103 protein-coding genes (1 of these 103 only partly in view) are annotated in these 115,014 nt (G+C 73.8%); 31 read left to right on the top strand and 72 right to left on the bottom strand.

Features of this window, described 5'->3' with window-relative positions; translation table 11 throughout:
• Positions 1 to 84: 84 nt before the first annotated feature.
• From LEP48_RS03080 to LEP48_RS03090, 3 genes are all read right to left on the bottom strand, one after another.
• Positions 85 to 2,373, bottom strand: coding sequence for an esterase-like activity of phytase family protein (locus LEP48_RS03080; protein ID WP_225564114.1), 2,289 nt, complete (start codon positions 2,371 to 2,373; stop codon positions 85 to 87).
• A 179-nt stretch (positions 2,374 to 2,552) separates the two neighbouring features.
• Positions 2,553 to 2,891 carry a hypothetical protein gene (locus LEP48_RS03085; protein WP_225564116.1) on the bottom strand — a complete coding sequence of 113 codons (339 nt, stop codon included), beginning with the start codon at positions 2,889 to 2,891 and terminating at the stop codon, positions 2,553 to 2,555.
• A 778-nt stretch (positions 2,892 to 3,669) separates the two neighbouring features.
• Positions 3,670 to 4,902 carry a multidrug effflux MFS transporter gene (locus LEP48_RS03090; RefSeq protein ID WP_225564117.1) on the bottom strand — a complete coding sequence of 411 codons (1,233 nt, stop codon included), beginning with the start codon at positions 4,900 to 4,902 and terminating at the stop codon, positions 3,670 to 3,672.
• 139 nt (positions 4,903 to 5,041) lie between these two features.
• Here LEP48_RS03090 and LEP48_RS03095 point away from each other — a divergent pair, with 139 nt between their 5' ends.
• Complete coding sequence (locus tag LEP48_RS03095; protein ID WP_225564118.1) at positions 5,042 to 5,842, top strand: SOS response-associated peptidase; 801 nt, start codon at positions 5,042 to 5,044, stop codon at positions 5,840 to 5,842.
• Positions 5,843 to 5,955: 113 nt separating this feature from the next.
• Here LEP48_RS03095 and LEP48_RS03100 read toward each other — a convergent pair whose 3' ends face one another.
• Together LEP48_RS03100 and LEP48_RS03105 are read right to left on the bottom strand one after the other, a co-directional pair.
• The gene (locus LEP48_RS03100) at positions 5,956 to 7,002 is read right to left on the bottom strand and encodes an adenylate/guanylate cyclase domain-containing protein (RefSeq protein ID WP_225564119.1); all 1,047 of its coding nucleotides are present in this window, start codon (positions 7,000 to 7,002) and stop codon (positions 5,956 to 5,958) included.
• 44 nt (positions 7,003 to 7,046) lie between these two features.
• The gene (locus tag LEP48_RS03105) at positions 7,047 to 7,952 is read right to left on the bottom strand and encodes a biotin--[acetyl-CoA-carboxylase] ligase (RefSeq protein ID WP_225564120.1); all 906 of its coding nucleotides are present in this window, start codon (positions 7,950 to 7,952) and stop codon (positions 7,047 to 7,049) included.
• A gap of 133 nt (positions 7,953 to 8,085) precedes the next feature.
• Between LEP48_RS03105 and LEP48_RS03110 the strand changes: the two genes are divergently transcribed.
• From LEP48_RS03110 to LEP48_RS03125, 4 genes are all read left to right on the top strand, one after another.
• Positions 8,086 to 9,678, top strand: coding sequence for an acyl-CoA carboxylase subunit beta (locus LEP48_RS03110; RefSeq protein WP_225564121.1), 1,593 nt, complete (start codon positions 8,086 to 8,088; stop codon positions 9,676 to 9,678).
• A 61-nt stretch (positions 9,679 to 9,739) separates the two neighbouring features.
• A complete protein-coding gene (locus LEP48_RS03115) occupies positions 9,740 to 10,357 on the top strand; it encodes a hypothetical protein (RefSeq protein ID WP_225564122.1) in 618 nt (205 codons plus the stop codon).
• Positions 10,354 to 10,596, top strand: coding sequence for an acyl-CoA carboxylase epsilon subunit (locus LEP48_RS03120; RefSeq protein WP_225564123.1), 243 nt, complete (start codon positions 10,354 to 10,356; stop codon positions 10,594 to 10,596). The genes LEP48_RS03115 and LEP48_RS03120 overlap by 4 nt, the downstream gene beginning before the upstream one ends.
• Positions 10,593 to 11,255, top strand: a complete 663-nt coding sequence (locus LEP48_RS03125; protein ID WP_225564124.1) for a hypothetical protein — start codon at positions 10,593 to 10,595, stop codon at positions 11,253 to 11,255. The genes LEP48_RS03120 and LEP48_RS03125 overlap by 4 nt, the downstream gene beginning before the upstream one ends.
• A 34-nt stretch (positions 11,256 to 11,289) precedes the next feature.
• Here LEP48_RS03125 and LEP48_RS03130 read toward each other — a convergent pair whose 3' ends face one another.
• On the bottom strand, positions 11,290 to 12,480 hold the full coding sequence (locus tag LEP48_RS03130) for a glycerate kinase (RefSeq protein ID WP_308009958.1): 1,191 nt from the start codon (positions 12,478 to 12,480) through the stop codon (positions 11,290 to 11,292).
• Positions 12,481 to 12,616: 136 nt separating this feature from the next.
• Here LEP48_RS03130 and LEP48_RS03135 point away from each other — a divergent pair, with 136 nt between their 5' ends.
• From LEP48_RS03135 to LEP48_RS03155, 5 genes are all read left to right on the top strand, one after another.
• Positions 12,617 to 12,838, top strand: a complete 222-nt coding sequence (locus tag LEP48_RS03135) for a DUF6458 family protein (protein ID WP_225564125.1) — start codon at positions 12,617 to 12,619, stop codon at positions 12,836 to 12,838.
• Between the two features lie 95 nt (positions 12,839 to 12,933).
• Positions 12,934 to 14,688 (top strand): DUF885 domain-containing protein, encoded by a 1,755-nt coding sequence (locus tag LEP48_RS03140; protein ID WP_225564126.1) that lies wholly within the window; start codon positions 12,934 to 12,936, stop codon positions 14,686 to 14,688.
• A 6-nt stretch (positions 14,689 to 14,694) separates the two neighbouring features.
• Positions 14,695 to 15,615: an AEC family transporter gene (locus LEP48_RS03145; protein WP_225564127.1), complete on the top strand. Its 921-nt coding sequence runs from the start codon at positions 14,695 to 14,697 to the stop codon at positions 15,613 to 15,615.
• Between the two features lie 17 nt (positions 15,616 to 15,632).
• Positions 15,633 to 16,325 carry a Maf family protein gene (locus LEP48_RS03150; protein ID WP_225564128.1) on the top strand — a complete coding sequence of 231 codons (693 nt, stop codon included), beginning with the start codon at positions 15,633 to 15,635 and terminating at the stop codon, positions 16,323 to 16,325.
• A gap of 188 nt (positions 16,326 to 16,513) precedes the next feature.
• Complete coding sequence (locus LEP48_RS03155) at positions 16,514 to 18,313, top strand: acetyl/propionyl/methylcrotonyl-CoA carboxylase subunit alpha (protein ID WP_225564129.1); 1,800 nt, start codon at positions 16,514 to 16,516, stop codon at positions 18,311 to 18,313.
• Between the two features lie 28 nt (positions 18,314 to 18,341).
• Here LEP48_RS03155 and LEP48_RS03160 read toward each other — a convergent pair whose 3' ends face one another.
• The 3 genes from LEP48_RS03160 to LEP48_RS03170 form a co-directional block, all read right to left on the bottom strand.
• A complete protein-coding gene (locus LEP48_RS03160; protein WP_225564130.1) occupies positions 18,342 to 19,304 on the bottom strand; it encodes a hypothetical protein in 963 nt (320 codons plus the stop codon).
• A 1-nt stretch (position 19,305) separates the two neighbouring features.
• On the bottom strand, positions 19,306 to 19,908 hold the full coding sequence (locus tag LEP48_RS03165) for a DUF6318 family protein (protein WP_225564131.1): 603 nt from the start codon (positions 19,906 to 19,908) through the stop codon (positions 19,306 to 19,308).
• A 221-nt stretch (positions 19,909 to 20,129) separates the two neighbouring features.
• The gene (locus LEP48_RS03170; protein WP_225564479.1) at positions 20,130 to 21,458 is read right to left on the bottom strand and encodes an MFS transporter; all 1,329 of its coding nucleotides are present in this window, start codon (positions 21,456 to 21,458) and stop codon (positions 20,130 to 20,132) included.
• A gap of 38 nt (positions 21,459 to 21,496) precedes the next feature.
• Here LEP48_RS03170 and LEP48_RS03175 point away from each other — a divergent pair, with 38 nt between their 5' ends.
• Positions 21,497 to 22,015, top strand: a complete 519-nt coding sequence (locus LEP48_RS03175; RefSeq protein WP_225564132.1) for an NUDIX domain-containing protein — start codon at positions 21,497 to 21,499, stop codon at positions 22,013 to 22,015.
• Here LEP48_RS03175 and LEP48_RS03180 read toward each other — a convergent pair whose 3' ends face one another.
• The gene (locus LEP48_RS03180) at positions 22,016 to 23,518 is read right to left on the bottom strand and encodes an NAD(P)H-quinone dehydrogenase (protein ID WP_422723790.1); all 1,503 of its coding nucleotides are present in this window, start codon (positions 23,516 to 23,518) and stop codon (positions 22,016 to 22,018) included.
• Between the two features lie 84 nt (positions 23,519 to 23,602).
• On the opposite strand from LEP48_RS03180, the gene LEP48_RS03185 reads away from it, so the two are divergent.
• Positions 23,603 to 24,454 carry a purine-nucleoside phosphorylase gene (locus LEP48_RS03185; RefSeq protein WP_225564133.1) on the top strand — a complete coding sequence of 284 codons (852 nt, stop codon included), beginning with the start codon at positions 23,603 to 23,605 and terminating at the stop codon, positions 24,452 to 24,454.
• Positions 24,455 to 24,482: 28 nt separating this feature from the next.
• Positions 24,483 to 26,306 (top strand): phospho-sugar mutase, encoded by a 1,824-nt coding sequence (locus tag LEP48_RS03190; RefSeq protein WP_225564134.1) that lies wholly within the window; start codon positions 24,483 to 24,485, stop codon positions 26,304 to 26,306.
• 1 nt (position 26,307) lies between these two features.
• Here LEP48_RS03190 and LEP48_RS03195 read toward each other — a convergent pair whose 3' ends face one another.
• The 14 genes from LEP48_RS03195 to LEP48_RS03260 form a co-directional block, all read right to left on the bottom strand.
• A complete protein-coding gene (locus LEP48_RS03195) occupies positions 26,308 to 27,108 on the bottom strand; it encodes a siderophore-interacting protein (RefSeq protein ID WP_225564135.1) in 801 nt (266 codons plus the stop codon).
• Between the two features lie 73 nt (positions 27,109 to 27,181).
• Entirely contained in the window at positions 27,182 to 28,738 is a 1,557-nt protein-coding gene (locus LEP48_RS03200) for a hypothetical protein (protein ID WP_225564136.1), read from the bottom strand.
• 7 nt (positions 28,739 to 28,745) lie between these two features.
• Positions 28,746 to 29,474, bottom strand: a complete 729-nt coding sequence (locus LEP48_RS03205; protein ID WP_225564137.1) for an ABC transporter ATP-binding protein — start codon at positions 29,472 to 29,474, stop codon at positions 28,746 to 28,748.
• Between the two features lie 7 nt (positions 29,475 to 29,481).
• A complete protein-coding gene (gene deoC, locus LEP48_RS03210; protein ID WP_225564138.1) occupies positions 29,482 to 30,270 on the bottom strand; it encodes a deoxyribose-phosphate aldolase in 789 nt (262 codons plus the stop codon).
• Complete coding sequence (locus tag LEP48_RS03215) at positions 30,267 to 31,388, bottom strand: adenosine deaminase (protein WP_225564139.1); 1,122 nt, start codon at positions 31,386 to 31,388, stop codon at positions 30,267 to 30,269. The genes deoC and LEP48_RS03215 overlap by 4 nt, the downstream gene beginning before the upstream one ends.
• 19 nt (positions 31,389 to 31,407) lie before the next feature.
• Complete coding sequence (locus LEP48_RS03220) at positions 31,408 to 31,659, bottom strand: hypothetical protein (RefSeq protein ID WP_225564140.1); 252 nt, start codon at positions 31,657 to 31,659, stop codon at positions 31,408 to 31,410.
• Between the two features lie 43 nt (positions 31,660 to 31,702).
• Complete coding sequence (locus LEP48_RS03225) at positions 31,703 to 33,010, bottom strand: thymidine phosphorylase (RefSeq protein ID WP_225564141.1); 1,308 nt, start codon at positions 33,008 to 33,010, stop codon at positions 31,703 to 31,705.
• Positions 33,010 to 33,507, bottom strand: a complete 498-nt coding sequence (locus LEP48_RS03230; protein ID WP_225564142.1) for a cytidine deaminase — start codon at positions 33,505 to 33,507, stop codon at positions 33,010 to 33,012. The genes LEP48_RS03225 and LEP48_RS03230 overlap by 1 nt, the downstream gene beginning before the upstream one ends.
• Before the next feature lie 3 nt (positions 33,508 to 33,510).
• Positions 33,511 to 34,800 carry an ABC transporter permease gene (locus LEP48_RS03235; protein WP_225564143.1) on the bottom strand — a complete coding sequence of 430 codons (1,290 nt, stop codon included), beginning with the start codon at positions 34,798 to 34,800 and terminating at the stop codon, positions 33,511 to 33,513.
• Positions 34,797 to 36,215 carry an ABC transporter permease gene (locus LEP48_RS03240; protein WP_225564144.1) on the bottom strand — a complete coding sequence of 473 codons (1,419 nt, stop codon included), beginning with the start codon at positions 36,213 to 36,215 and terminating at the stop codon, positions 34,797 to 34,799. The genes LEP48_RS03235 and LEP48_RS03240 overlap by 4 nt, the downstream gene beginning before the upstream one ends.
• Positions 36,212 to 37,765, bottom strand: a complete 1,554-nt coding sequence (locus LEP48_RS03245) for an ABC transporter ATP-binding protein (protein WP_225564146.1) — start codon at positions 37,763 to 37,765, stop codon at positions 36,212 to 36,214. The genes LEP48_RS03240 and LEP48_RS03245 overlap by 4 nt, the downstream gene beginning before the upstream one ends.
• A 148-nt stretch (positions 37,766 to 37,913) precedes the next feature.
• Entirely contained in the window at positions 37,914 to 39,008 is a 1,095-nt protein-coding gene (locus LEP48_RS03250; protein ID WP_225564147.1) for a BMP family lipoprotein, read from the bottom strand.
• 202 nt (positions 39,009 to 39,210) lie between these two features.
• Entirely contained in the window at positions 39,211 to 40,410 is a 1,200-nt protein-coding gene (locus LEP48_RS03255) for an amidohydrolase (RefSeq protein ID WP_225564148.1), read from the bottom strand.
• Positions 40,407 to 41,537: a mannose-1-phosphate guanylyltransferase gene (locus LEP48_RS03260; RefSeq protein ID WP_225564149.1), complete on the bottom strand. Its 1,131-nt coding sequence runs from the start codon at positions 41,535 to 41,537 to the stop codon at positions 40,407 to 40,409. Before LEP48_RS03260 ends, LEP48_RS03255 begins: the two co-directional genes overlap by 4 nt.
• A gap of 175 nt (positions 41,538 to 41,712) precedes the next feature.
• Between LEP48_RS03260 and sdhC the strand changes: the two genes are divergently transcribed.
• The 4 genes from sdhC to LEP48_RS03280 are packed head-to-tail and all read left to right on the top strand — an operon-like array spanning position 41,713 to position 45,175.
• Positions 41,713 to 42,093, top strand: a complete 381-nt coding sequence (gene sdhC, locus LEP48_RS03265) for a succinate dehydrogenase, cytochrome b556 subunit (protein WP_225564150.1) — start codon at positions 41,713 to 41,715, stop codon at positions 42,091 to 42,093.
• Entirely contained in the window at positions 42,093 to 42,548 is a 456-nt protein-coding gene (locus LEP48_RS03270) for a succinate dehydrogenase hydrophobic membrane anchor subunit (RefSeq protein ID WP_225564151.1), read from the top strand. Before sdhC ends, LEP48_RS03270 begins: the two co-directional genes overlap by 1 nt.
• A 15-nt stretch (positions 42,549 to 42,563) precedes the next feature.
• Positions 42,564 to 44,399, top strand: coding sequence for a succinate dehydrogenase flavoprotein subunit (sdhA, locus tag LEP48_RS03275; RefSeq protein WP_225564152.1), 1,836 nt, complete (start codon positions 42,564 to 42,566; stop codon positions 44,397 to 44,399).
• Complete coding sequence (locus tag LEP48_RS03280; RefSeq protein WP_225564153.1) at positions 44,399 to 45,175, top strand: succinate dehydrogenase iron-sulfur subunit; 777 nt, start codon at positions 44,399 to 44,401, stop codon at positions 45,173 to 45,175. The genes sdhA and LEP48_RS03280 overlap by 1 nt, the downstream gene beginning before the upstream one ends.
• A 130-nt stretch (positions 45,176 to 45,305) precedes the next feature.
• Here the strand turns inward: LEP48_RS03280 and LEP48_RS03285 are convergent, their stop codons facing one another.
• From LEP48_RS03285 to sigE, 7 genes are all read right to left on the bottom strand, one after another.
• Positions 45,306 to 46,343 (bottom strand): YihY/virulence factor BrkB family protein, encoded by a 1,038-nt coding sequence (locus LEP48_RS03285; RefSeq protein ID WP_225564154.1) that lies wholly within the window; start codon positions 46,341 to 46,343, stop codon positions 45,306 to 45,308.
• 11 nt (positions 46,344 to 46,354) lie between these two features.
• Complete coding sequence (locus tag LEP48_RS03290; RefSeq protein ID WP_225564155.1) at positions 46,355 to 46,909, bottom strand: 2'-5' RNA ligase family protein; 555 nt, start codon at positions 46,907 to 46,909, stop codon at positions 46,355 to 46,357.
• A complete protein-coding gene (gene trpS / locus LEP48_RS03295; RefSeq protein ID WP_225564157.1) occupies positions 46,906 to 47,982 on the bottom strand; it encodes a tryptophan--tRNA ligase in 1,077 nt (358 codons plus the stop codon). Before trpS ends, LEP48_RS03290 begins: the two co-directional genes overlap by 4 nt.
• A gap of 73 nt (positions 47,983 to 48,055) precedes the next feature.
• Positions 48,056 to 48,439 (bottom strand): twin-arginine translocase TatA/TatE family subunit, encoded by a 384-nt coding sequence (locus LEP48_RS03300; protein ID WP_225564158.1) that lies wholly within the window; start codon positions 48,437 to 48,439, stop codon positions 48,056 to 48,058.
• A 42-nt stretch (positions 48,440 to 48,481) separates the two neighbouring features.
• Entirely contained in the window at positions 48,482 to 49,957 is a 1,476-nt protein-coding gene (locus LEP48_RS03305; RefSeq protein ID WP_304608321.1) for a S1C family serine protease, read from the bottom strand.
• Entirely contained in the window at positions 49,954 to 50,856 is a 903-nt protein-coding gene (locus tag LEP48_RS03310; protein WP_225564159.1) for a zf-HC2 domain-containing protein, read from the bottom strand. Before LEP48_RS03310 ends, LEP48_RS03305 begins: the two co-directional genes overlap by 4 nt.
• Positions 50,853 to 51,464: an RNA polymerase sigma factor SigE gene (gene sigE, locus LEP48_RS03315; protein ID WP_225564160.1), complete on the bottom strand. Its 612-nt coding sequence runs from the start codon at positions 51,462 to 51,464 to the stop codon at positions 50,853 to 50,855. The genes LEP48_RS03310 and sigE overlap by 4 nt, the downstream gene beginning before the upstream one ends.
• A gap of 88 nt (positions 51,465 to 51,552) precedes the next feature.
• Here sigE and LEP48_RS03320 point away from each other — a divergent pair, with 88 nt between their 5' ends.
• Complete coding sequence (locus LEP48_RS03320; protein ID WP_308009959.1) at positions 51,553 to 52,224, top strand: O-methyltransferase; 672 nt, start codon at positions 51,553 to 51,555, stop codon at positions 52,222 to 52,224.
• A gap of 104 nt (positions 52,225 to 52,328) precedes the next feature.
• On the opposite strand, the gene LEP48_RS03325 is transcribed toward LEP48_RS03320, so the two are convergent.
• From LEP48_RS03325 to dapE, 4 genes are all read right to left on the bottom strand, one after another.
• The gene (locus LEP48_RS03325; RefSeq protein ID WP_111249454.1) at positions 52,329 to 52,496 is read right to left on the bottom strand and encodes a DUF3117 domain-containing protein; all 168 of its coding nucleotides are present in this window, start codon (positions 52,494 to 52,496) and stop codon (positions 52,329 to 52,331) included.
• 196 nt (positions 52,497 to 52,692) lie between these two features.
• On the bottom strand, positions 52,693 to 53,697 hold the full coding sequence (gene folP / locus LEP48_RS03330) for a dihydropteroate synthase (protein WP_422723796.1): 1,005 nt from the start codon (positions 53,695 to 53,697) through the stop codon (positions 52,693 to 52,695).
• A 23-nt stretch (positions 53,698 to 53,720) separates the two neighbouring features.
• Positions 53,721 to 54,599 carry an LOG family protein gene (locus LEP48_RS03335; RefSeq protein ID WP_225564161.1) on the bottom strand — a complete coding sequence of 293 codons (879 nt, stop codon included), beginning with the start codon at positions 54,597 to 54,599 and terminating at the stop codon, positions 53,721 to 53,723.
• A gap of 9 nt (positions 54,600 to 54,608) precedes the next feature.
• Positions 54,609 to 55,814 (bottom strand): succinyl-diaminopimelate desuccinylase, encoded by a 1,206-nt coding sequence (dapE, locus tag LEP48_RS03340; protein ID WP_422723791.1) that lies wholly within the window; start codon positions 55,812 to 55,814, stop codon positions 54,609 to 54,611.
• A gap of 30 nt (positions 55,815 to 55,844) precedes the next feature.
• Here dapE and dapD point away from each other — a divergent pair, with 30 nt between their 5' ends.
• Both dapD and LEP48_RS03350 read left to right on the top strand, forming a co-directional pair.
• Positions 55,845 to 56,813, top strand: a complete 969-nt coding sequence (gene dapD / locus LEP48_RS03345) for a 2,3,4,5-tetrahydropyridine-2,6-dicarboxylate N-succinyltransferase (protein WP_225564162.1) — start codon at positions 55,845 to 55,847, stop codon at positions 56,811 to 56,813.
• A 44-nt stretch (positions 56,814 to 56,857) separates the two neighbouring features.
• Positions 56,858 to 57,754: a hypothetical protein gene (locus LEP48_RS03350; protein ID WP_225564163.1), complete on the top strand. Its 897-nt coding sequence runs from the start codon at positions 56,858 to 56,860 to the stop codon at positions 57,752 to 57,754.
• Positions 57,755 to 57,853: 99 nt separating this feature from the next.
• Here the strand turns inward: LEP48_RS03350 and LEP48_RS03355 are convergent, their stop codons facing one another.
• The 3 genes from LEP48_RS03355 to fdxA all read right to left on the bottom strand — a co-directional run bounded on the left by LEP48_RS03355 (position 57,854) and on the right by fdxA (position 60,837).
• A complete protein-coding gene (locus LEP48_RS03355) occupies positions 57,854 to 59,176 on the bottom strand; it encodes a citrate synthase (protein WP_225564164.1) in 1,323 nt (440 codons plus the stop codon).
• Between the two features lie 169 nt (positions 59,177 to 59,345).
• Positions 59,346 to 60,497 carry a succinyldiaminopimelate transaminase gene (gene dapC / locus LEP48_RS03360; protein WP_225564166.1) on the bottom strand — a complete coding sequence of 384 codons (1,152 nt, stop codon included), beginning with the start codon at positions 60,495 to 60,497 and terminating at the stop codon, positions 59,346 to 59,348.
• A 22-nt stretch (positions 60,498 to 60,519) separates the two neighbouring features.
• On the bottom strand, positions 60,520 to 60,837 hold the full coding sequence (gene fdxA / locus LEP48_RS03365) for a ferredoxin (RefSeq protein ID WP_225564167.1): 318 nt from the start codon (positions 60,835 to 60,837) through the stop codon (positions 60,520 to 60,522).
• Positions 60,838 to 60,948: 111 nt separating this feature from the next.
• Between fdxA and LEP48_RS03370 the strand changes: the two genes are divergently transcribed.
• Positions 60,949 to 61,230: a DUF6725 family protein gene (locus LEP48_RS03370; RefSeq protein WP_225564168.1), complete on the top strand. Its 282-nt coding sequence runs from the start codon at positions 60,949 to 60,951 to the stop codon at positions 61,228 to 61,230.
• Between the two features lie 51 nt (positions 61,231 to 61,281).
• On the opposite strand, the gene LEP48_RS03375 is transcribed toward LEP48_RS03370, so the two are convergent.
• The 19 genes from LEP48_RS03375 to LEP48_RS03465 all read right to left on the bottom strand — a co-directional run bounded on the left by LEP48_RS03375 (position 61,282) and on the right by LEP48_RS03465 (position 87,904).
• The gene (locus tag LEP48_RS03375) at positions 61,282 to 62,352 is read right to left on the bottom strand and encodes a prephenate dehydrogenase (protein ID WP_225564169.1); all 1,071 of its coding nucleotides are present in this window, start codon (positions 62,350 to 62,352) and stop codon (positions 61,282 to 61,284) included.
• A complete protein-coding gene (locus LEP48_RS03380) occupies positions 62,349 to 63,314 on the bottom strand; it encodes a prephenate dehydratase (RefSeq protein WP_225564170.1) in 966 nt (321 codons plus the stop codon). The genes LEP48_RS03375 and LEP48_RS03380 overlap by 4 nt, the downstream gene beginning before the upstream one ends.
• Complete coding sequence (locus LEP48_RS03385; protein WP_225564171.1) at positions 63,311 to 64,198, bottom strand: hypothetical protein; 888 nt, start codon at positions 64,196 to 64,198, stop codon at positions 63,311 to 63,313. The genes LEP48_RS03380 and LEP48_RS03385 overlap by 4 nt, the downstream gene beginning before the upstream one ends.
• Positions 64,198 to 67,206, bottom strand: a complete 3,009-nt coding sequence (locus tag LEP48_RS03390) for a VanW family protein (RefSeq protein WP_225564172.1) — start codon at positions 67,204 to 67,206, stop codon at positions 64,198 to 64,200. Before LEP48_RS03390 ends, LEP48_RS03385 begins: the two co-directional genes overlap by 1 nt.
• Positions 67,207 to 67,424: 218 nt before the next feature.
• A complete protein-coding gene (locus LEP48_RS03395; RefSeq protein WP_225564173.1) occupies positions 67,425 to 67,829 on the bottom strand; it encodes a DUF6113 family protein in 405 nt (134 codons plus the stop codon).
• Positions 67,826 to 68,797, bottom strand: a complete 972-nt coding sequence (locus LEP48_RS03400) for a PIG-L family deacetylase (RefSeq protein ID WP_225564175.1) — start codon at positions 68,795 to 68,797, stop codon at positions 67,826 to 67,828. Before LEP48_RS03400 ends, LEP48_RS03395 begins: the two co-directional genes overlap by 4 nt.
• 14 nt (positions 68,798 to 68,811) lie before the next feature.
• Positions 68,812 to 70,722: a translational GTPase TypA gene (gene typA, locus LEP48_RS03405; RefSeq protein ID WP_225564176.1), complete on the bottom strand. Its 1,911-nt coding sequence runs from the start codon at positions 70,720 to 70,722 to the stop codon at positions 68,812 to 68,814.
• Between the two features lie 54 nt (positions 70,723 to 70,776).
• A complete protein-coding gene (locus LEP48_RS03410; RefSeq protein WP_225564178.1) occupies positions 70,777 to 72,519 on the bottom strand; it encodes a BCCT family transporter in 1,743 nt (580 codons plus the stop codon).
• 108 nt (positions 72,520 to 72,627) lie between these two features.
• On the bottom strand, positions 72,628 to 74,376 hold the full coding sequence (locus LEP48_RS03415) for a dipeptide ABC transporter ATP-binding protein (protein WP_225564180.1): 1,749 nt from the start codon (positions 74,374 to 74,376) through the stop codon (positions 72,628 to 72,630).
• A complete protein-coding gene (locus LEP48_RS03420) occupies positions 74,373 to 75,350 on the bottom strand; it encodes an ABC transporter permease (protein WP_225564182.1) in 978 nt (325 codons plus the stop codon). The genes LEP48_RS03415 and LEP48_RS03420 overlap by 4 nt, the downstream gene beginning before the upstream one ends.
• On the bottom strand, positions 75,343 to 76,269 hold the full coding sequence (locus LEP48_RS03425; protein ID WP_225564183.1) for an ABC transporter permease: 927 nt from the start codon (positions 76,267 to 76,269) through the stop codon (positions 75,343 to 75,345). Before LEP48_RS03425 ends, LEP48_RS03420 begins: the two co-directional genes overlap by 8 nt.
• Positions 76,270 to 76,487: 218 nt before the next feature.
• A complete protein-coding gene (locus tag LEP48_RS03430) occupies positions 76,488 to 78,107 on the bottom strand; it encodes a peptide ABC transporter substrate-binding protein (protein ID WP_225564184.1) in 1,620 nt (539 codons plus the stop codon).
• Between the two features lie 301 nt (positions 78,108 to 78,408).
• Positions 78,409 to 79,146 (bottom strand): ABC transporter ATP-binding protein, encoded by a 738-nt coding sequence (locus LEP48_RS03435; protein WP_225564185.1) that lies wholly within the window; start codon positions 79,144 to 79,146, stop codon positions 78,409 to 78,411.
• Positions 79,143 to 80,111, bottom strand: coding sequence for an ABC transporter ATP-binding protein (locus LEP48_RS03440; protein ID WP_225564186.1), 969 nt, complete (start codon positions 80,109 to 80,111; stop codon positions 79,143 to 79,145). Before LEP48_RS03440 ends, LEP48_RS03435 begins: the two co-directional genes overlap by 4 nt.
• A gap of 11 nt (positions 80,112 to 80,122) precedes the next feature.
• Complete coding sequence (locus tag LEP48_RS03445) at positions 80,123 to 82,903, bottom strand: FtsX-like permease family protein (RefSeq protein ID WP_225564187.1); 2,781 nt, start codon at positions 82,901 to 82,903, stop codon at positions 80,123 to 80,125.
• Positions 82,900 to 85,902 (bottom strand): FtsX-like permease family protein, encoded by a 3,003-nt coding sequence (locus LEP48_RS03450; RefSeq protein ID WP_225564189.1) that lies wholly within the window; start codon positions 85,900 to 85,902, stop codon positions 82,900 to 82,902. The genes LEP48_RS03445 and LEP48_RS03450 overlap by 4 nt, the downstream gene beginning before the upstream one ends.
• Before the next feature lie 152 nt (positions 85,903 to 86,054).
• The gene (locus tag LEP48_RS03455) at positions 86,055 to 86,270 is read right to left on the bottom strand and encodes a hypothetical protein (RefSeq protein WP_225564190.1); all 216 of its coding nucleotides are present in this window, start codon (positions 86,268 to 86,270) and stop codon (positions 86,055 to 86,057) included.
• Positions 86,271 to 86,274: 4 nt separating this feature from the next.
• Positions 86,275 to 87,090, bottom strand: a complete 816-nt coding sequence (locus LEP48_RS03460; protein ID WP_225564191.1) for a GNAT family N-acetyltransferase — start codon at positions 87,088 to 87,090, stop codon at positions 86,275 to 86,277.
• 61 nt (positions 87,091 to 87,151) lie between these two features.
• Positions 87,152 to 87,904 (bottom strand): TetR/AcrR family transcriptional regulator, encoded by a 753-nt coding sequence (locus tag LEP48_RS03465; protein ID WP_225564192.1) that lies wholly within the window; start codon positions 87,902 to 87,904, stop codon positions 87,152 to 87,154.
• Between the two features lie 61 nt (positions 87,905 to 87,965).
• Between LEP48_RS03465 and LEP48_RS03470 the strand changes: the two genes are divergently transcribed.
• Positions 87,966 to 89,012 carry an alpha/beta fold hydrolase gene (locus tag LEP48_RS03470; protein WP_225564193.1) on the top strand — a complete coding sequence of 349 codons (1,047 nt, stop codon included), beginning with the start codon at positions 87,966 to 87,968 and terminating at the stop codon, positions 89,010 to 89,012.
• A gap of 492 nt (positions 89,013 to 89,504) precedes the next feature.
• Here LEP48_RS03470 and LEP48_RS03475 read toward each other — a convergent pair whose 3' ends face one another.
• The 9 genes from LEP48_RS03475 to LEP48_RS03515 all read right to left on the bottom strand — a co-directional run bounded on the left by LEP48_RS03475 (position 89,505) and on the right by LEP48_RS03515 (position 97,466).
• The gene (locus LEP48_RS03475) at positions 89,505 to 89,891 is read right to left on the bottom strand and encodes a hypothetical protein (RefSeq protein ID WP_225564194.1); all 387 of its coding nucleotides are present in this window, start codon (positions 89,889 to 89,891) and stop codon (positions 89,505 to 89,507) included.
• A gap of 391 nt (positions 89,892 to 90,282) precedes the next feature.
• On the bottom strand, positions 90,283 to 90,831 hold the full coding sequence (locus LEP48_RS03480) for a putative immunity protein (RefSeq protein WP_225564195.1): 549 nt from the start codon (positions 90,829 to 90,831) through the stop codon (positions 90,283 to 90,285).
• Between the two features lie 65 nt (positions 90,832 to 90,896).
• Positions 90,897 to 91,163 (bottom strand): hypothetical protein, encoded by a 267-nt coding sequence (locus LEP48_RS03485; RefSeq protein WP_225564196.1) that lies wholly within the window; start codon positions 91,161 to 91,163, stop codon positions 90,897 to 90,899.
• Between the two features lie 212 nt (positions 91,164 to 91,375).
• The gene (gene ychF / locus LEP48_RS03490; RefSeq protein WP_225564197.1) at positions 91,376 to 92,461 is read right to left on the bottom strand and encodes a redox-regulated ATPase YchF; all 1,086 of its coding nucleotides are present in this window, start codon (positions 92,459 to 92,461) and stop codon (positions 91,376 to 91,378) included.
• Between the two features lie 45 nt (positions 92,462 to 92,506).
• On the bottom strand, positions 92,507 to 93,055 hold the full coding sequence (gene cpt, locus LEP48_RS03495; RefSeq protein ID WP_225564198.1) for a chloramphenicol phosphotransferase CPT: 549 nt from the start codon (positions 93,053 to 93,055) through the stop codon (positions 92,507 to 92,509).
• A 42-nt stretch (positions 93,056 to 93,097) separates the two neighbouring features.
• Complete coding sequence (locus tag LEP48_RS03500) at positions 93,098 to 93,898, bottom strand: DinB family protein (RefSeq protein ID WP_225564199.1); 801 nt, start codon at positions 93,896 to 93,898, stop codon at positions 93,098 to 93,100.
• Positions 93,899 to 93,978: 80 nt separating this feature from the next.
• Positions 93,979 to 95,025 carry a GNAT family N-acetyltransferase gene (locus tag LEP48_RS03505; RefSeq protein WP_225564200.1) on the bottom strand — a complete coding sequence of 349 codons (1,047 nt, stop codon included), beginning with the start codon at positions 95,023 to 95,025 and terminating at the stop codon, positions 93,979 to 93,981.
• A gap of 81 nt (positions 95,026 to 95,106) precedes the next feature.
• Positions 95,107 to 96,693 (bottom strand): hypothetical protein, encoded by a 1,587-nt coding sequence (locus LEP48_RS03510; protein ID WP_225564201.1) that lies wholly within the window; start codon positions 96,691 to 96,693, stop codon positions 95,107 to 95,109.
• A complete protein-coding gene (locus LEP48_RS03515) occupies positions 96,663 to 97,466 on the bottom strand; it encodes an ABC transporter ATP-binding protein (RefSeq protein WP_225564202.1) in 804 nt (267 codons plus the stop codon). The genes LEP48_RS03510 and LEP48_RS03515 overlap by 31 nt, the downstream gene beginning before the upstream one ends.
• 121 nt (positions 97,467 to 97,587) lie before the next feature.
• Here LEP48_RS03515 and LEP48_RS03520 point away from each other — a divergent pair, with 121 nt between their 5' ends.
• Positions 97,588 to 99,186, top strand: coding sequence for a DNA recombination protein RmuC (locus LEP48_RS03520; protein ID WP_225564203.1), 1,599 nt, complete (start codon positions 97,588 to 97,590; stop codon positions 99,184 to 99,186).
• Positions 99,187 to 99,243: 57 nt separating this feature from the next.
• Here LEP48_RS03520 and LEP48_RS03525 read toward each other — a convergent pair whose 3' ends face one another.
• Positions 99,244 to 100,299 carry a 4-hydroxy-3-methylbut-2-enyl diphosphate reductase gene (locus LEP48_RS03525; protein ID WP_225564204.1) on the bottom strand — a complete coding sequence of 352 codons (1,056 nt, stop codon included), beginning with the start codon at positions 100,297 to 100,299 and terminating at the stop codon, positions 99,244 to 99,246.
• Positions 100,300 to 100,365: 66 nt separating this feature from the next.
• On the opposite strand from LEP48_RS03525, the gene xseA reads away from it, so the two are divergent.
• Positions 100,366 to 101,673, top strand: coding sequence for an exodeoxyribonuclease VII large subunit (gene xseA / locus LEP48_RS03530; protein WP_422723797.1), 1,308 nt, complete (start codon positions 100,366 to 100,368; stop codon positions 101,671 to 101,673).
• Here xseA and LEP48_RS03535 read toward each other — a convergent pair.
• Positions 101,639 to 102,619 carry a helix-turn-helix transcriptional regulator gene (locus tag LEP48_RS03535; protein ID WP_225564206.1) on the bottom strand — a complete coding sequence of 327 codons (981 nt, stop codon included), beginning with the start codon at positions 102,617 to 102,619 and terminating at the stop codon, positions 101,639 to 101,641. The genes xseA and LEP48_RS03535 overlap by 35 nt on opposite strands.
• A 61-nt stretch (positions 102,620 to 102,680) precedes the next feature.
• On the opposite strand from LEP48_RS03535, the gene LEP48_RS03540 reads away from it, so the two are divergent.
• Entirely contained in the window at positions 102,681 to 103,820 is a 1,140-nt protein-coding gene (locus tag LEP48_RS03540) for an epoxide hydrolase family protein (RefSeq protein WP_225564207.1), read from the top strand.
• 66 nt (positions 103,821 to 103,886) lie between these two features.
• On the opposite strand, the gene LEP48_RS03545 is transcribed toward LEP48_RS03540, so the two are convergent.
• Complete coding sequence (locus LEP48_RS03545) at positions 103,887 to 105,506, bottom strand: ATP-binding cassette domain-containing protein (RefSeq protein ID WP_225564208.1); 1,620 nt, start codon at positions 105,504 to 105,506, stop codon at positions 103,887 to 103,889.
• A 145-nt stretch (positions 105,507 to 105,651) separates the two neighbouring features.
• On the opposite strand from LEP48_RS03545, the gene LEP48_RS03550 reads away from it, so the two are divergent.
• The 4 genes from LEP48_RS03550 to LEP48_RS03565 all read left to right on the top strand — a co-directional run bounded on the left by LEP48_RS03550 (position 105,652) and on the right by LEP48_RS03565 (position 109,094).
• Positions 105,652 to 105,945, top strand: coding sequence for an exodeoxyribonuclease VII small subunit (locus LEP48_RS03550; RefSeq protein ID WP_225564209.1), 294 nt, complete (start codon positions 105,652 to 105,654; stop codon positions 105,943 to 105,945).
• Complete coding sequence (locus LEP48_RS03555; RefSeq protein WP_225564210.1) at positions 105,942 to 106,928, top strand: carbohydrate kinase family protein; 987 nt, start codon at positions 105,942 to 105,944, stop codon at positions 106,926 to 106,928. Before LEP48_RS03550 ends, LEP48_RS03555 begins: the two co-directional genes overlap by 4 nt.
• Positions 106,925 to 107,557: a carbonic anhydrase gene (locus LEP48_RS03560; RefSeq protein ID WP_225564211.1), complete on the top strand. Its 633-nt coding sequence runs from the start codon at positions 106,925 to 106,927 to the stop codon at positions 107,555 to 107,557. The genes LEP48_RS03555 and LEP48_RS03560 overlap by 4 nt, the downstream gene beginning before the upstream one ends.
• A gap of 94 nt (positions 107,558 to 107,651) precedes the next feature.
• Positions 107,652 to 109,094 (top strand): class II fumarate hydratase, encoded by a 1,443-nt coding sequence (locus LEP48_RS03565; RefSeq protein WP_225564212.1) that lies wholly within the window; start codon positions 107,652 to 107,654, stop codon positions 109,092 to 109,094.
• A gap of 312 nt (positions 109,095 to 109,406) precedes the next feature.
• On the opposite strand, the gene LEP48_RS03570 is transcribed toward LEP48_RS03565, so the two are convergent.
• Positions 109,407 to 110,780, bottom strand: a complete 1,374-nt coding sequence (locus tag LEP48_RS03570) for an RNA 5'-3' helicase PhoH2 (protein WP_225564213.1) — start codon at positions 110,778 to 110,780, stop codon at positions 109,407 to 109,409.
• Positions 110,781 to 111,032: 252 nt separating this feature from the next.
• Here LEP48_RS03570 and LEP48_RS03575 point away from each other — a divergent pair, with 252 nt between their 5' ends.
• A complete protein-coding gene (locus LEP48_RS03575; RefSeq protein WP_225564214.1) occupies positions 111,033 to 111,587 on the top strand; it encodes a DUF1697 domain-containing protein in 555 nt (184 codons plus the stop codon).
• 237 nt (positions 111,588 to 111,824) lie between these two features.
• Positions 111,825 to 113,024, top strand: a complete 1,200-nt coding sequence (nhaA, locus tag LEP48_RS03580) for a Na+/H+ antiporter NhaA (protein WP_308009960.1) — start codon at positions 111,825 to 111,827, stop codon at positions 113,022 to 113,024.
• On the opposite strand, the gene LEP48_RS03585 is transcribed toward nhaA, so the two are convergent.
• Both LEP48_RS03585 and LEP48_RS03590 read right to left on the bottom strand, forming a co-directional pair.
• Positions 112,990 to 113,745 carry a DedA family protein gene (locus LEP48_RS03585; RefSeq protein ID WP_225564215.1) on the bottom strand — a complete coding sequence of 252 codons (756 nt, stop codon included), beginning with the start codon at positions 113,743 to 113,745 and terminating at the stop codon, positions 112,990 to 112,992. The genes nhaA and LEP48_RS03585 overlap by 35 nt on opposite strands.
• A 142-nt stretch (positions 113,746 to 113,887) precedes the next feature.
• A protein-coding gene (locus LEP48_RS03590) for a helix-turn-helix domain-containing protein (RefSeq protein ID WP_225564216.1) crosses the window boundary here: on the bottom strand, positions 113,888 to 115,014 show its 3' portion. The gene runs 385 nt beyond the window's last position; 1,127 of the gene's 1,512 nt are visible here — the last part of the coding sequence; the start codon falls outside the window, past its right edge; it ends in the stop codon at positions 113,888 to 113,890.

Genomic DNA, 115,014 nt, shown 5'->3' on the forward strand with positions numbered 1-115,014 from the left:
CCCCCGGCGCGGGGGGGGGGCCCCCGGGGGGGGGGGGGGCCCCCCCCCCGCCCCCCCCCCCGCCCCCCCCCCCCCCACGCCACGTCAGCGACGCGCGTCGACGGCCGCGGCGGCGATGTCCGGGTGGTCGGAGAACAGCCCGTCGAGCCCGGCGTCGAGGAAGGCGTCGATCTCGCCGGCGAGGTCGCCGTGCGCGTCCGGGTCGTCGGACGAGCGGAAGTCCGCGGCCAGGAACTGGTTCTCGGCGCGGAACGTCCAGGCATAGGCCTCGAGCCCGGCCCGGTGGACGTCGCGCACCACGCGGCTGGGCTCGTCGAGCGACCCGTCCGCCGTCCGCGGGATGACGACGTTCTTCTCCATGCTCACGATGTCGATGTACCTGGCCAGCCCGCGCAGGCCCTTCGGCGTGACGAGGTCGGCGTAGGTCCGCGGGTCGCCGGCGGCCACCAGGTCGTACGGCGCGCCGCTCGCCGAGACGTTCAGGGCCAGCCGGACGTCGGTGCGCCGGTCGAGCTCACGCAGGTTCCCGGTCTCGAACGACTGGAGCACCACGGGGGCGCGGCGCGAGTCCAACCCGTTCGCCCGGAGCTCGGCCACGAGCGGCCCGGTGAGGGGGAGCCCGACGGAGTCGAAGTACGTGGGGTGCTTCGTCTCCGGGGCCACGCCGACCGGCTGCCCGTCGCACGTCTCGGAGTGCCGCGCGAGGTCGAGCACCTCGTCGAGCGTCGGGACCTGGTAGAGCCCGTCGAACGCGGTGTTGCCGGGACGGACCTCGGGGAGCCGCTCGACGGCGCGCAGCGTGCGCAGCTCGGCGAGCGTGAAGTCCTCGGTGAACCACCCGGTCACCGCGCGGCCGTCGATGGTCTTGGTGGTGCGGCGGTCGGCGAACTCGGGGTGGTCGGCGACGTCCGTGGTGCCGCCGATCTCGTTCTCGTGGCGGGCCACCAGCACGCCGTCGGAGGTGGGCACCACGTCCGGCTCGATGACGTCGGCACACTGCAGGATCGCCTGCTCGTAGGCGGCGAGCGTGTGCTCCGGCCGGTACCCGGAGGCCCCGCGGTGCCCGATGACGGTCACGCCGTCGTCCCGGGTGCGCTCGCGCTCCAGGTCGACGACGACCATCTCGGTGTCGTCCGGGGTGCCGGGGTTGCGCGCGGCGTTGCCCGGGTAGTTGTTGTCGTTGCCGATCAGGATGCGGCCGTCCTCGAGGCGCAGCACCGTCTCGAACGACTGCACCGGCAGGGCGTACGTCTCGCCGAGGCCGTAGCCCTCGCCCGCGTCGATGCCGCGCGGGTTCTCGATGCGCAGCGCGTCCAGCACGAGCTCCTTGCGCACGTAGCCGTCGCGGTCGGTGCGGCTCAGGTCGATCTCGTAGACCCGCTTGGTGACCGATGCGGGGCCCTCGAAGTCGTCGCGCTCGACGATCCAGAACGAGTCCCGCCCCACGGCGAAGGCGTCGCCGAGCACGTTCGCCTCCTGGTCGGTCTGGTAGTCCCAGGTGCGGCCGGTGTACTCACCCCGGCGGGTGTCGAACTCGTGGATCACCCGACGGCGCTGGTCGGCGTCGTCCACGATCGCGCCCTCGAGCACGGGGTACAGGTAGCGCCCGCCGCGCGTGCCCGCCATCGCCTCGAAGCCGCGGCTGGCGCGCAGCGTCGGCTCCTCGCCGTCCGCCAGGTACGGGTTCTGCGGGGACCTCAGCCCCCCGGGCAGCGAGAACGGCTTCTCCAGCAGGGTGCCGTCCGCGTCGAAGTGCAGCAGGAACGGCCCGAACTCCTCACCCACCCACAGCGTGCCGTCGTCGGCCTGGACGACGGACTCGATGTCGAGGTCGGCCCCGGTGAGCAGCCGGTCGTCGGTGTCCTCGTGCACGATCTCGAAGTCCAGCACGTCGTTCGCGTCGTTGTACGAGATGTGGTCGAGCACCTCGATCTCGCCGGATCCGGACCTCCTCCCGCCGCCCGTGTCCCAGTCCGGCTCCACGAGGTAGCTGCGCAGCAGGAAGTCCGCCGAGTTGCCCTGGCTGCCGAACCCGTTGTCGGGCTGCGCCCAGAACGTGCCGTCGCCGTTGTCGACCATCGCCGAGAAGCCCGGGATCACCTGGCCGTCCCAAGGCCCTTGGCGTCCGTTCGCGGACGCCGCCTGGGCGCCCGACGGCGGCCCTTCGGCAAGGTGGTCGGCGGACAGGGTCGCACGCCCCTCGAGCGTGGGGACGAGGTGCGTCGTGACCTTGCCGGGCCGGTCGTGACCGCTGCCGTGGCCGCCACCATGGCCGTCATGGCCGTGGCCGGCGAACGCGACAGGTGCCGAGGTGAGCAGGAGGGCCGCGGCGGTACCGGCCGCGGCGACGCTGACGAGCCGAGAGGATCTCATGCTGCGATCCCACCCCAGGCCGGAGACGCTCGCACGAACAGGACAGGACGCCCGGGCATCGACTGCGTGAACCTCTGCTCCGTGGGGCGGTCCTGGACGATGATGACGTCGTCCTTGCCGTCGCCGGCCTCTCGCTTCGCCGGCAGATGCTGCCCATTTCGCATCTCCAGGATCGAGGCTCAGGCCCCGCCGTCGGTGCCGGCGACACTTTCGACATAGTCCGACACGAGCTGGAGGCCGAGGTGCTCGACCTGGACCTCTCCTACCTCGCCGCCGTCACCCCCGGGTCGAAACCTCCCGGCGAAGACGACGCGAACACTGCCGAGCATGCGCGAGAGGTATTCAAGTTGCACTGCATTCTGATCAAAGATCATCAGGCGGTAGCGGACCTCATCGACGGTGGCATCGGGTGAGGATGCCACGTATCGAACTGCATTCGCGTAGACATATCGACGACCTTCGTCACCCAAGAGGTCACCGCAATGAGTGATTGCGCCGTAGTCGGATACATAGCTCACAGAATCGCCCCTCCAGGGAGCATCGGAGTGGCCGGCCCCCAGCGCCCCGCCTCCGATCCCTCAGCAAGCTGTCGCATAGTCCTGCTTGTTAGCCACGTCGCCGGTCGAGCCTCGTGCGACGAGAACACCGTTCTCGCGAACCATCACCATCCAGTAATAGGACGGTGGGCACTGAACTTTCGTGAACCTCCAGCAGTCAGAGTTGACGTAGGTCACCCAGTGGACGTTGTTCACGAGCCAGGTCCGCCGACGCTCACAGGCAGCAGCCGATGTAATGTGGGCATAGTCGTAGGGTACTCACGAATCGAGCGGCGCCACATCAGCGCTTGTGGCGGTTGGACTCTTGGGGGCCACTGCGGCGGATGCCGAATAAACGGGTATTAATGCAAGCACCGCTGCAAGTACGGCTCCTGCAATTGTCCGAATCACGTGCGTCATCGACATGCTCCTCACGGGGAAGTGGGCGCCCGTACCATGCACGGCAGAAACTAGCTTTGACCAGGGACCCGCGCTCGTCCTGGCACGATGCGGTCTCCACGAGCGCCGGGGCGCCGTCGTCCATGTCGGCTGCGATCTTGGATGCCCCGGAGGGCCGATCCCGGCTCGAGCTTCTGGGTCGTCCCGGTCTGCTCGGCCGACGACGCGTCGGCTGCAGCACGTTGCGCGCGCGGGCGCCGCATGCTCCCAGCGTGGTACGACGATCGAGAGACCGCGACGACCTAGCACCTCTGTTCCACCTCGTGGGAGGTGCGGCTCGACAAACCCGCTCCCCGCAGTCCTAGTGGGCGAGCTCGACCCAGCCGTCGCGGCGGTAGGCGGGCGTGGCGAGGCCCAGCACGAGCAGCCCGCTGCACAGGGCGCCGAGCATCACTGCCGACATCGCGACGGCTCCCCCACCCAGCACGCCCACCAGGGGCGACACCACGCCACCGATCCCGGACTGGACGGCCCCGATCACGGCGGCGGCCGTGCCGGCCCGCTCGCCGTGGCGCGACAGCGCGATCGCCGACGCGTTCGCCGGGATCATCCCCTGGAACGCGAGCACCACCCACAGCATGACCAGGAGCCCGAGCAGGCCGCCCGCCCCGGTGAGCGCGACGACAAGCAACCCGATCGCGAACACCCCCTGGATCGCCATCGCGGCGCGCAAGATGCGGATGGGGGCGACCTTGCGCACCAGTGCGGCGTTGACCTGCGCCGAGAGCACGAGACCCAGCCCGTTCACCGCGAACAGCAGGGCGAACTCGGAGTGGCTGAGGCCGTAGCCCGTCTGGAAGACGAACGGTGAGCCCACCACGTAGCTCATGAGCACCGCCTGGCCGAGCCCGGGGATGACGGCCAGGGCCATGAAGCGCCGGTCGCGCAGCAGGGTGCGGTAGCCGCCGAACACCGAGCCGAGCGAGCCCGTCTGGCGCCGCTCGGGAGGCAGGGTCTCGGGCATGAGCCGCAGGACGACGAGCGCCATCGCCACGCCCGCCAGGGCCAGCGCGGCGAACACCCAGCGCCAGCCGGCGGCGGCGGCGATGGCGGAGCCGAAGGTGGGGGCGAGCATGGGCGCGACGCCGATGACGAGCATGAGGCGCGATAGGATGCGCGCGGCCTCGGCGCCGACGAAGCGGTCGCGGAGCACGGCCATCGCCGCCACGCCGCACGCGGCGTTGAAGAAGCCCTGCGCCAGCCGCAGCCCCACGAGGATCGCCATGGTCGGCGCGAACGCGCACAGGACCGAGGTGACGACGTGCAGGGCGAGCCCGACGAGCAGGGGTGCGCGCCGACCGTAGCGGTCGGACAGCGGGCCGATGACGAGCTGCCCCATCGCGCCGCCGATGAGCATGACCGAGATCGACAGCTGCGCGAACGACGCCGAGGAGCCCAGCTCGTCGGCCACCTCGGGAAGGGACGGCAGGTACATGTCGACCGTGAACGCCGGCAGCGCCGCGAGAGCCCCGAGCATGATCACCCAGCGGAACGGCGAACGGGCACGCGTGGGCGTCGCGGGGGGCTGGGGCATGACGGCCATCGTATCGAATCGTTACGATCCGTGGCAGGGGAAACCGGCACCGCGTCCCGTGAGCCCTCTCACCCCACTCCCCGTCCCGTCTCCGCGGCGGGGACGGGAGGCTGTCGGTGGGGTGCGTCACGATGGAGGCATGTGCGGTCGCTACGCGTCCTTCCGCGACGCCCAGGACATCGCCGACGACCTCGCCGTCGCCGACATCGCCGACGACGCGCGGCTGCTGCCGCCGTCGTGGAACGTCGCACCCACGGACCCTGTCCGGATCGTCGTCGAGCGCCCGCAGCGCATCGACGGCAGGAACACCGGGGAGATCACCCGTTCCCTGCGGCTCGCCCGGTGGGGGCTCGTCCCGTCGTGGGCGAAGGACCCGGGCATCGGCGCCCGGATGATCAACGCGCGCTCGGAGACGCTGCTCGACAAGTCGGCGTTCGCCAAGCCCCTCGGGGTGCGCCGCTGCCTGCTGCCGGCCGACGGCTACTACGAGTGGCGCAAGCTCACCCTGCCCGACGGCGCACCCGCCCGGGCCGGGTCCACGAGCAAGGTGCCCAAGCAGCCCTACTGGATCCACCCCGCCGAGGGGGGCGTCGCGGCGCTCGCGGGCCTCTACGAGTTCTGGCGGGACCGGTCCAAGGCCGACGACGACCCGGACCGCTGGCTCGTCTCGGCCACCGTGATCACCACCGCGGCGTCGAAGGACCTGGAGCGCATCCACGACCGGATGCCGGTGATCCTCCCGGCGGACGCCTGGGACGCCTGGCTCGACCCTGCCGTCGGCGCCGAGGAGGCGATGTCGATCGTCGGCGGTCCGCAGGTCGGCATGGCCACGCGCCCCGTCGGGGACGCCGTCGGCTCGGTGCAGAACAACCGGCCCTCGCTCATCGAGCCGGACCCCGACCCCCGCGACCCTGACGTCGTCGCCGTGGGCGGCCCCTGAGCCTCCGGAGACGAGCCGTCCGGCGATGAGCAGCCCGGAGACGAGCAGCCCGGAGACGAGCAGCCCGGAGACGAGCAGCCCGGACGCAAGCGGGCCGGGCGCGTCCGCGACGCTCAGGCGCCGGTGTACGCCCGCTGCAGCCGCACCGGCGTGACCTCGCCGATGCCCTGGAGCTCCTGCGGCTCCTGCGCGGTCAGGGCGTAGCGCGACGACGACGCGAGCAGGCGGGCGGTGGGCGGGTCCACCAGCACGGACGTCGGCTCCGCCAGCTCCGTGATGCGGGAGGCGAGGTTCACGTCCGGGCCGAAGACGTCGCCGAACCGCGACAGCACGCGCCCCCACACGAAGCCGACCCGCACGGGGATCTCGTCCTCGGTGGTGTGCGGCGCCGCCAGCCCGAGCGCGACCTCGGCGCCGGTCGTGACGTCGTCGGCGACGAACAGCACCGCGTCGCCGATGGTCTTCACGACCCGCCCCCCGGCCTCCGTGATGACGTCCCGCGCCCGCGACTCGAAGACCTGCACGAACTCGGCGAGCTCCTGGGAGCCCAGGCCGGCGGTGCGCTTGGTGAACGAGACGATGTCGGCGAAGCCGACCGCCCGCCGCAGCGGGAGCTGGTCGACGGCAGCGGCGTCCGACGTCGCCCGGATCCCGCCGAACTCCGTCGCGAGACGTCCGGTGAGCGCCGCGAGCTGCAGCCGCCAGGCGTGCTCGAGCTGGCGGGACATCTTGTCCGCGAGGTCGGGCACGCGGTCGAGCGCGGCGAGGCGGGCGCTCGCGTCGTCGAGCCCGTGCCGCCGCTGGATCAGCTCGACCAGGGCCTCCACGTGCCACAGCGCGAGCCGGTCGGTGGTGTGCCCGAGCGACCGGATGAACGTCATCTGCGCCTGCTCGTCGAGCTGCTCGTCCGTGACGAGATCGCCCACCTCGCGCAGCGCCTGCATGTCCGCGTCGGTGAACAGGGTCTCCGTGGGGTGCGTGACGGGAAGGCCGAGCCACCGCCAGTAGTTCTCGATGAACTCCCGCGACAGCCCCGTCCCCGCGACCAGCTCGGCCAGGGTGTACCGCCGGGGTCCGCCGAGGATCGCCTCGTCGAGCCTCGCGGCGGTGTCGTCCGGGGTGGCCCCCGCGGGAGTGCCAGTGGTGGTGTCGCTCGTCACGTCCCCACTGTAGCCAGCGCGGGCTGTGTGCCGGCTGGGTGTCGTCAGGGCCGGCGCAGGTGGTGCACGTCCCCCGCGGTGACCACCCGCTCGCCGTCGGGGGTGTCGAGCACGAGCGAGCCGTCGGGGGTGAGCCGGGACGCCGTGCCCTCGTACGCCCCGGCGCCGCCCACCAGCTCGGCGCGCACGGGCGTCCCGAGCGTCGCGGACGCCGCGCGGTAGGCCTCGTCCAGCCGGGCGGACGCCACGTCGCCGCCCGCCTCCTCCCACCGGCCGACGACGGTGCACAGCCGCCGGGCGAGCGCGCCCAGCAGCTCACCGCGGTCCACCTGCACCCCGGCCAGGGCGAGCGAGGTCGCCGTCGGCACCGGGAGCTCGTCCGCCGTCTGGGAGACGTTGACACCGACCCCCACGACGACGGCGGAGCGGCCCGCGCTCCCGGACCCTCCGGCGCCCTCGTCGGCGCGGGGCTCCCCGGGGGCTCCGGGGCGTCCCGGCACGACCTCCGCCAGGATGCCCGCCACCTTGCGGAACTCCCCGAAGCCGGGCACGGCGGGGGCCGCGGGCAGCAGCACGTCGTTGGGCCACTTCAGCCGCGCGGCGCCCTCGTCGCCGGCCCCCACGTCCCGCAGCGCGCCGACCACCGCGAGACCGGCCAGGAGAGGCAGCCAGCCCAGCGCCGAGGCGGGCACCCGCGGCCGCAGCAGGAACGACGCCGTGAGCGCGGCCCGCGGGGGCGTCGCCCAGGTGCGCCCGGCACGCCCCCGCCCCGCCGCCTGGTGCTCGGCGACCAGGACCCCGGGCGCGGCCAGGGCGCCCGACCGCGCCCGGGCGACGAGCTCGGTGCTCGTCGACGGCGTCTCGGAGAGCACGTCGAGCCAGGCGAGGGGGCCGTTGGGCGCGAGCAGGTCGCGGCGCAGGGCGCTGATGTCGAGGAGGTCGCGGGTCACGGCACGATCGTGCCGCACCGGGCCCACGTCGCGGGACCCCGCCGCAGATTTGTGGGGTCCCACCAAAGAAGCGGGCGGTCACGCGGCCTGTCGCCCATCGATCGGTGGCAACCCACCAACTAGGGTCGGTCGGGTGAACGACGCGACCTCGACATCCACCGCCGCCAAGCTCGCCGACCTCGAGCGCCGTCGGGAGCTGGCCCACGCCACGGCCGAGGAGAACGCCCGCACCCGGCAGCACTCCCGCGGCAAGAAGACGGCGCGCGAGCGCATCGACGCCCTGCTCGACGAGGGCAGCTTCGTCGAGCTCGACGCGCTGGCCAAGCACCGCAGCCGCAACTTCGGCCTCGAGCGACGGCGCATCGACGGCGACGGAGTCGTCGTCGGGTACGGCACGGTCGACGGCCGCCAGGTGTGCGTGTTCAGCCAGGACTTCACGGTGTTCGGCGGCTCGCTGGGCGAGGTGCACGGCCAGAAGATCGCCAAGGTGCAGGACCTCGCCCTGCGCACCGGGGTGCCGATCATCGGCATCTCGGACGGCGGCGGCGCGCGGATCCAGGAGGGCGTCGCCGCGCTGACGCAGTTCGCGGAGATGTTCCGCCGCAACGTGGCCGCGTCCGGCGTGGTGCCGCAGATCTCCCTCATCCTCGGCCCGTCCGCGGGCGGCGCGGTCTACTCCCCCGCCCTGACGGACTTCATCGTCATGGCCGACGGCACGTCGAACATGTTCATCACCGGGCCCGACGTGATCCGCACGGTCACCGGCGAGGACGTCGACTTCGAGACCCTCGGCGGCGGCCGCACCCACAACACGACGTCGGGCGTGGCCCACTACCTCGGCGCCGACGAGGACGACGCGATCGACTACGTGCGGCACCTGCTCGACTACCTGCCGCAGAACAACCTGGGCGACGCGCCGTCGTTCCCGCCCGAGGACGACCTGCCGCTGGAGGTCACGGCCGACGACGAGGCGCTCGACGTCATCGTCCCCGACAGCGACAACCAGCCGTACGACATGCGGGCCGTCGTGGAGGCCGTGCTCGACCCGGAGTCGTTCCTCGAGGTCCAGCCGCTGTTCGCGCCGAACGTGCTGGTCGGCTTCGGCCACGTCGAGGGCCAGTCGGTGGGCGTCGTGGCGAACCAGCCGCTGTCGATGGCGGGCACCCTCGACATCGACGCCGCCGAGAAGGCCGCCCGGTTCGTGCGCACGTGCGACGCGTTCAACATCCCGGTCCTGACGTTCGTCGACGTGCCGGGCTTCCTGCCCGGCGTGGGCCAGGAGCACCAGGGCATCATCCGCCGCGGCGCCAAGCTCATCTACGCGTACGCCGAGGCGACCGTCCCCCTGGTCACGGTCATCACGCGCAAGGCGTACGGCGGCGCCTACATCGTCATGGGCTCCAAGCAGCTCGGCGCCGACGTCAACCTCGCCTGGCCGACCGCGCAGGTGGCGGTCATGGGCGCCGGCGGCGCCGTCAACATCCTCCAGCGCTCGGCGCTCAAGGAGGTCGCGGACTCCGGCGGTGACGTCGAGGCGGAGCGGCAGCGCCTGACCGACGAGTACACCGACGCGATCGTCAACCCGTGGGACGCGGCCGAGCGCGGGTACGTCGACGCCGTCATCCGCCCGTCGGAGACGCGCGTGCAGGTGGTGCGCGCGCTGCGGGCGCTGCGCACCAAGCGCGCGTCCCTGCCGCCCAAGAAGCACGGCAACATCCCCCTGTGACCCGCCGCCGGTCGACCGTGCCCTGCGTCGACAGGACCAGGAACCGAGAGAGAATGCCCGCATGAGCCACGAGGACGCCACCCACGGACCGGCCCCGCTCGGGTCGGTCGACCCCGAGCCGATGCACCGCGCCGTCGACGCGCTGGCCGCCGCGCTGCACGAGTACGTGACCACCGCGGTCGGCGTGCGCACGGAGTTCGGCGCGGCCGAGGCGGACGAGGACCCCCGGGTGCTCGCGCTCGAGAACAGGGTCGGGCAGCTCAACGCCGCCGTCTTCGACTCGCTGCACGACTCGCTGGGCATGCACCCCGACCTCACGAGCTCGGTGTGGGAGCCGGAGGAGGACGAGGAGCCGGAGCACGCCCACGGCACGCCCGAGGGCGCGGTCCCGGCCGAGGTCTTCTACCTCGGTTTCGTGATCGCCGATCCTCCCGCCGGGGCGAGCATGACGCTCGACGGCGTCGTCGAGCTGCTCGACGAGGCCGGCACCGACGTCGCGCAGCGCCTCTTCGACGGGGGCTACGAGGTCGCGGAGTGGGCCACGTCGCGCGGCGCAGCGGTCGACTTCGGCGACGACGACGAGCTGGACGACGACGAGCTGGACGACGACGAGCTGGACGAGGAGGTCGACGGCGGCGACGACGCGACCGACGACGGACCGCAGGGCGGCGACCGATGAACGACCAGGTCCGCGTGCTGCGCGGCTCCCCCGACGACGCCGAGGTCGCGGCGCTGGTCGCCGGGCTTGCGGCGGTGGCCGCCGCCGACGGGCTGCCGGACGACGTCGCGCCCGTCGAGGAGTGGACCAACCGTGCGCGCACGGTCCGCGGCAACGGCGCGGGCACGACGGCGAAGAGCTTCGGCGGCCGCTGGGGCCGCCACCACGCGGACGCCTGGCGCTGGAGCCTCCAGTCGTGAGCGTACTGTGGCAGCAGGTGGAGCACGCGGACGACGTCGAGGCGCCGCTGGAGGCCCTTCCGCAGGCCGACCCGCCGGGATGGGTGCGCCGCTGGCTGTGGGCGCCCGCGCTCGGGGTCGCGCTCGCGCTGTACGTGGTGCGACGCCAGCTCGAGAACCCGTCGGGCGAGCTGGAGCTCTGGCTGTTCATGGGCATGCTCGCGGCGGCGATGGTCGGGGCGGTCGCGTGCCTCGTCCGGTACCGCGACGACCAGCGCCGTGGCACCGAGCAGGCCGCGGCCCGGGCGTTCGACGCCGGCGCACGCTCCGTCACCGGGTCCGTGCTCGTCCGTGAGCGGGCGACCTCGAGCGGCCGGCTGCTGAGCGGCCTGCTCTCCTACCCGACCGACGACGGCACCGCGGAGCAGACCTGGTCCGCGATGCTGCCGGCCCGGTCCGCGGACGAGCAGCCGGGCGAGCAGTCGGGCGAGCGGTCGGGCGAGCGGTCCGACGACGAGACGGCCGGCGAGGACCGGGACGGCGCTACCGCCCGCGTGCCGCTGCCGCCGCGCGACGGCGACCCGGTCGCGGTGTGGTGGGCGCCGGGCACGGACGTCGTCGTGGCCCGGTACCACCGCGGCTGGGCGGAGTCGGTCCGCCGCCGCACGCGGGGGCGCTGAGGCGGACGCAGGGCGGGGCCCAGGGCCCGGGCGGTCAGGGTGCCGCGCGCCCCGCGGCGAACAGGCGGCAGACGTGCGCTGCCGTGCTCTCGAGCTCCGTCAGGGCGTCGCGGGAGAGCTCGGCGAGCGACCGCGGGCCGGGTGCCAGGGAGAACGCCGCGGTGATGCCCGCCTCCGCGACCTGGCCGGGCGTGAGCTCCACACCGCCCGCGACGACCACGACGGCCGCACGACCAGCCACCAGCCGCACCACGGTGTCGACGACCTTGCCGTGCAGCGACTGCTCGTCGAGACGCCCCTCCCCCGTGAGCACGAGGTCGGCGTCCGCGAGCGCCCCCGGGAGGCCGACCGCCTCGGCGACGAGCGTGCCCCCGGGCACCAGCTCGGCCCCGAGCGCCGCCGACAGCCCCACCGGCAGCCCCCCGGACGCGCCCGCGCCGGGCAGGTCGCGCGCGTCGTGACCGGTCGCCGCGGCGAGCGCGTCGGCCAGGCGGGCGAGGCCCTCGTCGAGGGCCGCCACGTCCTGGGGCGTCGCCCCCTTCTGCGGGCCGAAGACGGCGGCCGCGCCCCGCGGCCCGAGCAGCGGGTTGTCGACGTCGCACGCGATGCGCCAGCGCAGGGCGCGGGCGCGCAGGTCGAGGCCCGTCAGGTCGACGTCCGCCAGGGACCTCAGCCCGCCGCCGCCCGGGGTCACCCGAGCACCCGCGGCGTCGACGAACCGTGCGCCGAGGGCGCCCAGCAGGCCGGCACCGCCGTCGGTCGTCGCCGACCCGCCCACGAAGAGGACGACCTCCTGCGCCCCGGGCACCGCGTCGAGCGCCGCGAGCACGACCGCGCCCACCCCGCGGCTGGTGGCGTCGAGGGGGCGCAACGGCACGTCGGACACCTGCGGCAGGCCGTTGGCCTCCGCCGCCTCGACCGCGAGTGTCCGCCCGTCGGGCGAGACCCCGTACCGCGCCGTGGTCGGCCTGCCCAGTGCGTCGGTGGTCGCGCAGGTGCGCGCGCCGGTGCCCCACGCCCCGAGGATCGCGTCGAGCGTGCCCTCCCCGCCGTCCGCGAACGGCACGGCCCGTACCCGCGCGGCGTCGCCGAGGGCCGCGCGGGCGCCGGCTGCGAGCGCCGTCGCCACCTCGGCGGCCGTGGCGCTGCCCTTGAACGAGTCGGGGGCGACGACGACGCGCAGCGCGCGCCGGTCGGGGGCGGGGTCCATCACGTCGTCGTGCACGAGGACCGAGGCTAGCTCCTCCGCCGCTCCCGGACACGACCGTCTCGGCAGCGCGTCCACGTGCGAGGAAGCACGCGGCTCGACATGATCGGGGCGACGGGTACCGACCTCGGTACCTGGGAACGGAGGCACGCTCATGGGAATCGGAAGCGGCATCTTCCTCATCGTCGTCGGCGCCATCCTCGCGTTCGCGATCTCTCCCGACACGTGGGAGGTCGTGAACCTGAACGTGGTCGGCTACATCTGCATCGCTGCCGGCGTGCTCGCCCTCATCCTCGGTCTGGTCCAGAACCGCCAGCGCGCACACACCAGCCACCGCGTCGAGCGGTACGACGACCGCACACCGCCGCCCGTCTGACGGGGCCGTGGGGCAGGCGGGCCGGCCGACACGGGCGGTGCGCGGGACCCGGCGGTGCGCGGGACCCGGCGGTGCGCGGGACTAGGCTGCGGCGTGTGACTGCGCACACCACCTCGAACGATCCCGCCTCGTCTCGCACGCCGTCCGCGATCGACGCCGTGGCCGACGCCTACGTCCAGCGCGTCGCCGAGCTGGACCCGCTCACGGCCACCGCGATCGGCGTCCCGGGCCACGACCACGCCATGACGGACCTGTCGCCCGCGGGGCACGAGGCGCGGGCGTCCGCCGACCGCGCGGTGCTGCGCGAGCTCGACACCCTGGAGCGCGACGGGCGCCACGAGTTCGACGGGATCGACCGCGTCACCCTGGCGGCCATGCGCGAGCGTCTCGGCCTCCAGCTCGAGCTGCACGACTCCGGAGAGCCGCTGGCGAGCCTCAACAACATCGCATCGCCGGTGCAGGAGCTCCGCGACGTCTTCGACGTCATGCCCACCGGCACCACCGAGGCCTGGGAGAACATCGCGTCGCGCCTCACGGGCATCCCGGAGGCGATCGAGGGGTATGTCGCCTCGCTGTCCGAGGCCGCGCGCCGCGGCCAGGTCGCCGCGGTCCGCCAGGTCCGCGAGGGCATCGCGCAGTCGCGTGAGCTCGCCGGGGACGACTCGTTCTTCCGCGAGCTGATCCGTGGCCCCGAGGTCGACTCGGTGCTCGACGAGTCGGGCGCCTGCAGCCTGATCCGCGCCGAGCTGGAGCGCGGCGCCGACGCCGCGCGCGCGTCCTACGCCCGGCTCGCGACCTTCCTGGAGCGCGACCTCGCGCCCCGCGCCCCCGAGCGCGACGCCGTCGGGCGGGACAGGTACGCGCTGTTCTCCCGGGAGTTCCTGGGCGCCCAGGTCGACCTCGACGAGACGTACGAGTGGGGCCTCGACGAGCTGGCGCGAGTGGTCGCCGAGCAGGAGGCCGTGGCCCGCGAGATCGCCGGCCCGGGCGCGAGCGTCGCGGACGCGGTGGCGGCGCTCGACGCCGACCCCGCCCGCACCCTGCACGGCACGGACGCCCTGCGGCGGTGGATGCAGGAGACGGCCGACGCCGCCATCGAGGACCTTGCGGGCACCCACTTCGACATCGAGGGCCCGGTGCGCACCATCGAGTGCCGCATCGCCCCGACGCAGACCGGCGGCATCTACTACACCCCGCCGAGCGACGACTTCTCCCGGCCGGGGCGCATGTGGTGGTCCGTGCCCGCCGACGTCACGGAGTTCAACACCTGGCGCGAGAAGACGACCGTCTTCCACGAGGGCGTGCCCGGCCACCATCTGCAGTGCGCGGCCACCGTGCAGGCCCGCGACACCCTGAACTCGTGGCGGCGCCTGATGTGCTGGGTGTCGGGGCACGGCGAGGGCTGGGCCCTGTACGCCGAGCGGCTGATGGCCGACCTGGGCCACCTCGACGACGCCGGCGACCGGTTCGGCATGCTCGACGCGCAGCGGATGCGCGCGGCGCGCGTCGTGCTCGACATCGGCGTGCACCTGGGCAAGCGGGCACCTGAGCAGTGGGGCGGAGGCGTCTGGGACGCCGACAAGGCGTGGCCGTTCCTGCTGGCCAACGTCAACATGCCGGAGGCGTTCGTGCGGTTCGAGCTGAACCGCTACCTCGGCTGGCCCGGCCAGGCACCGTCGTACAAGGTGGGCCAGCGGCTGTGGGAGCAGGCCCGCGACGAGGCCCGCGCGGCGGCCACCGCCCGAGGCGAGGACTTCGACCTCAAGGCGTTCCACGCTCGCGCCCTCGGGCTGGGCTCCGTCGGTCTCGACGTGCTCCGCTCCGCGCTGCGCGACGACCCGCGCGCCTGAGGACCCGTGTCAGGGATCCTCACCGGCTTCGCCATCATCGGCGTGGTCATGGCGGTGGGCTACCTCGCGGCGCGGCTGCGCCTCGGGGGGCCGGACGCCCAGACCGCGCTGAACCGGATCGGCTTCTTCGTCGCCAGTCCCGCGCTGCTGTTCACGGTGATCGCCCGCGCCGACGTCGCCGAGCTGTTCCAGGCCCCGTTGCTGGTGCAGGCCGCGGCGGCGCTCGGGTGCGCGGCGATCTTCGTCGTGGCCAACGTGCTGTGGCTCCGGCGCCCCATGGCGGAGGCCACCGTGGGCGCGGCGGCGTCCGGGTACGTCAACGCGAACAACATCGGCCTGCCCGTCGCCGTGTACGTGCTCGACGACGCCACCGCGGTCGTGCCGGTCATCCTGCTGCAGCTGCTGGTGCTCGCGCCGGTCACGCTGCTCGTGCTCGACGCCCGGACGTCGGGCCGGGTCTCGCTCGGGTTCGTGCTGAGCCAGCCCGTGCGCAACCCCATCATCCTGGGGTCGCTCGCCGGCGCTGTCGTCTCCGTCACGGGCTGGACGGTGCCCGACGTCGTCCTCGCCCCCCTCGAGATCCTCGGCGGCGGCGCGATCCCGATGATCCTGCTCGCGTTCGGCATGTCGCTGCACGGATCGCGGCCGCTCGCGCCCGGGGACGGCCGCAGCGCGATCCTCGTGGCGTCGGCGCTCAAGTCCGTGGTGATGCCCGCCCTCGCCTTCGTCCTGGCCCGGTACGCCTTCGAGCTCGACCAGGCCACGGTCGTCGCCGCGGTGACGCTCGCCGCGCTGCCCACCGCCCAGAACATCTACAACTACGCCGCACGGTTCCGCACCGGCGAGGTGCTGGCGCGCGACACCGTCCTCGTCACGACCGTCCTCTCGCCGGTCGTGCTCGTCGTGGCCACGGTGCTGCTGCACTGAGGAGGTAGCGTGCAGCCGTGCCCACCGACGCCCTTCCCCCGTCAGCCGTCACGCCTGCCGCGACGCCCGTCCCGCTCGTCCTCGCCTCCAGGTCGCCCGCCCGCCTCGCGACGCTCGCCGCCGCCGGCGTGACCCCGGCCGTGGTGGTCTCCGGCGTCGACGAGCCCGCGGTCCTCGCCGCCGCCCGGGAGCGGTTCGGCACCCTCGAGCCCGCCGACGCCGTGCTCGTCCTGGCGCAGGCCAAGGCGGAGGACGTGGCCCGCCAGGTGGAGGAGACGACGTCGGCGCTCGTGGTGGGCTGCGACTCGATGCTCGAGCTGGACGGCGAGGTCCTGGGCAGGCCCGCCGACGCCGCCGAGGCACGCGCCCGCTGGCGGGCCATGCGCGGCCGGGCCGGGGTGCTGCACAGCGGCCACTGGGTCGTGGACGTCCGCGACGCGGGCGACGGCGGGACCGGGGCGACCCTCGGCGCGACGTCGTCGACCACCGTGCACTTCGCCGACGTCGACGACGCGGAGATCGACGCGTACGTCGCCACCGGCGAGCCGCTGCAGGTGGCCGGCGCGTTCACGATCGACGGCCTCGGCGGCCCGTTCGTCGAGCGGGTCGAGGGCGACCACCACGGCGTGGTGGGGCTGAGCCTGCCGCTGCTGCGCGAGTTGCTCGCCGAGATCGACGTCCCCTGGCGTACCCTGCGCTCCGGGGGCTGAACAGGTCGGGACCCGCGGGTCGAGCCTGTCGAAACCACCAACGCCTGGTGGCTTCGGCAGGCCTCATGCGCAGAGTCCATGTCGGAAACCTCCAAACGCTCCGGAGCGTCGTTGGCACCCGGCACAGACTTCCCCGACGGGCAGCGCGCGGGTGCGGGAGCACGTGGGCGCGCGCGTTACCGTGAGCCGTGCCCACGATCAGCAAGGTCCTCGTCGCCAACCGCGGTGAGATCGCCGTCCGCATCGCTCGCGCGTGCGCCGACGCCGGTGTCGCCTCCGTCGCCGTCTACGCGGACCCGGACCGGGACTCCCTGCACGTCCGCCTCTGCGACGAGGCGTTCGCCCTCGGCGGCCTGCGCGCGGCCGACACGTACCTGGACGTCGACAAGCTGCTCGACGTCGCCCGCCGCTCCGGCGCCGACGCCGTGCACCCGGGGTACGGCTTCCTCTCGGAGAACGCGCAGTTCGCGCAGGCCGTGATCGACGCCGGCCTGGTCTGGATCGGCCCGCCGCCCGCCGCCATCGAGGCCCTCGGCGACAAGGTGAGCGCGCGGCACATCGCGCAGGCCGCGGGCGCCCCCCTGGTGCCCGGCACCGCCGACCCCGTGGCCGACGCCTCCGAGGTGCGCGCCTTCGCCGCCGAGCACGGGCTGCCCATCGCCATCAAGGCCGCGTTCGGCGGCGGCGGGCGCGGCCTCAAGGTCGCCCGCGCCGCGGACGAGATCGACGAGCTCTTCGACTCCGCCGTCCGGGAGGCCACCGCGGCGTTCGGCCGCGGCGAGTGCTTCGTGGAGCGGTACCTCGACCGCCCCCGTCACGTGGAGACGCAGTGCCTGGCGGACGCGCACGGCAACGTCGTCGTCGTCTCGACCCGCGACTGCTCTTTGCAGCGCCGCCACCAGAAGCTGGTCGAGGAGGCCCCGGCCCCGTTCCTCACCGCCGCGCAGGAGGCCGAGCTCGACCGGGCCTCGAAGGCGATCCTGCGCGAGGCCGGGTACGTCGGCGCGGGCACCTGCGAGTTTCTCGTGGGCACCGACGGCACCCTGTCGTTCCTCGAGGTGAACACTCGCCTGCAGGTCGAGCACCCGGTGACCGAGGAGGTCACGGGCATCGACCTCGTGCGCGAGCAGCTGCGCATCGCGGCGGGTGAGCCGCTGGGCTATGACGGCACCACCGTGCGCGGGCACAGCCTCGAGTTCCGCATCAACGGTGAGGACCCGGCCGCGGGGTTCCTGCCGGCGCCGGGCACCGTCTCGACGCTGCGCTGGCCGAGCGGCCCGGGCGTGCGGGTCGACACGGGCGTCGTCGAGGGCGACACCGTCTCGGGCGCGTTCGACTCGATGATCGCCAAGCTGATCGTCACGGGCGCCACCCGCACGCAGGCCGTCGAGCGGGCCCGCCGTGCGCTGCGCGAGCTCGAGGTCGCGGGCATCCCCACGGTCGTCCCGTTCCACCGGGCCGTCCTCGAGGCCGACGACTTCGTCCCCGCGGACGGCTCCGCGTTCCGCGTGCACACCCGCTGGATCGAGACCGACTTCGCCGACACCGTCGCCGGGCTGGGCGCCTCCGCCCCGGCCCCCGCTGCCGACGACTCCGACGACGAGGAGCCGCTCGCCGAGCGCGTCGTCGTCGAGGTCGGCGGACGACGCCTCGAGGTCGTGCTGCCCGCCGGTCTCGGCGTCGCCGCCGGTCGTGCCCGGCGCGCCAACGCCGCCCGCCGTCCGGCCCGCCGGTCGGCCGCGCGCGGCTCCAACGGCGCGGGCGGCGCCGGCGGCGCCACCCTCGCGTCGCCCATGCAGGGCACCATCGTCAAGGTCGCCGTCGCCGAGGGCGACCAGGTGGCCGAGGGGGACCTCGTCGTCGTCCTCGAGGCCATGAAGATGGAGCAGCCGCTGCTGGCGCACCGCTCGGGCACCGTCCGGTCGCTGAGCCTCGAGCCCGGCGCCGGCGTGAGCGCTGGCACGGCGATCTGCGACATCGTCGACTGACGGTACCGGGTGGCACCCTCGCCCCTGGTCAGCAGACGTCGTTGCCGTGGAGGTCCTCGCAGACCAGACGGGTGCGCGCTTCGGTGACCGTCGCGGGAGCGGTCGTGCTGGTGGTCGTGATGGTGCCCTCGATCGCCGTCCACGTGCTGCTGCCCTGGATGCGGAAGCTGCCCCGCCACGTCGTGGTCAACGAGACCTCGATCCCGGAACGGTAGACGTCCCCCTCCGCGTCGACAGCAGTCCCCACGTCCGTGCCCGGCTCCCCCAGCCGGCTGTACGTGTGCCCCACCCAGGACGCGTCCGGCAACGGATCACCCTCGCTCCACGCCCGACCCGGCTCCGTCGTGGTCAACGTGCCGCCACCGGCCGAGTACGGGTCGTCGAAGTCCCACACGAACTGCGCCGGATCCGCCCGGATCACCACCGGCACGTCGAGCAGCACGGCCTCGAGCTCCTGCGGCTCAGCCGTCGTGTAGGCCGGGTAGTGCACGTTGACGAGCATCGGCTCACCGCCCTGCACCGTCACCGGCGGCGTCGGGACCTTCATCACCGCGAACTCCCGCGCCGCCTCCACCGCCAGGTCCGCCGGAGTCACACACTGCCCGTCAGAAAGCTGCTCGGGCGCGCCGTAGCTCCCGTCGTCACGGACCCGCTGGACCCACAACGGCGCCAACCAGTACTCGTCACAGTCCGGGTCCGCCATGAAGCCGGCCTCGCCCGCATCACAAGCCCCAGGCGCATCCACGATGTCCTGCAGATAGTTCGTGTCGTTCAGCTGCAAGCACGTGACCGCGTCCACGCGCACGTACCTATCACTGAGTCCACTTGCCCCGTCGTCCTCGACGGGGACGTTGCCGCCGCCGCGCTCCTTGTGCTCCGCGATGAAACCGTCACCTTCAGGAGTGCCACGCCCTTGAATTTCCGGTTCGGCCGCGGCTGTCAGAAGTCCGACCAGTGCCGCCATCGCGGCAAGTTTGAACTTGGCGCCCATCCTATGAATCCGTCACGTTGGTGATACCGACGATTACCCAATCCTCGTCGGCGAGAGCAAGTTCCACGCCCATGACAAGCTCGATCGCATCCTGCTGGAAGACTTCGTCGCCGGACCCGTCTGTAACGGTCACTGCGCCCTGACTGACCGCGACGTCTACCCTCTGAAGACCTGTTGCAGAATCTTGAACGTAAGACTCTTGCACCCGGACCTCAGTCAGTTCATTCGTCCAGGCATAGGAGTGGTCGGCGATCTCCTGCGCCTGCTCCAGGCGCTCTACGCAGTAGTCGCACTCCTTGTGTGACATCGCTTCCCACTGAGCAGTGTCGCCCGTCTTCATGATGTAGTCGTCGAGTCGCAGAAAGTACACCGCGGCCGCCTCCGCACCGGCGGGGCCGTCGTCGTCCATCTCCACCGGGCGCTCGGGCGGGGCGACCGTCGACGTGGGACTCGGCGACACGGACGGTGACGCGGAGAGTGATGGCCCCGGCGTCGTGGACTCCGACGCGGCGGGCGGCGGTTCGGGTCCGTCCGGGCCGCAGCCTGCGAGGAGCAGGACCGCGGCGAGGCCGACGGCAGTGGCGGCGAGCGTTGCGCGAGGCATACGGGATGCTTTCGGTCGACGACGACAACGTGGAGACCCTAGGGGATCTGACGCGATCGTGTCGGAACGTCCTGTGGACGAGAAGCCCCACGCGAGTTGTCAGGACCACGTGCACGTTCCGATCAACGTGAACCTGACAACTCGCCGGGCCCAGGAGTTGTCAGGACCACGTGCACGTTCCGGTCGACGTGGACCTGACAACTCGCGGGGCCGGCCGCAGCCTAGGCCGCGGGGTCGGGCACGGCCTCGGGGACGGGACGACGTTCGACGGCGGCCAGCGACCGGCGGGCGGTCGGGATCGCGAGCACCGTGACGACGAACGCGACGAGCAGCAGCCCCGCCACGACGAGCAGCGGCTCGATCGCGAACCGGTCGGCGAGCGGCCCGAACACGACCATGCTCAGCGGCATCGCCACCGTCATGACGATTCCGACGAACCCGAACACCCGGCCCAGCATCTGCGGCTCCACCGACTCCTGCAGGATCGTCATGCTCGGCGCCGACATGAACGCGAACGCGACGCTGATGACGAACCCGATGCCGTAGAACACCCACAGGTTCGTGGCCAGCCCGAGGAGCGCCGTGAACGCCCCGGCCGCGAGCACGGACCCGACGATCAGCGCGACCTTGTTCCTGACCCGGGGGCCGAGCGCCGCCATCACGATCCCGCCCGCCAGCATGCCCGCCGCCCAGAAGATCTCGTTCGCGGTGAGCTTCCACACCTCGTCACCGAACGTGCGGACCACCATGAGCGGCGTCAGGTAGGACGGCGCACCGACCAGCACCATCGACACGGCGAAGAGCACCATGAGCCACCGCACGGGACCGTGCGCCGCGACGTACCGCACCCCGGCGGCGAGGTCGCCGAAGTAGCTCACGGCACCGTCCGCGTCCTGGCGCACCAGGCGCGGCACCGTGACCAGGAGCAGCAGGCCGACCCCGACGAGCGCGGTCACGACGTCCACGAAGAACACCGCCACGATGTCGTAGCTCGCGTAGACGCCCGCGGCCACCGCCGGGGCGAGCAGCATCATGGCCGACTGGATGGACTGGTTGATCCCGTTGATCCGCAGCAGCTGGTCGGCGGGCACGATCTGCGGGATCATCGCGCTCACCGCGGGCGTCTGGATGCCGGCGAAGGTGGACCGGACGGCGAGAGCCACGTAGATGAGCCACAGGTCGTCGATCCCGGAGGCCATGAGCAGCGCGAGGGCCAGCGTGATCGTCGCGATCGCGGTGTCCGCACCGATGATGAGCAGCCTCCGGTCGTGCCGGTCGGCCCAGACCCCGCCGAAGATCGAGACGAACGCCTGCGGGAGCATGCCGAACACGATGCTGAGCATCAGCACGGCGCCGGACCCGGTCTCGATGGTCAGGTGCCACATCACGGCGAACTGCACCAGCATCGAGCCGAGCAGCGAGATCGTCTGGCCGGTGAGGAAGAGCGCGACGTTCCGCTTCCAGCCGGGCATGTCGTTCGTCGGGTCGTCCGTCATGTCCGGGGTAGACCGGTGCTCGTGCCCGGACTCGTCGGTGGAGCCGGTGGCCATGTCGTTCACGCGTCCATCCTCGGTTGTAGCCTGGCGGCGTGCCCAGCAGATTTCCACCGACCGACGTCCTGCACCGGCACGCCGGCGACGGCTGGGTGACGTGCGGCGACCACCAGCACTGGGGCACGCACGGCGCCGCGGGGCTGCTGCTGGCGCGCCGCGGGGACGCGGCCGCAGGACCGCTCGCCGGTCCGGTGACCCACGTCGTGCTGCAGCACCGCGCGCTCTGGTCCGACCAGGGCGGCACCTGGGGCGTTCCCGGCGGCGCGCTCGCCCCCGGCGAGAGCCCGGAGGCCGGCGCCCTGCGCGAGTCGCTGGAGGAGGCCGCGATCCCGCCCGGTGCCGTGCACGTGCTCGGCACCCACGTCCTGGACCACGGCCCGTGGGCGTACACGACGGTGGTCGCCGACGTCACCCCGGGCGCCGTCGTGCGGCCCGCGCCCGCCGACCCCGAGAGCCTCGAGGTCCGCTGGGTCGCGGTCGACGAGCTGGCGACCCTCCCCCTGCTCCCCGCGTTCGCCGCGGCGTGGCCGCGGCTGCACGCCCTGCTGGGCTAGCTAGCGCACCTGGCCGTGCAGCACGCGCGCGGCCTCGGCGATCGACCCCGACAGGGACGGGTAGACGGTGAACGCCTCGGCGACGTCGTCCACGGTGAGCCGGTGGGCGACCGCCAGCGTGATGGGGAACACCAGCTCGCTGGCGCGCGGCGCCACGACGACGCCGCCGAGGACCACGCCCGCCTCGGGATGCGCGAAGAGCTTGACGAAGCCGTCACGCATGCCGAGCATCTTGGCGCGCGGGTTGCGCGCCAGGGGCAGCATCGTCGTGACGTACCGCGACCCCTGCTCGCGCAGCCGGGCCTCGCTGTACCCGACGGTCGCGATCTCGGGGGCCGTGAAGATGTTCGCGGCGACGCGGCCGAGCTTGAGCGGCGCGACGGCGTCGCCCAGCGCGTGCGACATCGCGATGCGCCCCTGCATGGCCGCGACGGACGCCAGGGGCAGCACGCCGGTGCAGTCGCCGGCGGCGTAGATGCCGCGCACCGACGTCCGCGACACCTTGTCCACGGCGACGTGGCCGGACTCGGTGAGCCGCACGCCCGCCTCCTCGAGGCCCAGGCCCGCCGTCGAGGGCACCGCCCCGACCGCGATGAGCACGTGCGAGCCGGTGACGACGCGCCCGTCGGCCAGGGTGACGGCCACCCCGTCGGCCGTGCGCTCCGCCGTCGCCGCGCGCGAGCGCGACATCACCGTCATGCCGCGGGAGCGGAACACTCCCTCGAGCAGCTCGGCGGCGTCCATGTCCTCGCCGGGCAGCACCCGGTCGCGCGAGGAGACGAGCACGACCTCCGACCCGAGGGCCTGGTAGGCGCCGGCGAACTCCGCGCCGGTGACGCCGGAGCCGACGACGATCAGCCGTTCGGGCAGCTCGGTGAGCCGGTAGAGCTGGGTCCAGGTGAGGATGCGGTCGCCGTCGGGCACCGCCGTGTCCAGCGTGCGGGGCGTGGCGCCCAGGGCGAGCAGGATCGTGTCGGCGTCCAGCGTCGTGGTCGCGCCGTCACCGGCCCCGTCGGCACCGTCGGCACCGTCGTGCTCGACGACGACGCGCGACGGACCGTCCAGCCGCCCGCGGCCGTGGACGACCTGCACGCCCTCGCGCTCGAGGCGGGCGCGGATGTCGGCGGACTGGGCCTCCGCGAGCGCCAGCACGCGGGCGTTCACCGCCTCCAGGTCCACGATCGCGCGGCGGTCCCGGGGCTCGCCCGGGTCCCCGCCTCGGATGCCGAGCTCGGGACCCTGCTCGGCGATGGTCAGCCACTCGGCGGTCGCGATGAGGGTCTTCGAGGGCACGACGTCGGTGAGCACGGCGGCACCGCCGAGACCCTGCTGCTCGACGACGGTCACGCGGGCGCCGAGCCGGCGGGCGACCAGGGCCGCCTCGTAGCCGCCCGGGCCACCGCCGACGACGACGACGCGCTGGCTTCGGGGGTCTGCTCCCGGCGCGCCAGGTGCGGCGACGGGAGCAGGGGTGTCCTGCGGAGGGGTGTTCACGGTGGGCACGGGCCCATTGTGTCAGGCCCCCGACAGGCCCTGCGACCGGCACCGGCACGGCAAGGCCGTCCGGGCGGGGATACCCTCTGCACCATGAGTACCAGCACCACCGCCGTCCCCGACCTGGACGACCCCACCACCGACCCGTTCGACGTCGCGCGCGCCGCCGCCACCCACATCGCCGAGGCCACGGGGGTTCCCGGGCACGACGTGGCGCTGGTGCTCGGCTCAGGCTGGAGCGCCGCCGCCGAGCTCGTCGGGGACGTCGTCGCCGAGATCCCCACCCACGAGATCCCGGGCTTCTCGAAGCCGTCGGTGGCGGGCCACGGGACGACGACACGCTCGGTGCGCGTCGAGCGGCCGGACGGCGCCGTCCGGCACGCGCTGGTGCTGGGTGGGCGCACCCACCTGTACGAGGGCAAGGGCGTGCGCCACGTCGCCCACGGCGTGCGGACCGCCGCCGCGGCCGGCTGCGAGAGCGTCGTGCTGACCAACGGCTGCGGCGGCCTGCACATCTCGTGGCGCCCCGGGCAGCCGGTGCTGCTATCCGACCACATCAACCTCACCGCGCACTCCCCGCTGGAGGGCGCGACGTTCGTCGACCTGACGGACCTGTACTCCCCTCGTCTGCGCGAGATCGCCAAGCAGGTCGATCCCGACCTGCCCGAGGGCGTGTACGCCCAGTTCCCCGGCCCGCACTACGAGACCCCGGCCGAGGTGAAGATGGCCGGGCTCCTCGGCGCGGACCTCGTCGGCATGTCCACGACCCTCGAGGCGATCGCCGCCCGGCACGCCGGCATGGAGGTGCTCGGGATCTCGCTCGTGACGAACCTCGCCGCCGGCATCAGCCCGCAGCCGCTCTCGCACGCCGAGGTGCTGGAGGCGGGCCAGGAGGCCGGCCCGCGCATCAGCGACCTGCTCGCACGCGTCGTGAAGTCGCTCTGACCCGCATCCTCGGTCTGAAGGAGGCCCCATGAGCCTGGACACCGACGACCCGGCCTTCGACGCCGGCGCGGGCGCCCGGAGCGAGATCCCGCTCGACCTGCTGCTGGACCAGGTCGAGCGCTGGATCCGCGACGACGTCGACGAGACCGACCAGGCCGAGCTCTCCGCGCTCGCACAGGCCACGGGCTCGCACGTGAGCAGGACCCGCGACGCCGCGGTGGCCGAGCTGCGGGACCGGTTCACCGGCTCGCTGCAGTTCGGCACGGCGGGCCTGCGCGGGGCGATGGCGGCCGGGCCGAACCGCATGAACCGCGCCGTCGTGACGGCGGCCGCCGCCGGTCTGGGTGCCTACCTCGCAGCGTCGCTCGGGCCGCGCTCGGCGGCGCGCGTCGTCGTCGGCTTCGACGCGCGGCACCGCTCGAAGGACTTCGCGACCGACACCGCAGCCGTCCTCACGGCCGCGGGGGCCGAGGTGCTGCTCCTGCCCTCCGCGCTGCCGACGCCCGTCCTCGCGTTCGCCGTCCGGCACCTCGACGCCGACGCCGGCGTCATGGTCACCGCCAGCCACAACCCGGCGGCGGACAACGGGTACAAGGTCTACCTGGGCGGTCGCGTCGTGGTCGACGACGGGCAGGGCGCCCAGATCGTGCCCCCGCACGACGCCGGCATCGCCGAGCGGATCGCCGCGGTCGGGCCGGCAGCCGGCGTGCCCCGGGCGGAGTCCGGCTGGACGGTCCTGGACCGCGAGATCGCGCTGGCATACCTCGCCTCGGTGCGCGCGCTGTCCGACGGCCGGCCGCGCACGCTCAAGGTCGTCACCACGTCGCTGCACGGGGTCGGGGGGCGCGTGCTGGCGAGGGCGCTCGCCGACGCGGGCTTCACCGACGTCGTCCCGGTCGCCGAGCAGGCCGACCCGGACCCGGACTTTCCCACGGTGCGGTTCCCGAACCCGGAGGAGCCGGGCGCGATCGACATGGCGCTCGGCCTCGCCGCCGACGTCGGCGCGGACCTCGTCATCGCGAACGACCCCGACGCCGACCGCTGCGCCGTCGCCGTCATGGACCCCACCGTCGGGACGTACCAGGGCGCCGAGACGGCACGCTCCCACGGCTGGCGGATGCTGCACGGCGACGAGGTGGGCGCGCTCCTCGGGCGCGAGATCGCCGCGCGCGCCGACGCCGTCCGGGGCGCGCAGCGGCCGGTGCTGGCCTCCTCGGTGGTCTCGTCGCGGGCGCTGTCGTCCATCGCGGCGCACCACGGCGCGGCACACGTCACCACGCTCACGGGGTTCAAGTGGATCGCACGCACCCCGGGCCTCGTGTTCGGCTACGAGGAGGCGCTCGGCTACTGCGTCGACCCGGCCAGCGTGCGGGACAAGGACGGCATCAGCGCCGCGGTGCTCGTCGCGCAGCTCGCCGACCGGCTCAAGAGCGAGGGGCGCACGATCATCGACGCGCTCGACGACGTCGCCCGGGAGAACGGGCTCTTCCTCACCGACCAGCTCTCGGCCCGGTTCTCCGACCTCGAGCGCATCGGCGCGACGATGGCGCACCTGCGCTCGAACCCGCCGCGCACCCTTGCCGGCTCGGCCGTCGCGAACGTCCTCGACCTGACGGCCGGCGTGGACGGCCTGCCGCCCACCGACGGCATCGTGCTGCTCGCGGCGGACGACACCCGCGTCGTGGTCCGGCCGAGCGGCACCGAGCCCAAGGTGAAGTGCTACCTCGAGGTGGTCGAACCGGTCGCGCCCGACGCCACGTCGTACGACGTCGGCCGCATCCGCGTGGCCGCCCACGCCCGGCTCGACCGGGTGAAGGCGGACATGCGCGCGGCGATGGGGCTCGGGGGCTGACTCAGCCGACGGGGCTCAGCGCGGCGTCGTCCTGCTCGACGGCGGCGGCCCAGTCGCGCTTCGCGGCGCGCCAGCCCTCGTCGTCGACGCCGCGACGCCAGTAGCCCGACGCGGACAGCCGCTCGCGGGGGACGCCGAGCTCGGCCCGTACCCAGCGGCGCAGGTCGCGCACGCACGACGCCTCGCCGTGCAGGAAGGCCTGGGGCGAGCCGTCCGGCAGCTCGCCGGCAGCGTGCGCCTCGCGGACCGCGTCGACCAGGCTGCGGGTACCGCGGTGCACCCAGGTCAGGTGCAGGTCGGCGGCGCTCTGAACCGGCTGCTCGTCCTCGGGCCCGGGGACCTCGACGACGGCGTGCGCCACCGCGCCGGCGGGCAGCGCCTCGAGCGACGCCGCGATCGCGGGCCAGGCCGAGTCGTCCCCGACCAGCAGGTGCCATGCGGCGTCCGGCGCGGGCGCGTAGCCCCCGCCCGGCCCCATGAAGGACACCGGCTCCCCGGGCTCGACGCGGGCGGCCCAGCGGGCCGCCACCCCCTCGTCGCCGTGCAGCACCAGGTCGACGTCCCACTCGTCCCCGCGGAACGCCCGGACCGTGTACGTGCGCAGCAGGGGGCGCCCGTCCTCCAGCTCGCCGAGCACCAGCTTGAGGTAGCTGTCCGTGAACCCGATGGGCTCGAGGGTCGCGAGCTCGGGGCCGCGCAGCGTCACCCGCACCAGGTGGGGGCTGAGCCGCCGTACCGCGGAGACGGTCGCGTGCTTGGGGGTGCGCTTGCGTGCGGGAGGTCCGCCGGGAGTCTGGCTCATGGTGAGGCGAGCCTAACCCAGCACGGCATCGGCTCGATCGAGCGTCTGCGCGAGGGAGCGGCAGGGGCGCCGGTCAGGCGCGCGCGACCCGACGGACGGCCGCGCGGACGAGCCACACGGCGACCGCCACGGCGAGCACCGCCGTCGTGACGCCCGCGCCGGGTCCCGCCCGCTGGGCCAGCCAGGCCACCGTCACCACGACGAGCCACCCGCGCAGGTACCACGCCGCCAGCACCAGCATGGCCATGTCGCCCGCCGGCGTCATCATCGGCGTGAAGATCTCCGGGGGAGCCGCGGACGCCCCCGCGACCCAGGCCCGCGCGGCGAGCACGACCACGAGCAGGGCGACCAGCACCGGCCCCGCCACCGGGCCCGACAGGCCGAGCACCGCCCCGACGCCGAGGGCCAGGCCACCGACGCCTGCGGCGACCGCCGCCGGGATCACGAGGTGTGCGGCGAGGAGCCGCCCGGGCGGGCCGGGCAGCAGCCGGCCCGGCTCCGGCTGGGACGCGAACGCCCGCAGCCCGCCGGCCCATCCGGCGCTCGACGCGTACAGGGCGGCCGCGCCGATCACGACCGGCAGCGCTCCCCCGCCTCCCCCAGCGTCCCCGGCTCCCCCGTCGGCGCCGGACAGCACCATGAGCCCGCCCAGCCCCCCGACGAGCACCGACGCGAGCGAGGCGTTCACCAGACGCCGCAGGCCCAGCAGGTCGCGCGCCACGACAGGCGCCCGGCGCAGCAGCGGTGCGACGAACGTGGAGCCCCGGCCACCGGACCGCCGCGCGCCCAGGAGCTCTGCCGTCCCCCCGGAGTCGCCGCCCGCGAGCCCGCTCCCGGCGATCGCGGTACGACGGAACCCGGCCGCCGCCTCGTCGGCGTCGACCTCGTCGGGGAGCACCCGCAGCACCAGCAGCACGCAGGCCACGCCCACGGCGGCGACCACGCCGAGCGGGACGAGCCCGCCGAGGGAGCCTGGCGCGCCGAGGGCCCCCGGCCGTGCGAGCACTGCCGACGGCAGCAGCAGGCACGCCCCGCCGAGCACCAGGAGCGCGCCGGCCACACCGTGCGCCGTCCGGCGCCACCGTGGCGTCTGTGCCGCCACGCCCACGGCGAGGGGCACCTGGGCCCCCAGCGCACCCGCGAGCCCCCACCCGAGGAGCGCGGGTCCGCCGCCCGCCGACGCGAGGGCCGTCGTCATGAACGCCCCCAGTACCGCGGCACCGGCCACGAGGCTGGCGCCACGTAGGCGCAGCACCGTCCGGGGGCGGAACTGCCCGCCCAGCACGAAGGTCGCCTCGGCGGGACTCACCCACAGCGGGCCGCCCGTCCGGGCAGCGAGGGCGGTCCCCGCGCTCGCCAGCCCGAGCCCGAGCAGGGACCCCGCGAAGGCCCCCACGGGCAGCACGCCGCCGGCCACGGCCACGGCCGACCAGAGGATCGGCCCGTAGACCAGGGCGAGAAGGACGACGCCGTACCCGAGGTACACGCGGTCGTGCGGGTCACCGCCCGCCTCCGCGGCCCGTACCAGCGCGGTGCGGCGCCGCATCGAGCGCACCCACCGGCGCCAGCGACGATAGGGCACGCGCAGGGACGCCCCGCTCGCCGCCGTCCCGTCGTCCGGAGCCGTCACCCGGCCGTCACCGCGCCCCGGGCGGACAGGTGCGGACAGGTGCGGACATGGCCACCACCTGGCCGCGCCCGGCCAGGTCGGCGCGCAGGTCCGCGTCGTGCGTCGCCACGACGAGCGCCCGGCCGTCGTCGAGCGCGCCGCCGACCAGACGGCGGGCGACGGCGCGCCAGCGGGCGTCGAGGCGCTGCTCGGGCTCGTCGAGCAGGACCAGCAGGGCCGGCCGGAACAGGGTGGTCGCCAGCGCGAACATCTGCGCCTCGCCCGAGGAGAGCTCGCCGGGGAGCTGGTCGCGCACCCGGTCGAGCTCGGCGGCCTCCAGCGCCGCGTCGACCGAGGGCCCACGGTGCCTCCCGGCCCACGCCGAGGCGACCAGCCGCAGGTGCTCCGCGACCGTGAGGTCGGGGTAGGCCGGCAGCCCGCCCAGCAGCACCGCCACGTCCTCGCGGCGACGCCGACGGGCCTGGGCCGCGGGCAGCCCGAGCACGCGCACCGTGCCCGACGTCGGCTCGTCCCTGCCCGCCAGGAGCCGCAGGAGCGTGGACTTGCCGCTCCCGTTCGGCCCCACCACCGCGACGGCGCCGCCGGGCGACACCCGCAGCGTCGTGGGCGCCAGCACCTCCACGGTGCCGTGGGTGCGGGTCGCCCCGGCGACCTCGACGATCGCATCCGGCTCCGCCGGCACGTCCGGCTCGTCCGCCGAGGGCGCGACCGGGCCGAGGCCGTCCGGGGGCGTCACGCCGACGTCAGTAGCCGACGGCCGAGGAGGCCGTCGCGCCGCCGTCCGACCCGTCCCCCGCTGGCTCCGCGAAGCCTGCCACGACGCTCGCCGTGCCCGACAGGCCGAGCCGCGTGGCGCCGGCCTCGATCATCGCGAGCGCGTCCGACAGGGTCCGCACGCCGCCCGAGGCCTTCACCCCGAGCTCGGGGCCCACCGTCGACGCCATGAGCGCCACGGCGTGCACCGACGCCCCGCCGGCCGGGTGGAACCCGGTGGACGTCTTGACGTAGTCCGCGCCGGCGGCCTGCGCCGCACGGCAGACCGCGACGATCTGCTCGTCGTCCAGCGCCGCCGACTCGATGATGACCTTGAGCACCTTGCCCGCGGGCACCGCCGCGCGCACGGCGGCGATGTCCTGCTGGACGGCGTCGAAGTCCCCGGCCCTGGCGGCGCCGACGTCGATCACCATGTCGACCTCGTCCGCGCCGTCCTCCACGGAGCGTGCGGCCTCGGCCGCCTTGACCTCGCTGACGTGCTTGCCCGACGGGAAACCGCAGACCGTGGCCACGGCGAGCCGCCCCGCGGCCACCTCGACGGCGTGCGCGACGAAGGTGGGCGAGACGCACACCGAGAACACGCCGAGGCGCGCGCCCTCCTCGACGAGCGCGGTGACGTCCGCCGGGACGGCCTCCGGCTTGAGCAGCGTGTGGTCGACGAACCGGGCGAGCGCGGCGGCGTCGGCGGGCACGCCCGCAGGCGCCCCAGCGGGCTCCCGGGTGGGCTCGGACTGTTCGGGCGTGGTCCGGTCGCTCATCGCAGGGCCCCCTCGATCTTCTGGTAGCCGGGCAGGATCACGTCGTCGACGAGGCTGCGTCGCTCGTCGTGGTGCATGAACGTGCTCCACGCGGCGGTCATCGTCACGTCCGCGAGGTCGTCGATCGTCCAGCCGGCCTCGGAGACCAGGCGCGTCATCTCGTGCGACATCGACGTGCGCGACATGAGCCGGTTGTCGGTGTTGAGGGTCACCGCGAAGTCGAGCTCCTTGAGCACCGTGATCGGGTGGTCGGCGATGCCGGTGGCACCGTGCGCGGCGGACGTCTGCAGGTTCGACACCGGGCAGACCTCGAGGGCGATCTGGTGGTCGCGCACCCAGTGCGCGAGGCGCCCGAGCTCGGCCCGCCGCTCGCCGTTCCCCGGCTCCTCGCCGCTCCCGAGCGTGATGTCCTCCATGATCCGCACGCCGTGCCCGAGCCGGTCGGCCTGGCCCAGGTGCACGGCCTGCGAGATCGAGTCGACGCCGGCGGCCTCCCCCGCGTGGATCGTCACCGGGAAGTCGTGCTCGGCGAGGAACCGCCAGATCTCGGCGTGCCGCGACGGCGGGAAACCGTCCTCGGGGCCGGCGATGTCGAAGCCGACGACGCCGCGGTCCCGGTACGCCACCGCGAGCTGCGCCACCTCCTGCCAGCGGTCCGTGTGCCGCATCGCGGTGACCAGCTGGCCGACCCGGATGATGCGCCCGGCGGCCGCCGCCTCGCGGATGCCCTCGTCGATGCCCGCCTGCACGGCCTCGACCGTCGCCTCGAGCGAGAGGCCCTTGGCCAGGTGCTGCTCCGGCGCCCAGCGCTGCTCGGCGTACACGACGCCGTCCGCCGCGAGGTCGAGCACGGCCTCGCGGGCCACGCGGGCCAGGGCCTCGGGCGTCTGCATGACGGCGATGGTGTGGTCGAACGTCTCGAGGTAGCGCACCAGCGACCCCGAGTCCGCGGACTCGACGAACCACGTGCCGAGGGAGTCGGCGTCCAGGGCGGGCAGGGTGTGCCCCACCTCGTCCGCGAGCTCGAGCACGGTCTGCGGTCGCAGACCTCCGTCGAGATGGTCGTGCAGCAGGACCTTGGGCAGGTCGGGGATCAGGTCGACGAGGGCTTGCGTCATGGGCCCAACCTACCTGCCCTCAGGCGTCGTCCGCCCCCGCGCCGAGGTCGTCCTCGTCGGCTCCGGGCACCGTCCGGGACTGCTCCACGACGTCGGCCTCGGACGCGGCGCCGTCGAGGTCCGGGCGCGGGAACGCCGGCCGGTACTCGCCGTCGCGGGCCGCGTCGGGGTCCGGGTCCGGGTCCGCGCCCGTCGCCTCGTCGAGCAGGCTCGTCTCGTCCGGGTCGTCGAGGCCGGCGTCGCGCCGGCCGTCCTCTGGCACCGTGCTCATGCGCCCATCGTGGCCCGGGTCCCCGGACCTCGCAGGTCGGGCCTCAGCCGATGCGGTCGATGAGCAGCGGCCGGGCCGCCACGGTCCCCGTGTCGTCGGCGAGGCTCCACGCCCCGTCGAGCACGGCGCGGGCCCGGTCGAACCGCTCGGGGGTGTCGGTGTGCAGGGTCAGCAGCGGCTGGCCCGCGGTCACCGGCTCGCCCGGCCGCACGTGCACCTCGACGCCGGCCCCGGCCTGCACGGGCTCGTCCCGGCGCGACCGGCCTGCACCGAGGCGCCACGCGGCCACGCCGACGGCGTACGCGTCCAGGGTGCCGAGCACGCCCGAGCCCTGCGCCACCACGTCGTGGCGGTGCGCGGCCACGGGCAGCGGGGCGTCCGGGTCGCCGTCCTGCGCCACGATCATGCGCCGCCACACGTCCATCGCCCGCCCGTCGGCGAGCGCCGCACGGACCTCGGCATCCGGGGTGGGGCGCCCGGCCCCGGCGAGCATCTCGACGGCGAGCGCGACCGTGAGGTCGACGACGTCGGCCGGACCCGCGCCGGAGAGCACCTCGAGGGACTCGCGGACCTCCAGCGCGTTGCCGGCGGTGCGGCCCAGCGGCACCTGCATGTCCGTGAGCAAGGCGACGGTGCGCACTCCCGCGTCGGTGCCGAGGTCGACCATCGTGCGGGCGAGCTCCGTGGCCATGTCGAGGTCCTTCATGAACGCCCCGGACCCGACCTTGACGTCGAGCACGAGCGCGCCCGTGCCCTCCGCGATCTTCTTGCTCATGATCGAGCTGGCGATGAGGGGCACCGCCTCGACGGTCCCGGTGACGTCGCGCAGCGCGTAGAGCTTCTTGTCGGCGGGCGCCAGGCCGGCCCCCGCGGCGCAGATCACGGCGCCGACGTCGTCGAGCTGCGCCATCATCTCGTCGTTCGTCAGCGCCGCCCGCCAGCCCGGGACGGACTCGAGCTTGTCCAGGGTGCCGCCCGTGTGCCCGAGCCCGCGCCCGGACAGCTGCGGCACCGCGACCCCGAACACGGCGACGAGCGGTGCCAAGGGCAGCGTGATCTTGTCCCCCACGCCACCGGTCGAGTGCTTGTCCGCCGTCGGCCGGCTGAGCCCCGAGAAGTCCATCCGCTCGCCCGAGGCAATCATCGCGTTCGTCCACCGCGACACCTCGGCGCGCGTCATGCCGTTGAGCAGGATCGCCATCGCCAGCGCGGACATCTGCTCCTCGGCGACGACGCCCCGCGTGTAGGCGTCGACGACCCAGTCCACCTGCGCGTCGGTGAGCGTCGCACGGTCACGCTTGGCGCGGATCACCTCGACGGCGTCGAACGGCTCGGTGTGAGGGGTGGCCATCAGGACTCCTGGTCTGTGTCTGTGTCTGCTGCGGTGTCCGCGCCTGCTGGTGCCTCGGCATCCGTGCTCGGCGGGCGAAGACGGGGACGGGCGAGGTCGGGCGCCCCGAACGCGTCGGGCAGCACCTCGGTCATGGGCACGACGCCGCGCACGGAGTCGACCAGCAGGTCGGCGCCGCCGTGCTCCCACAGGAGCTGGCGGCACCGGCCGCACGGCATGAGGGTCTGCCCGGCACCGTCGACGCACGTGAACGCCACGAGGCGCCCCCCGCCCCCGACGACCAGCGCGGAGACGAGCGAGCACTCGGCGCACAACGTCACGCCGTAGGCGGCGTTCTCGACGTTGCAGCCGACCACGACGCGTCCGTCGTCGACGAGCGCGGCCGCCCCCACCGGGAACTGCGAGTACGGCGCGTAGGCGCGCTCGACGACCTCGCGGGCCGCGGCCCGCAGCCCGTCCCAGTCGACGGGCGCATCAGGCCGCTGGACCGACGACATGGGCTACTCCTTGGTGTACGGCGTACCCGACGCGGCGGGCGCCCGCGACCGGCCGACGAGGCCGGCGACCGCGAGCAGGGTCACCACGTACGGGAGCATGAGCATGAACTGGCTGGGCACCGGGGACCCGACGACGGACAGCACGTTCTGCAGGTTCGTCGCGAAGCCGAACAGCAGGCCGGCCAGCGCCGCGCGCAGCGGGTCCCACTTGCCGAAGATGACGGCTGCGAGGGCGATGAATCCCGCCCCGGCGGTCATCTCCCGGCCGAACTGGTTGATCGACACCACGGTGTAGAAGGCGCCGCCCAGGCCGGCGATCGCCCCGCCGATGAGCACCGCGCGGTAGCGCGTGCGGATCACGTCGATGCCGACGGTGTCCGCCGCCTTCGGGTGCTCGCCCACCGCGCGGACGCGCAGGCCCCACTTGGTGCGGAACAGGGCGAACCACACGACGAACACCATGACGATCATGAGGTAGCCGACGATGGTCTGGTCGAAGAGCACCGGCCCGATGATCGGGATCTGCTCGAGGAACGGGATCGGCAGCTGCGGGAACCGGGTCGTCGAGTTCAGCGTCGGCGCGTTCGGGACCAGCACCTCCGAGTAGAAGAAGCTCGTCAGGCCGATCACCAGCACGTTGAGCACGACGCCGACGATGACCTGGTTCACCTTGTACGTGATGGTGAACATGCCCAGCACCAGTGCCACGAGGGCGCTGGCCACGACGGCGGCGAAGAGCCCCGCCCACGGGCTGTCGGTGAGCGAACCGACGATCGCGGCCGTGAACGCACCCGCCAGGAGCTGGCCCTCGATCGCGATGTTCACGACGCCGGAACGCTCGCCGATGACGCCGCCGAGGGCGCCGTAGATGAGCGGGACGCTGAGCGCGAGGGCGCCGCTGAGCAGCCCGACGACGGGCAGGTCACGGGGGCTGCCCGCAGCCGCCCAGGCGAGGAAGCCGACGAGGAGCGCCGCCGCGAACACCGCGATCGCCCACACGGGGACGCGGTGACCGGCGCGGGTGCGCACCGCCGCGAGCACCAGGACGGCGAGGCCGACGAGCCCGCAGACCCAGGCCGTCGTCATGGCCGGCACCACGAGGGTGGGCAGGACGACGAAGTCCGAGTCGGTCGCGAGCCGGAACCGGGCCGCGCCCTCGTGGGGCACCAGGGCCAGGAGCAGCGCGTACAGGGCCAGCACGACGCCCAGGCCGATGACGGCCTTCCACGTCGCCGTCGACGCGGTGCGCGGGGCGGTGTCGGGGGTCGGGGCATCGACGGTCGTGGCGGTCATGCCTGACCCTCCTCGGTGGTGGCAGGGGTCGCGGCAGCGCGCCGACGCGGCGCGCGGGGACGCCGGTCGGGCTGCGGCAGCCGGAAGATCGCGCGGACCAGGGGCGGTGCCGCGATGAACAGCACGATGAGGGACTGCACCACGAGGACGATCTCGATCGGCACGCCCTCGGCCGCCTGCATCGCCGAGCCGCCGGCCTTGAACCCGCCGAAGAGGATGCCGGCGCCGAGCACGCCGATCGGCGACGAGCCGCCCAGCAGCGCCACGGTGATGGCGTCGAACCCGATGCCCGCGTCGATGTCGGCGCTGAACCCCGTGGTCACGGTGCCGAGCACCTGCTGCGTGCCGGCGAGGCCGACGAGCCCACCCGCGACGAGCATGACGAGCACCGTGGTGCGGGACACGTCGATGCCCGCCACCCGTGCGGCCTTCGGGTTCTCCCCGACGGCACGGAAGGCGAACCCGGTGCTGGACCGGTTGAGCAGCCACCACACGTAGGCGACGGCCACGAGCGAGAGCACGAAGCCCCAGTGCAGGTTGTACTGCTCGCCGAGCAGGGGGGGCAGCACCGCCCCGTCCTGCATGGGCGGCGTCTTCGGGTTCGCGGAACCCGGCGCCTGCATGAGGCCCGGCGTCGCCAGGAAGTACGACAGCAGGTAGAACGCGATGTAGTTGAGCATGATCGTGACGATCACCTCGTGCGCCCCGGTGCGTGCCTTGAGCAGGCCCGCGATCCCGGCCCACAGCGCACCCGCGGCGACGCCGGCCACCAGGCAGAGCAGCATGTGCCAGGGCCACGGCACCCCGGTCACGCCGAAGCCGATCCAGCCCGCGGCGATCGCGGCCACGAGCATCTGGCCCTGACCACCGATGTTGAACAGGCCGGCGCGGAACGCCAGGGCGACGCCCAGGCCTGCCGCGATGAGCGGGGTCGCGTTGGTGAGCGTCTGCGTCAGCGGACGGATGCCCTGGGCGAAGGAGTCCGCGCCGAAGTTGTACACCGCGCCCTGGAAGAGCGCGCTGTAGGCGCCGCCCACGGCCTCGCCGATCGCGGCGAACGTGTCCCCCGGCCGGGAGAAGAAGTACGGGGCGGCCGCCAGCACCGCCTCGTTCGTGACGATGATGAGGACCGAGCCCGCGACGATGGCGAGCACGATGGCGCCGAGCGCCACCACCCAGCTGCCGGACGTCGCGCGGCGGAACGCGTCGCGCCACCGGTCACCGGTGTCCGGGACGTCGGGAGCCTGCTCGCGGGCGACCTCCTGCTCGAGCTCCTCCGCGAGGCCGGGCTCGGCCTCGGGGTCGACCGACCCGAGCGCCTCGTCCAGCGGGTTCTCCACGACACCCTCGGCCGCCGCCTCGGGCGTCGTGTCGCGACCGGGCGTGGTGTCCCGGTCGGGCGTCTCGCCGCTCACGCCGCATCTCCTTCGTCTCCGTCGTTCCCGGCAGGTGCGCCGGGGCCGTCCTCGGGGGCGATGCCGGCCATCATCAGGCCGAGCGTGTCGCGCGGCGTGTCCGCCGGCACGATGCCGACGACGCGCCCCCGGTACATGACCATGATCCGGTCGGCGAGGGCGACGGCCTCGTCCAGCTCCGTCGACACGACGACGACCGGGACGCCCTCGTCGCGCGTGGCGACGATGCGCTTGTGGATGAACTCGATCGACCCGACGTCGACGCCGCGGGTCGGCTGCGCGGCGACGAACAGCCGCAGCTCGCGCGACAGCTCGCGGGCGAGCACCACCTTCTGCTGGTTGCCGCCCGACAGGCGCCCCACGCGGGTCTCGATGCCCTGGGTGCGTACGTCGAACTCGGCGACCCGGTCCCGGGCGAACTCGTCGCGGGTCGCGAGCTGGAGCATCCCCCGGCGCACGAACGGCGGGCCGTCGGTCCGGTCGAGGACGAGGTTCTCCGCGATCGTGAACTCGCCGACCAGGCCGTCCTCGTTGCGGTCCTCGGGGACGAACCCGACGCCCGCCTGGAGGATCTGGCGCACCGTGCGGCCCACCAGCTCGGTCCCGTCGAGGCGGACGCTGCCGGAGACGTTCTCCTGCAGGCCGAGCAGCGCCTCGGTGACCTCCGTCTGACCGTTGCCCTGCACACCCGCGATCACGAGCACCTCGCCGCCGCGCACGGTGAAGCTGATGCGGTCCACGAGCACCTGACCGTCCGGGCCGGTCACCTCGAGGTCGGTGACCTCGAGCGCGTTGTCCCGCAGCTGCGGGGCGTCCTTGTGCACGGTGAGCTCGACGGCGCGGCCCACCATGAGCGAGGCCAGCTCGGCGTCGCTCGCGGTCGGCCTCGCCTCGCCGACGACCTTGCCGTGCCGGATCACGGTGATGCGGTCCGCGACGGCGCGCACCTCGCGCAGCTTGTGCGTGATGAAGACGATGGCGGCGCCCTCGTCGCGCAGCTGCCGCATGATCCCCATGAGCTCGTCGGTCTCCTGGGGGGTGAGCACCGCCGTCGGCTCGTCGAAGACCAGGACGTCGGCGTCGCGCGAGAGCGCCTTGATGATCTCGACCCGCTGCTGGACGCCCACGGGGAGGTCCTCGACGAGCGCGTCCGGGTCCACGTGGAAGCCGAACCGTGCGGAGATCTCGCGGACCTTCGCCCGCGCCTCCTCGAGGTCGAGCACGCCGCCGGCGCGCGTCGACTCGTGACCCAGCATGACGTTCTCCGCGACGGTGAAGACCGGCACGAGCATGAAGTGCTGGTGCACCATGCCGATGCCGGCGGCCATCGCGTCGCCCGGACCCGCGAAGCGCTGGACCTCGTCGTCCAGGAGGATCTGTCCCTCGTCGGCGCTGTACAGGCCGTACAGGACGTTCATCAGGGTGGACTTGCCCGCCCCGTTCTCGCCCAGCAGGCTGTGGATCTCGCCCGGGTTCACCACCAGGTCGATGTGGTCGTTGGCCACGAGCGCACCGAAGCGCTTCGTGATCCCTCGCAGCTCGAGCCGCATGCTCTGCCTTCCTCGCCAGGGCCTGGACCCTTGCCCGCCGTCAGCCTCCCATCGCGGGAGGCGCTCCGCCGCCCCGCGCACCGCGTGCGCGGGTCCCGGGGTGTGTTCACCCGGGACCCGCGCACGCCTCAAGCGCCGAGCGTACCCGTCACTCGCTCCCGGCGAGGTAGGACGTGACCTCGACCTCTCCGGAGATGATCTGCTCCTTGAGGGTGTTGACCTCGTCCATGAGGGCGGGGTCGACCTTGTCCTCGAAGTTGTGCAGCGGGGCCAGGCCCACGCCCTCGTTCTCCAGGGTGCCGACGTACGGCGTCGGGTCGAACTCGCCGTTGCCTGCGGCCGTGACGGCCTCCTGCGTGGAGACGTCCATCCGCTTGAGGATGGAGGTCAGCACGTAGTCCTGGGTGGACGGGTCGGTCTCGAAGAAGTCGGCGTCGACGCCGACGAGCGCGATGTCGCGACCGGAGTCCTGGATCGCGGCGATCGCGGACTGGTAGATCGGACCGCCGACGGGCAGGAGCACGTCGACGCCCTGGTCGATGATGTTCTGCGCGGTCGTCTTGGCCGTCTCGTTGGCCTCGAAGCCGCCGGTGAAGGAGCCTTCCTCGCCGCCGGTGAACCCGATGACCTCGACCTCGGCGCCCTTGACCTCGTTGTAGTGCTCGACGCCCTGCTTGAAGCCGTCCATGAAGATCGTGACGGTCGGGAACGGCTGGCCGCCGAAGGTGCCGACCTTGCCGGCCTCCGAGTAGCCCGCCGACAGGTAGCCCGCGAGGAACGCCGCCTGCGCGGTGTCGTACAGCAGCGGCTTGATGTTCTCGGCGTCGGTGGTGCCGTCGAAGTCGTTGTCGGCGGCGTCGTCGACGATGATGTACTCGGTGTCCGGGTTGGCCGTGGCCGACTCGACGGTGGCCGCCGACAGGGCGAAGCCGACCGAGACGATGACGTCACAGTTCTGCCCGACGAGGGACTCGATGTTCGGCTTGAAGTCGCTCTCGGACTGCGACTGCACGTCGGTCAGCTCGGCACCCAGCTCCTCGGCCGCGGCCGAGGCGCCCTCGAAGCTCAGCTGGTTGAAGCTCTTGTCGTCGAAGCCACCCTGGTCGGAGACGATGCACGGCTTGAAGTCGCTCGCCGCGTTCCCCCCGTTGCCGTCGCCGGTCTCGTCCGGGGCCTCCGCACAGGCCGCCAGCGCGAGCGCGGCGACGCTGGCAAGGGCGGTGAGCTGGATCGCTCTCTTCACCTGTAGCTCCTGTCGATCGTTCAGTCCAAGAGGGCCGGGTTCTCCCGACCCCCGTCTCGGCGTGCAGCCTAATCACCTGACCACCATGTGGACGCCCCGTGCAGGCCGTCGCCGAAAGTCGTTATCGAAGCGGTATCCAAGCGGCGTCGAGCGACGGTCACGTTTCGGGACGAGCCGGACGCGCGTCGTCGCGGCCCCTCCCTCAGGGCTCGAGCACGAACCTCGCGAGCAGGCGCGCTCCCAGCCCGATCGCCCGCTCGTCGACCACGAGGTCGCCCTGGTGGATGTCGTACCGGCGACCGCCGGGCGTCCCGGTGCCGAGCCGCGCCATCGCCCCGGGCACCTTGGTGAGGTACCACGCGAAGTCCTCGCCGCCGAGCGACTGCTCGGTGAGCACGACGCCGCCGGGCCCCAGGACGGCCGCCCCGGCGGCCTCGAGCGCGGCGGTCACCGCCGCGTCGTTGTCGACCGGCGGCACGCCGCGCGCGTGCCGCACCGTGACGTCGACGTCGTACGGGGCCACGACCTGGCCGACGGCATCGTGCAGCACCTGGCCGGCCCGCTCCCACGCGCGCACGTCGAGGCAGCGCAGCGTGCCGCTCACCGTGCCGGTGGACGGGATCGCGTTGCTCACGTTGCCCGCGTGCACCGCGCCCCACGTGAGGTTCACGCCCGAGCGCGGGTCCAGCCGGCGGCCCAGGACCGCCGGCACCTGGGTGATGACCTGGCCGAGCGCGTACACCACGTCACCCGTCAGGTGCGGTCGCGACGTGTGCCCGCCCGCCGAGGACAACGTCACCGTCACGGAGTCGGACGCGGACGTGATCGGGCCGATCCGCGTGCCGACCTGCCCGACGTCGAGCTTGGGCTCGCAGTGCACTGCCGCGATCCGGTCCACCCCGTCCAGCGCTCCCTGCGCGACGACGTCGTGGGCGCCGCCCGGCATGATCTCCTCGGCGGGCTGGAAGACGAGCCGGACGCCGACGTCGAGCCGGCCCTCGTCGTGCAGCGCGGCGAGGGCCAGGCCCGCGCCGAGCACCACCGTCGTGTGCACGTCGTGGCCGCAGGCGTGCGCGACCCCCGGCACGACGGACGCGAACGGCAGCCCGCACGAGTCCTCCAACGGCAGGGCGTCGAGGTCGGCCCGCAGGGCGACCCGCCCCGTGGACCCGGCCGCGCCCGTCGGCTCCGGGCCGACGTCGCACACGAGCCCCGTGCCCTCCAGGAGCCGCGGGCTCAGCCCGGCCCGCCGCAGCCGGTCGGCGACCGCCGCCGTCGTGCGCACCTCCTCGCGCCCGAGCTCGGGGTGGGCGTGCACGTCGCGCCGGAACTCCACGAGCTCGGGGACGAGCGCCTCGACGAGCTCGTCGAGGCGGGCGCCCGGGTCGGCCGCGGAGCTCACAGCAGGTCCTCGCGGCCGAGCGCGCGCACCGCGTCCACCATGCCCTTGACCTGCTGGGCACGGGCCCGCGTGGTCACGAGCAGCGCGTCCGGGGTGTCCACCACGACGACGTCGTCGATCCCGAGCAGCGCGACCAGCCGCTCTCCGCCCGGCACGACGACGGACCCCGCGGACTGCACCCGCACGACGTCGCCGCCGTCGCCGAGAACCTTGGACCCGGCGTCGTCGTCGGACGGGAGCAGGGCGGCCAGCGAGTTGAAGTCACCGACGTCGTCCCAGCCGAAGGTGCCGGGCACGACCGCGACCCCGCCGGTGGCGGCCACGGGCTCGGCGACCGCGTGGTCGATCGCGATCTTCTCCAGGCCCGGCCACACCTCGGCGAGCACCGCGGCGCGGCGCGGCGTGTCCCAGGCCTCCGCGACCGCGCGCAGGCCGTCGTGCAGCGCGGGGCGCTGGTCGGCGAGGTGGCCGAGCAGCACCGACGTGCGGGCCACGAAGATGCCCGCGTTCCAGCGGTATTCCCCCGAGGCGACGTACGTGCGCGCCGTGGCGGCGTCGGGCTTCTCGGTGAAGCCCCGCGCGTGCAGGGCGCTCGGGGCGCCCTCGACGCCCAGCGGGTCGCCGCTGCGCACGTACCCGAACGCGACGGACGGGCGCGAGGCCGCGATCCCGATCGTCGCGACGTACCCCGCCCGGGCCACGGCGACGGCCTCGCGCACGGCGCCGTCGAACGCGGTGGTGCCGGAGACGACCTGGTCGGCGGCGAACGACCCGACGACCACGTCGCCGTGCCGGCGCTCCAGGACCGCCGCAGCGAGGCCGATCGCGGCCATCGAGTCGCGGGGCGACGGCTCGGCGAGGACGGCGTCGTCCCCGAGCTCGGGGAGCTGGTCCCGCGCGGCCGTGACGTGGCGCTCGCCCGTGACGAGGACGACGCCGTCGGCCCCGGCCAGCGGCGCGAGCCGGTCGAACGTCGACTGGAGCAGGCTGCGTCCGGAGCCCGTGAGGTCGAGCAGGAACTTGGGCTCCCCGGCCCGCGACAGCGGCCACAGGCGGGTGCCCGCGCCTCCGGCTGGGACGACGGCGTGGAAGCCGGGGATCGGCCCGGACAGGGCGGGGGTGGTCATGAGGGCAGCATAGTGACGGGTTCCGCGACAACGCCGTGAACCGTGTGGAATAGGTCACGAAAGGGCCGGTGACATCCCGGTTTGCCTGGCCCCGCGTCACGCGAGACGACCAGATGTCACTACAGTGACCGTGAACGGAACCCACACAGAATCCCCGCCAACGGAGGCTCCCCCCGTGCCCACACCTGCTGGCACGCTCTACCGCGGCCGTGAAGGCATGTGGTCGTGGGTCGCGCATCGCGTGACCGGCGTGCTCATCTTCTTCTTCCTGCTCGTGCACGTCCTGGACACCGCGCTCGTACGCGTCTCGCCCGAGGCCTACAACGCCGTCATCGGGACGTACCAGACGCCGATCATGGGACTCGGGGAGGCGGGCCTGGTGGCCGCGATCGTCTTCCACGCGTTCAACGGCATCCGCATCGTCCTGGTCGACTTCTGGGCGAAGGGTCCGCGCTACCACAAGGTCATGCTGTGGGTCGTCGTCGGCCTGTTCGTCGTGACGATGGCGGGCTTCCTGCCGCGCCACCTGATGAACGTCTTCGGAGGTGGCCACTGATGACCACGCAGTCCACGATCCCCTCACCGCGCTCGCCGTACGTGCGCCGCAAGACGACCCGCGGCAACTTCGAGCTGTACAGCTGGGTCTTCATGCGCGGCTCCGGCGTCGTCCTGCTCGTGCTGATCTTCGGCCACCTGTGGACCAACCTCATGGTGGGCGACGGCGTGCACGCGATCGACTTCGGCTTCGTCGGCGGCAAGTGGGCGTCCCCGTTCTGGCAGATCTGGGACCTGCTGATGCTCTGGCTCGCGATGATCCACGGGACCAACGGCGTGCGCACGATCGTCAACGACTACGCGCAGCGCGACACCACCCGGATGGTGCTCAAGGGCCTGCTCTACCTGGCGTTCACGGTCGTCGTCGTGCTCGGCACGCTCGTGATCTTCACGTTCGAGCCGTGCCCGCCGGACGCCCCGGCGAACCTCCTGCCGTCGTTCTGCCCCACGATCTAAGGACTGGCCCCTCCGATGCAGACACATCAGTACGACGTCGTCATCGTCGGCGCTGGCGGCGCCGGCATGCGTGCGGCGCTCGAGGCCTCCGGCGAGGTCCGCACCGCCGTCATCTCCAAGCTCTACCCGACCCGCTCCCACACCGGTGCCGCCCAGGGCGGCATGGCCGCCGCACTGGCGAACGTCGAGGACGACAACTGGGAGTGGCACACCTTCGACACGGTCAAGGGCGGCGACTACCTCGTCGACCAGGACGCGGCCGAGATCCTCGCCAAGGAGGCGATCGACTCCGTCCTCGACCTCGAGAAGATGGGGCTGCCGTTCAACCGCACCCCGGAGGGGCGCATCGACCAGCGCCGGTTCGGCGGGCACACGCGGGAGCACGGACAGGCCGCGGTCCGCCGCGCCTGCTACGCCGCGGACCGCACGGGTCACATGATCCTGCAGACCCTGTACCAGAACTGCGTCAAGCAGAACGTCGAGTTCTACAACGAGTTCTACGTGCTCGACCTGCTCACCGACCACGACCTCACCACCGAGGACATCGGGGACGGCGCCGAGGTCAACGCGACCGGCGTCGTGGCCTACGACCTCGCGTCCGGCGAGATCCACGTGTTCCAGGCCAAGGCGATCATCTTCGCCACGGGCGGCGCGGGCAAGATCTTCAAGACGACGTCGAACGCGCACACGCTCACCGGTGACGGCATGGCGCTCGCCTACCGGCGCGGCCTGCCGCTGGAGGACATGGAGTTCTTCCAGTTCCACCCGACGGGTCTCGCGGGCCTCGGGATCCTGCTCTCGGAGGCCGCACGCGGCGAGGGCGGCATCCTGCGCAACTCCGACGGCGAGCGCTTCATGGAGCGCTACGCCCCCACCATCAAGGACCTCGCACCCCGCGACATCGTCGCCCGGTCGATGGCCAACGAGGTGCGCGAGGGCCGCGGCGCCGGGCCGAACAAGGACTACGTCCTGCTCGACCTGACGCACCTGGAGCCCGCGCACATCGACGCCAAGCTCCCCGACATCACCGAGTTCGCGCGCACCTACCTCGGCATCGAGCCCTACACGGAGCCCGTGCCGGTGTACCCCACCGCCCACTACGCGATGGGCGGCGTGCCGACCAACGTGTCGGGCGAGGTGCTGCGCGACAGCCACAACGTCGTCAAGGGCCTGTACGCCGCCGGTGAGGTCGCGTGCGTGTCCGTGCACGGCTCTAACCGCCTCGGCACCAACTCGCTCCTGGACATCAACGTGTTCGGCAAGCGCGCCGGCCGCTCGGCCGCCGCGTACGCCAAGACGGTGGACCAGCACGCCGAGCTGCCCGCGGACCCGACCGCCCGCGTCGAGGCCCAGCTGACCGAGATGCGCGACCGCCCCGACGGCGAGCGCGTGGCCGAGGTCCGCAAGGCCCTGCAGGAGACCATGGACGCGAACGCCCAGGTCTTCCGCACCGGCGAGTCGCTGGGCCAGGCACTGTCCGACATCCGCGAGCTGCAGAAGCGCTACGCGAACGTGTCCGTGCAGGACAAGGGCAAGCTGTTCAACACGGACCTCCTCGAGGCGATCGAGCTCGGCTTCCTCCTGGACATCGCCGAGGTGACCGTCGTCGCGGCGATCAACCGCAAGGAGTCGCGCGGCGGCCACTACCGCGAGGACTTCCCCGAGCGGGACGACGCGAACTACATGCTGCACACGATGGCGTACCGCCGTCCGACGTCGGCCCCCGACGCCGGTGACGGGCACGTCGCGGGCTACTTCGACCACGTCGAGGACTTCGGGGACTACAAGGTCGTCCTCGGGTCCAAGCCCGTCACCCAGACGCGCTACGAGCCGATGGAGCGGAAGTACTGATGACTGCTGTTCTCGAGAACCCTGCGACCGAGTCGCCGAAGCCTGAGGTGGGCGCCGTCCCGTCCTTCGAGGTCACCCTGCGGGTCCGGCGCTACAACCCCGAGTCGGAGCACGGCGAGGAGTCCGTCTGGGACGAGTTCACGGTCACCGCCCACGGCACCGACCGCGTCCTGGACGCCCTGCACAAGATCAAGTGGGAGCAGGACGGCTCGCTGACGTTCCGCCGCTCGTGCGCGCACGGCGTGTGCGGCTCGGACGCCATGCGGATCAACGGCCGCAACCGGCTCGCCTGCAAGACGCTCCTCAAGGACGTCAACCCCGACAAGCCGATCACCGTCGAGCCCATCAAGGGCCTGCCCGTGGTCAAGGACCTCGTGGTCGACATGGAGCCGTTCTTCGCGTCCTACCGCGAGATCATGCCGTTCCTCATCACCTCGGGGAACGAGCCGACCCGGGAGCGCCTCCAGTCCGCGGCGGACCGCGAGCGTTTCGACGACACGACCAAGTGCATCCTGTGCGCCGCGTGCACGTCGTCCTGCCCCGTGTTCTGGAACGACGGGCAGTACTTCGGCCCGGCCGCCATCGTCAACGCGCACCGCTTCATCTTCGACAGCCGCGACGAGGGCGGGACGCAGCGCCTCGAGATCCTCAACGACAAGGAGGGCGTGTGGCGCTGCCGCACGACCTTCAACTGCACCGAGGCCTGCCCGCGCGGCATCGAGGTCACCAAGGCGATCCAGGAGGTCAAGCGCGCGATGATCACCCGCGCGTTCTAGCCCGCCAAGAGCCTGCTCGCCGAGATAGAGAGGCACCTCGCCGAGATAGAGAGGCGAGGTGCCTCTCTATCTCGGCGAGGTGCCTCTCTATCTCGGCGAGGTGCCTCTCTATCTCGGCGGGTGGCCCTCTCTATCTCGGCAGGGGGGAGATGCCCCGGCGGATCCCGCGGACGACGACGCTCCACGGCTTCCCGGACCCGTGGCCCCGGCGGACCACCCGCTCGATCTCGGCCGCGTCCCGCATCGCCGCGACCTGTGCCTCGGCCTGCGCGATCTCGTCCAGCCGCGGCGGGTCGTACATCCACGCGCAGACCAGCAGCAGCACCCGCGCCACGAAGTTGACCAGCACCAGCACCGTCACGAGGCCGGCGAACGCGGCGAGCAGCGCGTTGCGGTCGGCCCCGGCCGCGACCACCGAGGTCCCCAGCCAGCGCAGGCCCCCGGCGACGACACCGGCCGCGAGGCAGCCGAGCAGCAGGTCCCGGGTCCGGTGGGGCCGCACGCGGGCGACCACCCGGATGATGAGGAGCACGAGGAGCGCGTCGAGGACGACCCCGACGGCGGCGGTCCCCACGGCCGTGAGCTGCGTGACGACCACGGACCCGCCCAGCAGGTCCTCGACCCGCCGGCTGGCGGCCTGCGAGACGACGCTCGCGGCCGCCGACGCCACGACCATGGCCCCCAGGAGCACGAATCCGAGCAGCTCCCGGAGCTTCGACAGGACGGGGCTGACCCCGACGACGGGCTGGTCGAACATCGACCGCACCGACACCCGCAGGGCCCGCATGAACCCGACGGCCGTCCACAGGAACACGACCGCCGCGGCTACGGAGTACCACGTGACCGCGGAGGGGAGCAGCAGCTCGCTGGGTGGCACGATCCCGTTCGGGCTCTCTTCCGAGCGGATCAGGCCGGGGAGCCAGGTGTCGATCTGCTCGAAGACCGCGTCCTGGAGCTCGGGACGGTCCGCCAGCGTGGAGGAGAACACGGTGAACGCGATGGTCAGCGCCGCGAACAGCGAGAAGATCGCCGTGTAGGCGATACCGCCGCACAGCAGCGCACCGCGCCGGTCGATGTACCAGTAGACCGAGCGGACGGGCCGCAGGTCCTTGTACCACTCGAACGCGGCGGACCAGCGCTCGCGGGCGCGTTCGAGACGGTGGTCCACAGTGGACGACCCTAGGGAGCCGAACGGGCCCCCGCGAGCCGGAAGCTGCGCTGCGGTCGCCATACCCCGTCGTCGCCGTGCTCGTACTGCCACAGACGGTCGACGTCGAACGCCCCGTCGAATCCGGCCAGGTCGGTGAGCGCCCGGTCAAGCTCGGCCTCGGGCACCTCGTGGGCGACCGTCACGTGCGGGTGGTAGTTGAACCGCAGGTCCTGGGCCAGAATGCCGGATCGCGTCGCGGCCTCCAGCATCTCGCACTCGGCGATGCCCTCCGCCAGGGCGACGAACACGACCGGGGAGATGGGCCGGAACGTTCCTGTCCCCCGCAGGTGCACCCGGAACGCCGGCGTCTCGGACGCGACCTTCTCGAGGTGCTCGACGACGGCCGGGAGCACCGACTCGTCGACCACCGTGGGCCCGATCACCGTGATGTGCGGCGGGATCGCGTGGGCGAGCGGGTCGCCCAGGTCGGCTCGAGCCGTCTGGAGCTCCTCGGCGAACGGGTCCGGCACGGCGATGGCGATGCCGATCCGCACCTGGGCGGGACCACGGGCGGGGATGTTCACCGGGCGCCTCGCGGCAGCAGCCCGAAGCGGTCATAGACGCGGTCCAGCACCGGCCGCGCGATCGCCCGCGCCCGCTCCGCGCCGTCGGCCAGCACCTTGTCGAGCTGCGCCGGGTCGGACAGGTAGGTCTGCGCCCGGGCCTGGAACGGCTCGAGGAAGGCCACCACCGCGTCCGCGAGGTCGACCTTGAGGTAGCCGTAGCCGCGGCCGTCGTACTCGGTCGCGATCTCGTCCACCCCGCGGCCGGTGACGGCCGAGAAGATCGTCAGGAGGTTCGAGATGCCGGGCTTGCTCACCGGGTCGAACCGCACCCCGTACGACTCGTCGGCGTCGGTCACGGCGGACTTCACCGCCTTGGCCGCCTTCTTCGGGTCCTCGAGCAACCAGATGACGCCCTTGCCGCCTGCGTTGGACTTGCTCATCTTCGCGGTGGGCTGCTGCAGGTCCTGGATCTTGGCCACGGCCTTGACGATGTGCGCCTCCGGAACCACGGCCGTGCCCGCACCGAACCGGGTGTTCAGCCGCTCGGCCAGGTCCCGCGTGAGCTCGAGGTGCTGGCGCTGGTCCTCGCCGACCGGCACGAGGGCGGCGTCGTAGAGCAGGATGTCCGCGGCCATGAGCACGGGGTAGGTGAAGAGCCCGACGGTGGTGCCCTCGGCGCCCTGCTTGGCCGACTTGTCCTTGAACTGGGTCATCCGCCCGGCCTCGCCGAACCCCGTCTGGCAGCTCAGCAGCCACGCCAGCTCGGCGTGCTCGGCCACGTGCGACTGCACGAAGAGGATCGAACGCTCCGGGTCGATGCCGCCCGCGAGGTACTGCGCCGCCGTGCGACGCGTACGCTCCCGCAGCTCGGCCGGGTCCGGTCCGACCGTCAGGGCGTGGAGGTCCACGACGCAGTACAGGGCGTCGTAGTCGTCCTGGAGCCTCGCCCACTGGGCCAACGCACCCAGGTAGTTGCCCAGGTGCAGGGACCCGTCCGTGGGCTGCATGCCCGAGAAGATGCGCGGCCTGACGGCGGGGACCGCCGGGGAGGTGCCGTCCTGCGGGGCGGCCGGGGTGACGACGTCGGACATGTTCCTCATTGTGGCAGGTGGGACGGGTGTGCTGGAAACGCCCTGGTGGGCGGGCCGGGCGCGGCGGGCCGGGTCAGGTGGCCTCGTCGTCGAACGGGGCGGGCCCGTCCGGCGCAGCCGGCCGCGGAGCTGCCGCCGCTGCTGCCATGCCGCCCGCAGCCATGCCGCTCGTCATGCCGTCCGCAGGCCTCGGTGTCGTGGGCGTGTCGTCGAGCAGGGCGTCGCGCACGATGCGACGCGGGTCGTACTGGCGTGGGTCGAGCTTCGACCAGTCGACGTCCTTGAGCTCCGGCCCGAGCTCCGTGTCCACGCGCGACTTGGCGTCCATCAGCAGCGCCTTGCCGCGCCGTACGAGCGCACCGAGCTGGGCGGCGTACCTGGGAAGCCGCTCCGGGCCGATGAGCATGACGGCGAGCACCACGAGGACGACGAGCTCTCCGCCGTTGATGTCGAGCACGGGATCAGCCTATCGGCCCACGGAGGGCCCGGACCGCCCGCGTCACCCGGACTCCTGCCCGTCGAGGACGACCCGGACGTCGCGCTCGTCGCCGTCCGTGCGCACCCGCAGCGTCACCGCGTCGCCGGGCTGGCGGGCGCGGATCGCGACGATCAGCTCGTCGCTGCGGGCCACGGGGCGGCCGTCGATCGCGAGGATGACGTCACCCGCGCGGATGCCCGCGAGGTCGGCGGGCCCCTCCGGCGTCACCGCGGGCTGCCCCTGCTGGGCGCCGGTGGAGACCTGGACGCCCTCGCCCCCGTACGTCGTGTCGAGCAGGACCCCGATGACGGGGTACGTCGCGCGCCCCGTCTCGATGAGCTGCTCGGCGGTGTGACGCGCCTGGTTGGCGGTGATGGCGAAGCCGAGACCGATGCTGCCGGTCGCGGTGAGCGCCCCCGGCGGCTGCGCGATCGCCGAGTTGATGCCGACCACCTCGCCCGCCGAGCTCACCAGCGGCCCCCCGGAGTTGCCCGGGTTGATCGCCGCGTCGGTCTGGATGGCGTCGATGAACGCGCTCTCGGCGTCGTCGCCCGCCTGCACCGGCCGGTGCAGGGCGCTCACGATGCCCGTGGTGACCGTGGCGTCCAGACCGAGGGGCGCGCCGACCGCCAGCACCGCGTCGCCCACCACGACGTCGTCGGAGTCGCCCAGCACCAGCGGCTCCAGACCCGACTCGTCGACCTTGAGCACGGCGAGGTCGTAGTCCGTCGTCCGCCCGACCAGCTCGGCGTCGCGCTCGTGGCCGTCGGCGAACGTCACGACGACGTCCCCGTCGGCCGCACCGCCCGAGACCACGTGGTTGTTCGTGAGGATGTAGCCGTCCGAGCGCAGCACGAAGCCCGAACCAGTCGACACGCCGTCGCCGCCGGTCACCTCGATCGAGACCACGCTGGGCAGCACGGCCGCGGCGATGCCGGCCACGGAGTCCGCGGGCCGCGACGGCGTGCCGTCGAGCGCCACCCCGTCCGCGGGGGCAGGAAGGTCCGCGTCCGAGGGCCGGTCCGGCCCGACGGCGTCCGAGAGCCGGTCCCCGACCACCCCGCCCACGAGGCCGGCCACCATCGCCAGCGCCACCACGCCGGCACCGAGCCGCCGGTGCGCAGGGCGGCGAGGGCCCGCCGGTGCCGGGAGCGGGTCGTCGAGCGCCCGGTCGGCGCCGGCAGCAGGGCCGCCCGTTGCGTGGTCGGCGGCAGCGGAGTCGGCGACAGCGGAGTCGACGGCAGCGGAGTCGACGGCAGCGGAGTCGGCGGCGGGCACCCGCGGCATGGCGGGCACCGCGCCGGCGACGGGTCCGGATGCGTCGGCGGTCGTGGGGGTGAACGGCGGCGCGAGGGCGGGCTCGGGTGTGGCGGACGTCCGCTCGGGCGCAGGGGGCCCAGCGGGCTCGGGCGCAGGGGGCACCGGCTCGGGCGCGGAGGGCGCAGCCGGCTCGGGCGGCGTCGGCGGGGCGAAGAGGTCGTCGGGGCGCTGCGTCATGGCTGAAGGAGTGCTCCTGTCACGGTGCTCCAGCCGCGCGAGAGCTGCGGCAGGACCCCGGCATCGTAGCCACCGCCCGGGAAGGACGCCACGAGCGCGGCCACCTCGTCCCGCGGCGCGTCGGCGGTGAGCTCGACAGCCGTCTCGCCCGCCTGCCAGGCCACGTGCCACGGGTCGCTCGACAGCACCTGGACGTCGTGCCCCGGGACTGGCAGGGTGGCCCGGGCGTCGCCGGACAGGCGGCCGGGCCGCTGCCGCACGACGACCGCGCCGTCCGGCCCGGACAGGTCCACCTCGACCTCCGGGGTGGTGCCGGACGTCGTGACGACGTGCACCGCGGTGATCTCGTAGCCCTCCGGCAGCCGCGTCGGGGCAGCCCAGCCGTTCGCGTCGAGCCAGACGAGCGCGTCGTCACCCGACATCGCCCCCGGGCCGACCGAGGCGAGGAGCGTCAGAGCCGCCGAGCGCGACGGGTCCGGCGTCACGACGGGCCCCTGGCCGAGCGCCACCAGCAGGAGGCCGAGCACCCCCACCCCGCCCGCGCCCACCATCGAGACCCGGCGCAGCCGCTGCCTGCGGCGCCGCCCGCTCAGGTCGCCGGTGAGGAGCGGCTCCCAGGTGTGCGGGCTGTCCCACCGGTCCGCCCGCCCGGACCCGCGCAGGGGGTCGCCCGCGGCAGGCGGGATGGACGCGGACAGCGCGAGCAGCCGCTCCGTCAGCCCAGGGTCGGGGGCGACGTCGCGCGCGGCGGCCAGGGCGCGGCGGGCGGCGCGGGCGGCCTCGAGCTCGTCGGCGCACCGGGCGCAGCCGGCGACGTGCTCGAACGCCCGCTCCGCCGACGCGGCGTCGAGCTGACCGTCGGCCAGGTCGCTGACCCAGCAGCCGAGGTGGCCCGTCACCGGGACCCCTCGGACGTCACCTCGCCGCGACGGTGCTCGAGGGCGCCGCGCAGCTGGGCACGCGCCCGGTGGATGCGGGACCGGACGGTGCCGAGCTTGATGCCCAGGGTCACGGCGATCTCCTCGTAGCTCAGCCCCTCGATGTCGCACAGGACGACGGCCGCGCGGTACTCGGGGCGCAGGGCGTCGAGGGCGGCCTGCACGTCACGGTCGAGGTTCGCGTGCTCGAAGCCCCGCTCCGGGCGGCCCGGGCCCTCGGGGGCCTCGACCCGTGCGGCGTCGTCCCCCATCGCCTCCATCCGGATGCGACGGCGACGGCGCACCTGGTCGAGGAACAGGTTCGTCGTGATGCGGTGCAGCCACCCCTCGAAGGTGCCCGGGGTGTAGCTGGACAGGGACCGGAACACCCGCAGGAACGTCTCCTGCGTGAGGTCCTCGGCGTCTTGCTGGTTGCCCGAGAGCCGGTAGGCGAGCCGGTAGACGCGGGCGGAGTGCTCGCGCACGATCGCGTCCCAGGTCGGCGGCGTCCAGGCGGCGTCGGGCGCCGGCGCGGGCCCGCCGTCGACGCCCTGAGGTGCGGCGGGGCTGCCCGTGATCGGTCGTGTCATCACTCCCATGGTCCCACGGCAACGTCCGGGCACCTCAACTCGTTCCCGCGTACGATCGCCCTGCGCCCATCGTTCCACCGGCCCGCCGGTGCCCCCCCGTGGAGGAATCATCACCAGCGACGTCGACGCCCGCCACGGACGGACCGCCGGCTGGGCCTACACCGAGTCCTTCGTCCCTGAGGACGACGTGCTCCTGCGTGCCCGGGAACGCGCCGCCGAGCTCGGGTGCCACGCTCCGCCGCCGGGCACGGGCGCCGTCCTGCGGGTGATGGCCGCGTCCCTGGCGGCACGCGCCGTGGTCGAGGTCGGGACAGGGACGGGCGTGGGATCGCTCTGGCTGCTGCGCGGGATGCCCGCCGACGGCGTCCTGACCACGATCGACGTCGAGCTGGAGCACCAGCGCGCGGCCAAGCGGGCGTTCGCCGAGGCGGGCATCGCCCCCGGCCGCACCCGGACCATCCCGGGACGGCCGGCCGACGTGCTGCCGCGGCTCACCGACGGCGCCTACGACCTGGTGCTGGTCGGTGCCGACCCGTACGCGTACCCCGAGTACGTGGAGGAGGCGCTGCGGCTGCTGCGTCCCGGCGGCGTGCTCGCGGTGGACGGCGCCCTGCACGAGGGGCGGGTGCCCGATCCCGCGCGCCGCGACGAGGTCACGACCGTGGTCCGTGAGGTCGGTCGCGCGCTCCGCGCCGACGAGCGGGTGGTCCCGGCGCTGCTCCCGTCGGGGGACGGTCTGCTGCTCGCCGTACGCCGCTGAGCCGCTCGGCACCGCCGGCGTGCCCCGGACGACGACGAGGCGCGGGGCAGCGGTGCTGCCCCGCGCCTCGCGGGTCGATGCGGCCGGCGTCCCGGCACGCGGCGTCAGGCGACGACGGCCTGGAGCGCCTCGCCCAGCTCCGTCGCCTCGGTGGCGTTGAGCTCGACGACCAGACGGCCACCACCCTCGAGCGGGACCCGCATGACGATCCCGCGGCCCTCCTTGGTGACCTCCAGCGGCCCGTCGCCCGTCCGCGGCTTCATCGCAGCCATCTGTGGCTCTCCCATTCCGTTGTCCGGTTCTCGGCTTGACCTCGCCCTCGGGGACCCGCTGAGCAGCAAGGCTGCTCGATGGGGCGAGGATGAGGCGCGCCTCACCATTCTAGTTCAGAACGGGAGCAGTTCTTCCATACCCCGGACACCACGGGTCGACAGGCGAGATCGCCGCCCACCGTCCGGGAAGCGGCCGTCAGCCGAGCCCGCGCAACGCCCCGTGCGGCGGGGCGTCGTCGCGGACGGCCGCCACCATGTCGAGCACCCGCCGCGTGGCCCCCACGTCGTGGGCGCGGAACACGCTCGCCCCCATCCAGGCCGCCAGCGCGGTCGCTGCCAGGGTGCCCTCCAGACGCTCGTCGGGCGGCAGGCCGAGCGTCTCGCCCACGAAGTCCTTGCGCGACAGCGCCATGAGCAGCGGGTACCCGAGCCGGGCGAGCTCGGCCGTCCGGCGCAGCAGGTGCAGCGAGTGCCACGTGTTCTTGCCGAAGTCGTGCGTGGGGTCGACCAGCACCGACCGCGCCGGCACGCCGCACGCGACCGCACGCGCCGCCGAGGTGCGCAGCGTCGTCAGCACGTCGTCCAGGACGCCGTCGCGCGGGTCGACGCCCGAGCGGGCGTCGGCGCCGTCCCGTCCGGCGCCGGCGTGCCCGGTGGCGCCCCACGGGTACTCCACCCGGTACGGGTCGGTGCGGGGCGTGGCCCCGCCCGTGTGCGAGCACACGACGCCGACGCCCGCCGCGCCCGCCACCTCGACCAGGCCCGGGTCGTGCCCGGCCCAGGTGTCGTTGATCAGGTCTGCCCCGGCGTCGACCGCGGCCTGCGCCACGGACGCGCGCCACGTGTCCACCGAGACGAGCAGGTCCGGGACCTGCTCGCGCACCCGGCGCACGAACGGCACGACGCGGTCGATCTCCTCGGCCGCGCTCACCTCGGGCCCGACGCCCGCCCGCACGCCGCCGACGTCGACGATCTGCGCGCCGTCGGACCAGGCCCGGTGCGCCGCGGCCAGGGCGGCGTCGTCGTCGGGCAGCCGGGCGGGGGCGTAGAAGGAGTCCGTGGTGCGGTTGACGATCGCCATCACCACCGGCCGCAGCGAGCCGTCGGGCCCACGGCCGACCTCCCGGCCCCGCAGGACGAGCGGCACGACGTGCGCGGGCGGCGCGCCGCCCGGCCCGGCCTGCGCCGCCCGTCGCGCCACGTCGGGCGCCGGGCCGGTGGCCCTCACTGCTGGGCCGGCGGGGTGTCGGCGGCCTCCTGCTGGTCCTCGACGAGCCCGGCCAGGGCTTCGCGCTCCGACGCCGCCAGGGCGGCCCCGCGCTCCAGCACGTAGTCGACCGCCTCGGCAGGCGTGTCCGCCAGGTGCAGCAGGTCGAGGTCCGCCGGGTTGATCATGCCGCGGTCGGCGACGGCGCTGCCCAGCCACTCCAGGAGCCCGCTCCAGTAGTCCGTGCCCACGAGCACGATCGGGAACTCGGTGACCTTGTGCGTCTGGACGAGCGTCAGCGCCTCGAACAGCTCGTCGAACGTGCCGAACCCGCCGGGCAGCACGACGAAGCCCTGCGCGTACTTGACGAACATCGTCTTGCGGGCGAAGAAGTACCGGAAGTTCACGCCGAGGTTGACGTACTCGTTCATCCCCTGCTCGAACGGCAGCTCGATGCCGAGCCCGATCGACGTGCCGCCCGCCTTGTGGGCGCCCTCGTTGGCGGCCTCCATGATGCCCGGGCCACCACCCGTCATGACGGCGTACCCGGCCTCGGCGAGCAGGCGGCCCACCTCGACCGCCAGCGCGTAGTCCGGGTGGTCGCGCGGGGTGCGGGCAGAACCGAACACCGACACGGCCGCGCCCACCTCGGCGAGCGCGCCGAAGCCCTCGACGAACTCGGACTGGATACGCATCACGCGCCACGGGTCGGTGTGCACCCAGTCTGCGTCGGCGCCGGCCGCGAGGAGGCGCTGGTCGGTCGTCTGGGCGGGGATCTGGGTGCCGCGCAGCAGCACCGGTCCCTTGCGGTAGCCGCGTCCCGTCTGGGGGACGCCGTCGTCGCCGCGGTCGCGGGGGCTGCCCTGGGTCGGGCCGGATGTCGTCGCTCGCGTCATGCCTCGAGCCTATGCTCCGTCGCGCGCCTCGACCGCCTCGCCGGTCGACGCCCCGAGGAGCCACGCGCGCAGCGCGTCCCGCCCGACGGCCAGCCGGGCCACGGGCAGCCGCTCGTCGTCCTTGTGCGCGAGCGCCGGGTCACCGGGCCCGAAGTTCACGGCGGGGACGCCGAGCTCGGCGAAGCGGGCGACGTCCGTCCAGCCGTACTTCGGACGCGGCACGCCCCCGGTCGCACCGAGGACGGCGGCCACGAAGTCCGCCGCGAGCGGCGCGTCCAGCCCCGGCCGGGCGCCGGGCGCGGCGTCGGTGACGACCACCTCGAACCCCGCGAACAGCTCGCGCACGTGGGCCTCCGCCTCCGCAATGCTGCGGGACGGCGCGAACCGGAAGTTCACCGTCACCGTGCAGGCGTCAGGCACGACGTTGCCGGCGATGCCACCGCTGATCGCCACGGCGTTCATCCCCTCCCGGTACACGAGCCCGTCGACCTCGATCTCGCGCGGGTCGTAGGCCGCGAGCGCCGCGAGGACCGGCGCGGCCGCGTGGATCGCGTTGACGCCCGTCCACGACCGGGCCGAGTGGGCGGCCACGCCGGTGGTCCGCACCTCGACGCGCAGCGTGCCGTTGCAGCCGCCCTCGATGCCGTTGTTGCTCGACTCCCCGAGGATCGCGAAGTCGCCCGCGAGCAGGTCGGGCCGGTTCCGGGCCAGGCGTCCCAGCCCGTTCTTGGTCGCCTCGACCTCCTCGTGGTCGTACAACACCCACGTGACGTCGACGCCGGGCTCGCGACCCGGCCGGCCCACCTCGGCGGCGAGCGCGAGCATGATCGCGATGCCGCCCTTCATGTCGACGGTGCCGCGGCCCCACATCTCGACCTCGCCGTCGGGTGCCGTGACGAGCCGCGTGGGCAGGTTCGGCTCCGCCGTCAGCGGGACGGTGTCCAGGTGCCCGGCGAGCACGACCCGGCGGGAGCGGCCGAACGTCGTCCGCGCTACCACCGCGTCGCCGTCGCGCACGACCTCCAGGTGCGCCTGGGCGCGCAGCGCGCGCTCGACGGCGTCGGCCAGCGCGGTCTCGTCGCCCGACACCGACGGGACGTCGCAGATCGCGGCGAGCAGGTCGACGAGGTCCGACGAGGCGACCTCGTCGGGGTCGAGCAGCTCGAGCAGGTCGACGGGCAGGGAGGGGGCGGCGTCCGTGGTCACGCGCACCATCGTGACAGACCGGCGCACTACGCTGGGCCCATGACGACGCCTGCTGCTTCGCGCCCTGCCTGGGGCCTCGGTCTCGCCACTGTCACCGACGACGGGACGACGCTCGACGTCTGGTACCCGTCCCCTGTGGTCGGCGCTCCCCCGGCCGGCGACGTCACGGTCCCCGCCGAGCTCGACGCGCTGACGGAGCGGGACGACGCCCGGCGCGTGGACGTCATGGTCGTCCGCACCGAGATCGACCTGGACGCCGCTCCCGTGGACGCCCGGGACGCGTACCTGCGCCTGCACCTGCTGTCGCACCGGCTCGTGGCGCCGCACGGGCTCAACCTCGACGGGCTCTTCGGGGTGCTGTCCAACGTCGTGTGGACGTCCCACGGCCCGTGCGCCGTCGAGAGCTTCGAGGCCACGCGCCTGCGGCTGCGCGCCGACACGGGCCGGGCCGTCACCGTCTACGGCATCGACAAGTTCCCCCGCATGGTCGACTACGTCGTCCCGGCAGGCGTCCGTATCGCCGACGCGGACCGCGTGCGCCTCGGCGCGCACCTGGCGCCCGGCACCACCGTGATGCACGAAGGGTTCGTCAACTTCAACGCCGGGACCCTGGGGTCCTCCATGGTCGAGGGCCGCATCTCGGCCGGTGTCGTCGTCGGCGACGGGTCGGACGTGGGCGGCGGCGCCTCGATCATGGGCACGCTGTCCGGCGGCGGCAAGGAGGTCATCAGCCTCGGCGAGCGCTCGCTGCTGGGGGCGAACGCGGGGCTCGGCATCCCGCTCGGGGACGACTGCGTCGTCGAGGCCGGCCTGTACCTCACGGCCGGCACCAAGGTGACCGTGCTCGGCGAGATGGGCGCCGACGGCGACCCGCTCGTCGTCAAGGCGCGCGACCTCGCGGGCCGGGACAACCTGCTGTTCCGCCGCAACTCGCGCACCGGCGCGGTCGAGGTGCTCCAGCGCGGTGGGGTGGGCATCGAGCTCAACGCCGCCCTGCACGCGAACTGACGGTCGTGTCCCGAGCAGGTCGGCGGCGGGAACGACGGCCAGGCGTGGTCGCGGGTGTCGCCGTCGCCTCCGTGCTGGCCGTCGCCGTCGCCGCCACCGGGGGCGTCGTGTGGTTCCTGCGGTCCTTGGACGAGCCCGCCCGGCCCGTGCGGTGCGCGGCCGCGCTGGACGGTACCGACTGGTACCTCTCCCCCGTCCAGGCCGAGAACGCCGCCCTGATCGCCGGCGCGTCGATCCAGCGCGGGCTGCCCGCACGGGCCGCCACGATCGCCCTCGCGACGGCGCTGCAGGAGTCCCGCCTGGAGAACATCGACTACGGCGACCGGGACTCGGTCGGCCTCTTCCAGCAGCGGCCGTCGCAGGGCTGGGGCAGCGTCGACGAGATCATGGACCCGGTCTACTCCACCGGGAAGTTCTACGACGGGCTCGTCGAGGTGGACGGCTACGAGGACCTCGAGGTCACCGTCGCCGCGCAGGCGGTGCAGCGTTCCGGGTTCCCGGACGCCTACGCGCAGCACGAGACCCGGTCCCGGGCCTGGGCCTCGGCGCTGACCGGCGCGTCCCCCGGTGCGATCACCTGCTCGCTGCCCGTGCCGGACCCCGACGACCCCGCGGTCGGCGACGGCGGGAGCACCGCGGACCTCGCGGAGCTGCTGACGCGCGACCTCGGCCTACCGGGCGACGTGGTCGCCCTGTCCGACGACGGTGCGTCGGCCGTCGTCGACGCGACGTCCCTGCCCTACGACGACGCCGGGCGCTCCGCGTGGGCCGTGGCCCACTGGGCGGTGGCGACGGCCCTGACGACCGGCACCACCGAGGTGCGCGTCGCCGACCAGGTCTGGACCCGCGAGAGCGCCTCCTGGACGCCCGCGCAGGAGGCGGACGACCCGTCGGCCGGCGACCAGGCGGTGGGCGAGGTCACCGTCCACCTGGGCGCGTAGCCGCACCGCCCGGCATCACGACAGACGCCGAAGGGGTCAGGATCTCGACGCGAGATCCTGACCCCTTTGGTGAGCAGCGGGCGACGGTGGCCGGGGCCGTCAGCGGCCGGAGACCGGCACGTAGTCGCGCGCCGTCGGGCCGGTGTAGACCTGGCGCGGACGGCCGATCTTGGTCTGCGGGTCGTTGCGCATCTCGCGCCACTGGGCGATCCAGCCCGGCATGCGGCCGAGCGCGAACAGCGGCGTGAACATCGTCGGCGAGAAGCCCATGGCCTTGTAGATGAGGCCCGTGTAGAAGTCGACGTTCGGGTAGAGCTTGCGCTCCACGAAGTAGTCGTCGGACAACGCGATCTCCTCGAGGCCGCGAGCGATGTCGAGCAGCTCGTCCTTGGCGCCGAGGCTGTCGAGCACGGCGTCCGCGTGCTTCTTGACGATGGCGGCACGCGGGTCGTAGCTCTTGTACACGCGGTGCCCGAAGCCCATGAGCCGGACGCCGTCCTCCTTGTTCTTGACCTTCTTCATGAAGGTCTCGACGGAGTCGTCGCCCGCGCGGATGCTCTCGAGCATCGCGAGCACGGCCTCGTTGGCCCCGCCGTGCGACGGACCGGACAGGGCGTTGACGCCCGCCGCGACCGAGGCGTACAGGTTCGCGTTCGAGGAGCCGACGATCCGCACCGTCGACGTGGAGCAGTTCTGCTCGTGGTCGGCGTGCAGGATGAGGAGCTTGTCCATCGCGGACACGAGGACCGGGTCCGCCTCCCACTGCTCGTAGGGGCGCGAGAACGTCATGCGCAGGAAGTCGTCGACGTAGCCGCGGGCGTAGTCCGGGTACATCAGGGGCTCGTCCCGCATGGAGCGGTGCAGGTAGGACGTGATCGTGCGCACCTTCGCGAGGATCAGCACGGTCGCGAGCTCGACGGCCTCGTCGTCGGACGGGTCGAGCGACTCAGGGTAGTACGTGGCCAGCGCGTTCACGCCCGACGCGAGGACCGACATCGGGTGCCCGCCGCGCGGGAACGACGTGAGGAACGCCCGGAAGCCCTCCGGGACGAGCGTGTGCCGGTTGACCCGGTCGGTGAACGCCTCGAGCTCCGCGGCCGAGGGCAGGTCGCCGTGGATGAGCAGGTAGGCGACCTCGAGGAAGGTCGAGGAGTCCGCGAGCTGCTCGATCGGGTACCCCCGGTAGCGCAGGATGCCCTGGTCGCCGTCGATGTACGTGATCGCGGACTCGCACGACGCGGTGTTGGTGAAGCCCGGGTCCACGGTGACCATGCCGGTGTCGCGCAGCAGCGAGGACACGACGATGCCGTCGTTGCCCTCGGTCGCGGGCACCACGGGCAGCTGCCGGGTCGTGCCGTCGACGGTGAGCTCGACGGCGGCGGAGCCGGCCGGCGTACCGGCGGCAGGCTGGGTGGAGGTCATGGCTTCCTTCCCTGACGGGCTCGGCGGGACGCGACGGCGGGTTCCGGCGAACGCGTGACTCGTGACTCTGGACGGGCGGCCCGGGGCACGCCGGCCATGGCTTCCTCTAGGGCGACCACGACCTTCGGACGAACTTACCCCCCAAGACCATGGTGATCCAATCCCCGGGTCAAGCGGATGTGATGCGCACCACAGCGCGAGCCACGTCGTCGTCCGAGGCGGTGAGCGCGACCCGCACGTGCCGTTCCCCCGCGACGCCGTAGAACTCGCCCGGACCGACGAGCACACCGCGGGCGGCGAACCAGGCCGCCAGCTCGCGGGAACCCGCGCCCTCCAGGGGCGATCCGCCGGCCGGGCGGGCCCACAGGTACAGCCCGGCCTCGGAGCCGTCGACGGCGAGGCGGGCCGCGTCGAGCGCCCCGCGCAGCGCCGTCCGCCGGCGGGCGTAGACGGCCCGCTGCGCCGCGACGTGGTGGTCGTCACCCAGGGCGGCGGTCATCGCGGCCTGGACGGGGGCGGGCACGATCATGCCCAGGTGCTTGCGCGTGGCGAGCAGCCGCGCCACGAGGCCCTGGTCCCCGGCGACGAACGCCGCCCGGTAGCCGGCGACGTTGGACTGCTTCGACAGCGAGTACGCGGCCAGCAGGCCCTCGTGCGTGCCGCCGGTGACGCGCGGGTCCAGCAGGCTCGGGACCCGCGAGACGCCGCCGTCCCCGACCCAGCGCGCGTCCCACGGCAGCTCGGCGTAGCACTCGTCGCCCACGACGACGGCCCCGATCTCGCGGGCCGCGGCGACCACGCGTCGCAGGTGCGCCACGTCGGACACCGCGCCCGTCGGGTTGCCCGGCGAGTTCACCCACACGAGGCGGACGTCGGTGCGCCCCGCCCAGGCGTCGACGTCATCCGTGGCCAGCGGCGTCGCGCCCGCCAGCCGCGCCCCGACGTCGTACGTCGGGTACGCGGCGGCGGGGTGCACCACGACGTCGCCAGGGCCCAGGTGCAGCAGCGACGGCAGCAGGCCCACGAGCTCCTTGGAGCCCACGGTGGGCAGCACGGCCGCCGGGTCGACGTCCGGCACCCCCCGCCGGCGCGCGAACCAGTCCGCGACGGCCCGGCGCAGCGCGGGCGTGCCGTGCGTCAGCGGATACCCGTGCGCGTCCGACGCCCCCACGAGCGCGTCGCGGACGACGTCGGGCGTGGGGTCGACGGGGGTGCCGATCGACAGGTCCACGACCCCGTCGGGGTGCGCGCGGGCCGTGGCCCGCACGTCGTCGAGGGTGTCCCAGGGGTAGGGCAGGTGACCGAGATCGGCGAATCCCACGAGCGAGCCGGTCGTCGAGGGTTCAGGCCTGCGGGGGCAGGGCCGCGATCATGGGGTCGTCCTTCTCGATGAGCCCCATCTTCGCCGCGCCACCGGGCGAGCCCAGGTCGTCGAAGAACTCGACGTTCGCGCGGTAGTAGTCCTTCCACTCCTCGGGCACGTCGTCCTCGTAGTAGATGGCCTCCACGGGGCAGACAGGCTCGCACGCACCGCAGTCGACGCACTCGTCCGGGTGGATGTAGAGCGACCGGGAGCCCTCGTAGATGCAGTCCACGGGACACTCCTCGATGCACGCCTTGTCCTTGACGTCGACGCACGGCTGAGCGATCACGTAGGTCACTGCGGCTACCTTCCAGGTGACGAGGTGCGGCCGCCGCCGGGGCGGGGCCGCGATCTTCGACGGGCGGCGCCACGGGCGCCGTCCCTCACGGTGAACTCTAGTATCGCTGACGTGGTGACCGAGCCGAACGTCCGTCCACCGTCCGACTGGCGAGACCTGCAGGTCGGCGCACGGGTCGTCGTGCGCCGCCGGCTGCGACCCGAGGAGCAGGCCGAGGGAGCGCCGCAACGGTGGACCGACGTCGTCGGCGTCGTCGTCGCCCTGGACGGCGCGGGGCTCGACGTGCGGCCCGACCGCAGGCCGGGGCTGGAGGTCGTGCACGTCGCCGCGGCGGACGTCGAGGTGGTCAAGCCCGTCCCGCCCCGGCCTGCGCGTCGCGGGGAGCGCCACTGAGCACCACTGAGCGCCACTGCCACGAGGGCGGGTAGCGGGTCACGCTGTGGGCTACCTCACAGGGTGCGGTGGCCCCGGCCGGCGCACCAGCCGCGCGTGATCGGCGGACAGGCCCGCGACGACGTCGCCGGCCACGCACCGCTCGACCAGCCGGCCCGGCCACCCCTCGGTGAGCGGCTCGAGCCCGCCGTCGCCGGACCGACCGGGGTCATCGGGCGGGGCGGGGTCGCCGGCCCGGACCTCGTCGGCCGCGTGGAAGAACGCGTGCGGCGACCCGTTCGTCTCGAGCGCGCCGATGACGATCTCGAGGTCCCGCACCACCTTGCGCAACGCCGGGGCCACCCAGGCGGCGTTCTCGGTGACCATGGCCTCGGTCCGTCCCGGGTCGGTGCGCGCCACCCGGGTGCCGTCACGGAAGCTCCCGGCCGCGAGCCCGAGGGCGAGGTCGCGCACCGGAGCGCCCGCCACGGCGTTGAGGAGCTGGGTGGCTACGACGTGCGGCACGTGGCTGACCAGGGCGACCGCCTCGTCGTGCTGGGTGTCCGTGACGACGGCGGCCGTACCCGCCAGCGGCCCTGTGACCAGCCGCAGCACGTGGGCGAGCCGCTGGGGACTCCCCTGCTCCACGCCGTCGGGCGCCACCGTGACGGCCCAGGCGACGCCGTCGAGCAGGGCCGCGGACGACGCCTCGAACCCGCTGTGCTCCGTGCCCGACATCGGGTGGGCACCCACGTAGCGCCCGCCCAGGCCCGCCTCGCCGAGCGCCGCGCGGACGGGGCCCTTGACGCTGCCGACGTCGGTCACGGTCGGGCCGCCGTCGGGGCCGGCCGCGGCGGCCGCGTCCGCGAGCAGCGGCGCCAGCGCGCCCGCGGTCGCGTGCATGGCACGCAGCGGCACCGCCAGGACGACGAGGTCCGGGAGCGCACCGCACAGCGCGGCGAGGTCGTCGACCACCGCCAGCCGCGCCGCCCGCGCTGCCCGTCGTGTCGTCGCCGAGACGTCCGTGGCGACGACGTCGACCCCGCGCTCCGCGAGCAGCCGGGCCAGCGAGCCGCCGACGAGCCCGAGCCCGACGACGCCGACCCGTCCGACCGGGTCGGACCCGGCGCCCACCGTGCTCACCACAGCAGGCCCCGCGCGAGCGTGGCGTCGTCGTCGTCCGCGCGCACGCTGCCTGCGGGCACGTGGTCGGGCAGCACGCCGTCGAGCCCACGGCCCCCAGGCTCGGCGGGATAGGCGCCGAGCACCTTGAGCGAGTCGCCGGCGGCGAGCAGCTGCCGCAGCAGGTCCGTCACGGAAGGGTCCCAGGGGGCGGCGTCGAGCGTCACCACGAACACGTACTGGCCCTCGCGCACCTTGAGCGGCCGCTCGACGAGGCTCGACATGTTCACCCCGCGCTCCGCGAACCCGGCCGTGATGCGCGCCAGGACGCCGGGGCCCGTGACCACCGGCGTCACGGCCGCCATGGTGCGCCACGCGCGCTCCCCCTCGGCCCGCAGGGATGCCCAGCCGGCCGACGCCGCGTCGCGGCGGCTCAGCACCAGGAACCGGGTCCGCGCGCCCGCGAAGTCCTCCACCGCCGTCGCGAGGGTCTCCAGCCCGTACAGCTCGCCGCACAGCCGGGGGCCCAGGGCGACCTGATGATCGCTCAGGTCGCGGCACGCCGCGGCGTTGGACGACGCGGAGACCGGCGTGAGCCGTCGCCCCGCCACGAACCGGCTGCACTGGGCCAGGCCGTGCGGGTGGGCCGTGGCCTCCCGCAGACCGGCCGGGTCGGCGCGCCCGGGGCGCACGAACGCGTCGAACGACACGTCGAGCACCACCTCGTCGACCGCGACCACCTCGCCGCTGCCGACGAGCGCGTCGAGGGAGGGGACCACATACCCCTCGACCGAGCTCTCGATCGCGATCACGCCACGGTCCACGCGCCCGGCGGCCACGGCGTCGTGCACCTCACCCACCGTGCCCAGCGGCACGGCCGTGACCTCGTCGGCCGCGGACCCGACGCCCCTCCGTCGCGCCCAGGCCAGCACGGCCTGGTGCGTGAAGGTGCCCTCGGGGCCGAGGAACGCGACGACCGTCATACGCCGGGCCAGCGCGGGGCGAGCAGGTCGGGCCCGGGCTCCGGTCGGTCGCCCGGCAGCACCGCGAGCGTGCGGTGCGCGACCCCCCGCGCGTCGAGCTCGGCGACCAGGGAGTCGAGGATCTCCACCCGCGGGCAGCGGAAGGAGGTGAAGAACACGTGCGGCCCGAGCGTCGACGGGTGGCTGCGCAGGTGCTGCAGGTCCACCCCGGCGTCGGAGAGCACGGCGAGGGTGCCCTGCAGGGAGCCCCGGTGGTCGTCGGACGGACCGACGGCGAGCCAGACCTGTGCCGGCGCGTCGAAGGCCGGCCACCGGTCCCGCGGCTCCAGCAGCCCGTACCAGACCGGGCCGCGCTCGCCCAGGCGTGCGCTGCCCGGCAGCTCGGCCCAGCCCGCCGGGACGCGCTCCCGCTCGACCACGAGGGACCCCGTGGGCCCGGCAAGCCGCGCCCGCTCCTCGACCGACGTGCGGGTCGGCACCAGGCGAGGGCCGACCCCCATGCCGCGCAGCACCTCGCGGCAGTCGCGCAGCCCCGCCTCGTCGATCACGACCTGACCGCCGGACGCGCCGGCCGGGGCGACCCAGACCCACTGCGGAGGGACGGCGACGGCTCCCGTCACGATGAGGCTCGGGTCGCCCGCGAGGATGGCCTCCTCGAGGCCAGGCGACGGCTGCTCCGGGTGCCCGAGGTGCACGACCGCGGCGAGGTCCCCGATGCCCGCGACCGTCGCCAGCGTGTCCGTCGTCGAGCCCAGGTCCAGCAGCTCCGAGGGCTCGCCCGGCAGCCCAGCGGCCGGCGACGCCGGGGCGACCCCCGACCAGCCGGCCTGCCGCGCCGCCGCGGCGGCCTGCGTCGGCGACTCGCGCTCCGTGCGTCCGAGCATCAGTCCTCCGCGTCCTCGTCCCGCGCGCTGCCTTCGCCCCGCTCGTCGCTCTTGCCCCGGTCCCCGCCGCGGTCCGCCTTCGGCGCGTCGCAGACGACGCCGTTGTCGGGCTTGTAGGTCCACGGGTACGACTCGTCCTTGACCTTCTTGCCGTCGAGGAAGACCTGGCGGTAGTTGACGATGCGGAAGCCGTCGTTCCCCGCAGGGTAGTTCTCGCAGCTCGGGCCCGACTTGTGCACCTGGGTGGTCGGCACGACGTTGGTCTTGTCGCCCGCCCAGTACTTGACCTCGTAGTGCTTGGTCGACCAGATCTCCACGTGCAGCTCGCCGCCCGACACCCACGACCGGAGCACGGCGCCGTAAGGGGTGTCGTTCGTGAACTTCATGTCGATCGAGCCCACGTAGATCGTGGCCTCGCGCCCCGCCGGGTACCGGCTGAACCAGTAGCTGTGCTGGCGGTGGCCCGCGTCGTCGAAGCCCGCGAGGTACCCGGCGTTGTACGTGGTGGTCGCCATCTGCGAGAGCCCGCCGCCCACGGCGTCCGTGTGGATGCCGTTGTTGACGACGCCGGCCGAGTAGTAGCCGTTGCTGACCTCGATCGGGGACAGCGTGTCGACGAGCGAGAACGTCTCCCCCGGTGCGACGAGCGTGCCGGTGACCAGCTCGGCACCGCGCGCGAGGTTCTTCGTCCGGATCCGCTCGTTGGTCAGCGGCGTCGAGAAGGAGGACACGACCTCCTTGACGCCCATGTCCTCGAGCGCCTCCTTGGTGCGCTCCGGGTCACGCTCGACGAGCTCGAGCTCGACGGTCCGGTCGTCGCCGACCTCCGCCGCGGCCACGACCTTCGCGCTGGCGTCCGGGTCGAGCGTGGTACCAGGCTCCCCGCCGGCGACGACGGGCTTGCCGTCCGAGAACTCGAAGTGCGCGTCGTCCGGGTCGGTGAGCAGGTCGTTCGTCCGGTCGATGACGGCCTTGACGATCTTCTCGCCGTCGACCTCGGGCACCAGCTCGCCGTCGACCGGCGTGAACGACGTCGCGTCGGCCAGCTCGTCGGCCGGCAGCTCGGCCTTCTGGTCGCCCACGTTCACCACGACGGGACCGGAGACGACCTGCTCCGCCTGTTCCAGCGCGGCGTCCGTCTCGCCCTGGTCGATCTGCGGCTCGACCGGCTCGACCGGCAGCACGTACGGGTCGGACCGGACGAGCCAGCCCGAGGTGATGACGTCCGTCGCGGCCTCGACGACGATCGTCGAGCCCTCGACCGCGTCCGTCGCGACGGCCTCGCCGTCGCTGAACGACACGGTGCCGTCGACGGGCTCCACCTGCAGCGACTCCTCGAGACCAGCCACGGCAGCGTCGAGGGCGGCGGTGTCCACGTCGAGGACGGGGGTGATCTCCTTGCCGCCCACCATGTGCTCCCAGAGGCGCGCCGGGCTCAACGTGAACCCGGTGAGCCCGTCGACCGTCGCCGGCCCGTCGAGCGCCAGACCCGCCACCGCCGGGTCGACCGTCGTCGACGCCTCGCCGGCCTCCACCGTGAACGGCTCGGCCGCGCGCGGCCCCAGCCCCTGCTCGAGCGCCGAGACGGCCTGCTCCTCGGTGAGCCCGCCGATCTCGACGCCGGCCACCGTGGTGTCGTCCGCGACCGTGCCCGCGACGGCCCACTCGGCGCTCGCGTACATCCCCGCGAGCACGACCAGGCCGATCCCGGCCCACATCGCGACCTTCGGCACGCGGCTGGGGGCGCCGTCACCGCTGAGCCCCTCCAGAGGGGAGCCCGCGGGCGGCTCCTCGCCCCCGCCTTCCGTCGAGGCCTGGGCCGCCGTGACCAGGGGCAGGGCCTGCGTCGGCTCGCCCGCCGCCGACGGCGCGGGCACCGTCCCGATCACACGCTGCTCGTACGCACGCACCGCCGGCTGGTACGGGACCTCGGGGCCCGTCGCCACCGGTTCCACGGGCGTTGCCCGGTTGGTCGGCGCGGCCGGCTCGGACGCGGCCGGCACGCCGGGCCGTTGTGCGGGCGGCATCGCCGGTTGCGCGGACGACGGCGTGGGCTCGGCGGACCCGGCCACCTGTGCGGACGCGGGAGACTGCGCCGACGCGGCGGACCCGGCCACCTGTGCGGAAGCGGACGACTGCGCGGACGCAGGCGACTGCGTCGGGCTGGCCGTCGGTGCCGGTGCCGCCGGCTGCTGCTCGGGTACGTAGGGCCGAGACTGCGGCTCTGGCTGAGGCTGAGGCACCACACGAACGGTCGAGGATGCGGGCACGCCGGCGTCGGCAGGACGGGCGGGCTCGGCGGGCTGGGCGGGGGTCGTCGTCGACCGCTGCTCGGTCGCGGCGGGCCTGGACGGCGGTGCGACCCTCTCCGGCTGCGGCGTCTGCGGCTGCGGCTGCGGCTGCGGCTGCGGCTGCGGCGACTCGGGCCGAGCCTGCGGAATACCGCGGACCATCGGAGGCGCAGGAGCGCTGGGCTCGCTGGGCTCGCTGGGTGCGCTGGGCGCGCTGGCCTCGGCGGGCTTGCCCGACGCGCCCTGAGAGGGTGCGGCGGAAGCCTGCGGGACCACGGGCTCGGCCGGCTTCCCGGCACCCTTCGCCGCAGGCTCTCCCGGCTGCGATGGCTCGCGCGACTCCGCGGGCTTGGAGGGCTCGGACCCCGCGGGCTCGGCCGACTCCGCAGCCCTGGTCGACTCCGCAGCCTGGGCAGGCTTGACCGGCTCCACAGGCTTGGCAGCCTCGGCAGGCTTGACCGGCTCCACAGGCTTGACAGCCTCGGCAGGCTTGACCGGCTCCACAGGCTTGGCCGGTTCGGCAGGCTGCTGGCGAAGCGCCGGCGGGAGCGCGACGGGCGCCGGCTTCTCGGGCGGCGCGGCAGGCGTGCCGGACGCGTCGCCCTGCTGTGGTGTGGCGGCCTCACCGGTGGCGGGCTGCTGCTGGGGCTCGGCAGCGCTGCCGGGCTGATCGGTCGTCGGCTCGGGCGCAGGCTCACGCTCGGTCGGGTGACCCATGGACGACTCCGTGGAGGGCTCGAGGTCAGGGCGCGGTCCGCCCCGGAAGGACAGGGAGAGCGGGGCTCGGCCCGCCTGCAGGATCCTACTCGGGCACGGCAGCAGCCTTGGGCATCTGCCGGGGTGAAAGTGACAAATCGGGCCACCCTTCGCACAGGTTCGCCATCATTGGACCAACACCCTCCACAGGCCCGTCACACTGCCGGGCCCCGGCACCGTCACGCGGCGACGTCGGCGAACCAGCGGCGGGGCAGGAACGCCGTCACGGCGAACAGGACCAGGCCGCCGTACGTCCACACGAGGCCGACCGTCTGCGCGGGGACCAGGACGTCGCCGCCCGGGCCCTCCACGGACAGCATCTGCACCGCCACGACCCACCCGACACCGCTGGCGAGGAGGGTGCTCATGCCCGCCCACGCCCGGCACAGGACCGCCGCCGACAGGGTGATCGCGAGGGCGAGGACGATCCCGACCGGCAGGTCACCCCACTCGGCCCGGTGCGCGACGGTGCCCAGGACCCCGATGGTCACGCCGAGCAGCGCGGCGAGCGGCACGCGACCGACCACCGGCAGGAGGCGCCGGGGCGGCTGCGACGTGGGTCGAGCGGGCGTCGTGGAGGTCATCGCGGCGAGCCTACCCGGGCGCGACGCACGTAGGTCTCGCGCACACCGATCGGTGCGAGCACCGCGTTGCTCAGGGCATACCGCCCGAGCAGCACCGGCCCGTCCCCGTCGTCGGCCGCGCACGCCGCCACGTGCTGGACCTGCGTGGCGTGTGCGCGCATGGCCGCCAGGAGCGCGTCCAGGACGGGCGCGACCTCGATCCGCACGATCTGCCGGCCGGCGAGCTCGACGGCCCGCTTCGCCACGGGCGGCAGCGGGCCTGCCGCGTCGGGAAGGTCGAGTCCTTCCACGGTCGCGAGGCGCCGCACGGCGGGGTCCGCGGCGAGGGCGCGCCTCGCGGCACGCGCCTCGCTCTCGGGCACCACGGCCTCCCAGAGCTCGGCCGTCCACGGGTCCCCCGGCAGGGCCGCGCCGCCGTTCGCCGCGAGCTCGAGGGCCCGCGCGGCGACGTCGTGGGTGCGCACGTGGTCAGGGTGCCCGTACCCGCCGCCGGGCTCGTAGGTGGCGACGACGTCGGGGCGCCAGGCGCGGACCACGGCGGCGAGCCGGCGGGCGGACTCGTCCAGCGGCACCCGGGAGAACGCCGTCGCGGGGGCGTCGTCAGCGGGGCCGGCCACACCCGGGCTCACCCACGACATCCCGGAGTCCTCGAGCCGCGAGGCACCGTCACCGGCGCCCGGGGCGGGGACGGAGTCGAGGAAGAGGTGCTCGTGCACGCCCAGGGCCGCCAGCGCGCCGGCGAGCTCACGCTCCCGGTGCGCCGCCAGCGCGGGGCCGTCCCCCTCCAGCTGCCCGACGCCGGTGGGGTGCGACGGGGTGTCGATGACCTCGCCGCGCTCCCCCCGGGTGCACGTCACGACCGCCACCGGCTCGCCGGCCGCAGCCCAGGTCGCCAGCAGCGCCCCGGTCGCCAGGGTCTCGTCGTCCGGGTGTGCGTGCACGGCCAGGAGCCGCCCGCTCGGCGCCATGGCCGCGAGCGGCGTCAGCCGCGCTTCGCCCGGGCCGTCGCGCGTGCGCGCGCGGTGGCGTCCAGGGCGACCTTGCGGATGCGCACCACCTCGGGCGTCACCTCGACGCACTCGTCCTCGCGCGCGAACTCGAGCGACTCCTCGAGCGTGAGGTGGCGCGGCGGGATGAGGTTCTCGAAGTTGTCGGCGGTCGAGGACCGCATGTTCGTCAGCTTCTTCTCCTTGGTGATGTTGACGTCCATGTCCTCGTTGCGGGAGTTCTCGCCGACGATCATGCCCTCGTACACCTCCTGCGTGGGGTCGACGAAGAACGAGCCGCGCTCCTGCAGGTTGATCATGGCGAACGGCGTCACCTTGCCGGCGCGGTCGGCCACGAGGGAGCCGGTGTTGCGCGACTCGATGGGACCGTGCCACGGCTCGTAGCCCTCGGAGATCGAGGCCGCGATGCCCGTTCCGCGCGTCTCGGTCAGGAACCGCGTGCGGAACCCGATGAGGCCGCGGGCCGGCACCATGAACTCCATGCGGACCCAGCCGGTGCCGTGGTTGCTCATGGTCTCCATGCGGCCCTTGCGCTGCGCGAGGAGCTGCGTGACGGCGCCGAGGTACTCCTCGGGGACGTCGATGGTCATGCGCTCCATCGGCTCGCAGCGCTTGCCGTCGATCTCCTTGGTGACGACCTGCGGCTTGCCGACGGTCAGCTCGAAGCCCTCTCGGCGCATCTGCTCGACGAGGATCGCGAGCGCGAGCTCGCCACGGCCCTGGACCTCCCAGGCGTCCGGGCGCTCGGTGGGCAGCACCTTGAGCGAGACGTTGCCGATCAGCTCGGCGTCGAGGCGGTCCTTGACCTGGCGCGCGGTGACCTTGTGGCCCTTGCCGCCCTTGCCCGCCAGCGGGGAGGTGTTGATGCCGATGGTCATGGAGATGGCCGGGTCGTCGACCGTGATCAGCGGCAGCGGGCGCGGGTCGTCGACGTCGGTGAGGGTCTCGCCGATCATGATGTCGGCGATGCCGGCGACCGCAACGATCTCGCCGGGGCCGGCGGACTCGGTCGGGACGCGGTCGAGCGCCTTGGTCTCCAGCAGCTCGGTGACCCGGACGCTGCTCAGGGTGCCGTCGTGACGCGCCCAGGCGACCGTCTGGCCCTTGCGCAGCGTGCCGTTGAAGATGCGCAGCAGCGCGAGTCGGCCCAGGAAGGGCGACGCGTCGAGGTTGGTCACGTGGGCCTGCAGCGGCATCTCGGGGTCGAAGGTCGGCGCCGGGATGGTGTCGAGGATGGTCGCGAACAGCGGCTCGAGGTCCTCGTCCACCGGCAGCGAGCCGTCACCGGGCTGCTCGGTCGACGCGCGGCCGGCCTTGGCCGAGGCGTAGACGACGGGCACGTCGAGGATCGCGTCGAGGTCCAGGTCCGGCACCTCGTCGGCGAGGTCGCTCGCGAGCCCGAGCAGCAGGTCGGTGGTCTCCCCCACGACCTCGGTGATGCGGGCGTCCGGCCGGTCCACCTTGTTGACGACGACGATCACCGGCAGCTTCGCGGCGAGGGCCTTGCGCAGCACGAACCGCGTCTGGGGCAGCGGTCCCTCGGAGGCGTCCACGAGCAGCACGACGCCGTCGACCATCGACAGGCCGCGCTCGACCTCGCCACCGAAGTCGGCGTGGCCGGGGGTGTCGATGACGTTGATCGTGATGCCGTCGGACTCGCCCGTCGCCACCGCGGCGGGCCCGGCGTACCGGATCGCGGTGTTCTTCGCGAGGATCGTGATGCCCTTCTCGCGTTCCAGGTCACCGGAGTCCATGACGCGGTCGTCCACGTGCTGGTGCGCCGAGAAGGCGCCGGCCTGGCGCAGCATGGCGTCGACCAGCGTGGTCTTGCCGTGGTCGACGTGGGCGACGATCGCCACGTTGCGCAGGTCGGAGCGCACAGACATCAACGGATCTCATTTCATGGAGGGAGGGAGCCCGAGATCGGGCCACCGAGAATCCTACCCGCCCGGGTCCACTCCTGGGTGGTCGCCGCCCTCGATGTGATGCCCGCCACCGTCGCCGCGTTGCTCCGGGGCCGCGTCACGACCCCGCCGCCGCGGCCCGCGCCACCGCAGGGATCCCGGCGGGGCGGGCAGCACGTTCTCCCAGCGCCCCGCCAGCGTGGTGGCGACCTTCTCGGTCACGTGCTCCGTGAACTCCGCACGTGCGGCACGGCGCTCGGCGCGCAGGATCGCCCGGTGCTCGACCCGCAGCTCCTTGACGATGGACACGGCCATGCCGATGAGCACGAGGGAGAACGGCAGCGCGATGAGGATGGCCGCGGTCTGGAGCGCCGACAGCCCGCCCGCCAGGAGGAGCGCCATCGCGACGAGGCCCTCGAGGATCGCCCAGAACAGCCGGCTCCACAGCGGCGGGTTGGGGTTGCCACCGTGGGCGAGCATGTCGACGACGAACGAGCCCGAGTCCGACGACGTGACGAAGAAGATCACGACCAGCACGATGCCCGCGATCGACAGCCACGTCCCGGCCCCGGGCAGTGCGTCGAAGAGCTGGAACATGGCGGTGTCCGTGTTCACCTCGCCGGTCGCCGGGTCCAGCATGCTGCCGGGCTCGGTCATCTCCTGGCGGATCCCGGAGCCGCCGAACACGCTGAACCAGATCGTCGTGATCGCCATCGGCACCGCGAGCGTGCCGAGCACGAACTCGCGGACCGTGCGGCCTCGCGAGATCCGCGCGATGAACACGCCGACGAACGGCGCCCAGGAGATCCACCAGCCCCAGTAGAAGATCGTCCACGACGACTCCCACTCGAGGCCCTCGCCACCGCGGAACGCGAGGGTGTCGAAGGTCAGCTGAACCACGTTCGCGACGTAGTACCCGAGCGACTGCACCCACTCGCGCAGCAGGAAGAGCGTGGGACCCAGGATCAGCACCACGACGAGCACGACGCCGGCGAGCACCATGTTGCCGTTGGACAGCCACTTGATCCCCTTGGTCAGGCCCGAGGCGACGGAGAGCGTCGCGAGGGCAGTGATGGCGACGATGAGCGAGATCTGCAACACCAGCGTGGCCTCGATGCCCATGAGGTAGCCGAGGCCGTGCGCGATCTGCAGCACCCCGAGCCCCAGGGACGTCGCCACACCGAACACCGTGCCGATGATCGCCGCCACGTCGATGGCGTGGCCGACCCAGCCCTTGACCCGGTCCCCGAGCAGCGGCTCGAGCGCCCAACGGATCGAGACGGGACGTCCCTTGCGGTGGATCGCGTACGCCAGCGACAGGCCGGCGACCACGTAGATGGCCCAGGCGTGCAGGCCCCAGTGCAGGTACGTCTGCCCCATGGCGGCCTGGGCGAGCTGCGGGCCGTCGCCCGTGACCCCGGGCTTGGGGCTCACGAAGTGCGAGAGCGGCTCCGCGACGCCGTAGTAGACCAGGCCGATGCCCATCCCCGTGGCGAACAGCATCGAGAACCAGACCGGGAGCCGGAACTCCGCATCCTCGTCGTCAGGCCCGAGCACGATGTCGCCGAAGCGGCTGAGCCCCATCCAGACGGCGAAGATGACGAACGCCGCCACGATCAGCACGTAGTACCAGCCGAACACCGCGATGACCCCGGACTGCAGCGTGTTCAGCACGCTCGTCATCGCGTCGGTGGTGACCACCGCGAGCAGCACGAAGAGCAGGATGATCCCGGCCGCCGGGTAGAAGACCCCCCGGCTCAGTGTCGACGCCCGCGCCATGCCTCTCACCTTCGCCCCGCGCCGCGGGACGGGCAAACGGAGACAACGGGGCCGGTGGACGAACACGTCGTCCACCGGCCCCGTCGTCGGCCGCCGCACCAGGCTGGGTCAGCTGGCGATCTCGGCGCCCTCCAGGCCGGCGCCCGGGATGGCCGCAAGCAGGTCGCGCGTGTACTGCTCGCGCGGGTCGTCGAAGACCTGGTCGGTGGTGGCGTGCTCGACCACCTTGCCGTTCTGCATCACGACGACCTCGTCCGCGATCTGACGGACCACTGCGAGGTCGTGCGTGATGAACAGGTACGACAGGTCGAGGTCCTCCTGCAGGTCACCGAGCAGGTCGAGGATCTGCGCCTGAACCAGGACGTCGAGCGCCGAGACGGCCTCGTCCAGGACGACGACCTCCGGCTTGAGCGCCAGGGCCCGCGCGATGGCGATGCGCTGACGTTGGCCGCCCGAGAGCTCGTTCGGGAAGCGACGCATGGCCGACTGGGGCAGCGACACCATGTCCAGCAGCTCGCGCACCCGCTTCTCCCGCTGCTTCTTGCTGCCGATCCGGTGCAGCAGGAGCGGCTCCTCGATGGAGCGGAAGATCGAGTACGTCGGGTCGAGCGAGCCGTACGGGTTCTGGAACACCGGCTGGATCCGGCGGCGGAACGCGAAGGCCGCCTTCGGGGACAGCTCGGCGATGTTCTTGCCGTCGAACTCGACCGCGCCCGAGGTCGGGTCGAGCAGGCCCAGCACCATGTTGGCGGCCGTGGACTTCCCGGAGCCCGACTCGCCCACGAGGGCGAGGGTGTGCCCGCGCTTGAGCGAGAAGCTCACGTCGTCGACCGCGGTGAAGTCCGTCGACGCGCCCGGGCGCCCACCACGGATGCTGAACACCTTGGTGAGGTTGCGGGCCACGACGATGTCCGAGCCCTTGCCGCCCCTGGTCGGCGCGTGGAGCTTTGAGCTGTTCTGGCCCCGCTCGTGCGCCACCTGGATCCGTCGCGAGGCGAGCGACGGCGCCGAGGCGACGAGCCGCTTCGTGTACGGGTGCTGGGGGTCCGCCAGGATCTGGCGAGCCGGGCCCGACTCCACGACGCGCCCCTTGAACATCACGACGAGGTGCTCGGCGCGCTCGGCGGCCAGGCCCAGGTCGTGCGTGATGAACAGGACGGCCGTGCCGAGCTCCTGCGTCAGCACGTCGAGGTGGTCGAGGATCTGCCGCTGCACCGTGACGTCGAGCGCCGAGGTGGGCTCGTCGGCGATGAGCAGCTTGGGCCGAGCCGCCAGTCCGATGGCGATGAGCGAGCGCTGCCGCATGCCGCCGGAGAACTCGTGGGGGTACTGCCGGGCGCGGCGTGCCGCGTCGGGCAGGCCGGCCTCGGCGAGCAGCCCCGCGACCCGCTCCTTGCGGTCCGCCTTGCTGCCCTCGAAGCCGTTCGCCCGCAGCGCCTCGTCGATCTGGGTGCCGATGCGCCAGACGGGGTTGAGGTTGGACATCGGGTCCTGCGGGACCAGGCCGATGTCGCGGCCACGGATGGCCTCCATCTCGGTGCGCGGCAGGCCGACGATCTCGCGGCCGTCGAACTTGATGCTGCCGCCCGTCACCTTGCCGGTGCCCGGCAGCAGGTCGATCACGGCGTGCGCCGTGGTCGACTTGCCCGACCCGGACTCGCCGACGATCGCGACCGACTGGCCGGGGTAGACGACGATGTCGGCGCCGCGCACGGCGTGGACCACGCCCTCCGTCGTGGTGAACGACACCTCGAGGCCGCTGATCTCCAGCAGGGGCTTGTCGGTCCCCGCCTCGTAGGCCTGGCCGTCACCACCGAGGGGCAGGTTGCCGTGGGTCACTGGGAACTGTGTCGTCATCGCTTCCGTGCCTTCGGGTCGAGGGCGTCGCGCACGACGTCGCCCATCATGAGGAAGCCGAGCACCGTCAGGGCGAGGCCACCGGCCGGGTAGAAGAGGATGTGCGGGGCGACCCGGATCGAGTTCTGCGCCCGGGCGATGTCACCGCCCCACGAGACCACGTCCGGGGGGAGCCCGATGCCCAGGAAGCTCAGGGTCGCCTCGGCCACGATGAAGGTACCCAGGGCCACGGTCGCGTAGACGATGATCGGCGCGGCCGAGTTCGGCAGCACGTGCTTGAGCAGGATGCCGCCGCGGCCCATGCCGAGTGACCTGGCCGCGGTCACGAACTCGTTGTTCTTCACGGACATCACCGTGCCGCGCGTGATGCGGGCGATCGACGTCCAGCCGAACAGCGCCAGCACGAACGCCACGGTGAACGCCGTCCGGTTCTCGGTCAGGCTCATGATGACGATGGCGGCGAGCACCAGCGGGATCGCGAAGAAGATGTCCGTCATGCGCGACAGGATCGTGTCGAACCAGCCGGCGAAGTAGCCGGCGATCGAGCCGATCGCGGTGCCGAGCACGACCACCATCGCGGTGGACAGCACGCCGACGACGACGGACGCGCGCGCGCCGTAGATCGTGCGGGCGTAGATGTCGCAGCCCTGGAAGTCGAAGCCGAACGGGTGGCCCGCCTCGGGCCCCTGCAGCGACTTGGACAGCTGGCACGACAGTCGCGGGTCCACCGACGTGAACCAGCTCGGGAACGCGGCGACGAGGATCACCGCGACGATGATCACGGCCGAGATCCAGAACATGGGCCGCCGGCGCATGTCGCGCCAGGCGTCGTGCCACATGCTCGACGGCGCGTCCGAGTCGCGGACGGCGTCGATGGCGCCGAGCCCGCCCTCGTCGAAGGGTGCGGCGAAGTGCTCCTGCCCGCGTCGGGGGGCTCTGCCGCCAGGAACGGTCTGGTAACGGTTCTCAGGCATAACGGATCCTCGGATCGAGCGCGGCGTACAGGAGGTCGACGAGCAGGTTTGCTGCGATGTAGACGATCACCAGCACGGTGGTCAACGAGACGACGGTGACGCTCTCTCCACGCTGGATCGCGTTGAAGAGCGTTCCACCGACACCGTTGATGTTGAAGATGCCCTCCGTGACGATCGCGCCGCCCATGAGGTTGCCGAGGTCGGCGCCGAGGAAGGTCACGACGGGGATGAGCGAGTTGCGCAGCACGTGGCGCCCGGTCACCTGGGTGCGGTTGAGGCCCTTGGCCCGGGCGGTGCGCACGTAGTCGGCGCTGAGGTTCTCCCCCACGGAGGTACGCGTCAGGCGGATCACGTAGGCGAACGACGTGGCCGCGAGCACTATCGCCGGGAGGAGCAGGCTGTAGAAGTTTGGATCCCTACCGACGGTGACGGGGAACCACCCGAGCTCGACACCCAGCACGAACTGCAGCACGAAGCCGATGACGAAGGTCGGCACGGCGATGACGATCAGGCTCAGCACGAGCACGGTGCCGTCGAACCAGCCACCCTTGCGCATGCCGGCGATCAGGCCGAACAGGAGGCCCAGGACGCCCTCGATGATCAGCGCCATGACCGCGAGCTGGAAGGTGACCGGCAGCGCGCCGGCGATGACCTCCGTGATCTCACGGCCTCGGAAGTCCACGCCGAAGTTCAGCGTGAAGACGCCGCGCAGGAAGAGCAGGTACTGGACGATGAACGGCTTGTCCAGGTTGTAGCGTTCGCGGATCTCGTCCTGAACCGCTTCGGGGAGCCCACGCTCCCCGCCGAGCGCGGCCACGGGGTCACCGGGCCGCAGGAATACCAGGGCGTACAGCAGAAGCGTCGCCCCCAGGAACACAGGAATCACCTGTAGGAGCCTGCGTCCGAGATACCAGAGCATGCGTGTTCTCTCCTCGTTCGCTCCGGGGGTGCCCGGGCTACGGGTTCATGGTCCCGGGCAGACGTCGTCCGGGCAAGGTCAAGGGCGAGGCGCACAACATTGGCACGCCCCGCCCCCGTGGTCAGTGCGGCCGACGGCGACCGTACAGGACGGAGGCGCCGCGGCCACAATCGACGACCGCCCCGGCCCCCTCGGGGGCCGGAACGGTCGTCAGGTGGTCACTCGGACTTGGTGACCGCGTGCAGAAGCGGGTCGCTGTCCCAGCCGAACTGGACGTTCTCGACCGTCTCCGCGTAGCCCGCCGTGGCGTTGTTGTACCAGAGCGGGATGCCGGGCAGGTCCTTGAACAAGATCTCCTGCGCCTGCTTGTAGAGCTCGATGCCTTCTTCCGGCGTCGCGGCCTTGCCGGCCTCGGAGAGCAGCGCGTCGAACTCCTTGTTCGAGTACTGCGCGTCGTTCGAGCCGGCACCGGTGCCGTAGATCGGGCCGAGGAAGTTGCTCATCGACGGCCAGTCACCCTGCCACCCGCCGCGGAAGATGCCGGGCACCTTCTGGTTGTCGCGGGCGTCGAGGAACTCGTCGAACGTCGGGTACGGGTAGAACTCGCAGCCGATGCCGAGCGCGTCGCGGATGGTGTTGCAGGTCGCCGTGATCCACGTCTCGTGGTCGGAGTCCGCGTTGGACGCGAGCTGCAGCGTGTAGTCGCCGATCGGGTCCTCGGCCTCGGCCTCGTCCCAGAGCGCCTTCGCGCCCGCGGCGTCGTACGTGAGGACCTCGGAGCCCGGGATGTCGTCGGAGTAGCCGGCGATGACCGGGGAGGTGAAGTCCGTGGCCGGGGTACGGGTACCCGCGAACACGGTCTCGGTGACCTGGTTGCGGTCGATCGCCATGGAGATCGCGGCGCGGCGCTTCACGCCGGCCTCGCCCTGGAACTCCTCGCGCCACTCGGGCACCTGGATGACCTGCACGACGGCGGCAGGCTGGTTGACGGCACGGTCGCCCAGGTCGCTCTCGAACGTCGCGAAGGCCGAGGACGGCACGTTCGAGATGATGTCGAGGTTGTTCCCGAGCAGGTCGTTGTAGGCGGTGTTCTCGTCGGTGTAGACGACGATGTCGATGCCGCCGTTCTGCGGCGTGCGGTCGCCCTTGTAGTCGGGGTTCGGCCGCAGCGAGATGACGTCCTCGTGCGCCCACTCCTCGACGACGTACGGGCCGTTGCCGACGGGCGCGTCCTTGTAGACGTCCGGGTTCTCGAAGTAGACCTCGGGCATCGGCATGAACGCCGTGTAGCCGAGCCACAGCTGGAAGTCGGAGGACGGCGCGATCAGCTCGGCCGTGAAGGTCAGCTCGTCGACGGCCTCGACGGCGATCTCCGAGCTCTCGGCGTCGGACCAGCCCGCGAAGTCGTGGAAGAAGTACTGCTGGTTCTGACCGTTGTCCAGGTCGGCCACGTACTTCCACGCCTTGACGTAGCTCTCGGCCGTGACGGGCGTGCCGTCGCTGAACGTCCAGCCGTCCTGAATGGTGATCGTCCAGGTCTTGTTGTCGTCCGACTCGATGGACTCGGCCATCTCGTTGTGGATGGCGCCGTCGGCGTCGTAGTAGACCAGCCCGGCGAAGATGTTCTTGACCGCGAGGCCGCCACCGACCTCGTTCGTCATCCCCGGGGTGAGGGGGTTCTGGGGCTCGGTGCCGTTGATCGTCACGATCCCGGTGCTGGGGCCGTCGGCACTGGTCGCGTCGGGGTCGTCACCGGTGCCGCCGCCGCACGCGGACAGCAGCAGGGCTGAGGCGAGGGTGAAGGCCCCGATGCCTGCAAGTCGTCGTCGAGGTGTCACGTGTCCTCCTGAGTAGGGTCGCTCACCGCGGGGATGACCCCGGTGAGGTGCGAGCGCGTGTGGGAGCGCGCTGCACTATGCGCGGGTGACTCTAGTCACGTTCCCGCGGCAGTTGCACCCTTGTCCGCGATTGTGCCTGCAACCGTGACCATTCCGGTATCTGGGCGCAACCTCGCCGTCATGCGGGCACCCGCCTCGAAACCCGTCGCAGCAGGCTGTGCCGGGCCGCCGTCGGGGCCCTCAAGGCCCGGCCCCGGCACCGTCAGCCGGCACCGTCAGCCGGCACCGTTAGCCGGCACCGTCAGCCGGCGTCGAGCCGGCCGTCCCGCAGCACGAGCACACGGTCGGCGCGAGCCATCAGCTCCGGGTCGTGCGTCGTGACCACGGCGGCGACGCCCCGCGAGCGCACGAGGTCGCGCACCAGGTCCATCACGACCGCCGCCGTGCCCGAGTCGAGCTGGCCGGTGGGTTCGTCCGCGAGCAGGACCCGCGGCTCGGTGACCAGCGCCCGCGCGATCCCCACCCGCTGCTGCTGGCCGCCCGAGAGCTCGTACGGACGCTGCAGCGCGTGTTCGGACAGCCCCACGGCGGCGAGCGCCGCGGCCACCCGCTCGGTCCGCTCCGCGACGCCGGTGCGCGCGAGCCGCAGCGGCACCTCGACGTTCTCGGCGGCCGACAGCACCGGGACCAGCCCGAACGCCTGGAAGACGTAGCCGATCTCGGACCGCCGCACCGCGTGCTGCTCCTCCTCGGCCATCGCCGTGAGCTCGCGCACCGCGCCGTCCGGGCCGCCACCGAGCCACACCCTGCCCGACGACGGCGCGTCGAGCCCTCCCAGGAGGTGCAGCAGGGTGGACTTCCCGGACCCCGACGGGCCCACCACGACCACCAGCTCGGACGCCTCGACCTCGAGCGACACGTCCGCCAGGGCGTGCACCTGCCCGGCACCGGTGCCGAAGGCCCGCGAGAGCCCCTCGGCGCGCAGGACGGGCGCGGTCGCCGTCGGGCGCCCGACCGGCGCGTGGGTGGGGCTGGTCATCGTGCCTCCTCGTGGCGGGCCGGACCCGGGTCCGCAGGGCCGGGGCGGTCCGGTCGGACCTGGACGTGGTCGGGCTCGAGCGCCAGCCGGACGCGGGCGCGCAGGTCCAGCGCCTCGACGAACTCCGACGGGAGCTGCAGGCGGCCGACCCGGTCCATGACGGCGAACTCCTCGGCGACGTCCTGCGTGTCCCCGTGCTCGTCCACCTCGGTGCGCCGCAGCACCTCGGTCGACGTGCGCCCGTCGCGGATCTGCACGGTGCGCGCGACGTGCTCCGAGACGGTGGGGTCGTGCGTGACGAGGAGCGTCGTCACCCCGGTCTCGCGGTTGACCGCGCGCAGGGCCTCGAGCACCTCGACGCTCGTCGCCTCGTCGAGCTCGCCGGTGGGCTCGTCGGCGAGGAGCACCCGGGGGGCGTTCGCGACCGCGACGGCGATCGCCACGCGCTGCTGCTGCCCGCCCGACATCTCCCCCGGCCGCCGGTCGGCCAGCGCGCCGACGTCGAGCAGGTCCAGCAGCTGGGCGACGCGGCGGGTGCGGTCCGCACGCGACCCGCTTCCCGCGATCTCGAGCGGCAGCCGCACGTTCTCCGCGGCGCTGAGGTACGGCAGCAGGTTCCTGCCCGTCTGCTGCCACACGAAGCCGACGGTGTGCCGCTGGTAGCGCACCCGGGCGCGCCGGTCCATCGTCAGCAGGTCGGTGCCCGCCACGCGCACCGCGCCGGCCGTCGGCGTGTCCAGACCGGACAGGATGCCCAGGAGCGTCGACTTGCCGGAGCCCGACGCCCCCACGACCGCGACGAGCTCCGAGCTCTGGACCGTGAGGTCGAGGCCCTGCAGGGCCTGCACCTCCACGCCGTCGGTCGCGAAGATCCGCACCAGACCGTGGCAGACGATCGAGGCGTGGACGCCCCGCGCGGGCGGGTCGGGCACCGTCGCCGCGGTGCGGCTCGTCGGACCGTTCATCGGATCCCTCCTCATTCCGGGGTACCTCGCAGGGCGGACGCGGTCGATCCGCGCCGCCCGAGCACGGTGGCCACCGCGACGCCGACGGCGAGCACGAGCACGAGCCCGCCGACGCCCAGCGCGACCAGCAGCGGGTCGACGACGAGCGGTGGCGTGCCACCGCCCCCGACGAGCGGCCCCAGGTCCACGGTGGCGAGCACCAGCGCGGGCACCGCGACGCCCAGCGCCACGCCACCCACGAGCGCCGCGACCGCCCACGGCACCACCTCCCAGGCGACGATGCCGCGGGCCTCGGACCGGCGCAGGCCCATCGACCGCAGCACCCCGAGGAGCCGGGACCGCTCCGGCGTCGCCAGCACCAGCATGAGCACGACCGCCACGACGCAGAGCACCGCGGCCAGCGCGGTGGCCAGCACCGCGGCCCGCTCGAGCCCGGCCGCCGACGGCGTGGAGAGCACCGCGCGGGCGGTGGCGGCCCGGTCCTGCGTCTGCACGCCCGGCACGACGTTCGCGACGTCGGCCGCGACCTCAGCCGGGTCGGCGTCCGGCTCCAGCGACACCAGGGCGGTGCGCGGCTCCACCGGCTGCTCGAGGAGGTCGGGGACGGCAGCGGCGTCCACCAGCACGAACGGGAGGTCCGAGGCGACGCCGGGCACCGTGCCGATGACCGACACGACGCGCACGGGCGTGTCGGCGCCCGGGACCTCCAGGACGAGCTCGGCGCCGGCGGCGGCCTGCCCCATCGCGTGCACCGCGACGGGCAGCGGCTCGCCCGCCACCTGGCCGGCCGCGCCGAGCCGAGCGATCCCCGGCTGCCCGCCGGGGACGTCGGCCTGCACGCGGGCGAGCGCCGCGGTGTCGGCCGCCAGCACCGCGACGTCGTCGCCGGGCATGCCGAGCCGGCGGGTGAGCTCGCCCGCCCGGGCGAGCCGTTCGACGGTCGCGACCTCGCGCACGCCGTCGACCTGCCGCAGCTCGCCGACGGTGGCATCGTTCATCACGGGGCCCGTGAGCCGCAGGTCGGCGCCCAGCGTGCGGTGCGCATGGGTCTCGATGCCGTGGTCGAGCGTGGCCAGCACCACCGACGACGACGCCGCCACGGCGACCCCGAGCACGAGCGCGAGCGCCGGCACCACGCCGCCCGCCGGGGCGCGGGTGGCCCGCGCCGCACCGAGGAACGGGACCAGGTCGCGTCGGCGTGCCAGCATGCGCTCGGCGGCGCGGGCGAACGGTGGCGTCAGGCGCACCACGACGAGCGCCCCGGCCAGGCTCACCAGCAGCGGGGCGACGGCCAGCAGGGGGTCGACGGCGGGCTCGTCCAGCGGGACCGCCGCGGCGCCCGTCGTCGTGCCCGTGGGAGAGCCCGTGATCGCGCCCCGGCTCAGCAGCAGCGCCGTCGTGAGCGCGGCGAGCCCGACGGCGAGCAGGTCGACGACGAGCCGGGCCCGCGAGCGCCGGGGCGCGCCCGCGTCCACGCGCTCGGTGCGCAGGCTCCCGGGCACGGTCGAGAGCGCCGCCGCGACCCCGGGCGCGAGCCCGGCGGCGGCCGCCAGCAGCACCTGGGTCGTCGTCACCGGCCCCGGCAGCAGGACCAGGCCGAGGGCGAGCCCCGCCGCCGCGGCCGGGACGCTCACGACCAGGCCTTCGGCGGCCATGAGCGACCGCACCCCGATTCCGGTCGCCCCGCGCGCCACGAGCAGCCCGAGGGCGGACCGCCGTCGCTCGACGACGAGCCGCGCGGCGAGCACCATCACGGCGGCGAGCGCGCCCAGCGGGCCCGACACCAGGACGGCGAGGATCGCGTCGGTGCCCGCCCGCGCGGCCAGCACCTGGGAGAGCACGCCCTCGAGGTCGGAACGCAGCAGCGGGGTGAGCCCGTCGCCCGCGACGACCTGCACGGGCCGGCTCGTGAAGCCGCGGAGCTGTGCGGCGAGGGTGGCCACCGCGCCCGGCTCGACCGTGCCGACGTCGGTGTCGAACCACAGGGTGGTCCTCGTGCGGCGGGTCGTCATCGGCTCCGCCATCGCCGGCGCCCCGTAGACCGCCACCGTGGCGACGTCCCCGCGGTCGAAGTCGACCGCGAGCACGGGCTCGGGCGCGTACGGGCGGTGCGCCCAGACGTCCGCGCCCGCGTCGACCGGCTCGACGATCCCGACGACCTCGACGTCGTACGACCCCGCGTACACGCCGCCGAGCTCCCAGTCGAGCACGTCGGCGCCCGCCGTCGTGACCACCACCTGGAGCGGCCCGTCCAGCACCGTCTCCCCCGGCCGCACGGCGACCGGCGTCGGGCCCGGCCACGTCCCCTCGACGAGGCGCACGCTGTCGCCGAGGCCGGGGGCGAAGCTGAGCACGGCCCGGGGCACCTCGATCTCGCTGGCCGGCCCCGCGGCCACCCCGGCGGCCTCGTTCCACACGACGAAGTCGGGCTCGCCCAGCACGTCCCGCAGCGGCGCGGGCTGGTCGTCCCGGGCACGCCGCATCCCGTCGAGGTACTCCTCCCAGCCCGGCTCGGCGGGCAGCGCGGGCTCGACGTCCGGCGGCAGGAAGCTCCTGTCCTCGACGGGCACCACCTGCGCCGGCACCAGGCTGCTGCCCGCCGTCAGGTCCCGGGACTGGGGGGTCATCTGCCCGGCCACGTGCGCGACCTGGCTGGACTGCATCCCGGCGATCGCCCGGGCGGCCGTCGTCGCCACCCCGGCGGCCAGCACCGACACCAGCGCCACGACGAGCGTCGCCCCCCGCGCGAGGCGCAGGTGGCGGCGCAGGAGGAGCACCGCGAGCGACCTCATCGGACCTCCTCCCGGTACTCGGTGTCCCGCGCCTGCGCGACGACCCGGGTTCGGACGACCACCGCGACCGCCACCACGCCGGCCACGAGGGCGAGCAGCCCCGTACCGGCGATCGCCGGCGACACGTGCAGCTGCGCCCCGGGGACGACGGCGTAGCCCGTCACCGTGCCCTGCGCGAGGCCGCTCACGGTCAGCGCGGACACGAGGGCTCCGCCGGCGATCCCGACTCCCGTGGCGACCAGCCCGACGACGAGCAGCTCGACCGCCCGCCCCCGGCCCTGCGCCCGCGGCGGCACGCCCGTCGCCCGCAGGGCCACGACCTCGCCCCGTCGGGCGCCCAGCCCGGTCACCACGACCGCGGCGAGCCCGACGACGGCCAGCAGCACGGCCCCGAGCGCCGTCAGCCGGAACGCCTCGTCGACCGGCACCGCGGCGTCCGCGAGGCGCGAGCCGGTGGGCGCGGGCACGACGTCGAGGATCCCGCCGTACCGGCCGCCTGTGACGGTCGCGACCGTGGGAGGTCTGTCCTGGGCGCCCGCCGCCGCGCCGGCGACGTCGGCCGCGGCACGGCCCAGGGAGTCCACCGCGCCGCCCGGCGACGCCGCGACCCAGACCTCGTTCACCGGGGGTGGCCGCGACGCGACGTCGAGGACGCGGGCGTTCAGCGTCTCCAGGTCGACCAGCACGGCGAACGGCTCCAGGGCGCCGGGGACCACCTCGACGACGTCGGCGACCGTGACCCGCACCGCCGTGCCGCCCACGTGCAGCTCGACCTGCCCTCCGGGCCCGATGTCAAGCAGGTCCGCCAGCGGCGCGGAGACGACCGCGGGGACGGCCGGGGGCCGGTGGGAGAGCACCGTGCGGTACGGCTGCGGGGTCGTGCCCGTCGGGTGCAGCCGGGACAGGGCGGGCCCGTTGCCCGGGTCCACGAGGACGCCGCCTCCCCCACCGCGGCCCGTTGCGGGCGACCACCGGGACGCGCCGAGCTCGAGCGGCACCCGGTCGCCCTGGTCCGTCACCGCTGTCGCCGCGTCGAGGGACACGTCCAGGGACACGAGCCAGTCGGTCGCGCCCACCGTGACCACCTCGAGGCCGACGAGCCCGCCCGGCTCCGACGCGTCCGCCAGCGCGGGCGGGAGCTCGAGACTCAGCTCCTGGGTGCTCGGCTCGGGGCCGACCGGGTGCGCGCCCTCGCCGGTGCCGTACGGGTCGTGGTCGAGCTCTCCCGCAGCCACCCGGGTGAGCCGCCCGTCGCCGTCCGCGAACCAGAGCGCGACCCCGACGGCGCTCGAGGCGAACTTGTCCATCTGCGCCTCCGCGCGCGGGCTGCCCTGCGTCAGGGTCGCCGGGTCGACGGGCACGGTCGGCGCGTCCGGGCTCGCGACGGAGAGCCTGCCCGTGAGGCGGAGGTCGAGCGTGCGCGTCCCGCCGGGCAGGGGCAGCGCGTCGCGAAACGGGTCGGCGCCCCCCAGCGCCGCCGCGAGCGCCGCGGCGTCGGGGCCGCCGTCGGACGTCGTGAGGACGTCGTCCAGCCGGCCCGCGGGCAGCGCGACCAGCGTGAGCTCGTCGCTCGCGACGGTCGCGGTGCTCACCAGGGCCGGCGCGGCCGCGGCGGCGCCGCCGAGCGCGGCGAACGCACCGACCGGGCCCGGCATCACGCCGTCGGGGAACGCGACCCGCGCGTCGGCCCCGACGGCGAGCACCGACGTCCGCTCACCGAGGTGCCGCGCGGTCGCCGAGAACGCGGCCGTCACCACGACGGTGCCGCCGGCCAGGGTGAGCAGCACGACGGGCACCACCGCGACCGAGACCCGGCGCGAGACCTGCCGGGCCGCGAGCGCGCCGACCAGCCCCGGCCTGCGGGCGGCGACCCGCTCCCAGGCCCGGGCCGCCGGACCGAGCACGAGCGTCGTGAGCAGGGCGACCGCCGCCAGGACGAGCGCCGGCGCGGCGGCCGCGGCGGGGTCCACCTGCCCGCCCGTCGGGGTCGGCACCAACGGGGACCCGTGGCGGCGCAGCAGGTACAGGGTCACCAGGGCCGCCGCGACGGTGAGCACGACGGTGCCCGCCCGGGTCGCCTGCCGACGCCGCCCGGACCGGTCGACGACGCGACGTGCGGCAGCACCGCGCGCCTGGATCCCGGCCACGAGCGTCATCGTCGCCGCGGCCAGCACCCCGACCGTGGCACCGGCGACGACGACGCCGGCGACGACCTGCGCGCCGCCCGGCGCGCCGGCTGCCGGGGGCCCGGCCCGCAGGACACCGACCGCCGCACCCGCCGCGACCGCCCCCAGCGCGCTCGCGCCGCCGCACAGCACCAGGGCCTCGAGGCCGGAGGCGAGCGTGACCTGCCGGGGCGAGGCCCCGCGCGAGACGGCCAGCCCCACCTCCGTCTCCCGGGCGGCCTCGAGCAACCGCGCCACCTGTGCGAGCGCCACGACGCCGACGAGCGCGAGCAGCGTCAGCGGCACGAGGGTCGTGGCTGCCGCCGCCCGGACGGTCGTGGCGGCGGCGGCTGCGGTCGCGGCGAGACCGCCGTCGACCCGCAGGCCACGGCCCGAGGCGACGTCGTCGGCGGCGAGCAGCCGTGGCAGGCTCGCGACCCCCTCGGCGAGCCCGGTCAGATGACCCGCGTCGAGCTGCTCGAGGTCCACCGTGACCGTCCACCGGCGCAGCGGCTCGCCGACGTCGGGGAGGGTCGTCATGTCCTCGGCGACGCGGTACGGCAGACCGGCGAGCTCTGCGGCCACGACCCGCCGCAGCGCGGCGTCCTGGGCGGCGTCGCCCGCGGCGTCGGGCGCCGAGCGCGACATGAGGACCAGGGCCGCGTCGTCCCCGGCCTGCACGAAGCCCTCGCGGAGCACTTCCGCGGCGCTCGCGCGCAGGGAGCCCACCGCCGTGCAGGCCGCGAACGAGGCGACCGCGACAAGCACGGCCACGAGCGCGAGGAGGCCACGGTGCCCGCGGGCCCGGCGAGCGAGGAGAACACCGCGGCTCATGGCACGGAGGGTAGTGCAGCCGCCGCACGCCGGGGCACGGCTTCGGTCACGACGTCGACCGCGGCTTCGGCGTCAGGGCCGGTCGTCCGCCCCGTCGGGGGGTCGTCGTCGGGTCGTCATCCGGTCGGCCCGCCGGCAGGCAGGTCACGGGGTCACCGACGATGGGCACGCTTCTCGTTCCCGCGGCGGTAGTTCCCGGTCGCGCGCGCCAGGAGCTCCTGGTCGGTGGCGTCGTCCTTGCCCAGCAGCGGCACCAACCGGGCCGCCTGCGCTCCCGCGACGGTCACGACGTGGCGCCCGCCGCGGCTCACGAGCACCTTGCCGTCCTTGGTCACGCGGTGGTCGAACGGGTCGTCCTCGAGCCCCATCGCCTCAGCGCTTCCACTCGTACGGCGTCGTCGTGGAGACCTTGACCAGCCCGGACCGCTCCAGGATCGGGCGGGAGAACTCCGTCGAGTCGGAGTGCATCAGCGTCTTGCCCGCCGCGAGCGCCGAGCGGGCACGCGCCGCGGTGAGGGCCCGGTAGATGCCGCGGCCGCGCCACTCGGGGCGGGTCGAGCCGCCCCACACGCCCGCGAACGGCGTGCCGGCGACGGGCTCCAGGCGGCCGGCACCGACGATCCGGCCGTCTGCCTCGGCGACCCACAGCTCCATCTGCGGGTCCAGCGCCTGACGGGCCAGGACCTGCTCCGCGTGGTGGGAGGTCTCGGGGTCGTCCCCGAACACCTCGTCGGACATCGCGGACATCGCCCGGACGTCCGCCTCGGCGGTGATCTGCCGCAGGGTGACATCGTCCGGCAGCGGCACGTCGACGGCGAGGCCCTCCGCCGGGCCGACCATGATCGACTCCGGGTCGTCGGGGACGAACCCGTGGTCCACCAGGGCGTCGTGGAGCCCCGGCGCGACGTCATGGCCGCGGGTCTTCCACTCGACGCGCGTGACGGCGTCGTCGGCCGCGAAGTGCACCATCGCGGAGGCGACGAAGCCGCGGATCGTCGCGGCGTCCGCTCCTCCGAGGTCCTGGTAGGTGACGAACCCCCGCCCGCCGGGGAAGGTCACGAGCCGCAGCGGTCCGAGGCGCACGACGTCGATGGCGCCCGGCGTCTCGGCATCCGTGCGCAGGTGGGTGTCGTAGGCGGCCAGGAGCCGGCCCGGGTCGGGGTCTCCGGCCGCAGCGGGGATGGTCATGTCGGTGCACGCTGCCATCTCGGGATGCCGGTGACAACCGATTTCGCGGCGGCGCACGACGTCATCCGGGCGACCGGACGCCCGTCGCCTCCAGGCCGCGCCCCAGCACCTCGGCGACGTGCCGCACGGACGCCCGCGGCGCGTCGCGCCAGTCCTGGGCGGCGTGCTGCGGCAGCGCGGCGGCAAGCGGGTACCGCTCGGCGAGATCGCCGACGACGCGCCGGGTCGCGTCCGCGCGGGCAAGCCAGGCCCGGTCGTCGCCGGACGCCCCGGCGCGCGCGTAGGAGGCGCTCGTCTGCGCGGCCGCCCGGACCACCGCGTACAGCGCGGTGACGACGGCGGCCCTCGACTCCGGCCGGGCGTCCCAGCGCTCGAGGATTTCGAGCAGCCTCTCCAGCCAGTCCTGCTGGTTCGGCCCGCCCGCCGCGTCGGCCCAAGGCAGCTCCGCCAGCCAGGGGTGCCGTGCGTACAGGTCGAGCAGGTGCTCCCCCCACGTCGTCAGGTCGTCCGCCAGCGACGAGGCCCGGTCCGGCCACGGCGGCAGGGGGGACGCGTGGTCCTCGGCGAGGGCGAGCAGGTGCTCCTTGGTGCCGACGTACGGGTACAGCGCCATCGCGCTCAGGCCGAGCCGCGTCGCGACCGCGCGCGTCGACAGCCCGCCCAGCCCTTGGGCGTCGGCGACCTCGACCGCCGCGTCGAGCACCTCGTCGACGGTCAGGCGCGGTCGTGGACCGCGTCGCGGTCCGGCCGGCTCCGCGCCGCGGTGGCGCCACAGGCGGCGCACGTGCGCGTCGACGGCGTCCTCTGCACCCATGGCCACCATCCTCTCATCGTTATACACTGTATAGTGTTGTTTGACGCACACGGAGGAACCGATGGCCCACGCACCGCTCACCCGGCACGACGACGCGCGACTCCATGACGGGTCGAGGATCGAGGTCACCGTCCGCGGCGACGGGCCCGCCCTCCTGCTGCCGGTCCGCACGACGCCGCTGCCCGGGCCGCAGGCCGACGCCACCCGCGCCTGGGGCGGCGACCCCGACGCAGGCAGCGCCCTGGCCACCCGTCTCGCCGACGCCGGGTTCCGGGTCGTCACGGCCGACTACGAAGGACACCTGGCGGAGCACCCCAAGCCCGCCACGCTCACCGCTGAGGCCGTCACGGCCGACCTGCTCGCCGTCGCCGACGTCGCCGGCGCGGAGCGGTTCGCCTGGTACGGCTACTCGTGGCTCGCCCTCGCCGGGCTCCAGCTCGCGCTGCGCACCGACCGCATCACCGCGCTGGCCATGGGCGGGTTCCCGCCGCTCGAGGGACCGTACGAGGCGATGCTCGCCGTCACCCGCGCGGCCCATGCCCGCTCGACGGCCCAGCCGACCGAGCCGCCCGACGACGACCGGGCGGGGGAGGTCGAGCCCGGCGACTGGGACGCCGCCGCGGCCCCGCAGGACCCGGCGCTGACCCGCCAGTACCTCACCCTGTACGAGTCGCTGGCCGGGTTCGACGACCACGTCTCCCTCACCCTCGACGCGCCCCGCCTGGTGCTCGTGGGCGCGGACGACGACATCACCTACGGCCCTGCCTGGGGCGACGTCGACGTGGTCATCGCCGGCGCCGTCGTGCGCCACCGGGCGGAGCTCGAGTCCCACGGGTGGGAGGTGGCGGTGCTGCCGGGCATGGACCACATGGCCGCGATGCACGCGAGCGCCGTGCTGCCCGTCCTCGAGCCCTGGCTGTCGCCGCCCTGCGCCCCGAAGACCGGCCGGAGGGACGCTAGGGACGCGGCTCCGCACGCAACGCGGCGTCCGACCACAGCGCCGCGCCCGCATGACCCGCCAGGAGCTTCGGGTAGTAGGTCCACGCGAACCAGGGGGCGCACGCCGACGGGCCGAGCAGCCCGTCGAGCACGATCCCGACCGCGGTGAGGGCCAGCCCGACGGGCCGCCGGTGGGCGCCGGAGCGCCGCACGACGACGGTCGCGGCCACGAGGTACGCGTAGTGGGCGGCGGCCCACGCAGGGCCAGGCACCCGGCGTCCACCCGCCCCGGCGTCCAGCCACGCCACGACGGCGGGGTGCACGTGGAGGGCGGCGAACGCCAGGTGAGCAGTCTCGGACTGTCCCGGCCGCTCGTACCATCGCGCGCAGGCCAGGGTGTTGTTGACATAGACGCCCCCGGCGAGGTCCGTCGCCAGCAGGGAGGCGACGGCCGCCCGCCGCCGGTCGCCACCACGCCGCCGGGCGACCACCGGCGCGACGGCGGCTCCCACGACGGTCGACGCCAGTGTCAGCGCATGGTTGACGGGCGTCGCCTCGGGACCGACGAACTCGAGCCATGCCCGGCGCAGCCGGGCGTCGAACCCGGTCCGGCGCAGCCGGGCGTCGAACCCGGTCCGGCGCAGCCGGGCGGGCACCCCGCTCATCGTGGGCCTCCGGCCGTCGGCGACCCGCCCGGCGCGGAGTTCAGCGGCATCGCGTACTCCGAGACGAATATCCAGGCCGCGAAGGTCGCGACCCCCGCGTCGAACGCCACGAGCGAGCGGTCCCACCGGCGCCCGCGGCCGAGACACGCCCTCGTCACGGCGAGACCGCCGAGGAGGTTCGCCGCGCCCCACGCCAGGTTGACGAGCGGGCCCGAGTCCCTGCCCTTGAGCGGTGTCAGGTGCACCCTGCCGGTGACGGCAGAGGCGAGGTGCGGGGCGCTGTTGCCCACCAGCAGGCCGCCGACGAAGGCCCCTACCGCGCCCCGGCGCGGCAGGCGGCCGGCCGTGCGCGAGGCGGCGGCGAGCGGTCGCTGTCGAGGCATGTCGACCACGGTGGCAGCCACGGCCGATCGGAGCAAGAGCGCCCGCCGGACGCGACGGGCCCGCGCGCCGACGCCCGTCCGCATCCCGGCTACGACGAGGGCGCGGATCCGTGCGACGCCTCCAGCGACGCGGCGAGCCAACGGTTCCGGTGCGCAGCAGGCGGGACATGTACGCCGTCAGGAACACCCGGTCGACGCCCGCGCCCAGCAGCCCGCACGGGGACGCGAAGTCGACCTCGTCGGTCATCAGCGTCCCGCCGTCCACGGGCTCGAACCGGTGCTCGTGCCGCCATGCGCCGCGACGACCGTGGTCAGTAGGATCGCCGGCGCCCGCGCCGCCGCCAGGGGCTCGGATTCACCGGGGAACGAACCTGCCGCGTCGGCGTGGCGCTCAGGACCGCGCGACATCGTCCTGGATCTGGCGGATGACGGAGCCGAGGATCCCCCGCGACAGCAGGCCCTCACCGAGCGGCCCGGAGGGGTCGGCGCCCAGCGGCGGGAGCTCGCGCAGCAGCGAACGCTCCTGGGTGGTGAGCCGGGCCAGCTGCCAGCGGACCTCCTCCGCCACCTTCTCCGGTCGGTCCGGGTGCGCGAGGGAGACCGCCTTGGCCGCGTACGCCGCCGCTCCCAGCGCATGGGCACCCATGTGGGCGACCGCCGCGGCCTGGCCCACGGCCCGGGCAGCGGCGGCGCCCGCCGGGCTCGCGGCCGCGCTCGCCGCCTTCGCCGCGCCGAGCCGCTTGCTGATCTCCTCGGCAGCGGTGCTCTGCCCGGTGCTGTAGGCGCGCGTGCGGGCCAGCGCGTCCCGGACCTGTTCACCGGCCGCCGGGTCGGCATCGGGATCGGCGTCGAACAGCGGCAGCACACGTTCCGCACAGTCCGCCGCCCACCGCGCGAGGACGCGCCGGCTGGGGTCGCTGAGAGTCTGCTTCGATGCCACGCCCCGATCGTGCCATGCGCGCGGCGCCACACCTCGCCGACATCACGGAGCGCGGCGCCGCGAGGTCAGGCCTCGGCCTTCTTCGCAGCCGTGGCGGCCGTGGCAGCCGTGGCGGCCAGGGTGAGTCCGGCCAGCTTCATGGCGGCCGGCCAGGCGACCATGGTCAGCCCCAGCGCGATCGGCCACGCGATGACGAACTGCAGCGGCCGGCCGGCCAGCCGCTCCATGCTGAAGCCGCCGCGCGCCGACGCCCGCAAGGGTCGGGCGTCACCGTCCGCTGGTGTGAGGGGATAGGCCGTGAACTGGTGGAACGCGTCGCCCCGGGGAGCCACCAGGGATCAGCGCGGCAGTTCGTGATCAGTGCGGCAGGTCGAAAAGCCCCCCAGAAAAACAACAACCCCCCCGGAACGAAAAGGGGCGGGGAGGTGGGTGACCGGGGCGGCAGTTCGACCTGCCGCACTGATCACGAACTGCCGCGCTGATCCTTCAGGGTGGCGAGCAGCCGTACCCGTGCGATCGCCCGCTCCGGTGGTATCCGGCGGAGCTACACGTTGAAGCGGAACTCCACGACGTCGCCGTCCTGCATGACGTAGTCCTTGCCCTCGACCCGCGCCTTGCCGGCGGCACGAGCGGCCTGCACGGAGCCCGCCTCGATGAGGTCGTCGAAGGAGATGACCTCCGCCTTGATGAAGCCACGCTCGAAGTCGGTGTGGATGACGCCCGCGGCCTGCGGAGCGGTCCAGCCCTTGCGGATCGTCCAGGCGCGCGACTCCTTCGGGCCCGCCGTGAGGTAGGTCTGCAGGCCCAGGGTGTGGAACCCGACGCGGGCGAGCTGGTCCAGCCCGGCCTCGGTCTGGCCCGAGTCCGCGAGCATCTCGCGCGCGTCGTCCGGCTCCAGCTCGACGAGCTCGGCCTCGAACTTCGCGTCCAGGAACACGGCATCGGCCGGGGCGACCAGGTCGCGCAGGCGCTGCTGCATGCCCGCGTCGGCGAGCCCGGCGTCGTCGGTGTTGAAGACGTAGATGAACGGCTTGGCCGTCAGGAGCTGCAGCGACGCGACGTCGGCGAGCTCGAGGCCCGCGGCCTTCGCGCCCTGGAAGAGGGTGGTGCCCTCCTCGAGGATCTTCTGCGCGGTGGAGGCGGCGGCGAACAGAGCCGGGTCGCCCCGCTTGATCTTGACCTCCTTCTCCATCCGCGGCAACGCCTTCTCGAGCGTCTGGAGGTCGGCGAGGATCAGCTCCGTCGCGATCGTCTCCATGTCGCCCTCGGCGTCCACCGAGCCCTCGACGCGGACGACGTCGCCGTCGTCGAACACGCGCGTGACCTGGCAGATCGCATCCGCCTCGCGGATGTTCGCGAGGAACTTGTTGCCGAGGCCCTCGCCCTCGGAGGCGCCCTTGACGATGCCCGCGATGTCGACGAACGACACGGTCGCGGGCAGGGTCCGCTCGCTGCCGAAGACCTCGGCGAGCTGGTCCAGCCGCGGGTCCGGGAGCGGGACCACGCCGACGTTGGGCTCGATCGTCGCGAACGGGTAGTTCGCCGCGAGCACCTGGTTGCGGGTCAGGGCGTTGAACAGGGTGGACTTGCCGACGTTGGGCAGGCCGACGATGCCGATGGTGAGTGCCACGCCCGGAAGTCTACGTGCCGGGGCACGGACCCCCGCGCCCGCCACCTACCGCACGTGCGCGGCGATCTGCCGCGCGCACTCCCCCGCGTCGGCGGTGCCCGAGTCCACCTCGACGTCGTACCGCACTCCCCGGTGCACGACGTCGGCCTGCAGCGCCGCCATCCCCGCCGCACGATCACCCCGCGCCGCCTCGCGGGCCGCGGCCACGGCAGGGTCGCACCGGATCCCCACCCAGAGCACGTCCAACCCGTCGAGCACGGCCGTCCACCGGTCCTGGGAGCGCACGCCGCCGAGGAAGACGTCGTCGACCACCACCGGCGCTCCGGCTCGTGCCGTCGCGGCGACACCGGCCCGCCACGCCGCCTCCAGCGCCGTGAACACCGGACCGACGCTCACGCCACCGTCCGCACCGACGTCCAGCCCCTCCTCGCCGTCCTGCAGGCTGGCGGGCATCGCGTCGACGAAGTCGTCGATGCTGAAGGCGAGCCACGGCCGGGGAAGCAGGTCCTGCAGCCGTCGCGCGATCGTGGTCTTGCCGGAGCTGGATCCGCCGTTGAGCACGATCAGGTCGGTGGACGTGAGGCCGGAGGTCATGGCGTCACCGTAGGGACGGGCGGCAGCACGCGACCAGCGCATTCACCCGCGCACCCCCGACGCGCGACCGCCGCGCGCGACGAACGTGTCCAGGTCGCGCTCGGCGAACCGCAGGTGCTCCCAGTGCTCGCGCACGATGACGCCGAGGCAGCGCCACACCGGCGACGTCATCCCCGAAGGCGCCCACGGCGGCAGTCGGGGCGCGTCCGCCATGACGTCCGTGCCCGCCAGGTCGTCGTAGGCGGCGAACACCTGGGAGACCCGGTCGGCGTGGGCCGCACGGACCTCCTCCCACGACGGCTCGGCCGTCAGGTCGACGCCGAACCGCCCCACCTCCGGCTCGTACTCGGTGAACGGCAGCCCTGCGTACCAGAACGCGTCGTCGACGCCCCGCAGCCCGTACCGCACCCACCCGTCGACGGCGAGCACGAGGTGGCGCAGCGTCTGGGCGGTCGACCACTCGCCGTCGACGGAGACGTCGACCGCACCCGGCCCGAGCGCAGCCGCCCGCTCCAGGTGTGCCTCCCAGCGGCGCAGCGCCTGCTCCAGCGAGGCCCGCTGCTCGGCGAGATCCTGCGAGCGCGACTGCTCCCGGCCCGGCGACCGGCGGTCCAGCTCGGCCTCGATCAGCGGCTCGACCTGCACCCCGTTGACGCGCAGGCCGGAGATCGCCCCGTCGATGTCGGCCTCCGTGAGGTCGACGCCGCGCATCCGGGCGCCCGGCAGGAAGCTCTGGTCGATCCGCACCGCGTCGAGCTTCACCAGCCGGAAGCTGGCGCCGGTCATGTCCGCCTCGTCGACCTGGACGCCCCGCAGGTCGTCGTCGGGCCCGAACCTCGTCATGCCGGCGACGTTAGGGCCAGGCACCGACAGGCACCGACAGGCACCGGGCGCGGCCACCGGCCACGCCCGGAGCCGCGTCCTCAGAGGGTGATGTCGCGGTGCCAGGACTCCGTGCGGTACTCGGTGCGCCAGCCCCACTTCTCGTAGAGCGCGGCGGCACCCGTCGGGCTGTCGGCGTCGACCTCGAGGCCGACCCGGTCGCGCCCGCGCGCCGCCGCGTCCTGCACGACGGCGAAGAGCAGCGCCGTCGCGACCCCGCGGCCGCGCGCCCGGCGGTCGGCCCCCAGGTACTCGATGTAGCTGCCTTCCTTGCCGGACGGCCCGGAGGGCAGCTCGGCGCCGACGAGCGCGCCCATCACCTCGGGCTCGGCTCCCGGCTCGCCGGGGCGGGCTTCGGGGTCGGCCACGAGCGCGAGCCACCAGTGGTCCCAGCGGTGCCCGGGGTCGGCGCGCAGCCGCACCAGGAACTCGCCGAAGCTCTCGCGGTAGGAGTTGAAGTGGTCCTCGAACGCCGCCTCGAGCACGCGGTGCACCGCCTGCAGGTCCTCGGCCAGCGGGAGGCCGCCGTCGTAGGTGTCGATGCGGCGCACGGTCACGCCGGGGAACGGCTCGGGCAGGGCGCCCGGCTCCGCCTCCGCGGGCACCACGGCGCGGCTCATGTGCAGCCAGGACCGCGCCTGGGCGTAGCCGGCGACGGTGAGCCAGCCGCGCTGCTCCTCGTCGCCGGCGTAGGCGTCGGAGTCGAGCTGTGTCCCGGCCAGGCCCCGCTGCGCCGCGAGCTCCCGCCCCTGCTGCGCGCCCCAGGCGTAGCCCCACGCGGCGAGGTCCGCGGCGACGGGTACTCCACGGTCGACGTCGACCCCGACGACGACGCGGCCGGCCGCACGGTCGTGCGCCGTGACCCACGCCCGGATCACCCCGGCCCCGTCCCGGACCACGAGCTGGCGCCGCGTCCACGACATCGGGCCGGCGACCTCGGACGCGACCGCGTCGGTGTCCACGGCGGTCGAGCCCGTCCACGGTGCGGCGGCCGCGCCACGCAGCTCGCAGAGCCGTGGCACGTCGTCGAGGGTGGTCGTGGTGGTGGTGAAGCCGGCGGGCAGGGTGGGCAGGTCGTCAGGACTCACGGGCCTATTGTGCCAAACCGCGCTTGAACCCCCCATGACCCTCAGAACACCGGCCCTCGACCCCTGGGGGTCGCGCGCCCGTCAGCGGAAGGCCATGACCTGCTGGAGCAGCTCGGGACGGCGACGGTCGACCGTCCGCGCACCCCATCGCACGCCACCCACGAGCACGACGCCGCCCAAGACGATCCCGACGGCGAGCGCCACCCAGCCCACGGCCGGCAGGCCCGTCACGATCGCCACGATCCCCAGCACCAGCGTGGGCAGGCTGAGCGCGAGCATGAGCCCCATCGCCGCGAACTGGGCCACCATCGTCGCGACCGTCGCCCCCTGCGGCGTCTTGAACGGGCTCTCCCCCGGCTTGGGCACGGGGTACACGAACCGCGCCGACGCCGCGCTCGAGATGCCGACCGAGGTGGTCAGTGCGCCCGCGGAGATCCCCAGCAGAGCCGGCAGGGCGTCCCAGCGCTCGGCGACCGCGCAGCCCACCAGGGCGAACGCGACCACGATCGGGGTGCCGGCCACCAGCACGGGCAGCGCACGCCCCCACCGGTCCGCACGGCCCGGGACGCCGATGGCGACGTGCAGCGCGAACGCCGTGTTGTCGTACCCGACGTCGTTCGAGATGCCGAAGCCGAGGACCCACGCGACCAGCGGCGCGACCAGGAGCATGAGGAAACTCGTCCCGGCGCCCGCGTTGACGCCGGTCACATACATCACCACGGGGAGCAGGGGCACGACGGCGATGGACGCCGCGTACCGCGGGTCCCGGAGCCAGTAGGTGGCGCTGCGGGCCGCCACCGCACCGGTCGGCGTGGCGGGCAGGCGGGAGAACCAGCCCAGGCCCTTGCCGGCGCCCGCCGTCTCCCCGCCCGGGGGCGTCACGAGCGCCCGGGCCAGCGCCCGGTCCCAGACGGTCCACAGGACGGCGAGCGTCGCGAGGACGACGGCGAGCCGGGCCGCCAGCAGCCCCCACGCGCCGTCGTGCACCGCCGAGCCGAGCGCCCATGGCGCGCCGAACGGGGTCCACGCGACGACCCTCGCCAGCGGCTCGACCGCCTCGCCGACCGAGTCCGGGCCGATCGAGAAGGTGCTCGTCAGCGAGCCGATCGCGGGCCCGAGAAGCACGAGCGGCACCACCGCGACGATCGCGAGCACCTCGCGGTACCGGCGCGAGCCCAGCAGCGGCGCCAGGAGCGTCGTCGTCGCGCGCGAGCCGACGATGCACAGCGCCACCGCGACGAGCGCACCGGCCAGCGCCGCGAGCAGGGCGAGCGGCTCTCGCCACCACGCGAAGGACACCCCGAGCCCGCCGAGCAGCGTCACCGCTCCGGGCACCGACACCACGCCCGCGGCCGCGAGACCGGCCAGCAGCCGACGCCGGGGGATGGCGAACGTGACGAAGCGCTGCGGGTCGAGGGTCGCGTCGACGCCGTAGGCGAACAGCGGCACCACCCACCAGCCGAGGACGACGAGCGCCCCGGCGAGGGTCAGCACCTGGCCGGTCGTGACCGGGTCGGTCGTGCCGCCCAGCACGGCCGCGGCCACCACCATCACGATGATGCCGAGCCCGTACACCGAGGCCAGTGCCATCCCGATCGTCTGCCACACGCTCCGTCGGAACGTGTTGCCGAGCAGGGTCAGCTTGAGGCGGACGAGCTGCGCAACCACGACAGTCCTTCCGACTCGCGACGGCCACCGACGAGCTCCACGAAGCGGTCCTCGAGGCTCTGCTCGCCCCGGACCTGGTCCACGGTGCCCGCCGCGAGCACGTGGCCGCCGGCGATGACCGCGACGTGCGAGCACATGCGCTGCACCAGGTCCATCACGTGGCTGGAGACGACCACGGTGCCGCCGCCGTCCACGTACCCGCGCAGGATGTCGCGGATGTTCGCGGCCGAGACCGGGTCGACCGCCTCGAACGGCTCGTCGAGCACGAGCACGCGCGGCGCGTGGATCATCGCGGACGCGAGCGCGATCTTCTTGGTCATACCCGCCGAGTAGTCGACGACGAACGTGTCGGCGTCGCCGACCAGGTCCATCGCGGCGAGCAGGTCGGCGGTGCGCTCGGCGACGACGTCGCGGTCCATGCCCCGCAGCAGGCCCGCGTAGGTGAGCAGCTGCGCGCCCGTGAGCCTGTCGAAGAGCCGGACGCCGTCCGGCAGCACGCCGAGCATGGCCTTGGCCTCGTCCGGGTGCGCCCACAGGTCCGTGCCGAGCACGTGCGCCGCACCGAAGTCGGGGCGCAGCAGGCCGGTCGCCATCGACAGGGACGTCGTCTTGCCGGCGCCGTTGGGCCCGACGAGGCCGAAGAACGAGCCCGAGGGCACGTCGAGGTCCACGCCCGCGACGGCGATCTTCTCCCCGAACCGCTTCCACAGGCCGCGCAGGCTGAGCGCCGCGGAGAGGTCGGGAGGTGGTGGTGGGGCTGCGGGATCGGTCACGGCGGCAACCCTACCCAGAACACCCTTCAGGACGGGCGCGCTGCGCGGTTCCGCGGCGCGGTTCCCGGGTGCCCGGCGCGGTCCCTCGGCGGTGTCGGTGCCGCATGAAAGCCTGTGGCGCATGACGACCGCTCTGTTCTCGCTCGGTGCCCTGGCCGTCGGTGTGCTCCTGGGCTGGCTCTGGCACGCGAACCGCGCCGCGCGGGGCCGGCGGTCCGAGGAGGTCGAGCTGGTGCGCACGCACGGGGAGCTCGAGGCGGCGCGCCGCGACCTGGCCGACCTGCGCGGCCGCCTGGAGCGCGCGGCGGACGACGGCGAGCGCCGGGCCGCCGCCGAGCGCGAGCAGGCCGCCCGGGAGCTCGCACGGATGCGCGAGGACGCCGACCGGCGGGTCGTCGAGGCGCGCGAGCAGGGCGACCGGCTGCTGTCCCAGGTACGCGCGGACCTCGAGCGGCAGCTGGCCGAGGCCAAGGGTGACCAGGAGGCGGCGGCGCAGCGCTTCACCGCGCTCGCGAACGAGGTGCTCGCGAAGAACCAGACGCAGTTCCTCGACCTCGCGAACGAGCGGCTCCAGCGCAGCACGCAGAAGCACGACGAGACGTTGGCCCAGCGCGAGCAGGCCATCCGCGCCCTCCTCGACCCGATGAGCAAGACCCTCGACAAGGTCCACGCCCGCGTGGACACCGCCGAGCAGTCGCGCCTGCAGGGTCACACGGCCCTCACCGAGCAGCTGCGCCAGCTCGAGGCGGTCAACTCCCAGCTCCGCGTCGGCACCAGCGACCTGGTCTCGGCCCTGCGCTCCAACCAGACCCGCGGCGTGTGGGGCGAGCTCCAGCTGCGCCGCGTCGTCGAGTCCGCCGGGATGATGGACCACGTCGACTTCGAGGTGCAGGCGCACCGCACTACGGCCGAGGGCGACGTGCTGATCCCCGACCTCGTGGTCAACCTCTCCGGCGGCAAGCACGTCGTCGTCGACGCGAAGGTGCCGCTGAGCGCGTACCTGCGGGCCCAGCAGTCCGCTGCTCCGGGAGAGGCGGACAAGGAGCTCGACGCCCACGCGAGGGACCTGGCCAAGCACGTGGACGTGCTCGCCGGCAAGGCGTACTGGTCGCAGTTCGACTCGGCGCCCGAGTTCGTGGTGCTGTTCGTGCCCGCCGAGCCGATCCTCGCGGCCGCGGTCGAGCACCAGCCCGACCTGCTCGAGACCGCCATCCGCAAGCGGGTGCTCGTGGCCACGCCGATGACGCTGGTCGCCATGCTGCGCACCGTGGCCTACGCCTGGCAGCAGGACGCGATCGCCGAGGACGCGCAGCGCGTGCTGCAGACCGGCAAGGAGCTGTACGCCCGCATCGTCACCATGACCAAGAGCATCACCAGGCTCGGCCAGTCGATGACGACGGCGACCAAGCACTACAACGCGTTCATCGGGTCGCTCGAGACGCGCGTGCTCCCGCAGGCGCGTCGCATGGTCGAGCTCAAGGTCGTGGACGCCGGGCAGGCGATCGAGCCCCTCAAGGCGGTCGAGGACACGACGCGTGCCGTCACGAAGCCCGAGCTGCTCGCCGTCGAGGAAGGTCTGGTCGTCGACCTCGGCACGCTCTCCCTCGACGGCGACCGGGACGACTCGGTCGAGTCGCTCGTGGACGCCGCGCAGCGCGACCTCGAGCGCGCCGACCGTGCTGACCGAGCGGACGGCAAGGGCGAGTCCGCCGCGGGCTGAGCACGGTGGCGCGGCCGGGGGCCGCCGGGGCCGAACCAGCCCCGACCTGGGTGGGGCTCAGACAGGCTGGACCGGCAGCTGGGTGCGGCTCTCGCGCCGCGGGCGCTTGGCGTCCTGCCCGGAGGCCTTGAGGCCGGCCCGCAGCTCGCGCGGCAGGGAGAACATGAGGTCCTCCGTGGCGGTGCGCACCTCCTCGACGGTACCGAAGCCGTGCCGGTCGAGGTGCCGGATCACGTCCTCGACGAGGATCTCCGGGACCGAGGCCCCCGAGGTCACGCCGACCGTCCGAGCGCCCTCGAGCCACGCGTCCTCGATCTCGGTGGCGCGGTCGACGCGGTAGGACGTGCGGGCGCCCGCCTGGAGCGCCACCTCGACCAGCCGTACGGAGTTCGACGAGTTCGCCGACCCGACGACGATGACGACGTCGCAGTCGGGGGCGAGCTTCTTCACGGCGACCTGACGGTTCTGCGTGGCGTAGCAGATGTCGTCGCTCGGCGGGTCCTGCAGCTCGGGGAACTTCTCGCGCAGCCGGCGGACCGTCTCCATGGTCTCGTCGACCGAGAGGGTGGTCTGCGAGATCCACACGATCTTGGCCGGGTCCCGCACCACGACGTCGTCGACGTCGTCGGGGGAGTTCACGACCTGCACGTGGTCGGGCGCCTCGCCCGCGGTACCCTCGACCTCCTCGTGCCCGGTGTGGCCGATGAGGAGGATGTCGTAGTCGTCCTTCGCGAAGCGGACGGCCTCCTTGTGCACCTTCGTCACCAGCGGGCAGGTCGCGTCGATGGTGTCGAGGCTCCGCGCGGCGGCCGCCTCCCGCACCGCCGGCGAGACGCCGTGCGCGGAGAACACGAGGCGGGCGCCGGTGGGCACCTCGTCCGTCTCCTCGACGAAGATCGCGCCGCGGTCGCGGAGCGTCTCCACGACGTGCTTGTTGTGCACGATCTCCTTGCGCACGTACACGGGAGCGCCGTAGGTCTCCAGCGCCTTCTCGACCGCGACGACGGCGCGGTCGACGCCGGCGCAGTAGCCGCGCGGCGCGGCGAGCAGCACCCGCTTGGCGGGTGGCTCGGTCGTCAGGGTGCTCGTGGGGTCCGGAACGGTCGAAGTCACGCCCACAGTCTAGGTGGGCGCATGTGGACGACCTGTGACGGCGAGTCGTGGTCGGTGGCGTGCGGCATGCTGGACCGGGTGACCGACCTGCACCACGCCCGCGCCGACGGCGACCCGACCGGTCCGGCGCCCCTGCCCGCCCTCGCGCGCGACACCACCGCCGAGCGTCCGTGGCCGGTGCGGCTGCTGTCGGAGAAGATCCGTGACTACGTCGCCCGGATGTCTCCCGTCTGGGTCGAGGGCCAGGTCGTCGAGCACACCTACCGCGGCCGGTCCGGCATGCAGTTCCTCACCCTGCGCGACACCGACGTCGAGGCGTCGCTGCCCGTGCACATGCTCACCCGGGCGTTCGACGGCATCGCCCGCAAGCCCGAGTCCGGCGACCACGTCGTCGTCCAGGCGAAGCCCGAGTTCTGGGTCAAGACCGGCCGGATGTCGATGCGCGCCACCGCGATCCGCCAGGTGGGCGTCGGCGAGCTGCTCGCCCGCGTCGACCAGCTGCGCCGGGTGCTCGCCGCGGAGGGCCTGTTCGACGCCGAGCGCAAGCGGCCCCTGCCGTTCCTGCCCGCCGTGGTCGGCCTCGTCTGCGGGCGCGAGTCCAAGGCGGAGCACGACGTCGTCGTCAACGCCCGGGCCCGCTGGCCACGGGTGCGGTTCGAGATCCGTGAGGTCGCCGTGCAGGGCATGAACGCGGTGCGCGAGGTGAGTGCGGCGATCGCCGAGCTCGACGCCCGCCCGGACGTCGACGTCCTGGTCGTGGCACGCGGCGGCGGGTCGGTGGAGGACCTGCTGCCCTTCAGCAACGAGGCACTGGTGCGCGTCGCCGCAGGGTGCACCACTCCCCTGGTCAGCGCCATCGGCCACGAGACGGACGCCCCGCTGCTCGACCTGGTCGCCGACTACCGGGCGTCGACGCCCACCGATGCCGCCAAGCGGATCGTGCCCGACGTCGCCGAGGAGCGGGCGCGCCTGACCCAGACACGCCAGCGCATGCGCGCCGCGGTCCGGGCGCGCGTGGACCGCGAGCAGCACGGGCTCGACGCCCTCCGGTCGCGGCCGGTCCTGGCGCACCCGCAGACCGTCGTCGATGTCCGCGAGCGGGAGGTCGGGCAGCACGTGCGGCACGCCCGCCACCTGCTGGACGCCGCCCTGCTGCGCGCGTCGGGCGAGGTCGGGCGGCTCGGAGCACAGGTGCGGGCGCTGTCGCCCGCGTCCACGCTCGAGCGCGGCTACGCCGTCGTCCAGCGCGCCGACGGGCAGGTGGTGCGGGCCGCCGGCGACGTCACGGCGGGGGACGCCCTGCGCGTGCGGCTCGCCGACGGCACCCTCGAGGCCGAGGTCAGGGCGACGTCGGCGGAGGCGTCGGTGGCGTAGCGCCGGCCGCACGCCGGAACCGCTCGGCCAGGCGGTCGAACGCCGCGGCCAGCTCGGCGCCCTCGAGCACCTCGACGTCGGCGCCGAGCTGCGCGACCCAGAGCGCGAGCCGGTCGGGGTCGTCGGAGCCCACCTCGACCCGGCACGCGGACGGGCCCACCTCCTCGACCGCGAGCGGCCCGCCGACCTTGGCGACGACGTCCGCGGCGGGCGCGTGCACGAGGATGCGGGCGCGGTACCGCCAGCTCGCCGACCGCACGCTGCCGACGATGTGCTCCACGACCGAGTCCTCCGGGATCTCCCGGCGCGGGAACCGGGCTCCGGTCGGCGGGCGCGGCACCATCCGGTCGACCCGGAAGACCCGCCAGTCGTCCCTGCCCAGGTCCCACGCGAGCAGGTACCAGCGCGTGCCCCACCGCACCACGCGGGCCGGCTCGACGTGCCGGGTGGACTCGGTGCCGTCGTGCGCGGTGTACCCGAACCGGAGCCGCTCCGCGGCCCGGACGGCCGCGGCGACGGCGCTGAGCACCCTGAGGTCGAGGTCAGCACCGGCGGCTGTGACCACGCTGGTGGCCTCCCGCACCGCCTCGACCCGCCGTCGCAGCCTGGTCGGGAGCACCTGCTCGAGCTTGGCGAGCGCCGTGAGGGACGTCTCCCCCGCGCCCACCCCCTGCGTCGCGACGACGCCGAGCCCGACGCCGACCGCCACGGCCTCGTCGTCGTCGAGCACGAGCGGCGGCATCGCCGTACCGGCGGCGAGCCGGTAGCCGCCCGAGACGCCCGGGCGTGCCTGGACGGGGTAGTCCAGCGAGCGCAGGCGGGCGATGTCGGCGCGGACGGTCCGCGTGCTCACCCCGAGCCGGTCGGCGAGCTCCGCGCTGGTCCAGTCCCGCCGGAGCTGCAGCAGCGACAGCAGGTGCAGGAGCCGGGCCGAGGTCTCGATCACGACCCCACGATGTCACCCATTGCGGAACCTCCTCTTCCGCATGGGGTGGGAGCGTGGAGTCATGACCGAGAACACCGCACTCACCCCCTTCCGCATCGCCGTCCCCCAGGCCGACGTCGACGACCTGCGCGACCGGTTGGCGCGCACGCGCCGGCCGCTCCCCGTGCCCGGCCGCGACGACCGCGCGGACTACAGCCGCGGCATCCCGGCGCCCGCCCTGCGCGAGCTCGCCGAGCACTGGCACGGTCTCGACTGGCGCGCCCAGGAGGCCGCGCTCAACCGGTTCGAGCAGGTCACGACCGTCGTCGACGGCCAGACCTTCCACGTGATGCACGTGCGCTCCGACCGCCCCGACGCCACGCCCCTGCTGCTGTGCCACGGGTGGCCGGGCTCGTTCGTCGAGTACCAGCGGCTCGTCCCGCTGCTGACCGACGCCTTCCACCTGGTGGTGCCGTCCCTGCCGGGGTTCGGGTTCTCGACGCCCCTGTCCGGCACCGGCTGGGAGGTCGCGCGCACCACCGGCGCGTACGCCGAGATCATGACGCGCCTCGGCTACGAGCGGTTCGGGGTGCATGGCACCGACATCGGCGCGGGCGTGGCGGGTCGGCTCGCCGCCCTCCACCCGCAGCGCGTGATCGGTACGCACGTCGGCAGCGACGGGCGGTCGCTCGGCATGGTCGGCGACCAGTTCCCCTTCCCCGACGGCCTGACGGACGACGAGGTCGCCGAGATCGAGCGGGTCCGGTCGCTGGACGCCGCCGAGCGCGGCTACTACGAGATGCAGAACCACCGGCCGGAGACGATCGGCCCCGCCCTGACGGACTCGCCGGTGGGCCAGCTCGCCTGGATCGCCGAGAAGTTCCAGACGTGGACGAACCCCGCCCGCGCGACGCCGGACGCGTCGGTCGACCGCGACCAGCTGCTGACGAACGTCAGCCTGTACTGGTTCACCCGCAGCGGCGCGTCGAGCGCGCAGTTCTACTACGAGGCGTCGCACTCCGGGCTGCAGTGGATGTCGGCGGCCGACGTCCCGTCGGCGTGGTCCGTGTTCGACACGCACCCGCTGATGGCGAAGGTCTTCAACGCCTGGGGTGCCGTCGACCAGTGGGTCGAGCACTCCGAGGGCGGGCACTTCCCCGCGATGGAGGAGCCGGAGCTGCTGGCGGCCGACCTGCGCGCCTTCTTCGACGGCCGGGAGTGACCGGTGCCAGGACAGGCGGCCGGGGCGCCCGCGCGGGCTGCCCCGGCCGCCGGCCGCTGCGGACGGTCAGCGCGCGCGGGCGACGCGGCCCTCGTCCCAGACCGGCTCGGAGGTCTCGCGCACCTCGCCGTCGGCCCCGAAGACGAGGAACCGGTCGAACGAGCGGGCGAACCACCGGTCGTGCGTGACGGCGACGACCGTGCCGTCGAACGCCTCCAGCCCGTCCTGCAGGGCCTCGGCGCTGGCGAGGTCGAGGTTGTCCGTCGGCTCGTCGAGCAGCAGGGCGGTGCACCCCGCGAGCTCGAGCAGCAGGATCTGGAACCGCGCCTGCTGCCCGCCCGAGAGCCGGTCGAACGACCGGTCCGCGGCGACGGTGAGCTCGTAGCGACGCAGCACGGACATCGCGGCGCTGCGGTCCTTGGCGTGGTCCTCCCACAGGATGTCGGCGAGGGTGCGGCCCAGCAGCTCGGGGTGCGCGTGGGTCTGAGCGAACATGCCGGGCACCACGCGCGCCCCGAGGCGCCACCCGCCCGTGTGCGCGACGTCGCCGCCGCCGAGCAGCCGCAGGAAGTGCGACTTGCCGGACCCGTTCGACCCGAGCACCGCGACCCGCTCGCCGTAGAAGACCTCGAGGTCGAACGGCTTCATCAGGCCGGTGAGCTCGAGCCCCTCGCACGTCAGGGCACGCACCCCGGTGCGCCCGCCGCGCAGCCGCATGCGGATGTCCTGGTCGCGCGGCGGCTCCGGCGGGGGCCCCGCCTCGGTGAACTTGCGCAGGCGGGTCTGCGCGGCCGAGTACCGGGAGGCCATCTTGGGGCTGTTCGCCGCCGCCTGCCGCAGGTCCAGCACGAGGCGCCTGAGCTGGGCGTGCTTCTCGTCCCAGCGCCGGCGCAGCTCGTCGAACCGGGCGAACCGTTCGCGGCGTGCGTCGTGGAACGTGGCGAACGAGCCGCCGTGCACCCACGCGTCCGTGCCGCTGGGGCCGATCTCCAGGGCGACGATGCGGCCCGCCGACCGCGCCAGCAACTCGCGGTCGTGCGAGACGAACAGGACCGTCTTGCGGGTCGCGCTCAGCTGCTCCTCGAGCCAGCGCTTGCCCGGCACGTCGAGGTAGTTGTCGGGCTCGTCGAGCAGCAGCACCTCGTCGGTGCCGCGCAGGAGCACCTCCAGCACCAGCCGCTTCTGCTCTCCGCCGGAGAGGGTCCGCACGTCGCGCCAGCGGGCCTTCTCGTACTCCACGCCCAGGGCCGCGGTGGTGCACACGTCCCAGAGGGTCTCGACCTCGTAGCCCTGCACCTCCGACCAGTCCGACAGCGCCTGGGCGTAGCACATCTGGGCGGGCTCGTCGTCGACCTCCATGATCGCGAGCTCGGCGGCGTCGAGCGCCCGCGCGGCGTCCCTGATCCGTGGGGGCGCGACGGCGACCAGCAGGTCGCGCACGGTGCTCTCGTCGCGCACCGAGCCGACGAACTGCGGCATGACGCCGAGCCCGCCGGTGACGACGACGGTGCCAGCCTGCGGCGTCAGCTCGCCGGACAGCAGGCGCAGCAGCGTCGTCTTGCCCGCACCGTTCGGCCCGACCAGGGCGGTGATGCTGCCCTCGGGCACGCGGAAGGAGACGTCGTCGAGCAGCGTGCGTCCGTCCGGCAGCACGTGCTCCACGTGCCCGACCTCGAGGTGTCCCATGGTGGGCAGGGTCTCCCGCGACGACGCACCAGGGCAAGCGAGTTTCGGCGCGCCACCGGGTCGCCGCCTCGGCGTCCCCGGCGTCCGGACGTCGGCTGGCGGACACCTCGGCGCGGTGTCGCACCGATGAGGTTGACTGTCCCCCGTGACCGAGGAGCGAAGCACCGACACCCCCGTGGACGTCGCCACGCTGACCTACGAGCAGGCTCGCGACGAGCTCGTGCACGTGGTCGCGCGGCTCGAGGCCGGCGGCGAGCCGCTCGAGTCGTCGCTGGCCCTGTGGGAGCGCGGCGAGGCCCTGGCCGCACGCTGCCAGGAGTGGCTGGACGGGGCTCGCGAGCGCCTCGCCGCCGCGCAGGCCCCCCGGGTGGCGCCGGGCTCCGCCGGTGACGGCGACACTCCCGACGCCGCCCCCGACAACGTCGAGGACGGCGCATGAGCGGCCACGTGCTGGCCGTCGGCGAGGCGCTCGTCGACGTGGTGCACCGTCCCGACGGGACGAGCGCGGAGCACCCGGGCGGCAGCCTGGCGAACGTCGCACTGACGCTGGGGCGTCTGGGGCGCGACGTCCGGCTGGCGACCTGGCTCGGCGCCGACGCCCGCGGCGACGCCGTCCGCTCGTGGCTCGGGGAGTCCCACGTCGAGGCCGCCCCGGGCAGCGACGGCGCCGCGCGCACGAGCGTGGCCCAGGCGACCCTCGACGCCTCCGGTGCGGCGACCTACGAGTTCGACCTCGAGTGGCGGGTGCCGGCGGGCGTGGCCACCGATGCCGGGACCCTCGCCGTGCACACCGGCTCGATCGCCGCCGTCCTCGAACCGGGCGCGACCGACGTGCGCCGCCTGGTCGAGGCAGCCCGCGCGACGTCGACGATCACGTACGACCCCAACGCCCGCCCGGCGCTCATGGGCGACGCCGCCGACGCCCGGCCGCGGATCGAGGAGCTCGTCGCGCTGGCCGACGTCGTCAAGGTGAGCGACGAGGACCTCGCCTGGCTCGTGCCGGGCGCCGACCCGCTCGACGCCGCCCGGGCCTGGCTGCGCTCTGGTCCCGCGATCGTGGTGGTGACGTGCGGCGGCTCCGGCGCGACGGCGCTCACGGAGGCCGGCGAGGTCACCGTCGCGGCCCCCGCGGTGGACGTCGTCGACACCGTCGGCGCCGGCGACTCGTTCATGGGCGCGCTGCTGGACTGGCTGTGGGGCGCCGGGCTGCTGGGCGCCGCCCGGCGCGACGCGCTGCGCGGCATCGACCGCGACGCGACCGCCCGGATGCTCACCCGGGCAGCGGCCGTCGCTGCCGTCACCGTGTCCCGCGCCGGGGCGAACCCGCCCTGGCCGCCCGACCTCCCGCACCCCGCCCACGCCACCGGACCGGCCACGATCCCCGCGCCGGCCACGCGCCCGTCGACCGAGGAGACCGCATGACCCCCGCCGAGGCCTGGGCGCGCCTGCGCGCCGGCAACGACCGGTTCGTCCGGAACGAGCCAGAGCACCCCGACCAGGACGCCGTCCGCCGCACCGAGCTACGCACCGTGCAGCACCCGCACACGGTGATCTTCGGCTGCTCGGACTCCCGCGTGGCGGCGGAGATCATCTTCGACCAGGGGCTGGGCGACGTCTTCGTGGTCCGCACGGCGGGTCACGTCGTCGACACGACCGTCATCGGGTCGATCGAGTACGGGACGGAGCTGCTGAGCACGCCGCTGATCGTGGTGCTCGGGCACGACTCGTGCGGGGCCGTCGCCGCGACCGCGCACACGCTGGCCACCGGCGAGCAGCCGCCCGGCTTCGTCCGCGCCGTCGTCGACAAGGTGATCCCGTCGATCACGTCGATCACGAGCCGCCAGGGGATGCAGGAGCCCTTCGACGTCGACGTGCTGCGCACGGAGCACGTCAAGCACACCGTCGCGATGCTGCCCGGGTACTCCGCGGCGCTCGCCCAGGGCATCGCCGAGGGCCGCATCGCCATCGTGGGCGTCGAGTACGACCTGGACGACGGCAGCGCGCGGCTCGTGGAGGTCGCGGGCGACGTCGGCGAGGAGCCCTTGCGCTGACGCGGCAGGGTGCCGGCCCCACGCGGCACGCTGCCCGCCTCACAGTGACCGGGCTCACGACGGCACCGCCGCGCGGGTGCGGCACGATAGAGGCATGACTTCCGACAACGCCGTCCCCACCGCCGGCGCGCCCGGCGCGAGCGAGACCGAGTACCGCATCGAGCACGACACGATGGGTGAGGTGCGCGTCCCGGCGCACGCCCTGTACCGAGCGCAGACCCAGCGTGCCGTCGAGAACTTCCCCATCTCCGGGACCCCGCTCGAGCGCGGGCACATCGAGGCGCTCGCCCGGGTGAAGAAGGCGGCCGCACGCGCGAACGCCGAGCTGGGCGTGCTCGACCAGGACGTCGCGGACGCGATCGTCGCCGCCGCGGACGAGGTCGCCTCCGGCGTCCACGACGCGCACTTCCCGATCGACGTCTACCAGACGGGCTCCGGGACGTCGTCGAACATGAACACGAACGAGGTGCTCGCGACGCTCGCCACCCGCTCGCTGGGCAAGGACGTGCACCCGAACGACCACGTCAACGCGTCGCAGTCCTCGAACGACGTGTTCCCGACGTCGGTGCACGTGGCCGCCACGGCGGGCACCACGGGCGACCTGATCCCCGGGCTGGCGCACCTCGCCGAGGCGCTGGAGGCCAAGGCCGCCGAGTTCGCCACGGTCGTGAAGTCCGGGCGCACGCACCTCATGGACGCCACCCCCGTGACGCTCGGCCAGGAGTTCGGCGGCTACGCCGCCGCGATCCGCTACGGCATCGAGCGCCTGGAGTCGGCGCTCCCCCGCGCGGCCGAGGTGCCGCTCGGCGGCACGGCCGTCGGCACCGGCATCAACACCCCGGCGGGCTTCCCCCAGCGGGTCATCGAGCTGCTGCGCGAGGACACGGGCCTGCCGCTGCGCGAGGCGCGGGACCACTTCGAGGCGCAGTCGGCCCGCGACGGCCTCGTCGAGCTCAGCGGCGCGCTGCGCACGATCGCCGTGTCGCTCACGAAGATCTGCAACGACATCCGCTGGATGGGCTCGGGCCCGAACACGGGCCTGGGCGAGATCGCGATCCCCGACCTGCAGCCGGGCAGCTCGATCATGCCGGGCAAGGTCAACCCGGTGATCCCGGAGGCCGTGCTCATGGTCGCGGCGCGTGTCGTGGGCAACGACGCCACGGTCGCCTGGGCGGGCGCGAGCGGCTCGTTCGAGCTCAACGTGCAGATCCCGGTCATCGCGCAGGGCGTGCTGGAGTCCATCCGCCTGCTCGCCAACGCGTCCCGCGTGCTCGCGGACAAGACGGTGGCCGGCATCACGGCCAACGTCGACCGCGCGCGGGCGTTCGCGGAGTCCTCGCCGTCGATCGTCACGCCGCTCAACCGCGTCATCGGCTACGAGGCCGCGGCGAAGGTCGCCAAGCACTCGGTCAAGGAGGGCCTCACGGTCCGCGAGGCCGTCGTCGCGCTCGGCTTCGTCGAGCGCGGCGAGGTCACCGAGGGTCAGCTCGACCAGGCCCTCGACGTCCTGAAGATGACGAAGCCTCCGACGGCCTGACCGTCCGGTCCGTCCGCCTGGCGGCGTCTCGTCCGCGACGACGCCAGGCGGACGTGTTTGGTAAGGCTAACCTCACCTGTTAGTGTCGCCGGTACGCGGGAGGCGCGTCGCCGAGTGCACGGGGCTGGGGGGTTCCACCGAGGACGGCGCGCCTCCGGCGGTACGCCGCGGTCAAGAGCACCGAGCACCGAGCACGGACACCGCGCCGACGCCGCGCACGGACCGCCGGAGGCCGCGCCGGGCCGTCCACGCCGGAGCACCGGCGGTCGGGCCCGACGGCGACCGCCGGGCCCGACCGCCGGTACGGCCGCGTCAGATCTCGAGCGACTCCAGCATCTCCGTCACGAGCGCGGCGACGGGCGACCGCTCGGACCGGGTCAGCGTCACGTGCGCGAACAGCGGGTGGCCCTTCATCGCCTCGATCACGGCGGCGACGCCGTCGTGACGCCCCACCCGGAGGTTGTCGCGCTGCGCGACGTCGTGCGTGAGCACCACGCGCGACCCCTGGCCGATGCGCGAGAGCACGGTGAGCAGCACGTTGCGCTCGAGCGACTGTGCCTCGTCGACGATGACGAACGCGTCGTGCAGCGAGCGACCGCGGATGTGCGTCAGCGGCAGCACCTCGAGCATCTCCCGGTCGATCACCTCGTCGACGACCTCGGACGAGACGAGCGCCCCCAGCGTGTCGTACACGGCCTGTGCCCAGGGGTTCATCTTCTCGGACTCGGACCCGGGCAGGTACCCCAGCTCCTGGCCGCCGACCGCGTACAGGGGGCGGAACACGATCACCCTGCGGTGCTGACGACGCTCGAGCACCGACTCCAGCCCGGCACACAGCGCGAGCGCGGACTTCCCGGTGCCCGCCCGCCCGCCGAGGGAGACGATGCCGATCTCGGGGTCGAGGAGCAGGTCGATCGCGATCCGCTGCTCGGCCGAGCGGCCGTGCACGCCGAACACGTCCTGGTCGCCGCGCACGAGCCGGACCTTCTTGTCCGCGGTGACCCTGCCCAGGGCCGAGCCGCGCGGCGAGTGCACGACCAGGCCCGTGTGGCACAGCAGCGGCGACGCGGCCTCGACCACCGCCGGGTCGAGCGCGGCCAGCTCGACCTCCCCGCCCTCGTAGAGCTCGCCCACCTGCTCGTCGGCGACATCGATCTCACGCATGCCCGTCCACCCGGAGTCGACGGCGAGCTCGTGCCGGAACTCCTCCGCCCGCAACCCCACGGCGGACGCCTTGACCCGCATCGGCAGGTCCTTGGAGACGACCGTGACGTCGCGGCCCTCGCCGGCGAGGTTGGCCGCCACCGCCAGGATCCGCGTGTCGTTGTCGCCGAGGCGGAAGCCGGCGGGCAGCACCTGCGGGTCGGTGTGGTTGAGCTCGACACGCAGCGTCCCGCCGTCCTGGCCGATCGGGATCGGGGCGTCGAGCCGACCGTGCTGGACCCGCAGGTCGTCGAGCATCCGCAGCGCGCTGCGGGCGAAGTACCCCAGCTCGGCGTGGTGGCGCTTGGCCTCCAGCTCCGTCACGACGACGACGGGCAGGACGACGTCGTGCTCGGCGAACCGGTAGATCGCCCGGGGGTCGGAGAGCAGCACCGACGTGTCGACGACGAACGTACGGCAGGTCTCGGCGCCGGACGGCGTCGGGGACGCGGCGGTGTCAGGGGTGGGTGCGGTGTGGGCCACGGCGTGCTCCAGGCTCGTGGGTGGGCGGACGACCGGCCCGGGGCGCCGTACGACGCAGGGCCGGTGCCGGCCCTCCTGCACGGAGCATGAACCCCACGGCTGGCCTCCCCCGGGACGGCTGGTTGCCGTCCCTGTCTCGCAAACTACGACGGCGCTCTCCCGGCGGTCGGACGTGGCGCGGCGGGTCGGCAGATGTTCACCTGACGTTCGCGGGGGGTGCGCCCGCGGGTCGAAGAGAGGCAGCATGGGTGGATGGCCCGCACCATCTACGTCGTCCTCCTCCGGGGGGTGAACCTCGGCGCCCACCGGCGCGTGACGTCCGCCCAGCTCCGCGAGGCCGCCGTCGCCGCGGGGCTCGCTGACCCGCGGACCCACGCGAACAGCGGGAACCTCGTCGCCGTCGCGCCCGAGCGGGACGACGACGTCGCTGCACGCGTCACCGCCGCACTCACCGAGGTCACCGAGAGCGAGGTGCCGGCCGTCGCCCTCACCGCGCGACGGTGGGACGCCGTCGTGCGGGCGAACCCGTTCCCCCGTGCCGCGCGCGACGACCCGGCCCGCCTGCAGGTGCACGTGGGCCCCGCGCCCGTCGACGCGGCCGGCATCGCGCGGTTCGACCTGGGCAACCGGGGCCGTGAGCTGTTCGCCGTCGCCGAGGGGGTCCTGTACGTGCGCTACGTGGACGGCATCGGGACGTCGCGCGTGACGCCTGCGCAGCTCGACCGTGCCGCCGGCACCTGGACCACCGGGCGCAACTGGAACACGGTGACGCGCCTGGCGACGATGGCTCGTGCGCCCGCGCCGTGAGGGGGCGGGGCCGCCGCGTGCCATGAGCGCGGGCGCACCGCCCGCCGGTATCGTGTCCCGCGGTGAGCCGGGAAGTCTGGTCGGTGGTACCGGCTGCGACGCCGGTCCTCGATCGACCCCCGACCGGACAGGAGCACCACCCTGAGCACCGACGACACGACCCTCACCCCCGGGCACCGCCTGCGGCGGTTCGTCTCCCGCGAGACGACGGGCGGCGCCCTCCTCATCGGCGCCGCGGTGCTGGCGCTCCTCCTGGCGAACTCGCCGTGGCGCCAGTGGTACCTCGACCTGTCCGAGACCGTCGTCGGGATCTCGTCCATCGGCCCCCTGCAGGTCCACCTCGACCTCACGGTGGCCGAGTGGGCGGCGGACGGCCTGCTCGCGGTCTTCTTCTTCGTCGTCGGGATCGAGCTCAAGCACGAGTTCGTCGCGGGCAGCCTCCGCAGCCCCAAGGAGGCGGGAGTCCCCATCCTCGCCGCGGTGGGCGGCATGGCCGTCCCGGCCGTCATCTACGCCGTCGTCGTGACGACGATGGGCGACCCGAGCGCGCTGGAGGGATGGGCGATCCCCACCGCGACCGACATCGCGTTCGCGCTCGCCGTGCTCGCCGTCTTCGGCAAGGGCCTGCCGATCGCCATCCGTACGTTCCTGCTGACCCTGGCGGTGGTCGACGACCTGCTCGCGATCATCGTGATCGCCGTCTTCTACACCGACGAGCTCCACTTCGCGTACCTCGGCGCCGCGCTCGTGGCCGTCGCCCTGTTCGGGTGGCACGTCCGTTCCCGCACGCCGCGGTGGTGGCTGCTGATCCCCCTGTTCGTGGTGGCGTGGGCGCTGATGCACGCGTCCGGCGTGCACGCGACCGTCGCGGGCGTGCTCATGGGCTTCACCGTGGCCGCGCGGCCTGCGCACGGGGAGGCCGCGCCCCGGACGCAGCGCTACGAACATGCCGTCAAGCCGTGGTCGCAGGGTCTCGCGCTGCCCCTGTTCGCGTTCTTCGCCGCGGGCGTCGACCTCATGGACGGCGGCGGCGTGGTCGAGATCATGGGGCAGCCGGTCGTCCCGGCGATCGTGGCCGGACTCGTCGTCGGCAAGGTCGTGGGCGTCCTGGGCACGACGGCGCTCGTCACCCGCCTGACTCCGTTGCGGCTCGCGCAGGGCATCGGCGTACGCGACCTGCTGCCGATCGCCCTGCTGGCCGGCATCGGCTTCACCGTCTCGCTGCTCGTCGCCGAGCTGTCGTTCGGCCACGGGTCCGAGCACACCTTGGGCGCCAAGGCCGCGATCCTCCTGGCCTCCGTGCTGGCGGCAGTCCTCGGCGCGCTGATGCTGCGCTGGGACGCGCGTCAGGCGCGCTCGTCCGACATGAACCGCGACGACCTGGAGGACAACGTCACCGAGTTCATCGGGGACGAGAGCGACCGCCAGGCGCACTGAGGTCACAGACCCGGAGGTCGCTCCCGCCGGGGTGGACGACGCCGGCGAGGGCCGGCCCCGGGAGCGGCCCCCGGTCCGGCGCGGCCGGTGCGGCTCGCCGCCGTCGGCGAGCGCCCCAGACGCTCACGGCACGGTCGACGACGAGGCCCACGACCGTCCCGACCGCCACCCCGACGGCGACGGCGAGCAGGGGGCGGTCACCGAGCTGGTCCGCGGCCAGCACCCCGAGGAGCACCGACCAGAGCGACCACGCGACCGAGGCCGCCGCGGACAGGACCATGAAGCGGCGGCGCGAGAAGCCGACCGTCCCCGCCGTGACGTTGACCGCCATCCTGCCGACGGGCACGAACCGGGCGCCGAGCACCACCGACGCACCGCGCCGCTCGAACGACCGGACGGCCCACGCCACGGCCCGGCGGCCACGCGCGCCGCGAAGGAACGGCATCCGTGAGGCTCCCACCGCCCGCCCGAGCGAGAAGGCGAGCTGGTCCCCGCACCAGGCGCCGAGCGCCGCGACGAGGACCACCCAGCCCAGACCCGGCCCGCCGCCCGTCTGGGCGCCCACCGCGAGCATGATGATCACCGTCTCGCCCGGCACCGGCGGGAAGAACCCGTCGCCCGCCGTCGCCACGAACAGCGCGGGCAACGCCCAGACGGAGGAGACGAGCGCGAAGAGCGCGGCCTCGAGCTCGGCCCAGCCGGCGGCGATCGTCTCGAACATGACTTCCACCCTGGGTCGTGCGCGGCCTCACGACCATCAGGTGTCCCCCCGATTCGACCCCGGGAAAACCCGACCATCCCCCGAGACCTGCCCCTTCGCGCCTCAGCACGTGCCCTGCGCCGAGGCGCAGGGCGGGACGGCGTCAGGAGTCGCCGGGGGCGTGGCGCTCCAGGAACTCGTAGACCTCGGTCGTGTCGACGCCGGGGAACGCGCCGGACGGCATCGCCGCGAGCATGGACGCGTGCGGGCGCGCGCTGGGGAACGCCTGCCCCGCCCACCGCTCGGCGAGGGGGCGTGCGGGCTGGCGGCAGCACGCGTCGTCGGGGCAGCGGGAGGTGGCGCGGGCCGTCGTCTCCCGGCCGAGGAACCACTTGACCTGCGCGTACGGGACCCCGACGCTCACGGAGAACCGCCCGTCTGCCGTGTCGGTGACCCGCGACGTGCACCAGTACGTGCCCGTCGGGGTGTCGGTGTACTGGTAGTACGGGCTGAGCCGGTCGGTGATGCCGAACACGACGCGAGCCGTCCAGTTGCGGCACACGTGCTGGCCCTCGACGGTGCCGAGCGGGTCGGCCGGGAACCGGACGCCGTCGTTCTCGTACGCCTTGTGGATCGCCCCCGACTCGTGGACCTTCATGAAGTGCACCCCGATACCGAGGTGCCGCGTCGCCAGGTTCGTGAACCGGTGGGACACCGTCTCGTACGACACGGCGAACGCGTCGCGGAGGTCCTCCAGCGAGATGGCGCGCGCCTCCTTCGCCTCGCGCAGGTGCTTCACCGCGTCCCGCTCCGGGACCAGCAGCGCCGCGCACAGGTAGTTCGCCTCGACCCGCTGGCGCAGGAACTCGCGGTAGTCCCCCGGCTCGGAGTGCTCGAGCACGTGCGAGGCCAGCGCCTGCAGCAGCGCGGACCGCGCGTCGGAGCGGCCGCGGATCCCGTTGCTGGGCAGGTAGACGCGCCGGTGCCGCTGGTCGATCACGGCCCGCGTCGAGTGCGGCAGGTCCGGCTCGTAGTGGATGGAGAAGCCCAGGTGCGCGGCCAGCTCCCCCACCGCGCGCTGCGGCAGCGGCCCACGGGTGTGCCCGACGTCGTCCAGCAGCCGGCGGGCCACGACCTCGAGATCGGGGAAGTAGTTGTCCTGCGCGCGCATGTCGGCCCGCAGCTCGGTGTTCGCCCGCCGCGCCTCCTCCGGCGTCAGCGCCCGCTCCGAGTGGAGCCGCTCGAGCTCGTGCTGCAGCGCGACGATGGCCTCGAGGGCGTCGCTGGGCA

Source organism: Isoptericola luteus (assembly GCF_020297055.1).
Taxonomy (GTDB): Bacteria; Actinomycetota; Actinomycetes; order Actinomycetales; family Cellulomonadaceae; genus Isoptericola; species Isoptericola luteus.

Bases quoted from the DNA above. Each gene is read 5' to 3' on its own strand.
- LEP48_RS03235 (WP_225564143.1), bottom strand. From the start codon at position 34,800: ATGACCGCCACGACCGTCGATGCCCCGACCCCCGACACCGCCCCGCGC.
- LEP48_RS03400 (WP_225564175.1), bottom strand. From the start codon at position 68,797: ATGGCGCCGAGCGGGCGGCTCCTGGCCGTGCACGCACACCCGGACGAC.
- LEP48_RS03195 (WP_225564135.1), bottom strand. From the start codon at position 27,108: ATGAGCCAGACTCCCGGCGGACCTCCCGCACGCAAGCGCACCCCCAAG.
- LEP48_RS03410 (WP_225564178.1), bottom strand. From the start codon at position 72,519: ATGGCGCGGGCGTCGACACTGAGCCGGGGGGTCTTCTACCCGGCGGCC.
- LEP48_RS03560 (WP_225564211.1), top strand. From the start codon at position 106,925: ATGACCCCCGCCGAGGCCTGGGCGCGCCTGCGCGCCGGCAACGACCGG.
- LEP48_RS03305 (WP_304608321.1), bottom strand. From the start codon at position 49,957: ATGACGCAGCGCCCCGACGACCTCTTCGCCCCGCCGACGCCGCCCGAG.
- LEP48_RS03230 (WP_225564142.1), bottom strand. From the start codon at position 33,507: ATGTCGTCGGTCCAGCGGCCTGATGCGCCCGTCGACTGGGACGGGCTG.
- LEP48_RS03465 (WP_225564192.1), bottom strand. From the start codon at position 87,904: ATGGGTGCAGAGGACGCCGTCGACGCGCACGTGCGCCGCCTGTGGCGC.
- deoC (WP_225564138.1), bottom strand. From the start codon at position 30,270: ATGAGCGACCGGACCACGCCCGAACAGTCCGAGCCCACCCGGGAGCCC.
- LEP48_RS03415 (WP_225564180.1), bottom strand. From the start codon at position 74,376: ATGACGACACAGTTCCCAGTGACCCACGGCAACCTGCCCCTCGGTGGT.
- LEP48_RS03165 (WP_225564131.1), bottom strand. From the start codon at position 19,908: ATGCCTCGCGCAACGCTCGCCGCCACTGCCGTCGGCCTCGCCGCGGTC.
- LEP48_RS03425 (WP_225564183.1), bottom strand. From the start codon at position 76,269: ATGCTCTGGTATCTCGGACGCAGGCTCCTACAGGTGATTCCTGTGTTC.
- LEP48_RS03440 (WP_225564186.1), bottom strand. From the start codon at position 80,111: ATGAACGGTCCGACGAGCCGCACCGCGGCGACGGTGCCCGACCCGCCC.
- LEP48_RS03135 (WP_225564125.1), top strand. From the start codon at position 12,617: ATGGGAATCGGAAGCGGCATCTTCCTCATCGTCGTCGGCGCCATCCTC.
- typA (WP_225564176.1), bottom strand. From the start codon at position 70,722: ATGTCTGTGCGCTCCGACCTGCGCAACGTGGCGATCGTCGCCCACGTC.
- LEP48_RS03325 (WP_111249454.1), bottom strand. From the start codon at position 52,496: ATGGCTGCGATGAAGCCGCGGACGGGCGACGGGCCGCTGGAGGTCACC.
- LEP48_RS03545 (WP_225564208.1), bottom strand. From the start codon at position 105,506: ATGGGACACCTCGAGGTCGGGCACGTGGAGCACGTGCTGCCGGACGGA.
- LEP48_RS03220 (WP_225564140.1), bottom strand. From the start codon at position 31,659: ATGAGCACGGTGCCAGAGGACGGCCGGCGCGACGCCGGCCTCGACGAC.
- LEP48_RS03355 (WP_225564164.1), bottom strand. From the start codon at position 59,176: ATGACCTCCACCCAGCCTGCCGCCGGTACGCCGGCCGGCTCCGCCGCC.
- LEP48_RS03170 (WP_225564479.1), bottom strand. From the start codon at position 21,458: ATGGCCACCGGCTCCACCGACGAGTCCGGGCACGAGCACCGGTCTACC.
- LEP48_RS03120 (WP_225564123.1), top strand. From the start codon at position 10,354: ATGAACGACCAGGTCCGCGTGCTGCGCGGCTCCCCCGACGACGCCGAG.
- LEP48_RS03385 (WP_225564171.1), bottom strand. From the start codon at position 64,198: ATGCTCGGACGCACGGAGCGCGAGTCGCCGACGCAGGCCGCCGCGGCG.
- LEP48_RS03555 (WP_225564210.1), top strand. From the start codon at position 105,942: ATGAGCGGCCACGTGCTGGCCGTCGGCGAGGCGCTCGTCGACGTGGTG.
- dapE (WP_422723791.1), bottom strand. From the start codon at position 55,814: ATGGTGCGCGTGACCACGGACGCCGCCCCCTCCCTGCCCGTCGACCTG.
- LEP48_RS03090 (WP_225564117.1), bottom strand. From the start codon at position 4,902: ATGCCCCAGCCCCCCGCGACGCCCACGCGTGCCCGTTCGCCGTTCCGC.
- LEP48_RS03450 (WP_225564189.1), bottom strand. From the start codon at position 85,902: ATGAGCCGCGGTGTTCTCCTCGCTCGCCGGGCCCGCGGGCACCGTGGC.
- LEP48_RS03540 (WP_225564207.1), top strand. From the start codon at position 102,681: ATGACCGAGAACACCGCACTCACCCCCTTCCGCATCGCCGTCCCCCAG.
- LEP48_RS03215 (WP_225564139.1), bottom strand. From the start codon at position 31,388: ATGACGCAAGCCCTCGTCGACCTGATCCCCGACCTGCCCAAGGTCCTG.
- LEP48_RS03225 (WP_225564141.1), bottom strand. From the start codon at position 33,010: ATGGCCACCCCTCACACCGAGCCGTTCGACGCCGTCGAGGTGATCCGC.
- LEP48_RS03280 (WP_225564153.1), top strand. From the start codon at position 44,399: ATGACTGCTGTTCTCGAGAACCCTGCGACCGAGTCGCCGAAGCCTGAG.
- LEP48_RS03260 (WP_225564149.1), bottom strand. From the start codon at position 41,537: ATGACCACCCCCGCCCTGTCCGGGCCGATCCCCGGCTTCCACGCCGTC.
- LEP48_RS03470 (WP_225564193.1), top strand. From the start codon at position 87,966: ATGGCCCACGCACCGCTCACCCGGCACGACGACGCGCGACTCCATGAC.
- xseA (WP_422723797.1), top strand. From the start codon at position 100,366: ATGCTGGACCGGGTGACCGACCTGCACCACGCCCGCGCCGACGGCGAC.
- LEP48_RS03270 (WP_225564151.1), top strand. From the start codon at position 42,093: ATGACCACGCAGTCCACGATCCCCTCACCGCGCTCGCCGTACGTGCGC.
- LEP48_RS03575 (WP_225564214.1), top strand. From the start codon at position 111,033: ATGGCCCGCACCATCTACGTCGTCCTCCTCCGGGGGGTGAACCTCGGC.
- LEP48_RS03460 (WP_225564191.1), bottom strand. From the start codon at position 87,090: ATGACCATCCCCGCTGCGGCCGGAGACCCCGACCCGGGCCGGCTCCTG.
- LEP48_RS03080 (WP_225564114.1), bottom strand. From the start codon at position 2,373: ATGAGATCCTCTCGGCTCGTCAGCGTCGCCGCGGCCGGTACCGCCGCG.
- LEP48_RS03095 (WP_225564118.1), top strand. From the start codon at position 5,042: ATGTGCGGTCGCTACGCGTCCTTCCGCGACGCCCAGGACATCGCCGAC.
- LEP48_RS03565 (WP_225564212.1), top strand. From the start codon at position 107,652: ATGACTTCCGACAACGCCGTCCCCACCGCCGGCGCGCCCGGCGCGAGC.
- sdhA (WP_225564152.1), top strand. From the start codon at position 42,564: ATGCAGACACATCAGTACGACGTCGTCATCGTCGGCGCTGGCGGCGCC.
- LEP48_RS03380 (WP_225564170.1), bottom strand. From the start codon at position 63,314: ATGACGGTCGTCGCGTTCCTCGGCCCCGAGGGCACCTTCACGCACCAG.
- LEP48_RS03115 (WP_225564122.1), top strand. From the start codon at position 9,740: ATGAGCCACGAGGACGCCACCCACGGACCGGCCCCGCTCGGGTCGGTC.
- cpt (WP_225564198.1), bottom strand. From the start codon at position 93,055: ATGACCTCCGGCCTCACGTCCACCGACCTGATCGTGCTCAACGGCGGA.
- dapD (WP_225564162.1), top strand. From the start codon at position 55,845: ATGACGACGCCTGCTGCTTCGCGCCCTGCCTGGGGCCTCGGTCTCGCC.
- LEP48_RS03420 (WP_225564182.1), bottom strand. From the start codon at position 75,350: ATGCCTGAGAACCGTTACCAGACCGTTCCTGGCGGCAGAGCCCCCCGA.
- LEP48_RS03475 (WP_225564194.1), bottom strand. From the start codon at position 89,891: ATGCCTCGACAGCGACCGCTCGCCGCCGCCTCGCGCACGGCCGGCCGC.
- LEP48_RS03185 (WP_225564133.1), top strand. From the start codon at position 23,603: ATGAGTACCAGCACCACCGCCGTCCCCGACCTGGACGACCCCACCACC.
- LEP48_RS03395 (WP_225564173.1), bottom strand. From the start codon at position 67,829: ATGACCTCCACGACGCCCGCTCGACCCACGTCGCAGCCGCCCCGGCGC.
- LEP48_RS03585 (WP_225564215.1), bottom strand. From the start codon at position 113,745: ATGTTCGAGACGATCGCCGCCGGCTGGGCCGAGCTCGAGGCCGCGCTC.
- LEP48_RS03445 (WP_225564187.1), bottom strand. From the start codon at position 82,903: ATGAGGTCGCTCGCGGTGCTCCTCCTGCGCCGCCACCTGCGCCTCGCG.
- trpS (WP_225564157.1), bottom strand. From the start codon at position 47,982: ATGTCCGACGTCGTCACCCCGGCCGCCCCGCAGGACGGCACCTCCCCG.
- LEP48_RS03520 (WP_225564203.1), top strand. From the start codon at position 97,588: ATGACGACCGCTCTGTTCTCGCTCGGTGCCCTGGCCGTCGGTGTGCTC.
- sigE (WP_225564160.1), bottom strand. From the start codon at position 51,464: ATGACACGACCGATCACGGGCAGCCCCGCCGCACCTCAGGGCGTCGAC.
- LEP48_RS03190 (WP_225564134.1), top strand. From the start codon at position 24,483: ATGAGCCTGGACACCGACGACCCGGCCTTCGACGCCGGCGCGGGCGCC.
- LEP48_RS03500 (WP_225564199.1), bottom strand. From the start codon at position 93,898: ATGACGAGGTTCGGGCCCGACGACGACCTGCGGGGCGTCCAGGTCGAC.
- LEP48_RS03245 (WP_225564146.1), bottom strand. From the start codon at position 37,765: ATGCGGCTCGAGCTGCGAGGGATCACGAAGCGCTTCGGTGCGCTCGTG.
- LEP48_RS03435 (WP_225564185.1), bottom strand. From the start codon at position 79,146: ATGACCAGCCCCACCCACGCGCCGGTCGGGCGCCCGACGGCGACCGCG.
- LEP48_RS03335 (WP_225564161.1), bottom strand. From the start codon at position 54,599: ATGACGCGAGCGACGACATCCGGCCCGACCCAGGGCAGCCCCCGCGAC.
- LEP48_RS03160 (WP_225564130.1), bottom strand. From the start codon at position 19,304: ATGGGCGCCAAGTTCAAACTTGCCGCGATGGCGGCACTGGTCGGACTT.
- LEP48_RS03455 (WP_225564190.1), bottom strand. From the start codon at position 86,270: ATGGGGCTCGAGGACGACCCGTTCGACCACCGCGTGACCAAGGACGGC.
- LEP48_RS03390 (WP_225564172.1), bottom strand. From the start codon at position 67,206: ATGGGTCACCCGACCGAGCGTGAGCCTGCGCCCGAGCCGACGACCGAT.